The 115,343-nt window shown below is 73.4% G+C and carries 100 protein-coding genes and 1 pseudogene (2 of these 101 only partly in view); 64 read left to right on the plus strand and 37 right to left on the minus strand.

What is annotated here, in order from left to right:
* Both uvrC and ACQUFX_RS03705 read left to right on the plus strand, forming a co-directional pair.
* Positions 1-1,512 carry the 3' portion of an excinuclease ABC subunit UvrC gene (gene uvrC / locus ACQUFX_RS03700; protein ID WP_428964625.1) on the plus strand. Its footprint begins 444 nt before the window's first position, so 1,512 of the gene's 1,956 nt are visible here — the last part of the coding sequence; the start codon falls outside the window, past its left edge; the stop codon is at positions 1,510-1,512.
* A gap of 165 nt (positions 1,513-1,677) precedes the next feature.
* On the plus strand, positions 1,678-2,739 hold the full coding sequence (locus ACQUFX_RS03705) for a hypothetical protein (protein ID WP_428964626.1): 1,062 nt from the start codon (positions 1,678-1,680) through the stop codon (positions 2,737-2,739).
* A 179-nt stretch (positions 2,740-2,918) separates the two neighbouring features.
* On the opposite strand, the gene ACQUFX_RS03710 is transcribed toward ACQUFX_RS03705, so the two are convergent.
* From ACQUFX_RS03710 to ACQUFX_RS03725, 4 genes and pseudogenes are all read right to left on the minus strand, one after another.
* Entirely contained in the window at positions 2,919-3,836 is a 918-nt protein-coding gene (locus ACQUFX_RS03710; RefSeq protein WP_428964627.1) for a sulfotransferase family protein, read from the minus strand.
* Positions 3,837-3,877: 41 nt separating this feature from the next.
* Positions 3,878-5,197, minus strand: a complete 1,320-nt coding sequence (locus tag ACQUFX_RS03715; protein WP_428964628.1) for an aminotransferase class III-fold pyridoxal phosphate-dependent enzyme — start codon at positions 5,195-5,197, stop codon at positions 3,878-3,880.
* Positions 5,194-6,447, minus strand: a complete 1,254-nt coding sequence (locus ACQUFX_RS03720) for a GMC oxidoreductase (RefSeq protein WP_428966849.1) — start codon at positions 6,445-6,447, stop codon at positions 5,194-5,196. The genes ACQUFX_RS03715 and ACQUFX_RS03720 overlap by 4 nt, the downstream gene beginning before the upstream one ends.
* Before the next feature lie 195 nt (positions 6,448-6,642).
* Positions 6,643-6,990 (minus strand): annotated as a pseudogene (locus ACQUFX_RS03725) (NAD(P)-binding protein); the annotation flags it as partial.
* 230 nt (positions 6,991-7,220) lie between these two features.
* On the opposite strand from ACQUFX_RS03725, the gene ACQUFX_RS03730 reads away from it, so the two are divergent.
* On the plus strand, positions 7,221-8,414 hold the full coding sequence (locus tag ACQUFX_RS03730; RefSeq protein ID WP_428964629.1) for an MFS transporter: 1,194 nt from the start codon (positions 7,221-7,223) through the stop codon (positions 8,412-8,414).
* Between the two features lie 106 nt (positions 8,415-8,520).
* Here ACQUFX_RS03730 and recQ read toward each other — a convergent pair whose 3' ends face one another.
* Positions 8,521-10,374 carry a DNA helicase RecQ gene (gene recQ, locus ACQUFX_RS03735; RefSeq protein ID WP_428966850.1) on the minus strand — a complete coding sequence of 618 codons (1,854 nt, stop codon included), beginning with the start codon at positions 10,372-10,374 and terminating at the stop codon, positions 8,521-8,523.
* A gap of 271 nt (positions 10,375-10,645) precedes the next feature.
* Here recQ and ACQUFX_RS03740 point away from each other — a divergent pair, with 271 nt between their 5' ends.
* From ACQUFX_RS03740 to secG, 8 genes are all read left to right on the plus strand, one after another.
* Complete coding sequence (locus ACQUFX_RS03740; RefSeq protein WP_428964630.1) at positions 10,646-11,338, plus strand: NADPH-dependent F420 reductase; 693 nt, start codon at positions 10,646-10,648, stop codon at positions 11,336-11,338.
* Positions 11,339-11,554: 216 nt separating this feature from the next.
* A complete protein-coding gene (gene rapZ, locus ACQUFX_RS03745) occupies positions 11,555-12,469 on the plus strand; it encodes an RNase adapter RapZ (RefSeq protein ID WP_067366036.1) in 915 nt (304 codons plus the stop codon).
* The gene (locus tag ACQUFX_RS03750; RefSeq protein WP_428964631.1) at positions 12,466-13,464 is read left to right on the plus strand and encodes a gluconeogenesis factor YvcK family protein; all 999 of its coding nucleotides are present in this window, start codon (positions 12,466-12,468) and stop codon (positions 13,462-13,464) included. Before rapZ ends, ACQUFX_RS03750 begins: the two co-directional genes overlap by 4 nt.
* Before the next feature lie 54 nt (positions 13,465-13,518).
* Positions 13,519-14,499: a DNA-binding protein WhiA gene (gene whiA / locus ACQUFX_RS03755; RefSeq protein ID WP_067366030.1), complete on the plus strand. Its 981-nt coding sequence runs from the start codon at positions 13,519-13,521 to the stop codon at positions 14,497-14,499.
* 285 nt (positions 14,500-14,784) lie between these two features.
* Positions 14,785-15,789 carry a type I glyceraldehyde-3-phosphate dehydrogenase gene (gap, locus tag ACQUFX_RS03760; RefSeq protein ID WP_428964632.1) on the plus strand — a complete coding sequence of 335 codons (1,005 nt, stop codon included), beginning with the start codon at positions 14,785-14,787 and terminating at the stop codon, positions 15,787-15,789.
* Between the two features lie 37 nt (positions 15,790-15,826).
* On the plus strand, positions 15,827-17,026 hold the full coding sequence (locus ACQUFX_RS03765) for a phosphoglycerate kinase (protein WP_428964633.1): 1,200 nt from the start codon (positions 15,827-15,829) through the stop codon (positions 17,024-17,026).
* Positions 17,026-17,817, plus strand: coding sequence for a triose-phosphate isomerase (tpiA, locus tag ACQUFX_RS03770; protein WP_428964634.1), 792 nt, complete (start codon positions 17,026-17,028; stop codon positions 17,815-17,817). The genes ACQUFX_RS03765 and tpiA overlap by 1 nt, the downstream gene beginning before the upstream one ends.
* 95 nt (positions 17,818-17,912) lie before the next feature.
* Positions 17,913-18,167, plus strand: a complete 255-nt coding sequence (secG, locus tag ACQUFX_RS03775; protein WP_067366018.1) for a preprotein translocase subunit SecG — start codon at positions 17,913-17,915, stop codon at positions 18,165-18,167.
* Positions 18,168-18,342: 175 nt separating this feature from the next.
* On the opposite strand, the gene pgl is transcribed toward secG, so the two are convergent.
* The 6 genes from pgl to tkt all read right to left on the minus strand — a co-directional run bounded on the left by pgl (position 18,343) and on the right by tkt (position 26,778).
* On the minus strand, positions 18,343-19,092 hold the full coding sequence (gene pgl, locus ACQUFX_RS03780) for a 6-phosphogluconolactonase (RefSeq protein ID WP_428964635.1): 750 nt from the start codon (positions 19,090-19,092) through the stop codon (positions 18,343-18,345).
* Positions 19,093-19,147: 55 nt separating this feature from the next.
* A complete protein-coding gene (locus tag ACQUFX_RS03785) occupies positions 19,148-20,161 on the minus strand; it encodes a glucose-6-phosphate dehydrogenase assembly protein OpcA (protein WP_067366013.1) in 1,014 nt (337 codons plus the stop codon).
* A 31-nt stretch (positions 20,162-20,192) separates the two neighbouring features.
* Positions 20,193-21,743, minus strand: a complete 1,551-nt coding sequence (zwf, locus tag ACQUFX_RS03790) for a glucose-6-phosphate dehydrogenase (protein WP_428964636.1) — start codon at positions 21,741-21,743, stop codon at positions 20,193-20,195.
* Between the two features lie 2 nt (positions 21,744-21,745).
* Entirely contained in the window at positions 21,746-23,395 is a 1,650-nt protein-coding gene (locus ACQUFX_RS03795) for a glucose-6-phosphate isomerase (protein WP_428964637.1), read from the minus strand.
* A gap of 103 nt (positions 23,396-23,498) precedes the next feature.
* Positions 23,499-24,623, minus strand: a complete 1,125-nt coding sequence (tal, locus tag ACQUFX_RS03800; protein WP_428964638.1) for a transaldolase — start codon at positions 24,621-24,623, stop codon at positions 23,499-23,501.
* 16 nt (positions 24,624-24,639) lie between these two features.
* A complete protein-coding gene (tkt, locus tag ACQUFX_RS03805; protein ID WP_428964639.1) occupies positions 24,640-26,778 on the minus strand; it encodes a transketolase in 2,139 nt (712 codons plus the stop codon).
* Between the two features lie 259 nt (positions 26,779-27,037).
* On the opposite strand from tkt, the gene ACQUFX_RS03810 reads away from it, so the two are divergent.
* The 3 genes from ACQUFX_RS03810 (at position 27,038) to ACQUFX_RS03820 (ending at position 29,492) form a co-directional block, all read left to right on the plus strand.
* Complete coding sequence (locus tag ACQUFX_RS03810) at positions 27,038-27,994, plus strand: heme o synthase (protein WP_428964640.1); 957 nt, start codon at positions 27,038-27,040, stop codon at positions 27,992-27,994.
* Positions 27,995-28,231: 237 nt separating this feature from the next.
* Positions 28,232-28,567, plus strand: a complete 336-nt coding sequence (locus tag ACQUFX_RS03815) for a hypothetical protein (protein WP_428964641.1) — start codon at positions 28,232-28,234, stop codon at positions 28,565-28,567.
* A gap of 10 nt (positions 28,568-28,577) precedes the next feature.
* A complete protein-coding gene (locus ACQUFX_RS03820) occupies positions 28,578-29,492 on the plus strand; it encodes an ATP-grasp domain-containing protein (RefSeq protein ID WP_428964642.1) in 915 nt (304 codons plus the stop codon).
* 421 nt (positions 29,493-29,913) lie between these two features.
* On the opposite strand, the gene ACQUFX_RS03825 is transcribed toward ACQUFX_RS03820, so the two are convergent.
* Positions 29,914-30,897: a COX15/CtaA family protein gene (locus tag ACQUFX_RS03825; RefSeq protein WP_428964643.1), complete on the minus strand. Its 984-nt coding sequence runs from the start codon at positions 30,895-30,897 to the stop codon at positions 29,914-29,916.
* 98 nt (positions 30,898-30,995) lie between these two features.
* Between ACQUFX_RS03825 and ACQUFX_RS03830 the strand changes: the two genes are divergently transcribed.
* The 11 genes from ACQUFX_RS03830 (at position 30,996) to ACQUFX_RS03880 (ending at position 40,554) form a co-directional block, all read left to right on the plus strand.
* Positions 30,996-31,760, plus strand: a complete 765-nt coding sequence (locus ACQUFX_RS03830; RefSeq protein ID WP_428964644.1) for a helix-turn-helix transcriptional regulator — start codon at positions 30,996-30,998, stop codon at positions 31,758-31,760.
* Complete coding sequence (sufB, locus tag ACQUFX_RS03835; protein WP_428964645.1) at positions 31,757-33,187, plus strand: Fe-S cluster assembly protein SufB; 1,431 nt, start codon at positions 31,757-31,759, stop codon at positions 33,185-33,187. Before ACQUFX_RS03830 ends, sufB begins: the two co-directional genes overlap by 4 nt.
* A gap of 92 nt (positions 33,188-33,279) precedes the next feature.
* Complete coding sequence (gene sufD / locus ACQUFX_RS03840; RefSeq protein WP_428964646.1) at positions 33,280-34,425, plus strand: Fe-S cluster assembly protein SufD; 1,146 nt, start codon at positions 33,280-33,282, stop codon at positions 34,423-34,425.
* On the plus strand, positions 34,425-34,769 hold the full coding sequence (locus ACQUFX_RS03845; RefSeq protein ID WP_428964647.1) for a non-heme iron oxygenase ferredoxin subunit: 345 nt from the start codon (positions 34,425-34,427) through the stop codon (positions 34,767-34,769). Before sufD ends, ACQUFX_RS03845 begins: the two co-directional genes overlap by 1 nt.
* The gene (gene sufC / locus ACQUFX_RS03850; RefSeq protein WP_067365625.1) at positions 34,769-35,542 is read left to right on the plus strand and encodes a Fe-S cluster assembly ATPase SufC; all 774 of its coding nucleotides are present in this window, start codon (positions 34,769-34,771) and stop codon (positions 35,540-35,542) included. Before ACQUFX_RS03845 ends, sufC begins: the two co-directional genes overlap by 1 nt.
* Before the next feature lie 8 nt (positions 35,543-35,550).
* Positions 35,551-36,855 carry a cysteine desulfurase gene (locus ACQUFX_RS03855; RefSeq protein WP_428964648.1) on the plus strand — a complete coding sequence of 435 codons (1,305 nt, stop codon included), beginning with the start codon at positions 35,551-35,553 and terminating at the stop codon, positions 36,853-36,855.
* Positions 36,855-37,331 (plus strand): Fe-S cluster assembly sulfur transfer protein SufU, encoded by a 477-nt coding sequence (gene sufU, locus ACQUFX_RS03860; RefSeq protein WP_067365631.1) that lies wholly within the window; start codon positions 36,855-36,857, stop codon positions 37,329-37,331. Before ACQUFX_RS03855 ends, sufU begins: the two co-directional genes overlap by 1 nt.
* Positions 37,328-37,831, plus strand: a complete 504-nt coding sequence (locus tag ACQUFX_RS03865) for a metal-sulfur cluster assembly factor (RefSeq protein WP_428964649.1) — start codon at positions 37,328-37,330, stop codon at positions 37,829-37,831. The genes sufU and ACQUFX_RS03865 overlap by 4 nt, the downstream gene beginning before the upstream one ends.
* Before the next feature lie 304 nt (positions 37,832-38,135).
* The gene (locus ACQUFX_RS03870) at positions 38,136-39,011 is read left to right on the plus strand and encodes a sulfurtransferase (protein ID WP_428964650.1); all 876 of its coding nucleotides are present in this window, start codon (positions 38,136-38,138) and stop codon (positions 39,009-39,011) included.
* 185 nt (positions 39,012-39,196) lie between these two features.
* The gene (locus ACQUFX_RS03875; protein ID WP_428964651.1) at positions 39,197-39,823 is read left to right on the plus strand and encodes a LysE family transporter; all 627 of its coding nucleotides are present in this window, start codon (positions 39,197-39,199) and stop codon (positions 39,821-39,823) included.
* An 83-nt stretch (positions 39,824-39,906) separates the two neighbouring features.
* Entirely contained in the window at positions 39,907-40,554 is a 648-nt protein-coding gene (locus tag ACQUFX_RS03880; RefSeq protein WP_428964652.1) for an acVLRF1 family peptidyl-tRNA hydrolase, read from the plus strand.
* A 238-nt stretch (positions 40,555-40,792) separates the two neighbouring features.
* Here ACQUFX_RS03880 and ypfJ read toward each other — a convergent pair whose 3' ends face one another.
* Positions 40,793-41,707, minus strand: a complete 915-nt coding sequence (gene ypfJ, locus ACQUFX_RS03885) for a KPN_02809 family neutral zinc metallopeptidase (RefSeq protein WP_428964653.1) — start codon at positions 41,705-41,707, stop codon at positions 40,793-40,795.
* A 243-nt stretch (positions 41,708-41,950) separates the two neighbouring features.
* Here ypfJ and ACQUFX_RS03890 point away from each other — a divergent pair, with 243 nt between their 5' ends.
* Entirely contained in the window at positions 41,951-43,555 is a 1,605-nt protein-coding gene (locus ACQUFX_RS03890; protein ID WP_428964654.1) for an ABC-F family ATP-binding cassette domain-containing protein, read from the plus strand.
* Here the strand turns inward: ACQUFX_RS03890 and ACQUFX_RS03895 are convergent.
* On the minus strand, positions 43,470-43,901 hold the full coding sequence (locus tag ACQUFX_RS03895) for a cadmium resistance transporter (protein WP_428964655.1): 432 nt from the start codon (positions 43,899-43,901) through the stop codon (positions 43,470-43,472). The genes ACQUFX_RS03890 and ACQUFX_RS03895 overlap by 86 nt on opposite strands.
* A gap of 362 nt (positions 43,902-44,263) precedes the next feature.
* Between ACQUFX_RS03895 and ACQUFX_RS03900 the strand changes: the two genes are divergently transcribed.
* The 3 genes from ACQUFX_RS03900 (at position 44,264) to ACQUFX_RS03910 (ending at position 47,439) form a co-directional block, all read left to right on the plus strand.
* Positions 44,264-44,491 carry a helix-turn-helix domain-containing protein gene (locus tag ACQUFX_RS03900; RefSeq protein WP_007462679.1) on the plus strand — a complete coding sequence of 76 codons (228 nt, stop codon included), beginning with the start codon at positions 44,264-44,266 and terminating at the stop codon, positions 44,489-44,491.
* 43 nt (positions 44,492-44,534) lie between these two features.
* On the plus strand, positions 44,535-45,302 hold the full coding sequence (locus ACQUFX_RS03905) for an enoyl-CoA hydratase/isomerase family protein (protein ID WP_428964656.1): 768 nt from the start codon (positions 44,535-44,537) through the stop codon (positions 45,300-45,302).
* Between the two features lie 151 nt (positions 45,303-45,453).
* Positions 45,454-47,439 (plus strand): ABC transporter ATP-binding protein, encoded by a 1,986-nt coding sequence (locus ACQUFX_RS03910; RefSeq protein ID WP_428966851.1) that lies wholly within the window; start codon positions 45,454-45,456, stop codon positions 47,437-47,439.
* Here ACQUFX_RS03910 and mug read toward each other — a convergent pair.
* From mug to ACQUFX_RS03940, 6 genes are all read right to left on the minus strand, one after another.
* Positions 47,397-47,954, minus strand: a complete 558-nt coding sequence (gene mug / locus ACQUFX_RS03915; protein WP_428964657.1) for a G/U mismatch-specific DNA glycosylase — start codon at positions 47,952-47,954, stop codon at positions 47,397-47,399. The two genes, ACQUFX_RS03910 and mug, sit on opposite strands and share 43 nt — an antisense overlap.
* Positions 47,955-48,106: 152 nt before the next feature.
* The gene (locus ACQUFX_RS03920) at positions 48,107-48,868 is read right to left on the minus strand and encodes an SDR family oxidoreductase (protein WP_428964658.1); all 762 of its coding nucleotides are present in this window, start codon (positions 48,866-48,868) and stop codon (positions 48,107-48,109) included.
* Positions 48,853-49,377, minus strand: a complete 525-nt coding sequence (locus tag ACQUFX_RS03925; protein WP_428964659.1) for a hypothetical protein — start codon at positions 49,375-49,377, stop codon at positions 48,853-48,855. Before ACQUFX_RS03925 ends, ACQUFX_RS03920 begins: the two co-directional genes overlap by 16 nt.
* The gene (locus tag ACQUFX_RS03930; protein ID WP_428966852.1) at positions 49,374-50,174 is read right to left on the minus strand and encodes a DUF692 domain-containing protein; all 801 of its coding nucleotides are present in this window, start codon (positions 50,172-50,174) and stop codon (positions 49,374-49,376) included. The genes ACQUFX_RS03925 and ACQUFX_RS03930 overlap by 4 nt, the downstream gene beginning before the upstream one ends.
* A gap of 86 nt (positions 50,175-50,260) precedes the next feature.
* The gene (locus ACQUFX_RS03935; protein WP_428964660.1) at positions 50,261-51,172 is read right to left on the minus strand and encodes a TIGR04222 domain-containing membrane protein; all 912 of its coding nucleotides are present in this window, start codon (positions 51,170-51,172) and stop codon (positions 50,261-50,263) included.
* Positions 51,173-51,360: 188 nt separating this feature from the next.
* Positions 51,361-51,933: a TetR/AcrR family transcriptional regulator gene (locus ACQUFX_RS03940; RefSeq protein WP_428964661.1), complete on the minus strand. Its 573-nt coding sequence runs from the start codon at positions 51,931-51,933 to the stop codon at positions 51,361-51,363.
* A gap of 202 nt (positions 51,934-52,135) precedes the next feature.
* Between ACQUFX_RS03940 and ACQUFX_RS03945 the strand changes: the two genes are divergently transcribed.
* Both ACQUFX_RS03945 and ACQUFX_RS03950 read left to right on the plus strand, forming a co-directional pair.
* Entirely contained in the window at positions 52,136-52,780 is a 645-nt protein-coding gene (locus ACQUFX_RS03945) for an HAD family hydrolase (RefSeq protein WP_428964662.1), read from the plus strand.
* Between the two features lie 176 nt (positions 52,781-52,956).
* The gene (locus ACQUFX_RS03950) at positions 52,957-53,895 is read left to right on the plus strand and encodes a serine protein kinase RIO (protein ID WP_428964663.1); all 939 of its coding nucleotides are present in this window, start codon (positions 52,957-52,959) and stop codon (positions 53,893-53,895) included.
* A gap of 139 nt (positions 53,896-54,034) precedes the next feature.
* Here the strand turns inward: ACQUFX_RS03950 and ACQUFX_RS03955 are convergent, their stop codons facing one another.
* Positions 54,035-54,280: a DUF2630 family protein gene (locus tag ACQUFX_RS03955; RefSeq protein WP_428964664.1), complete on the minus strand. Its 246-nt coding sequence runs from the start codon at positions 54,278-54,280 to the stop codon at positions 54,035-54,037.
* Between the two features lie 799 nt (positions 54,281-55,079).
* Between ACQUFX_RS03955 and ACQUFX_RS03960 the strand changes: the two genes are divergently transcribed.
* A complete protein-coding gene (locus ACQUFX_RS03960; protein ID WP_428964665.1) occupies positions 55,080-55,499 on the plus strand; it encodes a roadblock/LC7 domain-containing protein in 420 nt (139 codons plus the stop codon).
* A gap of 77 nt (positions 55,500-55,576) precedes the next feature.
* On the opposite strand, the gene ACQUFX_RS03965 is transcribed toward ACQUFX_RS03960, so the two are convergent.
* The 4 genes from ACQUFX_RS03965 to ACQUFX_RS03980 form a co-directional block, all read right to left on the minus strand.
* Entirely contained in the window at positions 55,577-58,411 is a 2,835-nt protein-coding gene (locus ACQUFX_RS03965) for an aconitate hydratase (RefSeq protein ID WP_428964666.1), read from the minus strand.
* A 263-nt stretch (positions 58,412-58,674) separates the two neighbouring features.
* Positions 58,675-59,334 (minus strand): C39 family peptidase, encoded by a 660-nt coding sequence (locus ACQUFX_RS03970; RefSeq protein WP_428964667.1) that lies wholly within the window; start codon positions 59,332-59,334, stop codon positions 58,675-58,677.
* Positions 59,335-59,924: 590 nt separating this feature from the next.
* The gene (locus ACQUFX_RS03975) at positions 59,925-60,584 is read right to left on the minus strand and encodes a C39 family peptidase (protein ID WP_428964668.1); all 660 of its coding nucleotides are present in this window, start codon (positions 60,582-60,584) and stop codon (positions 59,925-59,927) included.
* A gap of 314 nt (positions 60,585-60,898) precedes the next feature.
* Positions 60,899-61,087: a hypothetical protein gene (locus ACQUFX_RS03980; RefSeq protein ID WP_428964669.1), complete on the minus strand. Its 189-nt coding sequence runs from the start codon at positions 61,085-61,087 to the stop codon at positions 60,899-60,901.
* Positions 61,088-61,141: 54 nt separating this feature from the next.
* Between ACQUFX_RS03980 and ACQUFX_RS03985 the strand changes: the two genes are divergently transcribed.
* The 4 genes from ACQUFX_RS03985 (at position 61,142) to pulA (ending at position 68,976) form a co-directional block, all read left to right on the plus strand.
* Positions 61,142-61,948, plus strand: coding sequence for a hypothetical protein (locus tag ACQUFX_RS03985; RefSeq protein WP_428964670.1), 807 nt, complete (start codon positions 61,142-61,144; stop codon positions 61,946-61,948).
* 47 nt (positions 61,949-61,995) lie between these two features.
* Positions 61,996-62,385, plus strand: a complete 390-nt coding sequence (locus tag ACQUFX_RS03990; RefSeq protein WP_428964671.1) for a hypothetical protein — start codon at positions 61,996-61,998, stop codon at positions 62,383-62,385.
* A 180-nt stretch (positions 62,386-62,565) separates the two neighbouring features.
* Positions 62,566-63,255, plus strand: a complete 690-nt coding sequence (locus ACQUFX_RS03995; RefSeq protein ID WP_428964672.1) for a cellulose binding domain-containing protein — start codon at positions 62,566-62,568, stop codon at positions 63,253-63,255.
* A 207-nt stretch (positions 63,256-63,462) separates the two neighbouring features.
* The gene (gene pulA, locus ACQUFX_RS04000) at positions 63,463-68,976 is read left to right on the plus strand and encodes a pullulanase-type alpha-1,6-glucosidase (protein WP_428964673.1); all 5,514 of its coding nucleotides are present in this window, start codon (positions 63,463-63,465) and stop codon (positions 68,974-68,976) included.
* 98 nt (positions 68,977-69,074) lie between these two features.
* Here pulA and ACQUFX_RS04005 read toward each other — a convergent pair whose 3' ends face one another.
* Positions 69,075-70,769 (minus strand): right-handed parallel beta-helix repeat-containing protein, encoded by a 1,695-nt coding sequence (locus tag ACQUFX_RS04005; protein WP_428964674.1) that lies wholly within the window; start codon positions 70,767-70,769, stop codon positions 69,075-69,077.
* A gap of 607 nt (positions 70,770-71,376) precedes the next feature.
* A complete protein-coding gene (locus ACQUFX_RS04010) occupies positions 71,377-72,858 on the minus strand; it encodes an aminopeptidase P family protein (RefSeq protein WP_428964675.1) in 1,482 nt (493 codons plus the stop codon).
* Between the two features lie 111 nt (positions 72,859-72,969).
* On the opposite strand from ACQUFX_RS04010, the gene asnB reads away from it, so the two are divergent.
* Positions 72,970-74,931, plus strand: coding sequence for an asparagine synthase (glutamine-hydrolyzing) (asnB, locus tag ACQUFX_RS04015; protein ID WP_067374316.1), 1,962 nt, complete (start codon positions 72,970-72,972; stop codon positions 74,929-74,931).
* Between the two features lie 93 nt (positions 74,932-75,024).
* Here asnB and ACQUFX_RS04020 read toward each other — a convergent pair whose 3' ends face one another.
* Complete coding sequence (locus tag ACQUFX_RS04020) at positions 75,025-76,170, minus strand: lytic polysaccharide monooxygenase (RefSeq protein WP_428964676.1); 1,146 nt, start codon at positions 76,168-76,170, stop codon at positions 75,025-75,027.
* Between the two features lie 371 nt (positions 76,171-76,541).
* On the opposite strand from ACQUFX_RS04020, the gene ACQUFX_RS04025 reads away from it, so the two are divergent.
* The gene (locus ACQUFX_RS04025; RefSeq protein ID WP_428966853.1) at positions 76,542-77,471 is read left to right on the plus strand and encodes a PfkB family carbohydrate kinase; all 930 of its coding nucleotides are present in this window, start codon (positions 76,542-76,544) and stop codon (positions 77,469-77,471) included.
* Between the two features lie 39 nt (positions 77,472-77,510).
* On the opposite strand, the gene ACQUFX_RS04030 is transcribed toward ACQUFX_RS04025, so the two are convergent.
* Entirely contained in the window at positions 77,511-78,341 is an 831-nt protein-coding gene (locus ACQUFX_RS04030; protein ID WP_428964677.1) for an MBL fold metallo-hydrolase, read from the minus strand.
* Complete coding sequence (locus tag ACQUFX_RS04035) at positions 78,338-78,733, minus strand: thioesterase family protein (protein ID WP_428964678.1); 396 nt, start codon at positions 78,731-78,733, stop codon at positions 78,338-78,340. Before ACQUFX_RS04035 ends, ACQUFX_RS04030 begins: the two co-directional genes overlap by 4 nt.
* 101 nt (positions 78,734-78,834) lie before the next feature.
* Between ACQUFX_RS04035 and ACQUFX_RS04040 the strand changes: the two genes are divergently transcribed.
* Positions 78,835-80,040, plus strand: coding sequence for a phosphatase PAP2 family protein (locus ACQUFX_RS04040; protein ID WP_428964679.1), 1,206 nt, complete (start codon positions 78,835-78,837; stop codon positions 80,038-80,040).
* An 81-nt stretch (positions 80,041-80,121) separates the two neighbouring features.
* Here the strand turns inward: ACQUFX_RS04040 and ACQUFX_RS04045 are convergent, their stop codons facing one another.
* The 3 genes from ACQUFX_RS04045 to ACQUFX_RS04055 are packed head-to-tail and all read right to left on the minus strand — an operon-like array spanning position 80,122 to position 82,384.
* Positions 80,122-81,612, minus strand: a complete 1,491-nt coding sequence (locus ACQUFX_RS04045; protein ID WP_428964680.1) for a PH domain-containing protein — start codon at positions 81,610-81,612, stop codon at positions 80,122-80,124.
* Positions 81,609-82,163, minus strand: a complete 555-nt coding sequence (locus ACQUFX_RS04050; RefSeq protein WP_428964681.1) for a PH domain-containing protein — start codon at positions 82,161-82,163, stop codon at positions 81,609-81,611. The genes ACQUFX_RS04045 and ACQUFX_RS04050 overlap by 4 nt, the downstream gene beginning before the upstream one ends.
* Positions 82,160-82,384: a hypothetical protein gene (locus ACQUFX_RS04055; protein ID WP_428964682.1), complete on the minus strand. Its 225-nt coding sequence runs from the start codon at positions 82,382-82,384 to the stop codon at positions 82,160-82,162. The genes ACQUFX_RS04050 and ACQUFX_RS04055 overlap by 4 nt, the downstream gene beginning before the upstream one ends.
* A 394-nt stretch (positions 82,385-82,778) precedes the next feature.
* Here ACQUFX_RS04055 and ACQUFX_RS04060 point away from each other — a divergent pair, with 394 nt between their 5' ends.
* The 7 genes from ACQUFX_RS04060 to ACQUFX_RS04090 all read left to right on the plus strand — a co-directional run bounded on the left by ACQUFX_RS04060 (position 82,779) and on the right by ACQUFX_RS04090 (position 89,457).
* Positions 82,779-83,876 carry an AAA family ATPase gene (locus ACQUFX_RS04060; protein WP_428964683.1) on the plus strand — a complete coding sequence of 366 codons (1,098 nt, stop codon included), beginning with the start codon at positions 82,779-82,781 and terminating at the stop codon, positions 83,874-83,876.
* Positions 83,861-84,871: a DUF58 domain-containing protein gene (locus tag ACQUFX_RS04065; protein ID WP_428966854.1), complete on the plus strand. Its 1,011-nt coding sequence runs from the start codon at positions 83,861-83,863 to the stop codon at positions 84,869-84,871. The genes ACQUFX_RS04060 and ACQUFX_RS04065 overlap by 16 nt, the downstream gene beginning before the upstream one ends.
* Entirely contained in the window at positions 84,868-85,818 is a 951-nt protein-coding gene (locus ACQUFX_RS04070; protein ID WP_428964684.1) for a VWA domain-containing protein, read from the plus strand. The genes ACQUFX_RS04065 and ACQUFX_RS04070 overlap by 4 nt, the downstream gene beginning before the upstream one ends.
* 153 nt (positions 85,819-85,971) lie before the next feature.
* Entirely contained in the window at positions 85,972-86,676 is a 705-nt protein-coding gene (gene fabG / locus ACQUFX_RS04075) for a 3-oxoacyl-ACP reductase FabG (protein ID WP_428964685.1), read from the plus strand.
* Between the two features lie 20 nt (positions 86,677-86,696).
* Complete coding sequence (gene fabI, locus ACQUFX_RS04080) at positions 86,697-87,467, plus strand: enoyl-ACP reductase FabI (RefSeq protein ID WP_428964686.1); 771 nt, start codon at positions 86,697-86,699, stop codon at positions 87,465-87,467.
* Between the two features lie 136 nt (positions 87,468-87,603).
* A complete protein-coding gene (locus tag ACQUFX_RS04085) occupies positions 87,604-88,632 on the plus strand; it encodes a ferrochelatase (RefSeq protein WP_428964687.1) in 1,029 nt (342 codons plus the stop codon).
* A gap of 45 nt (positions 88,633-88,677) precedes the next feature.
* The gene (locus ACQUFX_RS04090) at positions 88,678-89,457 is read left to right on the plus strand and encodes an HAD-IIA family hydrolase (RefSeq protein ID WP_428964688.1); all 780 of its coding nucleotides are present in this window, start codon (positions 88,678-88,680) and stop codon (positions 89,455-89,457) included.
* A gap of 33 nt (positions 89,458-89,490) precedes the next feature.
* On the opposite strand, the gene ACQUFX_RS04095 is transcribed toward ACQUFX_RS04090, so the two are convergent.
* The gene (locus ACQUFX_RS04095; RefSeq protein ID WP_396890654.1) at positions 89,491-90,285 is read right to left on the minus strand and encodes a hypothetical protein; all 795 of its coding nucleotides are present in this window, start codon (positions 90,283-90,285) and stop codon (positions 89,491-89,493) included.
* Positions 90,286-90,473: 188 nt separating this feature from the next.
* Here ACQUFX_RS04095 and ACQUFX_RS04100 point away from each other — a divergent pair, with 188 nt between their 5' ends.
* Positions 90,474-91,298, plus strand: coding sequence for a DUF3097 domain-containing protein (locus tag ACQUFX_RS04100; RefSeq protein WP_428964689.1), 825 nt, complete (start codon positions 90,474-90,476; stop codon positions 91,296-91,298).
* Between the two features lie 41 nt (positions 91,299-91,339).
* Here the strand turns inward: ACQUFX_RS04100 and ACQUFX_RS04105 are convergent, their stop codons facing one another.
* Positions 91,340-92,653, minus strand: a complete 1,314-nt coding sequence (locus ACQUFX_RS04105; protein ID WP_428964690.1) for a serine hydrolase domain-containing protein — start codon at positions 92,651-92,653, stop codon at positions 91,340-91,342.
* 88 nt (positions 92,654-92,741) lie between these two features.
* Here ACQUFX_RS04105 and ACQUFX_RS04110 point away from each other — a divergent pair, with 88 nt between their 5' ends.
* The 16 genes from ACQUFX_RS04110 to ACQUFX_RS04185 all read left to right on the plus strand — a co-directional run bounded on the left by ACQUFX_RS04110 (position 92,742) and on the right by ACQUFX_RS04185 (position 111,712).
* Positions 92,742-93,215, plus strand: a complete 474-nt coding sequence (locus ACQUFX_RS04110) for an NfeD family protein (RefSeq protein ID WP_067365796.1) — start codon at positions 92,742-92,744, stop codon at positions 93,213-93,215.
* Between the two features lie 133 nt (positions 93,216-93,348).
* Positions 93,349-94,458, plus strand: coding sequence for an SPFH domain-containing protein (locus tag ACQUFX_RS04115; RefSeq protein ID WP_067365791.1), 1,110 nt, complete (start codon positions 93,349-93,351; stop codon positions 94,456-94,458).
* 216 nt (positions 94,459-94,674) lie between these two features.
* Positions 94,675-95,448, plus strand: coding sequence for a hypothetical protein (locus ACQUFX_RS04120; RefSeq protein WP_428964691.1), 774 nt, complete (start codon positions 94,675-94,677; stop codon positions 95,446-95,448).
* A gap of 79 nt (positions 95,449-95,527) precedes the next feature.
* Entirely contained in the window at positions 95,528-97,723 is a 2,196-nt protein-coding gene (locus ACQUFX_RS04125) for a transglycosylase domain-containing protein (protein ID WP_428964692.1), read from the plus strand.
* Positions 97,724-97,840: 117 nt separating this feature from the next.
* A complete protein-coding gene (locus ACQUFX_RS04130) occupies positions 97,841-98,650 on the plus strand; it encodes a TrmH family RNA methyltransferase (protein WP_428964693.1) in 810 nt (269 codons plus the stop codon).
* 40 nt (positions 98,651-98,690) lie between these two features.
* Positions 98,691-100,601 carry a PucR family transcriptional regulator gene (locus ACQUFX_RS04135; protein WP_428964694.1) on the plus strand — a complete coding sequence of 637 codons (1,911 nt, stop codon included), beginning with the start codon at positions 98,691-98,693 and terminating at the stop codon, positions 100,599-100,601.
* A gap of 256 nt (positions 100,602-100,857) precedes the next feature.
* On the plus strand, positions 100,858-102,060 hold the full coding sequence (locus ACQUFX_RS04140; protein WP_428966855.1) for a dipeptidase: 1,203 nt from the start codon (positions 100,858-100,860) through the stop codon (positions 102,058-102,060).
* The gene (locus tag ACQUFX_RS04145; protein ID WP_428964695.1) at positions 102,057-103,697 is read left to right on the plus strand and encodes an ABC transporter substrate-binding protein; all 1,641 of its coding nucleotides are present in this window, start codon (positions 102,057-102,059) and stop codon (positions 103,695-103,697) included. Before ACQUFX_RS04140 ends, ACQUFX_RS04145 begins: the two co-directional genes overlap by 4 nt.
* 34 nt (positions 103,698-103,731) lie before the next feature.
* Positions 103,732-104,685, plus strand: coding sequence for an ABC transporter permease (locus tag ACQUFX_RS04150; protein WP_067365782.1), 954 nt, complete (start codon positions 103,732-103,734; stop codon positions 104,683-104,685).
* A 121-nt stretch (positions 104,686-104,806) separates the two neighbouring features.
* Complete coding sequence (locus ACQUFX_RS04155) at positions 104,807-105,694, plus strand: ABC transporter permease (RefSeq protein WP_428964696.1); 888 nt, start codon at positions 104,807-104,809, stop codon at positions 105,692-105,694.
* Positions 105,695-105,697: 3 nt separating this feature from the next.
* Positions 105,698-106,873 carry a M24 family metallopeptidase gene (locus tag ACQUFX_RS04160; RefSeq protein WP_428964697.1) on the plus strand — a complete coding sequence of 392 codons (1,176 nt, stop codon included), beginning with the start codon at positions 105,698-105,700 and terminating at the stop codon, positions 106,871-106,873.
* On the plus strand, positions 106,870-107,703 hold the full coding sequence (locus ACQUFX_RS04165) for an alpha/beta fold hydrolase (RefSeq protein ID WP_428964698.1): 834 nt from the start codon (positions 106,870-106,872) through the stop codon (positions 107,701-107,703). The genes ACQUFX_RS04160 and ACQUFX_RS04165 overlap by 4 nt, the downstream gene beginning before the upstream one ends.
* Positions 107,703-108,689 carry an ABC transporter ATP-binding protein gene (locus ACQUFX_RS04170; RefSeq protein WP_428964699.1) on the plus strand — a complete coding sequence of 329 codons (987 nt, stop codon included), beginning with the start codon at positions 107,703-107,705 and terminating at the stop codon, positions 108,687-108,689. The genes ACQUFX_RS04165 and ACQUFX_RS04170 overlap by 1 nt, the downstream gene beginning before the upstream one ends.
* Complete coding sequence (locus ACQUFX_RS04175) at positions 108,673-109,662, plus strand: ABC transporter ATP-binding protein (RefSeq protein WP_428964700.1); 990 nt, start codon at positions 108,673-108,675, stop codon at positions 109,660-109,662. Before ACQUFX_RS04170 ends, ACQUFX_RS04175 begins: the two co-directional genes overlap by 17 nt.
* 32 nt (positions 109,663-109,694) lie before the next feature.
* Positions 109,695-110,897: a dipeptidase gene (locus tag ACQUFX_RS04180; RefSeq protein WP_428964701.1), complete on the plus strand. Its 1,203-nt coding sequence runs from the start codon at positions 109,695-109,697 to the stop codon at positions 110,895-110,897.
* 86 nt (positions 110,898-110,983) lie between these two features.
* Positions 110,984-111,712: a GntR family transcriptional regulator gene (locus ACQUFX_RS04185; RefSeq protein ID WP_428964702.1), complete on the plus strand. Its 729-nt coding sequence runs from the start codon at positions 110,984-110,986 to the stop codon at positions 111,710-111,712.
* A gap of 12 nt (positions 111,713-111,724) precedes the next feature.
* Here the strand turns inward: ACQUFX_RS04185 and ACQUFX_RS04190 are convergent, their stop codons facing one another.
* A complete protein-coding gene (locus tag ACQUFX_RS04190) occupies positions 111,725-113,077 on the minus strand; it encodes a hypothetical protein (RefSeq protein WP_428964703.1) in 1,353 nt (450 codons plus the stop codon).
* A 122-nt stretch (positions 113,078-113,199) separates the two neighbouring features.
* Here ACQUFX_RS04190 and murD point away from each other — a divergent pair, with 122 nt between their 5' ends.
* Positions 113,200-114,549 (plus strand): UDP-N-acetylmuramoyl-L-alanine--D-glutamate ligase, encoded by a 1,350-nt coding sequence (gene murD / locus ACQUFX_RS04195; protein ID WP_428964704.1) that lies wholly within the window; start codon positions 113,200-113,202, stop codon positions 114,547-114,549.
* Between the two features lie 7 nt (positions 114,550-114,556).
* On the opposite strand, the gene ACQUFX_RS04200 is transcribed toward murD, so the two are convergent.
* Positions 114,557-115,343: the 3' portion of a hypothetical protein gene (locus ACQUFX_RS04200; RefSeq protein ID WP_428964705.1), read on the minus strand. It continues 248 nt past the right edge of the window; only the last 787 of its 1,035 coding nucleotides appear in the window; the start codon falls outside the window, past its right edge; it ends in the stop codon at positions 114,557-114,559.

Consider the following 115,343-nt stretch of genomic DNA (forward strand, 5'->3'; position numbering starts at 1 on the left):
CGGGTCTTCCCGGCGCGGACCTGCTCGGCCGGGGTGTTCAAGCGGGCCGGCCAGGTCGGCCGCCCCTGCCTGCTCGGGTACATCGGCAAGTGTTCGGCGCCCTGCGTGGGCAGTGTCAGCGCCGAGGAGCACCGGCGGGTCGTCGACGGGTTCTGCGACTTCATGGCCGGGCGCACCGACAGCATGGTCCGCCGGCTGGAACGGGAGATGACCGAGGCCAGCGAGGCGCTGGAGTTCGAGCGGGCGGCCCGGCTGCGCGACGACGTCGCCGCGCTGCGCCGGGCGATGGAGAAGCAGACCGTGGTGCTCGGCGACGGCACCGACGCCGACGTGGTGGCCTTCGCCGACGACCCCCTCGAAGCGGCCGTGCAGGTCTTCCACGTCCGCGACGGGCGGGTCCGGGGCCAGCGCGGCTGGGTGGTGGAGAAGACCGAGGAGCTGACCCCCGGCGACCTGGTGCACCACTTCTGCACCCAGGTCTACGGCGGCGAGCGGGGCGAGGCCGACGTCCCCCGCGAGCTGCTGGTCCCCGCCCTGCCGGCGGACGCCGACGCCCTCGCCGACTGGCTGTCGGCCCGCCGGGGCAGCCGGGTCACCCTGCGGGTGCCGCAGCGCGGCGACAAGAGGGACCTGCTGGAGACGGTGGGCCGCAACGCGAGGGACGCGCTGGCCCGGCACAAGCTGCGCCGGGCCGGCGACCTGACCACCCGCAGCCAGGCCCTCGACGAGATCGGCGAGGCGCTGGGCATGCGCACCTCCCCGCTGCGCATCGAGTGCTACGACGTCTCCCAGATCCAGGGCACCGACGTGGTGGCCAGCATGGTCGTCTTCGAGGACGGGCTGCCCCGTAAGGGCGAGTACCGCCGGTTCATCGTCCGGGGCGCCACCGACGACCTGTCGGCGATGTCCGAGGTGCTGCGCCGCCGCTTCGCCCGGTACCTGGAAACCCGCGCCGAGACCGGCGAACTGGGCGAGGAGACCGCCGCCGACCCGGACCGCCCCGGCATCGACCCGACCACCGGCCGGCCGCGCCGGTTCGCGTACCCGCCGCAGTTGGTGGTGGTCGACGGCGGCCCGCCGCAGGTCGCCGCCGCCGCCCAGGCCCTCGCCGAGCTGGGCGTCGACGACGTCGCGCTCTGCGGGCTGGCGAAGCGGCTGGAGGAGGTCTGGCTGCCCGACGACGAGTTCCCGGTCATCCTGCCCCGCACCTCGGAGGCGCTCTACCTGCTGCAACGGGTCCGCGACGAGGCGCACCGGTTCGCCATCACCTTCCACCGGCAACGCCGCTCCAAGAGGATGACCGCCTCCGCGCTGGACGAGGTGCCCGGCCTGGGCGAGGTCCGGCGCACCGCCCTGCTGCGCCACTTCGGCTCGCTCAAGCGGCTCGGCTCGGCCTCGGTGGAGCAGATCACCGAGGTTCCGGGGGTGGGACGGCGGACCGCCGAGGCGATCATCCGGGCCCTCGGCGGGCCGGAGCCGACCGACCCGGGCCAGGCCGAAAACCGTAGTTAATCCGTATTACGGTGCTTGACCCGTCGCATCGGCGAGCGCAAACTCATCGATCACCGGGCCCGGTCCACCACTGCCCCGACTCGTCCCCGGCGCCGACGAATCGCCTGCCGGCCATTCGTCGCGACCGTGCGGTCAGCGGGCGTCCCCCACGAACGGAGACACCCCGTGCCCCAGCTTCCCGTCCCCGCCTCCCCGCTCAGCCGGCGCGGCCTGCTGCGCGGTACCGCGCTGCTCGGTGCCGCCGCGTCCACCGGCGGCCTCGGTGTCCTGGCCGGCGACGCCCCCGCCCTCGCCGCCCCGGCCGGCTTCCCCACCTACCGGTACGTCCGCGACGCGTTCAACCGGCCCCTGGTCTACAACCCGACCGGCGAGACGATCTTCCCCTGTGTCCGGGGCGTGTACGACAAGATCTCCGGCGCCCGGGGCCGGTACTACCTGTACTACGCCCCGCACGAGATCTCCGGCGCCCGGGGCCGGTACTACCTGTACTACGCCCCGCACGACGCGCCGGGCGGGATCTGCCTGGCCTACGCCGACCGGATGGAGGGGCCCTACACCGAGCACCCCGGCAACCCGATCATCAGCCGGCACCTGCCCGGGGTCACGGTCAGCCACGTCTCCTCGCCGCACGTCGTGTGGAACGCCCCGACCCGGGAGTTCTTCCTCTACTTCCACGGGGAGAACACCACCACCCGGGTGGCCCGCTCCCGCGACGGGATCACCTTCACCTCGCCGACCCCGATCCTGAGCACCCGGCTGGTCCCGAACACCACCGAGACGTCGTACGCCCGGGTGTTCGAGCACGCCGTGCCGGGGCTGGGCAACCGGTACGTGATGCTCTTCATGGGCGCGCACACCGTCCGCCCCGGTACCCGGAAGATCTTCTGGGGCTGGTCGCCGAACGGCTGGGACCAGTGGCGGTTCGCCCCCCAGCCGCTGGTCTCCCCGGCCGGGGACGGGCTCACCGACATCTCCGGTCCGCACCTGCTGCGCCGCAACAACACCACCTACGTCGTGTACCACGGCAACGACGGCCGGATGCGGCTGACCGAGGTCGGCAACGCCTTCGACCGGGAGGTCCACCTCGGGGTCTTCCACACCCCGGTGGCCTCCGACAACGGCCGGACCGCCGCGCCCACCTTCGGGACCGACGGCGGCGTGTCGTACATGGTCTACGAGGCCGGCGCCCGGCTCGGCGCCCGGATCTGCGTGGCCCGCGCGGTCTGACCCGGTGGCCCGCCCCGTCGCCCCGGGGCCGGTGGGAACCCGGCCCCGGGGCGCCCGGCGGGGGCGGCAGCACCGACGGATGGGCGGCCGGGCCGCTCGGGCCGTGGGGTGGCGGCCGGGCCGGCTGGGCCCGTCGGGGCTGGCGGGCCGTCGAGTGGACGGCGTGGTCGCAGGTGGGCTCAGCTGACGTAGCCCAGCCGGCGCAGTTCCGGCCCGGCGAGCCGCTCGAAGTCGGCCACCTGTTCGGCGGTCAGGTCGGTCCGGTACCGCCCCGCGCGGCCGGTGTACAGCGGCCGGGCGACGGCCTCGGCCGCCGGGTGCCCCCACGACCGGTGCAGCAGCGAGTGCTCGAACTCGGAGTGCCGCAGCAGCGCGTCGTCCCACCGCAGGCCGAGGAACTGCATGACCTGTTCCAGGGTCTCCTTCGGGGCCGCGACGAGATCCTCGTACCGGATCTCCAGGTAGCGGCCCTGCGGCGCGACGGTGTGCGGCCGGGCGACCACCTCCAGCCAGCCGCGCGCCGCCTCCGTCGCCGAGCGGTAACCCCAGGTCGGTACCGTCTTGAGGTGGCTGGCCGCCAGGTCCCGCCCGTCGCGGACGATGTGCACGAAGTGGGCCCGGGGCCACAGCCGGGCGTAGTCGTCCACCCGCTGGATCTTGCGCTGGAGCTTGATGCCCCACCGCTGTGCGCCGACCGCCCGCCGCCGGAACTCGCCGATGTCGTCGATGAGCCGGCACCGGTCCTCGAAGGAGGACAGCTCGGTGCCCAGCGCGTCCCGCGCCGCCGTGACCAGCGTCGTGAGGTCGTCGATGCCGACGCCGAACCGTTCGCACTGCTTGACGAAGTGCGCCCCGTCGTACCAGTACGGGTCGGCGGTGTCGGTGCCCGGCCCGAGCACCCGGGGGTCCCGCCGGGTCAGCAGGTCCGCCGCCGCCAGGATGTGCTCGCCGAGGTTGGGCGGGTTGGGGAAGTCCAGCTCGGGACCGACCACCAGGTCGGGGTGGGCGTCGAGGACCACGCTGAGCAGGGTGGTCCCGGACCGGTTCTCGCCGCCCAACAGGATGGGGTCCGAGGCGAAGGGGAGTGGGGTGGGCACGGCGCTCCTTTCTCGCGGGGGGAAGGGGAGTGGTGGTGCGGTCAGTCCGGCCGGCCGAACCAGGTCCGCACCGCCTGCGGGGTCGCCGCGAAGTTCTGCCCGGCGAACTCCACCGCCGCGGCGCGCAGCCGGTCATCGGCGTGGTGGTCCCCGGCCGGGGCCGGGCCGGCGTCGGCGAGCGTGGCCCGCAGGGCGGCGTGGGCGGCGTCGGTCACGGCCCGGACATCCTCGTCGCTGGTCGCCGCCGAGGGCATGAACCGCCCGCCGTACTGCATCAGGAAACCCCGCCGCCACATCTCCTGGAAGAACCGGGTACCGAGGTCGGGGTCGGCGAAGACGACGTCGAACATGGTCGGCCAGGACCGGGCGACCGCCGGCACGCCGTGGGCGGCGAAGACCTCGTTCAGGCCCGCCATCAGCCGGGTGCCGACCGTCCGGATCCGCTCCGGCACCGTGCCGTCGGCGTAGGCGTCGAGGGTCGCCAGGGCCGCGGCGAACGGGGTCACCTCCCGCTGGTAGGTGTTGCCGAGGTAGGTCGCCTCGTCGGCCTTCATCACCTCGGCGCGGCCCAGCACGGCGGAGAGGGCGAACCCGTTGGCCAGGCCCTTGCTGACCGCGATCAGGTCGGCGTCGACACCGGCGGCGGCGTGGTAGCCGCCCGGGGCGTACCGGAATCCGGTCATCACCTCGTCGACGACGACGAGGCCACCGTGCCGGCGGGCGATCTCGGCGACCTGCCGCAGGTGCTCCCTCGGAAAGAAGTTGACCTCGGGCGTCACGATGACCGCCGCGATCCGCCCGTGCCGGGACGCCAGGTCGGCGAGCCGGTCGAGGTCGTAGCCGAAGTCGGTGGTGTCCGGGTCGCGGTCGGCCAGGGCGAGGTGCGGCCGGTACTGCAGGTGCCAGTCGTGCCAACCGTGGTACCCGCTGGTCAACACCGGGCGGGCGCCGGTGTGCACCCGGGCGAGCCGCACGGCGGCGGTGGTCGCGCAGGAGCCGGTACGGAAGAAGACGGCCCGCTGGGCGCAGGGGAAGAGGTCGACCAGCCGTTCGGCGAGTTCGACGCGGAGCAGGGACAACGGTCCGGGCAGGATCCCGCCGGTGCGGACCATGGCCCGGGTCGCGGCCTCGACGACGCCGGGATGCCCGGCACCGAGCGGGGCGGCCCCGCTGCACGAGGTCAGGTCGAGGTACCGCCGACCCTGCACGTCCCAGACGTACGCTTCGGAACCCCGGTCCAGGACGATCGGGAAACGCCGGTCGAGATCCCAGGTGTCGGAGGCGGTGACCGCCCTCGCCCGGGCGAGGGCGTCGTCGTGGGTGGTGCGCGGATGCGTCGCCTGAGCCGTACGTCCGGTCACGGGTGGGCCTCCTCGTCGGGTCGGATCGGGGGTGGCGCGTCGGTGCCGAGCTGCGCCGCGACCCGGTGGGCGATGCGCAGCGCGTTGGCCTGGATGGTGAGGGTGGGGTTGACCCCGCCGGCGAAGGGGAAGAAGCCCCCGTCCACCACGTAGACGTTCTCCGCCTCGTGCACCCGCCCGTCGCGGTCGACCACCGAACTGCGGGGGTCGTGCCCGGCGCGGCACCCGCCGTGCAGGTGGCGGCTGCCCAGGTGGTGGTTCGACGACTCGGCGTGCACCTCGCGCACCCCGGCGGCGCGCAGCAGGTCGACCGCGTGGCCGGCCAGGTGGTCGCGGCGGGACTCGTCGACCGGGTGGGTGCGGTAGTCCATGACCAGGCGCGGCACGCCGAACGCGTCGCGCCGGGTGGCGAGCCGGACCCGGTTGCGGGCCCGTGGCTGGTCGCCGGCCAGGAAGTGCAGGCGCAGCGTCAGCCGGCCGTCGCGGTAGCGGTCCCGGACCGGGTCGGCCTCGTAGAGCATGCCGCCGAGCCCGCTGGGGATCTCCGGGTCGAGGTAGTAGTCGGAGAAGGCCACGCTGGAGAACGGCCCGTTCTCGGGGCGGCCGGTGTCGGGGGCCGGCACCCGCCCCCACCGGTAGCCGCTGACCTTGAACGACAGGCCGCGTCCCACCATGTCGTGCCCGTTGCCGAGCCCGTGGGCCGCGCCGGGCCCGGTGGAGCGCAGCAGCAGGGCGGCCGACTGCACGGCGTTGGCGGCGACGACCACGGCGCGGGCCCGGGTGGTGTGGCGGGTGCGGTGACGCAGGTCGAGCCACTCCACCGAGCCGGCCACGCCGCAGCGGGCGAGGTTGATCCGCAGCGCCCGGGAGGCCAGCCGGACCGACAGGGAGCCCTCGGCGACGAGCGGGTCGAGCAGCAGGGTGGCGAGGTCCGCCCGGGCCCCGGTGGGGCAGACGTGCTCGTTGCAGGGGCCGCAGCGGTGACACCTCGGCCGACCCCGGTAGGGGACGGAGGTGATGGCGAGGGGGGTGGGGAAGGGGCGCAGCCCCCGGACGCGCCCGGCCCGTGCCAGCAGGGCGCCCGCACGGCTGTACGGGTGCGGGGGCATCGGGGCCGGCCCGGAGCCCGGGTCCAGCGGGTCGGCGTGGTCGGCCCGGGCCACCCCGACGAGGCGTTCGACCTCCTCGTAGTACGGGCGCAGGTCGTGGTACGACAGGGGCCAGCGGGGGTCCAGCGCGTCGGTACTCATATATTTTCCAGCGTCAAAGTCGACTTTGCGATATCGGAACATGATCCCGCCGAAGAGAGTCATTCCGCCGCCGAGCGCCTGCGCGGTCCAGGGGCGACCGGAATCCGCGAGCCCGCCGTCCGGGCTCGGCGTGAGCGCGGGTTGCCAGGTCTTTTCCAGGCCCCGTAACGAGTCGCCCGGAGTCACCCGGCCGCCTTCTTCGAGGATCAGGACGGAGTGGCCCTGTCGGCAGAGGAAGTGTGCCGCGATCGCACCACTGGCACCGCTTCCGATCACGCAGACGTCCACCGTTTCGTCGGTCACTGTCGCCCTCCCCCGATGTGCGCGAACGGTGCGACGGCGCGCGGGGTGACGCCCGGCGGTGCTCGCCGCCGGCCGGCGCAGCCGGCCTGTCCGGTGCTGCTCGCCGGCCGTTCTGCCTGGTGGGCCGGGTGCCGTCCGGACGGCCGGTCCGGCTGCGGATGGCGCCCCCGCGCGCCCTCGCTCGATGTCGTGTGCGTGACCCGGCGGCCCGTGGTGCGTGCCCCTCCGGTCCGGTGGCACGTGTTCCGGTGGAAAATGAAGACAGGTTTTCCGGGTGCCGGGTCGAGTGGTGTCGACTCAATCGAGGGAAGCATGGTTAACGCATTGTTTAAATAGATGAATGGCTATGTGAACTACGTCACAAAGAGGTTTGACGCAATTCCCGTCGCGAATCAGCGCGGTGGCCGACGTTGTCTGTCCGGAGCGGCCGTATTCGGTGCGGGTCGACGCGCCGCGCGATGCGTGCCAGAATGACGGGCATCGAATTCCTGGAGAACTACCGACAGATGTTCGCCCGGCCGGACATCGCCCGGCCCATCGCGGCGGCCTTCGTCGCCCGGCTGCGCGACGGCGGCACCCCGCTGGCGATGGTGCTGCTGGTGCAACACGGCACGGGCTCGTTCGCCGTGGCCGGGTCCGCCACCGGGGCCTTCGGCCTCGCCGCCGCGCTGTCCCGCCCCCTGCACGGCCGGCTGCTCGACCGGCTGGGCCAGCGGGTGCTGCTCGCCACGGCCGCCGCCAACAGCGCGGCGATGCTCGCCTTCGTGGCCGCCGTCCGCCTCGGGGCGCCGCCCCCGGTGGTGGTGGCGGTGGCCGTGCTGATCGGTCTGCTGCTGCCGGCCCAGGCGGCGGCCCTGCGGGCGCTGCTGCCCGACCTGGCCGGCGAGCGGCTCCGCCCGGCGGCCTACGCCGTGGAGGCCAACGCCCAGGAGTTGACCGCGATCTCCGGCCCCCTGATCGTCGGCGTCCTGGTGGCCCTGCTGCCACCCGGCGGCGCGTTGGCCGTCCTGGCCGTGGTCGGCTTCGCCGGCACCGTGTGGTACGTGACCGCGCCGGCCGCCCGCGCCTGGCGGGGCACCGGCTTCGTCGGCCCCCGCCGCAGCGCCCTGCGCGCCCCGGCGATGTGGACGCTGATGCTGGCCGTGGCGAGCATCAGCGTCATCCTGGGCGTGGTCCAGGTCGCCCTGCCGGCCTTCGCCGGTGACCGCGACGCCACCCACCTGGCCGGCCTGTTGCTGGCGGCGTTCGCGGTGGGCAGCCTGCTCGGCGGCAGCGCCTACGGCGCGGGGCAGTGGCGGTCGAGCGCGGTGCACCAACTGCGGGTGCTGCTGCTGGTGGTGGCCGCCGGGGTGGCGGTGCTGGCGGTGGCCGACGGCATGGCGCTCATGACCGGGCTGGCGCTCGTCGCCGGCCTCGGGATGGCGCCCGCCTTCGCCGTCACCTTCCTCGCCTGCGACGCGATCGCCACCGCCGGGCGCGCGGCCGAGTCGTTCACCTGGCTCGGTGCCGCGAACACCGCCGGCTTCGGCCTCGGCGGGACGCTGGCCGGCTTCACCATCGAGTGGGCCGGCCCCGGCGCGGCGTTCGTCGTCGCCGCGACCGTGGTGCTCACCGTGGCGGCCCTGCTCTGGGCCCGCCCGGACGCCCTGCGGGCCGGCACCTGACCCGACCGGCCGACCGCCGTCGCACCCCGGCCGGTCAGCGCCGCCCCCGGCGCGGCGCGACGCTGCGCCCTGGCCAGCCGACGCGGCGGCCCGGCCGGGCGCGCGGTCAGGCGGGGGTGTCGACGTCCGCGTCGGCCAGTACGGCGAGGATCGGCTCGCCGTACTTGGCCAGCTTGTTCTCGCCGACCCCGCTGATCCGGGACAGCTCGGCGAGCGAGGCCGGGGCGTCCGCGGCGATCTGCCGCAGGGTCGCGTCGTGGAAGATCACGTACGCCGGTACCCCCTGCTCCTTCGCGGTCGCCGCCCGCCAGGCCCGCAGCCGCTCGAACAGCGGCGCGGCCCCGGCCGGCAACTCCGCGACCACGGTGGCCGCCCCCCGGGGCTTCGCGGACCGCGCCGGCCGCTCCGGCTCCCGGCGCAGCATGACGGTACGGCGGCGGCCCAGCACCTCGGCGCTGGCGTCGGTGAGCGCCAGGGTGCCGTAGTCGCCCTCGACGGTGAGCAGCCCCTCGGCGAGCAGTTGCCGGACCACCCCGCGCCACTCGGCCTCCCGCAGGTCGGTGCCGATGCCGAAGACGGTGAGCTGGTCGTGCCGGAACTGGGAGACCTTGTCGTTCTGCTTGCCGAGCAGGATGTCGATGCAGTGCCCGGCACCGAACCGCTGGTTGCGCTCGCGGTCGAGCCGGTACACCGTGGAGAGCAGCTTCTGCGCGGGGACCGTCCCGTCCCAGGACTCCGGCGGCTCCAGGCAGGTGTCGCAGTTGCCGCAACCACCGGTCGCCGGCTCGCCGAAGTACTCCAGCAGTTGCGCCCGGCGGCAGCGGACCGTCTCGCAGAGGGCGAGCATCGCGTCGAGGTGCGCGGCCAGGTTCCGCCGGTGGGCGAGGTCGCCCTCGGAGGAGTCGATCATCTTGCGCTGCTGGACGACGTCCTGCAGGCCGTAGGCGAGCCAGGCGGTCGACGGCAGGCCGTCCCGGCCGGCCCGGCCGGTCTCCTGGTAGTAGCCCTCGACCGACTTGGGCAGGTCGAGGTGGGCGACGAAGCGGACGTCCGGCTTGTCGATGCCCATCCCGAAGGCGATCGTCGCCACCATCACCAGGCCGTCCTCGCGCAGGAAGCGCTGCTGGTTGCGCGCCCTGGTCGCCGCGTCCAGCCCCGCGTGGTACGGCAGCGCGGCGATGCCGTTGGCGACCAGGAACTCGGCGGTCTTGTCCACCGAGGCCCGGGACAGGCAGTACACGATCCCGGCGTCGCCGGGGTGCTCGTCGCGCAGCAGGCTCAGCAACTGCTTGCGCGGCTCCCGCTTCGGCACGATCCGGTACTGGATGTTGGGCCGGTCGAAGCTGGCCACGAAGTGCCGCGCCCCGGTGAGCTGGAGCCGGGTGGCGATCTCGGTGCGGGTGGCGCTGGTCGCGGTGGCGGTCAACGCGATCCGGGGCACGTCCGGCCAGCGCTCGGGCAGCATCGACAGGGTCAGGTAGTCGGGGCGGAAGTCGTGGCCCCACTGCGACACGCAGTGCGCCTCGTCGATGGCGAACAGCGCGATCCGGCCCCGGTCGAGCAGGCTCAGGGTGCCCCGGCTGGCCAGCGCCTCCGGCGCGAGGTAGAGCAGGTCGATCTCCCCGGCGACGAACTCCGCCTCGACCAGCCGGCGGGTGTCCGGGTCGAGGGTCGAGTTGAGGAACCCGGCCCGTACGCCGACCGCCCGCAGCGCGTCCACCTGGTCCTGCATGAGCGCGATCAGCGGGGAGATCACCACCGCGACGCCGTCGCGGACCAGCGCCGGGATCTGGTAGCACAGCGACTTGCCGCCCCCGGTCGGCATCAGCACCAGGGCGTCGCCGCCGGCCACCACGTGCTCGATGACCTCGGCCTGGAACCCCCGGAACGCGTCGTACCCGAACACCCGACGCAGGGTCTCCAACGCCGCCGTCGGGTCGCTCGGGCCGGGGACGCTCACGTCACGGGGAGAAACCACCCGGGGATTCTACGAGCGCCGCCCGACACCGGCCCCGCCCGCCGTCGCCGGAGCCGACACCCCCCACGGTGCCGTGCCCCCGTTCCGGGCCTGCAAGCGCCGTCTCCGCGGCGGAGCGGGGATCGACGGAGCGTTGCGCGGGAAACGACGCGATGTCGGCGTGTCGCGCCGGAACGACGCCACCGGTCACCTCGCGCCGTCGGCGGGTGGGGCGGTGGGGAATTCGACCGGGTCGGGTCGGGTTGGCAGGGGCATGACGACTGTGGGACTCATCGGCAGTGGCAACATCGGCGGCACGGTGGCACGGCTGGCGGTCGCCGCCGGTCACCAGGTGGTGCTGAGCAACTCGCGGGGGCCGGAGACCCTCCAGGACCTGGTGGCGGAGCTGGGGCCGCTGGCGGGGGCGGGCACCCCGGCCGAGGCCGCGCAGGCCGGCGACCTGGTCGTGGTCACCGTCCCGCTGCACGCCTACCGGCAGGTGCCGGTGAAGGAACTGGCCGGCACGACCGTGATCGACACGAACAACTACTACCCGGAGCGCGACGGGCGGATCGCGGAGCTGGACGACGAGTCCACGACCACCAGTGAGCTGCTCCAGGCGCACCTGCCGGAGTCCAGGGTGGTCAAGGGCTTCAACAACATCTTCTTCACGCACCTGCTCGCCCTGGCCCGGCCGGCCGGCGCGGCCGACCGTAGCGCCCTGTCGATCGCCGGCGACGACCCGGCGGCGAAGGCCGCCGTCACCGCCTTCTTCGACAGCATCGGGTACGACACCGTGGACGCCGGGCCGCTGGCGGAGGGCTGGCGGTTCCAGCGGGACACCGCCGCGTACGCGGGTCTCTACGCCGCCGACCCGGCGAACTTCTTCGAGTCCGGCCCGACCCGGGTCGACGCGGCGACGCTGCGCGCCGCCCTGGCCGCCGCCCGCCGGTACGCCGACTCCTGACGCCTCGACCGCCGGCATCCGGCCGGACGGGACGACACGACCGGGCGGCCCGCAGGAGGGTCGTCCGGTCGCGTCGTCCCGCAGGCCGTCGCGCTGCGCCGACCGGTCCGCGCCGCCCCGTGGCCGTGCACGGATCGACGTCGTCCGGCGGGTTAGAGTCGCAGTTTGTCGTCGGCGGTTCGGGCCGCGACGCGGCACCAGGGCGGGGGTAGTGGGTTGAGCGAGGCGCGGACAGCCGGCACGGGGGAGGGCACCGGGCATCCGGCCGAGGCGGACACCACGCTGGTGGTGGTGACCGGTCTCTCCGGCGGGGGCCGCAGCACCGTCGCCCGGGCCCTGGAGAACGTCGGCTTCTACGTGGTCGACAACCTGCCCCAGGCGCTGCTGCTGGACATGGCCGAGCTGGCCGTCAAGGCCGGCGGCGCGGCCCGGCGCACGGCGATGGTGCTGGACGTGCGCTCGCGTGCCTTCTCCACCGACCTGGTCGGCGCGATCCGTGAGCTGAAGGAGCGGGGTTTCTCGCCCCGGGTGGTCTTCGTCGACGCCGACGACGAGGTGCTGATCCGGCGCTTCGAGAGCGTCCGGCGCTCGCACCCGTTGCAGGGCGACGGGCGGCTCGCCGACGGGATCGCCGTCGAGCGCGGCCTGCTGGAGGAGGCCCGCGACCAGGCCGACGTGATCATCGATACCAGTCACCTCAACGTCAACCAGCTCCGGCGGCGCATCGAGGAGCTGTTCGGCGGCGAGGAGACCCGGCGGCTGCGGGTCACCGTGATCTCCTTCGGCTTCAAGTACGGCCTCCCGCCGGACGCCGACTTCGTGCTCGACGCCCGGTTCCTGCCCAACCCGTACTGGGTGCCCGAACTGCGGGAGCACACCGGTCGGGAGGAGGCGGTCAGCGCGTACGTGCTGGGCCAGGAGGGGGCGGACGCCTTCGTCTCGGCGTACGCGGACCTGGTCGGCGCCACCACCGCCGGCTTCGAGCGGGAGGGCAAGCGGTACCTGACCGTGGCGGTGGGCTGCACCGGGGGCAAACACCGCAGCGTGGCCATCGCCGAGGAACTGGCCGCCCGGCTGCGCCGCTCGGGGCTGGCCGCCAACGCCCAGCACCGGGACCTGGGGCGGGAATGACGGCGCCGCAGGGGCCGCCGGCGACCGGGCGGGGCAGCCCGGTCCGGGTCGTCGCCTTCGGTGGCGGGCACGGCCTGGCGGCGTCGCTGCGGGCCCTGCGCCGCTGCGCCCCCGACCTGCGGCTGGACATCACCGCCGTGGTCACCGTCGGCGACGACGGCGGCTCCAGTGGCCGGCTGCGCGCCGAACGCGGGGGCCTGCCCCCCGGCGACCTGCGGCAGGCCCTGGTGGCGCTGGCCGCCGACGAGCCGGCCACCCGGCGCAGCGCCGGGCTGTTCCAGCACCGTTTCCTCGGCGACTCGCGGACCGGGCTGGCCGGCCACGCGGTGGGCAACCTGGTCATCAGCGGCCTGATCGAGCTGCTCGGCGATCCGGTCGCCGCGCTGGAACACGCCGGCTCGATGCTCGGCGCGGTCGGCCGGGTGCTGCCGATGTCCTGCCAGCCGGTCGACATCGAGGCCCGGGTACGGGGCGTCGACCCGGCCCGTCCGGGCGAGGTCCGCACGGTCCGGGGCCAGCACCAGGTCGCGGTGACCACCGGCCGGGTGGAGGCGCTGCGGCTCACCCCGCAGGCCCCGGTGGCCTGCGCCGAGGCGGTGACGGCGATCGGCGCGGCGGACTGGCTGATCTTCGGGCCGGGAAGCTGGTACACCAGCGTGCTGCCGCACCTGCTGGTGCCGGGGCTGGCCGAGGCGATCGTGGCCAGCCCGGCGCGGCGGCTGGTGACGCTCAACCTGGCGGCGGAGAAGGAGACGCTGGGACTCTCCGTGGCCGACCACCTCGCCGCCCTGCGCTGGTACCTGCCGAGCCTGATGGTGGACGAGGTGCTGGCCGACGCCAAGGCGGTCGGCGATCCGGAGCCGGTCGCGCGTGCGGCAGAATCCCTGGGGGCCCGGCTGGTGCTCGCCCCGGTCGCCGTCGCCGACGGCACACCTCGCCATGATCCGGACGCCCTGGGTGCCGCCCTGGTGCCGGTCCTGGGCGCCGATCGTTAGACACGTACGTAATCACCGGCGACACGCCGGAACCGGTCCGTGAGGGGACGCACAATGGCGATGACGGCTGCGGTCAAGGACGAGCTGAGTCGGGTCGACGTGCCCAAGCCCTGCTGCCGGCGGGCGGAGATGGCCGCCCTGCTGCGGTTCGCCGGCGGGTTGCACATCGTGTCCGGCCGGGTGGTGGTCGAGGCGGAGCTGGACACCGGCGCGGTGGCCCGCCGGCTGCGGCGGGAGATCGCCGAGGTGTACGGCTACCCCAGCGAGATCCACGTGCTGGCCTCCGGAGGGCTGCGCAAGGGCAGCCACTTCATCGTCCGGGTGGTCAAGGACGGCGAGATGCTGGCCCGGCAGACCGGCCTGCTCGACGTGCGCGGCCGGCCGGTACGCGGGCTGCCGCCGCACGTGGTGGCGGCGAACGTCTGCTGCGCGGTGTCGGCGTGGCGGGGCGCGTTCATGGCGCACGGCTCGCTCACCGAGCCGGGGCGCTCCAGTGCGCTGGAGATCACCTGCCCCGGGCCGGAGTCGGCGCTGGCCCTGGTCGGCGCGGCCCGCCGGATCGGCATCACCGCCAAGAACCGGGAGGTGCGTGGGGTCGACCGGGTGGTGGTCAAGGACGGCGACGCGATCGCCGCGCTGCTCACCCGCATCGGCGCCCACTCCAGCGTGCTGGCCTGGGAGGAGCGTCGGGTCCGCCGGGAGGTCCGGGCCACCGCGAACCGGCTGGCCAACTTCGACGACGCGAACCTGCGCCGCTCGGCGCGGGCGGCGGTGGCCGCCGCCGCCCGGGTCACCCGGGCGCTGGAGATCCTCGCCGACGACGCGCCGAACCACCTCACCGACGCCGGCCGGCTGCGCCTGGAGCACCGGCAGGCCTCCCTGGAGGAGCTGGGGGCGCTGGCGAACCCGCCGTTGACCAAGGACGCGATCGCCGGGCGGATAAGGCGACTGCTCGCGCTGGCCGACAAGCGCGCCCGTGACCTGGGCATCCCCGATACCGAAGCGGCCGTCACACCGGACATGCTCGTGGTCTGATGGGACGGTGGGGGCTGGGCCGGTGCACGGGGTCGCGGCACGACGACGGGTTTGCGCCCCGGCGCAGCGCCGCGCCGCGCGCTCGGATAGGGTCGCAGCGTACGGCAAGGGGGCCGGCAACCGGCCCGTTCCGCCGTACCCACCGCCCTGGGCGGTCAGGTCTTCTCCGAGACCGCGGCGGGGCGGCCGAGATGAACCGTCAGCGGCCGGCTCCATGGTCGGCGCACATCATCCCGCCGGTCCACAACCGATGCCGGCGGAACACAACGCGAGGAGATGGGACCTGTGACCATCCGGGTTGGCATCAACGGCTTCGGCCGCATCGGCCGTAACTTCTTCCGGGCCGTGCTGGCGTCCGGCGCCGACATCGAGGTCGTCGCGGTCAACGACCTGACCGACAACGCGACGCTCGCCCACCTGCTCAAGTACGACAGCATCCTGGGCCGCCTCCCGCACGAGGTGAAGGCCACCGCCGACGAGATCACCGTGGGCGGCAAGACCATCAAGGCGTTCGCCGAGCGGGACCCCTCGAAGCTGCCGTGGGGCGAGGCCGGCGTGGACGTGGTCATCGAGTCGACCGGGTTCTTCACCGACGCCACCAAGGCCAAGGCGCACGTCGACGGCGGGGCCAAGAAGGTCATCATCTCCGCCCCGGCGAAGAACGAGGACGTCACGGTCGTCATGGGCGTCAACCACGACCAGTACGACCCGGCGAAGCACACCATCATCTCGAACGCCTCCTGCACCACCAACTGCCTGGCCCCGATGGCGAAGGTGCTGCACGACACCTTCGGCATCGAGAAGGGTCTGATGACCACGATCCACGCGTACACGCAGGACCAGAACCTGCAGGACGCGCCGCACAGCGACCTGCGCCGGGCCCGTGCCGCCGCGCTGAACATCGTGCCGACCTCGACCGGTGCGGCCAAGGCGATCGGCCTGGTCCTGCCGGAGCTGAAGGGCAAGCTCGACGGGTACGCGCTGCGGGTGCCGATCCCCACCGGCTCCGCCACCGACCTGACCGTGACGGTCGGCCGGGAGACCACGGTCGACGAGGTCAACGCCGCGCTGAAGGCCGCCGCCGAGGGCCCGCTCAAGGGCATCCTGGTCTACAACGAGGACCCGATCGTGTCGGCCGACATCGTCACCGACCCGGCGTCGTGCATCTACGACGCGCCGCTGACCAAGGTCATCGGCAACCAGGTCAAGGTCGTCGGCTGGTACGACAACGAGTGGGGCTACTCCAACCGCCTCGTCGACCTGGTCAAGCTGGTCGGTAAGTCCCTGTGAGTGGGCGCCCCGTAGTCGCGAACGGAGGGCTGGCTCGGTGAGTATTCGTACCCTCGACGACCTGCTCGCCGAGGGGGTGTCGGGTCGGCGCGTGCTGGTGCGCGCCGACCTGAACGTCCCACTCGACAAGCAGACCAACGAGATCACGGACGACGGCCGGATCCGGGCGGTGCTGCCGACGCTGAGCGCCCTCACCGAGGCCGGCGCGAAGGTCGTCGTCTTCTCCCACCTGGGTCGCCCCAAGGGCGCCCCGGACCCGCAGTACAGCCTCCGCCCGGTCGCCGGGCGGCTCGGTGAGCTGCTCGGGGTGCCGGTGTCCTTCGCGGAGGACACCGTGGGCGAGTCGGCCCGGTCCACCGTGGACGCGCTCGCCGACGGCCAGGTGGCCCTGCTGGAGAACCTGCGCTTCAACAAGGGCGAGACCAGCAAGGACGACGCCGAGCGGGGCGCGTTCGCCGACCAGCTCGCCGCCCTCGGCGAGGCGTACGTGGACGACGCGTTCGGCGCGGTGCACCGCAAACACGCCAGCGTCCACGACGTGCCGGCGCGGCTGCCGCACGTGGCCGGCCGGCTGGTCCTGCGCGAGGTCGAGGTGCTGTCCCGGCTGACCGGTGAGCCGGAGCGGCCGTACGTGGTGGTGCTCGGCGGCTCGAAGGTCTCCGACAAGCTCGCCGTGATCGAGGCGCTGCTGCCGAAGGTCGACAGGCTGCTCATCGGCGGCGGGATGTGCTTCACCTTCCTCAAGGCCCAGGGCCACGAGGTGGGCACCTCGCTGCTGGAGGAGGAGATGGTCGGGACCTGCCGCGACCTGCTCGCGCGGGCCGACGGCAAGATCCTGCTCCCGGTCGACGTGGTGGCCGCCGACGCGTTCGCCCCGGACGCCGCGCACGACACCGTGCGTGCCGACGCCATCCCGAGCAAGCGGCTCGGCCTGGACGTCGGGCCGGCGACGGTGGCCGCGTTCGCCGAGGTGATCGGCACCGCGCGGACGGTCTTCTGGAACGGCCCGATGGGCGTGTTCGAGATGCCGGCGTTCGCCGCCGGTACCCGGGGGGTGGCCGAGGCCATCACCAAGGCCGACGCGTTCACCGTGGTCGGTGGTGGCGACTCCGCCGCCGCCGTCCGGGCCCTCGGGCTGGACGAGTCGTCGTTCGGGCACATCTCCACCGGCGGGGGCGCCTCGCTGGAGTACCTGGAGGGCAAGACCCTCCCCGGCATCGCGGCGCTGGAGGACTGATGGCGGCCACCACCCGCCGGCCGTTGATGGCCGGCAACTGGAAGATGAACCTCAACCACCTGGAAGCCATCGCGCTGGTCCAGAAGCTGGCGTTCAGCCTGAACGCCGACCAGCTCACCGCCGTGGAGACGGTGGTGCTGCCGCCCTACGTCGACCTGCGCAGCGTGCAGACGCTGGTCGACGGGGACAAGCTGCTCATCGGCTACGGCGCGCAGGACCTGTCGCCGCACACGTCCGGCGCGTACACCGGGGAGATCTCCGGGGCGATGCTGGCCAAGCTGGGCTGCCAGTACGTGGTGGTCGGGCACTCCGAGCGGCGGGCGTACCACCACGAGGACGACGCGCTGGTCAACGCCAAGGTCGTCGCGGCCCTGGAGAACGGACTGACGCCGATCCTCTGCGTGGGGGAGGGGCTGGACGTCCGCGAGCAGTTGCGGCACGTGCCGCACTGCTGCGACCAGCTCGACGGCGCCCTGAAGGGGCTCACCGCCGAGCAGGTCACCAAGGTCGTCGTCGCGTACGAGCCGGTCTGGGCGATCGGCACCGGCAAGACCGCGACCCCGGAGGACGCCCAGGAGGTGTGCGGGGCGGTCCGGCTGCGGCTGGCCGAGACGTACGACCAGGGCACCGCGGACCAGGTCCGGGTCCTCTACGGCGGGTCGGTCAAGTCGTCGAACGTCGCCGCGATCATGGCCCAGCCGGACGTGGACGGGGCGCTCGTCGGTGGAGCGAGCCTGGACGCGGACGAGTTCTCCAAGATCTGTCGGTTCCCGGAGCACATCGCCCGCTGAAGGCTCGCTATCCTTGATCCCGCCCGTCCGCCGGCCGGTGCCCCCGTGCCCGATCTGTCCGGGCGAGGATCGCAACGAGAGGACTGACCCCCGCCATGCCGATCTGGTTCGCATACACGTTGATCGTGTTGCTGGTCATCACCAGTGTGCTGCTCACCATGCTGATCCTGCTGCACCGAGGTAAGGGCGGTGGGCTGTCCAGCATGTTCGGCGGTGGCGTCAGCTCCAGCCTGGCCGGTTCCTCGGTCGCGGAGAAGAACCTCGACCGTTACACCGTTCTGGTGGGCATCGTCTGGTTCGCCTGCATCGTCGGGCTGGGCCTCTGGCTCCGCCTCGCGATGAACACCTGAGCGGAGTACCTGTCCGACCGCGCGCGGTCCGTCCCCCGACGGGCCGCGCGCGGTCGCATGTCCGGGCGGACCCGTCGGGGCGGGCCGGCGACGGTGTGTTCCCGGTGGCCGGGCGTTAGGAAGGGCCCCCTGCTATACGGAATGCGTTAACAGGGGGCCCTTCCTTACCGTGGGGCTACAGTTCGGCGGCGGCTGCGCGGTCGAGCAGCCAGAGGGTACGGGCGAGGCCGCGTACCTGACCGGCCGGCAGCGGTACCGGACCGGCCCCGGACAGGGCGGCGGCGACCGCCTTGGCCTTGTCCGACCCGCCGGCCACCAGCCACACCTCCTGCGCCGTGTTGATCGTGGGCAGGGTCAGCGTGGTCCGCACCGGCGGCGGCTTCGGGCTGTCCCGGACCGCGCTGACCGACCGCTCCTCGTGCACCACCGGGTGCTCCGGGAAGACCGACGCCACGTGCCCGTCCTCCCCGACGCCGAGCATCAGCACGTCGAAGTGGGGCAGCGCGCCCCCCACGCCGGGCCCGGCCGCCGCCGCCAGCTCCGTCGCGTACCGGGCGGCGGCGGCCTCCGGGTCGTCCCCGTCCGGGCCGTCGGCGGCCGGCATCGGGTGCACCCGTGCCGGGTCCAGCGGCACCGCGTCCAGTAGCGCCGCCCGCGCCTGGGTCTCGTTGCGCTCCGGGTCGCCGGCCGGCAGGAACCGCTCGTCGCCCCACCACACGTCCACCCGGGACCAGTCGACCGCCTCCCCGGCGGGCAGCGCGGCCACCGCCCGGTACACCGCGGCGGCGATCCGCCCACCGGTCAGCACCACCGACGCCGTGCCCCGGTCGGCCTGCGCGTCGAGCAGCTTCACCACCAGTCGGGCCGCCACCGCCTGCGCCAGCACCTCGGCGTCGGCGTGGACGGCCACACTCGCGTCACTCATGTTCCGCCTTCGTCTCCGGACCGCCCTGCGGTCGTGTCGGGCCCATCGTCGCCGCTCAGTGGTCCAGCGCCGGGCCGGCGTGCGCGGTGATCCCGGCCTCGGCCCGCTGGGCGGTGGCCGGGTCCTTCCAGACGTGCACCCGCTGGCCGGGCCGCCGGTCCAGGGCCACCCCCGCCGCGGCGCCCAGCGCCTCCGCGTACACCTGGTCGGCGTCGAGCCGGCGCAGCTCCTCGGCCAGCTCGTCGCCGAGCGGCCGGCGGACCAGCGGCAGCGTCCGGTCCTCCTGCCCGGTCCGGCGGAAGGTGGCCTGGCTGTCGTCCCGGGTCAGGGTCAGCTCGTCGCCGTTGGCGCAGCGCAACTGCACCTGACGCATCCGGGGGGACTCGTCGGTCGGCTCCCACCGGGGGCTGATGCCCAGCCGGCTGCCCAGCCAGCCGCACATCAGCGCGGCGGTCGGGTCCTTGGGCGGGGCGACCACGGTCGCCTCGGTGACCCGGGCCTGGGTGGTGTCGAACGCCCCGGCGACCAGGGTGCGCCACGGGGTGATCCGGGTCCACGCCAGGTCGGTGTCGCCCGGGGCGTAGTCGCGGGCCCGCTGGCGCAGCGCCTCGATCGGGTCGGGGGACTGCGCGCAGTCGGTGATCCGCCGGTCGGCCACCACCCCGAGGAAGTCGGTGGCGATCTCCTCCGGCGGCTCGCCGTGCCACCAGGTCACCACCGGCACGTCCGGCACCAGCAGCGGCATCACCACCGACTCGGCGTGCAGGGCCAGCCGCCCGTACATCCGGGTGACCACCGCCTCGCAGGGGCCGAGCCGGCCGCCGACCACGATCTCCGCGTCCAGCCGGTCGCGGTCGCGCTCCACGTCGGAGCGGACCACCACCAGCAGCCGGCACGGGTGGGCGGCGGCGGCCACCGTGGCCGCCGCCTCCGCCTCGCGGACCCGCTTCTCGTCCACCACCACGATCAGCGTCAGCGCCATGCCGCTGGCCACGCCGCCGGCGCTGCGCCGTTCGGCGGCGAGCGCCTTGACCACCTCGTTGCCGGTGGTGTCCCACAGCCCGATCACTGGAGCCTCCCGCTTCGCTCGCTGCGCCCCATCACGCCCGCCGCCAGGCCCGGCCCTCGCGGGCCAGCATCTCGTCGGCCGCCCGGGGACCCCACTCGCCGGCCCGGTACGGCTCCGGCCGGGTGCCCTCCCAGGCCTGCACCAGCGGGTCCACCACGGCCCAGCTCTGCTCGACCTCGGCGGCGTCGGGGAAGAGGGTCCGGTCGCCGATCAGCACGTCCAGCACCAGCCGCTCGTACGCCTCGGGGCTGGACTCGGTGAACGCCTCGCCGTACTGGAAGTCCATCGCGATGTCGCGGACCTCCATCGTGGTGCCCGGCACCTTGGAGCCGAACTTGAGCACCACGCCCTCGTCCGGCTGGACCCGGATGACGAGCTGGTTGTTGCCGAGCATCTCCATGTCGGCGGGGTTGAACGGCAGGTGCGGCGCCTTCTTGAACATGATGGCGACCTCGGTCACCCGGCGCGGCAGCCGCTTGGCGGCCCGGATGTAGAACGGCACCTCCGCCCAGCGGCGGTTCTGGATGCCGAGCTTGACCGCCACGTACGTCTCGGTGGTCGAGTCCGGCGGGACGCCGTCCTCCTCCAGGTAGCCGGCGGCCCGCTGGCCGCCCACCCAGCCGGGCAGGTACTGGCCCCGGACGGTGTCGGCGGCCACGTCGGTGGGGACGGTGATGGCCCGTAGCACCTTGAGCTTCTCGGCGCGGATCTCGTCGGCGTCGAAGCTCGTCGGCTCCTCCATCGCCACCAGGGCGAGCAGTTGCAGCAGGTGGTTCTGGAGCACGTCCCGGGCGGTGCCGACCGAGTCGTAGAACCCGGCCCGGCTGCCGATCCCGACGTCCTCGGCCATGGTGATCTGCACCGAGTCCACGTAGTGGGAGTTCCACAGCGGCTCGAACAGGTTGTTGGCGAAGCGCAGGGCGAGGATGTTCTGGACCGTCTCCTTGCCCAGGTAGTGGTCGATCCGGAAGACGTCCTGCGAGGTGAAGACGTCGTCGACCAGGTCGTTGAGTTCCTTGGCCGAGGGCAGGTCGTGCCCGAACGGCTTCTCCACCACGACCCGTCGCCAGCCGCCGCACTTCTCGTTGTCGGCCATGCCGGTCCGGGCGAGCTGCTTGAGCACGACCGGGAACGCCGCCGGGGGGATGGAGAAGTAGAACGCGGCGTTGCCATGGATGCCGTGGCTGTCACGCAGGTCGTTCAGGGTCTGGGCGAGCCGGTCGAAGGCCGCGTCGTCGTCGAACGAACCGCCGACGAACTTGATGTTGCCGGCGAGCCGGGCCCACACCTCCTCCCGCCACGGGGTACGGCAGTGTTCCTTGGCCGCCTCGTGGGCCAGCGACTCGAAGTCGCCGTCGGCCCAGTCGCGCCGGGCGAAGCCCAGCACCACGAAGCCCGGGGGCAGCAGCCCCCGGTTGGCCAGGTCGTACACCGCGGGTAACAACTTCTTGCGAGCCAGGTCGCCGGTGACCCCGAAGATCACCAGAGCGCACGGCTCCGGGATCCTGGGCAGCCGCCGGTCCTGTGCGTCGCGCAGGGGGTTCACGCCGCCTCCTCGCTCCGGTCCGTCCACGTCGTCCATCGTCACGTCGTCAGCCGCCCAGCCGCATCGAGAAGCTGGGCGACGCCCACCGCCCGGTCGGTCAGGTGCAACCGCAGCACCGGGCGGCCCCGGCCGGCCAGGGCCTGCCGGTCACCGGCGGCCTGGGCCGCCTGTAGTTCTCCGAAGGAGTACGGTCGGTCGGGCACCGGCAGATCAGCGTCGATCGTGCCGGTCACCTGCAGGTAGCTGCCCACCTGCGGGCCGCCCTGGTGGTACTGCCCGGTCGAGTGCAGGTACCGGGGTCCCCACCCGAAGGTGACCGGGCGTCCGGTGGCCCCGGCCAGCCGGGCCCGCAACCGGGCCGCGTCGGCGTCGGCGTACCGGTCGAGGTACGCCAGCACCGCCAGGTAGCCGTCCGACCCGAGCCCCTCCACCAGCCAGCGCAGTGCCCCGACCAGGTCGGCCGGGGCTCCCGCCGGGGCGTACGCCTCGACCGCGCCCACGGTGAACGACGGCCGTTCGGCCGGCGGACCGCAGGCGAGGATGAGGCTGGTGTGCTCCGTGCTCGCGGCCCGGTCGGGCTCGTCGAACGGGTCGACGCCGAGCGCCACCCCGGCGAGCGCGGTGGCGTACTCCCAGGCCAGGAACTGGGCGCCGAGCGGGCCGGTGACCGCGAGGTCCGGGGCGACGCCGCCGCCCGGCACGGCACCGGCGGCGAGCGCGCCGCCGTAGCTCACGGTCAGCACGTCCGGGCCGGTCGGGCCGGGGTCGTCCGGGGCCGCCAGCACCACCGGCAGCAGACCCCGCCCGGCCTTGCCGGTCGACTCGGCGAGTAGCTGCTCGACCCAGTCGCCCAGGCCGTCGAGGCCGCTGCCGTCGGAGACCAGGACGACGGTGTCCCGACCCCCGGTGGCCGCCGCGCCGAGCGCCGCGCCCAGGGCCAGGCCGGGGTTGTCCCGGTCCCGGCCCAGCGCGTCGGCCAGCGCCTCGGCCTGGTCGAGCAGCTCGACCACCTCGGCCCCGGCCAGCGCGGCCGGCACCAGCCCGAAAGCGCTCAGCGCGGCGTACCGGCCGGCCACCCGCAGGTCGGTGGGCACGACCACCGCGCCGAGTTCGGCGGCGGTCCGCCCCAGCGGGGAGTCCGGGTCGGTGACCACGACGACGTGCCGTCCGGCCTCCTCGTCGGTCAGCCCGGCGGCCAGGAAGGCCTGCCGGTACGCCCGCAGGAGGCTGTCGGTCTCGACCGTGCCGCCGGACGTGCCGGCCGCCACGACGACGGTCCGCTCCAGCCGGTCCGCCAGCGCGGCGCGTACCTGACCGGGGTCGGTGCTGTCCAGCACGGTCAGCGGCCGGCCCAGGGTACGGGCGATCACCTCGGCGGCCAGCGTCGCGCCGCCCGTCCCGGCGAGCACCACGTGGTCCAGGTCGGCCAGTTCGGCCCGCAGCTCGGCGAGCAGGGGAAGCAGTTCCCGGCTCTGCCGGAAGGTGTCCACCCAGCCCAGCCGGCGGCGGGCCGTCGCCTGCGCGGTCGGGCCCCACAGCGTGGGGTCCCCACCGGCCAGCCGCGCCGGCACCCCGGCCGCGACCAGCGCCGCCCGGGTGCTGGCGGGGCCGGACCGGTCGACCGCGCCGGCGCCGTGCACGGCGAGCCCGGCGGCGGCCTCGACCGGCCCGGCCAGCAGCTCGCTCATCCGACCCCCGTCCGGTGCCGGCGTCCGCCACCACCGGCGGCCCGCCGGGCCGGGCCGCCGGTGGCGACCCGGCCGGCGGAGCCGGCTCGCCGGTGGCTCTCGCTCATGCGGACCGTTCGCCGCTGCCGGCGGCGGCCAGCGAGGCGCGGACGCCGTCGAGCAGTTCCTGCCAGCTCGCCTCGAACTTCTCCACGCCCTCCTGCTCCAGCGTGGCGATCACGTCGGACAGGTCGACCCCGACCGCCAGGAGCTGGTCGAAGACCTCGCGGGCGGCGGCGTACGCGCCGGTGATGGTGTCCGGCTGGGTCTCGCCGTGGTCGGCGTAGGCGTGCACCACCGACTCCGGCATGGTGTTGACCGTGCCGGGGGCGATGAGCTGCTCGACGTAGATGACGTCCCGGTAGTCCGGGTTCTTCGTCGAGGTGGACGCCCACAGCGGGCGCTGCGGGTGGGCGCCGGCGTCGGCCAGGGCCTGCCAGCGCGCGGAGGAGAAGACCTCGCCGTAGCGCTCGTAGGCGAGCTGGGCGTTGGCCACGGCGGCCTTGCCGCGCAGCGCCTTCGCCTCGGCCGAGCCGATCTTCTCCAGCCGCTTGTCGACCTCGGAGTCGACCCGGGAGACGAAGAAGGACGCCACCGAGCCGATGGTGGACAGGTCGTGGCCGTTGGCCTTCGCCTGCTCCAGGCCGGCCAGGAACGCCTCCATCACCTGCGAGTACCGGTCCAGGCCGAAGATCAGCGTGACGTTGACGCTGATCCCCTCGGCCAGGGTGGCGGTGATCGCCGGCAGCCCCGCCTCGGTCGCCGGGATCTTGATGAACAGGTTCGGCCGGTCGACCAGCCACCACAGCGCCTTGGCCTCGGCGACGGTCTTGTCGCTGTCGTGGGCCAGCCGGGGGTCCACCTCGATGGAGACCCGGCCGTCGACGCCTCCGCTGCCGTCGTACGACGGGCGCATCACGTCGCACGCCCACCGCACGTCGTACGTGGTGAGCATGCGGACCGCCTCCTCGACCTCCACCCCCCGGGTGGCGAGGTCGCGCAGTTGCCAGTCGTACTCGGCGGCGTCGCCGAGCGCCTTGGCGAAGATGGTCGGGTTGGTGGTCACCCCGGCCACGTGCTTCTCCCGGCGGAGCTGGTCCAGCCCGCCCGAGCTGAGCCGCACCCTCGAAAGATCGTCGAGCCAGACCGCCACTCCCGCGGCGGTGAGCTCACCCAGCCTGTCCGTCATGCCGCTCACGCTCCCTTCAGTTACCAGTGGTGGAACCCGTGATGTCACCCTGCCGGGTCAGGGCCGCGTGCGCGGCGGCCACGATCCGGTCGGGGGTGAACCCGAACTGCTCGAAGAGCACGGTGTACGGGGCGCTCGCGCCGTAGTGCTCCAGGCTCACCGTCTCGCCGGTGTCACCGACGATGCCCTGCCAGGACATCCCGATGCCCGCCTCGACGCTCACCCGGGCCTTTACCCCGCGCGGCAGGACCGACTCCCGGTACGCCTCGTCCTGCGCGAAGAACCACTCCTGGCAGGGCATGGAGACGACCCTGGTGGGGGTGCCGTCGGCCTCCAGCCGCTCCCGGGCGGTGAGGCAGAGCTGCACCTCGGAGCCGGTGCCGATGATGATCACCTGGGGCTTGCCGGTGGACGCCTCGGCCAGCACGTAGCCGCCCTTGGCGACGCCCTCGGCGCCGGCCAGGGTCGACCGGTCCAGGGTCGGCAGGTTCTGGCGGCTCAGCGCCAGCGCGGTCGGCCGGTCGGTGTGCTCCAGCGCCACCCGCCAGGCCCAGACGGTCTCGTTGGCGTCCGCCGGGCGGACCACGTCCAGGCCGGGGATGGCCCGCAGCGCGGTCAGGTGCTCCACCGGCTGGTGGGTGGGGCCGTCCTCGCCCAGGCCGATCGAGTCGTGCGTCCAGACGTAGGTCACCGGCAGCTTCATCAGCGCGGCCAGCCGTACCGAGGGGCGCATGTAGTCGCTGAAGACCAGGAAGGTGCCGCCGTAGGGGCGGGTGCCGCCGTGCAGGGCGATGCCGTTGAGGATCGCGCCCATGGCGTGCTCACGGATGCCGAAGTGCAGGGTGCGGCCGTACTCGTGGCCGGGGAAGTCCTTGGTGGCGTGCACCGCGGGGACGAAGGAGGGCTCGCCCTTCATCGTGGTGTTGTTGCTCTCGGCCAGGTCGGCGGAGCCGCCCCAGAGCTCCGGCAGCACCGGGGCGAGCGCCTCCAGCACCTTGCCGGAGGCGGCCCGGGTGGCGATGCCCTTGGCGTCGGCGGGGAAGGTCGGCAGCGCCTCGGTCCAGCCCTCCGGCAGGATCCGGCCGGCCAGCCGGTCGTGCAGCGCCTTGCGCTCCGGGTTGGCCTCCGCCCACGCCGCGTACGCCTGGTTCCACTCCTGCTGGGCGGCCTCGCCCCGGCCGAGCACCTGCCGGGCGTGCCCGAGGACGGCCTCGTCGACGTCGAAGGTGCGGGCCGGGTCGAAGCCGAGGATCTCCTTGGTGGCGGCCACCTCGTCGGCGCCGAGCGCCGAGCCGTGGATCTTGCCGGTGTTCTGCTTGTTGGGGGCGGGCCAGCCGATGATGGTGCGCAGCGCGATGAAGGACGGCTTGTCGGCCTGCGCCTTGGCGGCCAGCAGCGCCTCGTACAGCGCCTCGACGTTCTCGTGGTAGTCGCCCTGCTCCGGGTCCCCGGCGCGCCAGTCGACGGTCTGCACGTGCCAGCCGTACGCCTCGTACCGGGCGGCGACGTCCTCGCTCTTGGCGATCCGGGTGTCGTCCTCGATCGAGATCTCGTTGTCGTCGTAGATCAGGGTGAGGTTGCCGAGCTGCTGGTGGCCGGCGAGGGCGCTGGCCTCGTGGCTGATGCCCTCCTCGATGTCGCCGTCGGAGGCGATGCACCAGATGTGGTGGTCGAAGACCGAGGCGCCCGGCTCGGCGTCCGGGTCGAGCAGGCCGCGCTCGCGGCGGGCCGCCATCGCCATCCCGACCGCGTTGCCCAGGCCCTGGCCGAGCGGGCCGGTGGTGGTCTCCACGCCGGGGGTGTGGCCGTGCTCCGGGTGGCCCGGGGTGAGCGAGTCCCACTGCCGCAGCGACTTGAGGTCGTCCAGGCTGAGCGGGTACCCGGAGAGGAAGAGCTGGATGTAGAGGGTGAGGCTGGAGTGGCCGGCGGAGAGCACGAACCGGTCCCGGCCGGTCCAGTTCGGGTCGGTGGGGCTGTGCCGCATGACCCGGTTGAACAACAGGTACGCCGCGGGCGCCAGGCTCATCGCGGTACCGGGGTGGCCGTTGCCGGATTTCTCCACGGCGTCCATGGCCAGCACGCGGGCGGTGTCCACCGCTCGGCCGTCGAGGTCGGTCCAGTTCAGTGTCGAGTGCTCGGGACGGTTGGCAGCCACGATGTCTGTGCTCCTCGGTTGGGCGGAACCCTCGGTCATGACCCTATCGAGCGGTTCTAAACATCCGCCCAGGGATCGGGCGATGGTCTGCGGTACGGGACGGACCGGTTCCAACGTGCATCGCACACTGTGACGGCCCGCACCCTTGTCGGGTCGTTCGGGCAGCGAAAACGACGCCGCGTAGGCTGTCGTTCGGTGTGTGGCCCCGATCCGGGCCCGCCCGACCCGATCCCCTGCCGACGCCGGAAGGTGGCAATCCGTGAGCATGATCACCGAGCGCCCCGTCAGCAAACCTGCCGGGCAGCCGCCGGTGCGCACGGAGGACACGCCCACGGTCGCCCGGCGGGACGTGCGGGCGGTCGTCTCGGCGTACGTCGCGCTCACCAAGCCCCGGATCGTGGAACTGCTGCTGGTCACCACCGTGCCGGCGATGATGCTCGCGGCCGGCGGGATGCCGTCGTTGTGGCTGGTGGCGGTGGTGCTGGTCGGCGGCTCGCTCGCGGCCGGCGCGGCGAGCGTGCTCAACTGCTACATCGACCGGGACATCGACCAGTTGATGCGGCGCACCAAGCGCCGCCCGCTGCCCGCGCACACCGTGTCGCCGCGTAACGCGTTGGTCTTCGGGCTGGTGCTGGCGGTGGTGTCGGTGGCGCTGATGGCGGCGTTCACCAACCTGCTGGCCGCCGGGCTGACCCTCGCCGCGATCGTGTACTACGACGTGGTCTACACGCTCTGGCTCAAGCGGACCACCACGGCGAACACGTTCTGGGGCGGGGCGTGCGGGGCCGCGCCGGTGCTGATCGGCTGGGCGGCGGTCACCGGGTCGCTCGCCCCGGCCGCCTGGGCGCTCTTCGCGGTGGTCTTCTTCTGGCAGATGCCGCACTTCTACCCGCTGGCGATGAAGTACAAGGCGGACTACGCGCGGGCCGGCATCCCGATGCTGCCGGTGGTGGCCTCGCCGCGCCGGGTCAACGCCGAGATCGTGATCTTCGCCTGGCTGACCGTGCTCACCTCGCTGGCGGTCTGGCCGCTCGGGATGAGCCCGATCTACGGGTTGCCCACCCTGGTGGTCGGCGCGATCTTCGTGATCGAGGCGCACCGGCTCGCCGGCCGGGTGAACCGGGGCGAGGCGGTCAAGCCGATGCGGCTGTTCCACTGGTCGACCACGTACCTGACGATCGTCTTCGCCGCGGTCGCGTTGGACGCCCTGATCTGACCCGGCCGCCCGGGTGCCCCCGAGCCCGGCAGGGCGGCGGTGGGGGATATGAGGCGGATGTCGGGTGAATGTCTTTCTACGACAAATCTTGTAACATTTCCCGCCCGACTGGGAGTTTTATGACGGAAATATCCGGGCAAACCGGTCGGCTGGGAGGTCAAACCTCCGGGTAATGGGCATCACAATAAGTTCATCGTTCCCGCCCCCGTGGATGGAACTCTGCTTAGGCTTCGCGTCATGGCAGAAGGTTCCGATACAACGCTGACCGCCGAGCAGGGCACCCCGGGACAGGCCCCCACCGGCCTGGTCGCGGGCATCCGTTCGTTCGCCGGCGAGCACGGCGGCGCGAAGGCGGTCATCGAGTACGTCGGCAAGCGGGGGGCCCGCATCGTCCTGGTCGGCACCGACGGTGCCTGGGGCGACCAGTTCGCCGACGACACGGTCGTCGCGCGGCAAGCCTGCGCACAGGCCGGGGTGGACGTGGAGAACGCCTGGGAACGGGAGTTGATGGACCAGATGCGCCCGAGCAACGACCTGTGGCGGTCGATGGCCCGCCGCACGATGGCCCGGTGACCGCCGTACCGTGACCGCCCACCACCAGCCGGCCCGGGGGCGACCCCGGGTCGCTTTCGTCACCTGTGCCGCCCTGCCCGACCTCGACCAGGACGACCGGCTGGCGATCCCGCCGCTGGCCGCCCACGGGATCGACGTCACCGCCGCCGTCTGGGACGACGGCACGGTCGACTGGGCCGGGTACGACCTGGTCGTGCTCCGCTCGCCCTGGGACTACATGCCGCGCCACGCCGAGTTCGTGGCCTGGGCCGACCGGGTGCCCCGCCTGGCCAATCCGGCCGACGTGGTCCGCTGGAACACCGACAAGCGCTACCTCGCCGGGCTGTCGGACGCCGGGGTGCCCACGGTGCCGACCTCGTGGATCGCGCCGGGGGAGCAGTGGACCCCGCCCGCCGGCCACGGCGAGTACGTGGTCAAGCCGGCGGTCAGCGCCGGCAGCCGGGACACCGGCCGGTACGACCTGGCCGATCCGGACCACCGGGAGCTGGCCGGGGCGCACGTCCGCCGGCTCACCGACGCCGGCCGGCACGTCATGGTTCAGCCGTACCTGACGGCGGTGGACACCGCCGGCGAGACCGCCCTGCTCTACCTGGCCGGCCCGGACGGGCTCCGGTTCAGCCACGCCATCCGCAAGGGGCCCATCCTCACCGGCCCCGACCGGGGCGTCGAGGGGCTGTACCAGGCCGAGGACATCACCCCCCGGACGGCCACCCCGGAGCAGCTCGCGGTCGCCGGGCGGACCCTGGCGGCGGTGCCCGGTGGCACGGACCGCCTGCTCTACGCCCGGGTGGACCTCATTCCCGGCCCGGACGGGGCGCCCGTCCTGGTCGAGCTGGAGCTGACCGAGCCGTCGCTGTTCGTCGGGTACGCCGACGGCGCTCCCGAGCGGCTCGCCGAGGCGATCCGTCACCACCTGCCCGACTAGCCGGCGCGCCCGGCTGCCGGGTGGTCCGGGAGCTGCGGCCGGGCGGCCGATCCGGGTCGGTGATGTCGGTGGTGGAGCCTTTCGAGCTGCCCCGTCTGTGGGGCCGACCCGCCTGTGGGGCCGACCCGCCTGTGGGGCCGGCCCGTGTGTGGGGCCGGCCCTTCCTTCCGTGGAGGCGACCCTTCCGTGGAGGCGACCCGCTGAGTGGCGGCGCGTCTGGAGGGCCTCCGCTCCCTGATCGGGGTGGCCATCGCGTTCGGAGGACCGCCGTCGTCGGGAGACCCGGAGCGTGCCCCGTTCGTGGGGGCAGCTCGACAGGCTGTGCGAGGCCGGCTCCCGGCGTGGGCGACCTCTCGGCGCGGGCGGCCTTCAGGGGCGGGCGACCGGCGGCTGGTGGGCTGCCGGGAGACGGCCTTCTCGGCTAGGCGCTGACCGGCACCGGCGGTGCAGTCGGGGCTGCCGGCTCGACCGGCGCGGTCTGGTCGGAGGCGGGCGGCGCCGGGCGGCGCTCCCGGGTCGACCAGAGCATCCCCAGGGTGGCCAGCAGCACCAGGCAGGAGCCGACCATGTGCGCGCCGACCAGCAGCGCGGGCAGGTCGGTGAGGTACTGCACGAAGCCGATCACACCCTGGCCCAGCTCCACCGCGACGAGCACCACGGCGGCGCGGGTGGCCCGCCGCGCCCCGACGGCGCGGAACGCGAAGACCAGCGCCACCGAGAGCCCGAGCAGCAGGAACACGCCGTCGGCGTGCACCTGGGAGATGGCCTCCGGGTCCAGCCCGTTGCGGGCGGCGCCGTGGTCGCCCGCGTGCGGGCCGCTGCCGGTCACCCAGGTCCCGACGACCAGCACCGAGGCGCTGACCACGGTGGTGAGCCGGGCCAGGGTGCGCAGCGGGCCCGGCACCATCGGCACCACCGGGCCGTCCGGGTCGATGATCCGACGCCAGAGCGCGTACGCCACGGCGATCACCACCATCGAGGCGAGGAAGTGCAGCCCGACCACCCACGGGTTCAGGTCGGTCAGCACGGTGATGCCGCCGATCACCGCCTGCGCCGGGATGCCGGCCAGCACCCCGACCGCCAGCGGCAGCAGCCCCGGCCGCCGGGGCCGGTGCAGCAGCACCGCCACCACCACGGCGAGCGCGATCGCCCCGACGCCGAAGGTGAGCAGCCGGTTACCGAACTCGATCAACCCGTGGATGCCCATCTCCGGGGTGTTGACGTACGACTCGTCGGTGCACCGGGGCCAGGTGGGGCAGCCGAGGCCGGACGCGGTCAGCCGGACCAGCCCGCCGGTGGCGACGATTCCGACGTTCGCGACGATCGACGCGAGCGCGAGGCGGCGCAGCAGGGCGGCGGAGACCGGAAACCGGGCGGAGAGCGTCACGGCGTAAATCCTACGCACCGTAGTTTTGGCGACTCGGGCGGCTCCGCCGGCCCGGTGCTCCGGATCACCCGGACCCGGGTTTGCGGAGCTTCCCCGAAATACGTAACGTTGGCGTTGTGAAAAACGGGGCGGCGGCGCTCGACGGGCACCGACCGACGGCCGGGACGGCCGCCGGTGCGTCGGCGTCCCCGGCCGCCGACGTCTCCACCCGCGACCGGGTGACCCGGCTGCTGCTGGAGCGGGGCGCGACCACCGCCGCGCAGCTCGGCACCGCGCTCGGGCTCAGTCCGGCGGCGATCCGCCGGCACCTGGACGCCATGCTCGCCGACGGCGACGTCGTCGCGCGCGAGGAGGCCGTCCGGGGGCACCGACGCCGGGGCCGCCCGGCCAAGGTCTTCCTGCTGACCGATGCGGCCCGGGGGCGCTGCGGCGCCCACCACTACGACAACATGGCCACCGCCGCGCTGCGTTGGATCGCCCGCACCGGCGGTTCGGCGGCGGTGGAGGCGTTCGCCGCGGAGCAGGTCGCCGCGCTGGAGTCGCGCTGCCAGGCCGCCCTGGCCGACGCCGGGGACGACCCCCTGGCGCGGGCGGCGGCGCTCGCCGCGGCGCTGACCGCCGAGGGGTACGCCGCCAGCGCGACCGCGATCGCCACCGGCGGGCAGCTCTGCCAGCACCACTGCCCGGTGGCGCACGTGGCCGCCGAGTTCCCGCAGCTCTGTGAGGCCGAGACCGCGGTGATCTCCCGCCTGGTCGGTACGCACGTGCAGCGCCTGGCAACCATCGCGCACGGCGACGGGGTGTGCACCACGCACATTCCCACCCAGCCGGGGCGTGAGCAGTCCGAAAGAACCGTCACCACTGTGAGGACAGATAGATGACCGAGCAGATCGTCCAGCCCCTGACCCAGGAGGAGCAGCTCGCCGCCCTGGGCAACTACGAGTACGGCTGGGCCGACCCCGACGTGGCCGGGGCGGTCGCCCAGCGTGGCCTCAACGAGGCGGTGGTGCGGGACATCTCGGCCAAGAAGAGCGAGCCGGCCTGGATGCTCGACCTGCGGCTCAAGGGCCTGCGGCTGTTCGACCGCAAGCCGATGCCGGCCTGGGGCGCCGACCTCACCGGCATCGACTTCGACAACATCAAGTACTTCGTCCGGTCCACCGAGAAGCAGGCCACGAGCTGGGAGGACCTGCCGGAGGACATCAAGAACACCTACGACAGGCTGGGCATCCCGGAGGCGGAGAAGCAGCGCCTCGTCGCCGGGGTCGCGGCCCAGTACGAGTCCGAGGTGGTCTACCACAAGATCCGTGAGGACCTGGAGGAGCAGGGTGTCGTCTTCCTCGACACCGACACCGCCCTCAAGGAGCACGAGGACCTCTTCAAGGAGTACTTCGGCACGGTGATCCCGGTCGGCGACAACAAGTTCGCCGCGCTGAACACGTCCGTGTGGTCCGGTGGCTCGTTCATCTACGTGCCGAAGGGCGTGCACGTGGAGATCCCGCTGCAGGCGTACTTCCGGATCAACACCGAGAACATGGGCCAGTTCGAGCGGACGCTGATCATCGTCGACGAGGGCGCCTACGTGCACTACGTCGAGGGCTGCACCGCGCCGATCTACTCCTCCGACTCGCTGCACAGCGCGGTCGTGGAGATCATCGTCAAGAAGAACGCCCGGTGCCGGTACACGACCATCCAGAACTGGTCGAACAACGTCTACAACCTGGTCACCAAGCGCGCCGTCTGCCACGAGGGCGCGACCATGGAGTGGATCGACGGCAACATCGGCTCCAAGGTGACCATGAAGTACCCGGCGGTCTACATGACCGGCGAGCACGCCAAGGGCGAGGTGCTCTCGGTGGCGATGGCCGGCGAGGGTCAGCACCAGGACGCCGGCGCCAAGATGGTGCACGCCGCGCCGCACACCTCCTCGACGATCGTCTCCAAGTCGATCGCCCGGGGCGGCGGCCGGACCTCGTACCGGGGGCTGGTGCAGGTGCTGGAGGGCTCGCACCACAGCGCCAGCACGGTCAAGTGCGACGCGCTGCTGGTCGACACGATCTCCCGCTCGGACACCTACCCGTACGTCGACATCCGTGAGGACGACGTGTCGATGGGGCACGAGGCCACCGTCTCCAAGGTCAGCGACGACCAGCTCTTCTACCTGATGAGCCGGGGGCTGAGCGAGGACGAGGCGATGGCGATGATCGTGCGTGGTTTCATCGAGCCGATCGCCAAGGAACTCCCGATGGAGTACGCCCTGGAGCTCAACCGCCTGATCGAGCTGCAGATGGAGGGCGCGGTCGGCTGACGCCGTCCGCTCCCGCGCGGCGGGCCGGGCACGCCCCGGCCCGCCGGACCAGGCCCCAGACACCGTCGTCCCGGAAATAGACCAAGGAAGAGATGACCACTCAGGCTTCCGCGCCGCCGCCCAGCACCAAGTCGCAGGCGCTCCGCTCGTACGACGTCGCCGACTTCCCGGCCCTCACCGGCCTGGAGGAGGAGTGGCGTTTCACCCCGCTCAAGCGGCTGCGCGGGCTGACCGGCGAGGCCCAGGCCCCCACCGGCGCCGTCCGGCACGAGTACGGTGACCTGCCGGCCGGTGTCACCGTCGACCGGATCGGCGCCGACGACGCGCGGGTGGGCAGCGTGCTCACCCCGGTCGACCGGATCAGCGCCCTGGCGTACGGCGGCGCGTCGACGGCGCTGCTGCTCGCGGTGGCCCCGGAGGCCGTGGTGACCGAGCCGGTGACCCTGCGGGTGGTCGGGGACGGCGCCGAGGGCCTGGCCTTCGGGCACACCGTCGTCGAGGTGGGCCGGTTCGCCGAGGCGACCGTGGTGGTGGAGCACGTGGGTTCGGCCACCCTGGCCGACAACGTCGAGGTGACGGTGGCCGACGGGGCGAAGCTGACCCTGGTCACCGTGGCGGACTGGGCCGCCGACGCGGTCCAGGCGCAGCACCTGAAGGTGAAGCTGGGCCGGGACGCGCGGGTGACCCACGTCCAGGTCACCCTCGGCGGGGACCTGGTCCGGCAGTACACCACCGTGGAGTACACCGAGCGGGGCGGCGAGGCCGAGCTGTACGGCGTCTACTTCGCCGACTCCGGGCAGCACCTGGAGCACCGGCAGCTCGTCGACCACACCGTGCCGGACTGCCGCAGCCACGTCGGGTACCGGGGCGCCCTGCAGGGCGACGACGCGCACACCGTCTGGGTGGGTGACGTGCTGATCCGGGCCGAGGCGACCGGCACCGACACGTACGAGATCAACCGGAACCTGCTGCTCACCGACGGCGCGCGGGCGGACTCCGTACCCAATCTGGAGATCGAGACCGGCGAGATCGCCGGCGCCGGCCACGCCAGCGCGACCGGCCGCTTCGACGACGAGCAGCTCTTCTACCTGATGGCCCGGGGCATCCCGGAGGCCGAGGCCCGCCGCCTGGTGGTGCGGGGCTTCTTCGCCGAGCTGATCAACAAGATCCCGGTCGAGGAGCTGCGCGACCGGCTCGGCGACGCGATCGAGACCCGGCTCGCCAGGGCCGGTGCCTGATGATCAGGATCTGTTCGACCGAGGACGTGCCGAAGGGCACCGTGATCAGCGCGGACGTCGACGGCACCCAGGTCGCCGTCGTGCACGCCGAGGACGGCACCTTCCACGCCGTGCACGACGAGTGCTCGCACGCGGCCGTGGCGCTCTCCGAGGGTGAGGTGGAGGGCTGCACGCTGGAGTGCTGGCTGCACGGCTCCCGCTTCGACCTGCGTACCGGTGAGCCGACCGGGCTGCCCGCGACCGAACCCGTTCCCGTCTACGCCGTCGAGGTCCGCGACGGCGACATCTACATCCCGGTGGGCGACGACGGCCGCCCCCTGCCGAGCAATGGAGTGACCCGATAATGAGCACCCTGGAGATCCGCGACCTGAAGGTGTCGGTCAAGCTGCCCGAGGGTGAGCTCAAGCCGATTCTGGCCGGCGTCGACCTGACCGTGAAGTCGGGGGAGACCCACGCCATCATGGGCCCCAACGGCTCCGGCAAGTCGACGCTGGCGTACTCGATCGCCGGCCACCCCCGGTACGAGATCACCGGCGGCACGGTGACCCTCGACGGCGAGGACGTGCTGGCCATGTCCGTCGACGAGCGGGCCCGCGCCGGCCTCTTCCTCGCCATGCAGTACCCGGTCGAGGTCCCCGGCGTCTCGGTGGCGAACTTCCTGCGCACCGCGAAGACCGCCATCGACGGCGAGGCGCCGAAGCTGCGCACCTGGGGCGGTGAGCTGCGCGGGGCCATGGAGCGCCTCCAGATGGACCCGGCCTTCGCCCAGCGCAACGTCAACGAGGGCTTCTCCGGCGGCGAGAAGAAGCGGCACGAGATCGTGCAGCTGGAGCTGCTCAAGCCGAAGATGGCGATCCTCGACGAGACCGACTCGGGGCTCGACGTGGACGCGCTGCGCGTGGTCAGCGCGGGCGTCAACCGGGTCCGCGACACCGGTGACACCGGGCTGCTGCTGATCACCCACTACACCCGGATCCTGCGCTACATCAAGCCGGACCAGGTGCACGTCTTCGTCGCCGGCCGGATCGTCGAGGAGGGCGGGCCGGAGCTGGCCGACAAGCTGGAGGAAGAGGGCTACGAGCGGTACGTGGCCGGAGCCGGCTCGGCGCGGGCCTGAACACCGTCATGACGTCCATCGCGATCCCGGAGGGCATGCCGCAGTACGACGACGTGCCCCGGTTCGACGTGACGCGGGTGCGGGCCGACTTCCCGATCCTGGACCGGGAGGTCAACGGGCACCCGCTGGTCTACCTGGACAGCGCCAACACCTCGCACAAGCCCCGCCAGGTGCTCCAGGTGCTCGACGAGCACTACGCGCGGCACAACGCCAACGTGTCCCGCTCGGTGCACACCCTGGGCACCGAGGCCACCGAGGCGTACGAGGGGGCGCGGGCGAAGGTCGCCGCGTTCGTCAACGCGCCCAGCGTGGACGAGGTGGTGTTCACCAAGAACTCCACCGAGGCGATCAACATCGTGGCGTACGCGTTCTCCAACGCCTCGCTGCGCGCCGACGCCGACCCCCGGTTCCGGCTGGGGCCCGGTGACGAGATCGTCATCTCCGAGATGGAGCACCACTCGAACATCGTCCCGTGGCAGCTCCTGGCCGAGCGGACCGGCGCGACGCTGCGCTGGTTCCCGGTCACCGAGCAGGGCCGGCTGGACGAGTCGGGGCTCGACGAGCTGGTCACCGATCGGACCAAGCTGGTCTCGCTGGTGCACGTGTCGAACATCCTCGGCACGGTCAACGCCACCGCGCGGATCACGGAGCGGGTCCGCGAGGTGGGGGCGCTGCTGCTGCTGGACTGCTCGCAGTCGGTGCCGCACCTGCCGGTGGACGTGGTCGCGCTGGACGCCGACTTCGTCGCCTTCACCGGGCACAAGATGTGCGGCCCGACCGGTATCGGGGTGCTCTGGGGGCGGGGCGAGCTGCTCGCCGCGATGCCCCCGGTGCTCGGCGGCGGGTCGATGATCGAGACGGTGTCGATGGGGGGCTCCACCTTCGCCGCGCCACCGGCCCGGTTCGAGGCGGGCACCCCGCCGATCGCCGAGGCGGTGGCGCTCGGCGCGGCCGTGGACTACCTCACCGCGCTGGACATGCGGGCCGTGCAGTGGCACGAGAAGGAGATCACCACGTACGCCCTGGACGCCCTGGCGTCCGTGCCCGGCCTGCGGATCTTCGGCCCGACGGTACCGGTGGGGCGGGGCGGGACGATCTCCTTCGCCCTCGGCGACGTGCACCCGCACGACGTCGGGCAGGTGCTCGACTCGCTCGGCGTGCAGGTCCGGGTGGGCCACCACTGCGCCAAGCCGGTCTGCACCCGGTTCGGGGTGCCGGCGATGACCCGCGCGTCGTTCTACGTCTACACCACCACCGAGGAGATCGACGCCCTGGTGGGTGCCCTGGAACAGGTGCGGAAGGTGTTCGACTGATGCAGCTCGACCAGCTCTACCAGGAGATCATCCTGGACCACTACAAGCACCCGCACGGCCGGGGCCTGCGGGACGCGGCGGAGCCGGGCGACCGGGTCGCCGAGGCGCACCACGTCAACCCCACGTGCGGGGACGAGGTGACGGTCCGGGTCGCCACCGACGGTGCCGTGCTGCACGACATCTCGTACGACGGGATGGGCTGCTCGATCAGCCAGGCGTCGGCGAGCGTGCTGCACGAGCTGCTGCGCGGCCGGGGCGCGGGGGAGGCGTTCGCGGTGCACGAGGCGTTCGTCGAGTTGATGTCCGGTCGTGGTCAGGTCGAGCCGGACGAGGACGTGCTCGGTGACGGGGTGGCGTTCGCGGGTGTCGCCCGCTACCCCGCCCGGGTCAAGTGCGCGCTGCTGCCGTGGATGGCGTTCAAGGACGCGGCGGCGCGCGCGGGAGTGGGCGCGAGCCCGACGGAGGTGACGGCATGAGCAGCGAGAACACCGCGACTGCGGCGACGCCGGAGGCGGGCGAGGGCGCCGTGACGCCGCCGACCGACGGCGTGGCCACCAACGGCGTGGCGACCGACGAGTCGGCGACCACCGGACCGGCCGCCGGCGACGCGACGGCGAACGGGTCGACGGCGAACGGGTCGGCGGCGGGTGGCAAGGCCAAGATCGCCGACATCGAGGAGGCGATGCGCGACGTCGTCGACCCCGAGCTGGGCATCAACGTGGTCGACCTGGGCCTGCTGTACGGCGTGCACGTCGACGACGGCAACGTCGCCACCCTGGACATGACGCTGACCTCGGCGGCCTGCCCGCTGACCGACGTCATCGAGGACCAGGCCCGGTCGGCGCTGACCACCGGCCCCGGTGGTGGACTGGTCGACGACATCCGGATCAACTGGGTGTGGCTGCCGCCGTGGGGCCCGGACAAGATCACCGACGAGGGGCGGGACCAGCTCCGTACCCTCGGTTTCAACGTCTGATCCGGCCGCGCCGGACGACCGTCGAGCGCGTCACCCGCCCCGGGTGGCGCGCTCGACGGCGCTGTGGGCCGCCGGGGCGGTCAGGCCGCTCCGGGCGGGGCACCGGGCCGCCGTCGGGCGGCGAGGCCGTCGTCGGGCGGCGGGAAGCCGCGCTCGGGCAGCGGTGCCGTCGGCGGACCGTCGGCCGTGCTGCCGGGTGAGCCGCGCCACCTGCAGGAATACCCGGTGAAGCGGGCGACTTGACGCCGGATGTAATCCCGTCCGAAGCAGTAGGGATTTCGTGCCGACGACACCAGGAGGACCCATGGCACCCACCACGGCCCTGCCCACCCCGCTCGTCACCACCGAGTGGCTCGCCGACCACCTCGACGACCCGAAGCTGCGGATCCTCGACGCGACCGTGCACTTGGCCCCACCGGCCGAGGCGGGCGGGGCGTGGAGCGAGACAACCGGCCGGCCGGACTACCTGGCCGCCCACATCCCCGGCGCGGCGTTCGCCGACGTCATCGACGACCTCTCCGAGCCCGACGGCGGGTGGTTCACCAAGCCGTCGCCGGAGCGGTTCGCGGCGGCGGCCGGCCGGCTCGGCATCGGCCCCGACACGACGGTCGTGGTGTACGCGGTCAACGTGTTCTGGGCGACCCGGGTGTGGTGGCTGCTGCTCGCCAACGGCTTCGACAACGTGGCGGTGCTCGACGGCGGCTTCGGCAAGTGGACCGCCGAGGGGCGGCCGACCCGCTCCGGGGCGGAGAGCTACCCGCCGGCCGAGTTCGTCGGCACGCCCCGCCCGGAGCTCTTCGCCGACCTCGCCGAGGTGCGGCAGGTGGTGGAGACCGGCGGCGGCGCGTGCCTGGTCCACTCGCTGTCGCCCGAGGACTACCGGGCCACCGAGACGGTCAGCTACCCGCGCCCCGGCCGCATCCCGGGCAGCCGCAACGTCTTCGTGGCCGCCCTGCTCGACCCCACCGACGGGACGTTCCGGCCGGTACCGGAGCTGCGCGAGCTCTTCCAGGAGGTACAGGCCGAGCCGGGCCGGAAGGTGACCTACTGCGGGGGCGGGATCGCCGCCACCGGGGACGCCCTGGCCCTGCGCCTGCTGGGGGAGACCGACGTGGCGGTCTACGACGGCTCGCTGATGGAGTGGACCAGCGACCCGTCCCTGCCGCTCGAGGTGGGCTGACCAGCGGGTGACCCGCCCGACCTGCGGGGCGGGCGGAAAACGGTGGTGGCGGCGCGGGCGTACGGTCACCATGAGCGGGTGATCGAGACGTACCCCGGCCGCCGCCCTCCCGTCACCGCCGTGACCGGGAGCGCCCGGCGACAGCCGGTCCGGTCGGGTGCCGTCCCGGTCCGCCACCGACCCTCGTGACCACCGCCTTCCTGGCCGGCGTGGTCGCCGGCTACGGCGTCGCCGTGCCCGTCGGCGCGATCGCCGTGCTGGTCATGGGGCTCAGCGCCCGTACCTCGTTCCGGGTCGGTGCCGGGGCCGCGCTCGGCGTGGCCACCGCCGACGGGCTGTACGCCGCCGTGGCCGTCCTCGGCGGCGCGGCGGTGGCCGGCCTGGTCGCCCCGGTCGCCGGGCCGCTGCGGCTGGTCGCGGCGGGGGTGCTGCTCGCCCTGGCCGGGTACACCGCGTGGGGCGCGCTGCGACCCCGCCCGGCGGTGCCCGGCCCGCCCGCCCGGGACGGCCTGGGCACCCCGGGCCGGGCCTTCGCCGGGGTGCTGGCCCTGACCGTGCTCAACCCGGCCACCGTGGTCTACTTCGTGGCCCTGGTGCTCGGCCGGGGCGACGTGGTCGGCACGGACCGGCTCGCCGGGGCGCTCTTCGTGGCCGGCGTCTTCCTCGCCTCGGCGAGCTGGCAACTGCTGATCGCCGGTGGCGGCAGCCTGGTCGGCCGGGCATTGACCGGGCCCCGGGGGCGGCTGGTGACCGCCCTGGCCGCCAGCGCGATCGTCGCGGCGCTGGCCGTCGTCACCCTGCTGGGCGGCTGACCGGCGCGGGGATCCTGCCGCGACCGGCTCCGCGCCGTCGACCACCCTGCCGCCGGGTGCGCCGGGTGCCGTACCGTCGGGTCATGTCCAGCCGACCCGCTGCCGGCGGCGGCCGGTGGGTCGAGGTCGACCCGGCCCGCGTCGCCCGCTGGGTCGACGGCTTCGCCGACCGGCACGGCCCACCCACCACCACCCCCCTCGGGTACGGTCTGCTGCTCACCGCCCCGGACGGGGCCACCGCCGAGCTGCACACCCCACCCGGGGCGCGGCCCGCCCCCGACCTGACCGGATTCGTGGGTACCGCCGCCGCGCCGCGCCGGCTCGGGCTGCTACTCGCCCGCAAGGGCGCGGTCGCGGTCGGCGTGGCGGCCGGCGACGACCTGGTGGTGTCCAAGGTCGACACCCGGTACGTGCAGGGGCGCACCGCCGCCGGCGGCTGGTCGCAGCAGCGGTTCGCCCGCCGCCGGGACAACCAGGCGAAGGCCGCCCTCACCGACGCCGCCGACCTGGCCGTCCGGCTGTTGCTGCCGGCGGTGTCGACCCTGACCACACTGGTCTGCGGCGGGGACCGGCGGGCCGTCGACACCGTGCTCGCCGACCGTCGCCTCGCGCCCCTGGCCGCGCTGCGCGCCGACCGGCTGCTCGACGTGCCGGAGCCCCGGCACGCGGTCCTGGTCGCCGCGATCACCGCCGCCCGCGCCGTCCACATCCTCGTCCGCGACCCCGCGTAGAGGTGTAAGGAAGGGCCCCTTATTAACGCCTCCGGTAGAGCAGGGGGCCCTTGTTAACACTCGGCTCGACCGCTCCCTCGCGGGCTCGCCCGCCCGCCGGCCCGTCCACCGTCGCAGCCCCGCCGAACCGCTGCCCGCCGCCGTGCGTCCGGCGGCGGGTGGCGGGCGGCGGGTGGCGGGCGGTGAGAAGGGAACCCTTTTCTACCGTATGCGTTAACAAGGGGCCCTTCCTTACACCTCAGCTGGTGAAGGTGTTGCACTGCTGGGGGTCGCCGGTGTCGTAGCCCCGGGTGAACCACTCGCGGCGCTGGGCGGAGGAGCCGTGGCTGAACTCGTCCGGGTTCACCGGACGGTTGGCCCGCTCGGCGATGGCGTCGTCGCCGATCTTCTCGGCCGCGTCGATGGCCTGCCGGATGTCCTGCTCGGTGATGCTGGTGAAGATCCGTTGGCCGGTGTCGTCGGCGGTACCGGTGGCGTTCTTCGCCCAGGCGCCGGCGTAGCAGTCGGCCTGGAGTTCCAGGCGTACCGACAGGGCGTTGGCGTTGCCCGGGTCGCGTTGCTGCTGGCGGCGGACCTGTTCGTTGGTGCCGAGCAGGTTCTGGATGTGGTGGCCGTACTCGTGGGCCAGCACGTACGGCTGGGCGAACTCGCCGGCCGCGCCGAGCTGGTCGGCGAGGACCCGGTAGAAGGTCAGGTCGATGTAGACCTGGCTGTCGGCGGGGCAGTAGAACGGCCCGACGCCCGAGTCGGCCTGGCCGCAGCCGGTGCTGACCGCCTGGCTGAAGAAGACCGTCTGCGTCGGCCGGTACTGCTCGCCGAACGCCTGGGGCAGGGCGGTGCGCCAGTACGCCTGGATCGAGTTGACGTACAGGGTGTTGCGGCAGTCCAGTTGCTCCAGCGCGTCCTCGGCCGCGCACCGCTGCTCCAGCGCGGTGTTGTCGCCGCCCCCGCCCCCGTCCCCGTCGTTGAACGCGGAGTTGAGCCCGTAGCCGCCGCCGACCAGGGCGAGGACCACCGCGACGACCAGCCCGATGAGGCCGCCCCGGCCGCCGCCGATCGGGATGGGGATGCCCAGCCCACCGCCGCCGCCCCCGGACCCTCGCCGGTCGTCCACCTGACTGGTGTCGATCCGCGCGTTCTCGTTCAGCTCCATGATGACCTCGATCACCCTCTGGCCGGTTGGTGTGGTGCGGGTGCCGGACCGGGTCCGGACGTCGCAGCCGTACCCGATGATCTTGCTCGGTAATCCGGGCGGGTGGGGGACGGGCGCCCGGTACACTTGTCGGGTGCTGCTCTGCGAAGGCTGAACCGCCCCGCGCCGACGGGCCCCGCGCCCGGCGGCGTTTTCGCGTGCCCCGAGTCAGCCCTTCTGGACCCCGAGAGCGAGTTCCCCGAAATGATCACTGCCACCGGCCTGGAGCTGCGTGCCGGCGCCCGGATCCTGCTGTCCGACACCACCCTGCGGGTGCAGCCGGGTGACCGGATCGGCCTGGTCGGCCGCAACGGCGCGGGCAAGACGACCACCCTGAAGGTGCTCGCGGGGGAGGGTCAGCCCTACGCCGGGCAGCTCGACCGGCGCAGCGCCATCGGTTACCTCCCCCAGGATCCCCGCACGGGGGACCTGGAGGTCACCGGCCGGGACCGGGTCCTCTCCGCCCGGGGCCTGGACACGCTGATGGCCCAGATGACGGAGCTGGAGGCCCGGCTCGCCGACTCCCCGGAGGAGAAGCTGGTCCGCCGGTACGGCGCCCTGGAGGACCAGTTCGCCGCCCTCGGGGGGTACGCGGCCGAGGCCGAGGCGGCGCGGATCTGCGCCAACCTGGGGCTGCCCGACCGGGCCCTGGCCCAGACCATCGGTACCCTCTCGGGTGGTCAGCGCCGCCGCATCGAGCTGGCCCGGATCCTGTTCCGCGACGCGGGGGAGAACGGCGGCGGCATCCTGCTGCTCGACGAGCCGACCAACCACCTCGACGCCGACTCGATCACCTGGTTGCGGGGGTTCCTCGCCAACCACAAGGGCGGGCTGATCGTGATCTCGCACGACGGCGACCTGTTGGAGTCGGTGGTGAACAAGGTCTGGTTCCTGGACGCCACCCGCAGCGTGGTCGACGTGTACAACCTGGGCTGGAAGGCGTACCTGGAGGCGCGGGAGACCGACGAGCGCCGCCGTCGCCGGGAGCGGGCCAACGCCGAGAAGAAGGCCGGCGCGCTGATGGCCCAGGCGGACAAGATGCGGGCCAAGGCCACCAAGACCGTCGCCGCGCAGAACATGGCCCGCCGGGCCGAGAAGCTGATCTCCGGCCTGGAGGAGGTACGGGTCTCCGACAAGGTGGCCAAGGTCCGCTTCCCGACCCCGGCCCCCTGTGGCAAGACCCCGCTGACCGCCACCGCCCTGTCCAAGTCGTACGGGTCGCTGGAGATCTTCACGGACGTGAACGTTGCGGTGGACCGGGGTTCCCGGGTGGCCATCCTCGGCCTCAACGGTGCCGGCAAGACCACCCTGCTGCGGATGCTCGGCGGGCTGCTCACGCCGGACACCGGTGAGGTGCACGCCGGGCACGGCCTGCGGCTCGGCTACTACGCCCAGGAGCACGAGACGCTGGACGTGGAGCGGACCGTGCTGGAGAACATGCGCGCCGCCGCGATCGAGCAGACCGACACCGACCTGCGCAAGATCCTCGGAGCGTTCCTCTTCTCCGGCGAGGACGTGGACAAGCCGGCCGGGGTGCTCTCCGGCGGGGAGAAGACCCGGCTGGCCCTGTCGACCCTGGTCTGCTCCGGCGCGAACGTGCTGCTGCTCGACGAGCCGACCAACAACCTCGACCCGGTCAGCCGGGAGCAGGTGCTCGACGCGATCGCCCGGTACCCCGGCGCGATCGTGCTGGTCACCCACGACCCGGGGGCGGTGGCGGCGCTCAAGCCGGACCGGGCCATCCTGCTGCCCGACGGCGACGAGGACGCCTGGAGCGACGACCTGCTGGAGCTGGTCGAGCTGGCCTGACCCGCCGGGCCGTGCCGGTCGGGCGGGCCTGACCCGCCGGGCCGTGCCGGTCGGGCGGGCCTGACCCGCCGGCCGCTCCGGTGGGGCGCTCAGCGGGCCAGGTCGGCAGCAGCCCGAGCAGCCCGGTCCACGGCTCGGGCACCACCAGCAGCCCGGCCGCCACGATCACGGCGGCCAGCGTCAGGACGCCGATGCCGAGGTACTGCCCGGCCACGATCTGCCACGGGCGGGGGCGACCGGTGCTGCGGGCGGCCACGAAGAGGACGGTCAGGATCACGATGTCGTCGATGTTGGTGGCGGCGAAGAGCACGGCCGCACCCCCGGCGGTCCCCAGCAGGTCGGCCACGCCCCGCAGGGTACGGTGGCGGAGTCCGTGCGGCGGACCTGGTCCCGGTCGATCGACCAGCCCTTCCCGAGGGCGCGGTGAGGGGCCGGTGGGGGCCGGCGGCGGTCCCCGGTGACGGGCCACGGTGAGGGCCCTGGTGACGGGCCCAGGCGGGGCCAGGACGGCCCGGTCGGCCGGTCCCGGGCCACGCCCGACCCGGCTCGACCGGCGGGCGGCGGGTCGGGAGCGTCACTCTATCGGGAAGCTGACACTGCATAGCGTGTCGGTTGGCGAAGAGTTGATATCTGGCGCATGATCGTTCGAGGCGGTCTAATAGGTGGGACCGTATCCGAACCGCACAGTCTGGGACGTGAGGAATCAACATGGCAGCCACTGGCACAGCCACCAGCACTGAGAAGGGTCGCCGGATCGTCGGAGCCGAGCGTCAGACGCTCGCCAAGGACCTGGTAAAGCGGTACACCTCGGGGGAGAGCATCCGCGCGCTCGCGGCCTCGACCGGCCGTTCCTACGGCTTCATCCACCGGGTGCTCACCGAGTCCGGGGTGCAGTTGCGTCAGCGTGGCGGCGCCCGTCGTCGTAAGAAGGCGTGATCCGCCCCGATTTTTCCAGCACGGCCACCCCGCGGGTCGTCCGGTGACCCCCGGCGCCGACGGGGTACGCATCGACTGCGCCGGGCCGGTCGCGACGGTGACGTTGTGTCGGCCCGACGTGCTCAACGCGCAGACCCCGGCGATGTGGCACGCGTTGCGCGACTTCTCCCGGGACCTCCCCGGCGACGTGCGGGTCGTCGTCGTGCGCGGGGAGGGCCGGGCCTTCTCCGCCGGGCTGGACCTCGCGGTCGCCGGTGCCACCGGGCCGGGGTCCTTCGCCGAGTTGGCCACCCTGTCCGAGGCGGCGTGCGCCGACCGGATCGCCGAGTTCCAGGACGCCTTCACCTGGCTGCACCGGCCGGACGTCATCTCGGTGGCCGCCGTGCAGGGGCACGCCATCGGCGCGGGCTTCCAACTCGCCCTCGCCTGTGACCTGCGCATCCTGGCCGACGACGCCCGGCTCTCCATGGCCGAGGTGACCCTCGGTCTGGTCCCGGACCTCGCCGGCACGAAACGGCTGGTGGAGCTGGTCGGCTACGCGCGCGCGCTGGAGCTCTGCGTCACCGGGCGGCGGATGGACGCCGTCGAGGCGGACCGGATCGGCCTCGCCACGCTGGTCGTGCCCCGGGCCGAGCTGGACGACGCGGTCCGGGACCTCACCGCCGGCCTGCTGGCCCACCCCCGGGACGCGGTGGTGGAGATCAAGGCCCTGCTGGCCGGCGCCGCCGGCCGGTCGCCGGCCGAGCAGCTCCGCGCCGAGCGCCAGGCGCAGACCCGCCGCCTGCGCGACCTCGCCGGCCTCGGCGAGTAGCCGGCCCCGCCCCACCCGGGTAGCCTGCCCCGGCGGGGGCGCCGTGTAAGGACCGTTCGGGAACAGCCGGGTTACCACCGAGGTTGTCGTACTCGTCGGGAGAATTGACCCTGGCGGTCCCGACGATCCGGAGGTGACAGTGTCCAACCCGATGTCCGGCGGTGGCATGGCCGGGTGGAGCATGCTCCGGTCGATGCGCAACCAGGACGAGGTCTCCGCCCACCGGCTCACCCGTGGCACCAGCCGCCGGATCGTGGCGTTCGCCGGGCCGTACCGCGGCGACATCGTGGTCTTCCTGGTCACCGTCGTGCTGGCCGCGATCATCGGCGTCGCCACGCCGGTGCTGGCCGGTGACGTGATCAACGCGATCAACCGGGGTGGCCCCGACGCGGGCGCGCTGGTCGTCCGGCTCGCCCTGTTCATCGCCGGCCTGGCCGTGCTCGACGCGCTGCTCTCCCTGGCCCAGCGGTGGTACTCGGCCCGCATCGGCGAGGGGATCATCCTCGACCTGCGGACCCGGGTCTACGACCACGTGCAGCGGATGCCGTTGCAGTTCTTCAACCGGACCCAGACCGGGGCGCTGGTGAGCCGGCTCAACACCGACGTGATGGGCGCCCAGCGGGCGTTCACCTCCACCCTGTCCGGGGTGGTCAGCAACGTCATCCAACTGGTGCTCACCGCCGCGGTGATGTTCACCCTCTCCTGGCAGATCACCGCGCTCTCGCTGGTGCTGCTGCCGATCTTCATCATCCCCGCGCGGCGGGTCGGCAAGCGGCTGGCCGAGATCACCCGGGAGTCGTACAACCTCGACGCGCGGATGAACGCGACGATGACCGAGCGGTTCGGCGTGGCCGGGGCGCTGCTGGTCAAGCTCTTCGGCTCGCCCGAGGAGGAGGCCCGCCGCTTCGCCGGGCGGGCCGAGCGGGTCCGCGACATCGGCATCCAGTCCGCCATGTACTCCCGGACGTTCTTCGTGGCGATGCTGCTGGTCGCGTCGCTGGCCCAGGCGCTCACCTACGGTCTCGGCGGCTGGCTGGCGGTCACCGGCAGCGTCAGCGCCGGCACGGTGGTGACCCTGGCGCTGCTGCTCACCCGCCTGTACGGTCCGCTGACCGCGCTCTCCAACGTCCGGGTGGACGTGATGAGCGCCCTGGTCTCCTTCGACCGGGTCTTCGAGGTGCTCGACCTGCGCCCCGGGATCGAGGAGAAGCCCGACGCGGTGCCGGTGCCCCGGGGTGACGGCCGGGTCGAGTTCCGCGACGTGCGGTTCCGCTACCCGAGCGCCGCCGAGGTGTCGCTCGCCTCGCTGGAGGAGGTCGCCGCGCTGGACCGGACGGTCAACGAGCCGGTGCTGCGGGGCGTCTCGTTCGCCGTCGAGCCGGGCCAGATGGTGGCCCTGGTCGGGCCCTCCGGCGCCGGCAAGTCGACCCTGTCGATGCTGGTCTCCCGGATCTACGACGTCACCGACGGGCAGGTGCTGGTCGGCGGCGTGGACGTGCGCGACGCCACCCTGTCCTCGCTGCGCGCCGAGATCGGGGTGGTCACCCAGGACTCCCACCTGTTCCACGAGACGATCGCGGCGAACCTGCGCTACGCCAAGCCGGACGCCACCGACGACGAGCTCTGGGCGGCGCTGGCCGGCGCGCAGGTCGCCGACCTGGTCCGGGCGCTGCCCGACGGGCTGGAGACCACCGTCGGGGAGCGCGGGTACCGCTTCTCCGGCGGGGAGAAGCAGCGCATCGCGATCGCCCGGCTGCTGCTCAAGGCCCCGTCGATCGTGATCCTCGACGAGGCCACCGCACACCTGGACTCGGAGAGCGAGGCGGCGGTGCAGCGGGCGCTGTCGGTGGCGCTGACCGGGCGGACCGCGCTGGTGATCGCGCACCGGCTCTCCACCGTGCGCGACGCCGACCAGATCCTCGTCCTCGACGGCGGTCGGATCGTCGAGCGGGGCCGGCACGACGAACTGGTCGCGGTCGGTGGGCTCTACGCCGAGCTGTACCGCACCCAGTTCGCGGTCGCCGACTCGCCCAGCCCGTACGCGGACGCCACCGGCCCGGAGCCGGTGATCACCACCGTCGGGCCGATGGGCGGCTACGTCGCCGAGGAGGCGCTGCCCCCGTCCGCCGCGAACTGACCGGTCGCCACCCGCAGCCGGGCGAACTCGGCGGCCAGGTCGGCGAGCTGGAAGTGCGCGTTCAGGCCGCTGGGGTTGGGCAGCACCCAGAGCCGGGCGTCGCCCAGCGGCTCCGGCTGCGGCCCGAACCGGGCCTTCGGCCGGGCGAACCCGGTCCGGTACGCGGTCACCCCCAGCACGGCCACCCACCGGGGCCGGTACCGCCGCACCGTGTCGGTGAGGATCCGGACCCCGGTGACCAGCTCCTCGGGGGCCAGCTCGTCGGCGCGGGCGGTGGCCCGCGCGGCCATGTTCGTGATGCCCAGCCCGTACCGGGGCAGGTCGTCCTGCCGGCTCGGGTGCACCTGTTCCGGGGTGAAGCCGCCCCGGTGCAGGGCCGGCCAGAAGCGGTTGCCGGGCCGGGCGAAGTGCCAGCCGGTGGCCGCCGACCAGAGGCCGGGGTTGATCCCGACGAAGAGCACGGCCAGGTCCGGGGCGAGCACGTCCGGGATGGTCCGGTCGACCGCCTCCGCCAACTCCTCCCGGGTCGGCCGGCGCGCCGTGGGTCCGTGCGGCGGGCGCGGGAGGCCCGTCGCCGGCTCGTGCGGCGGGCCCGGCCGGCGCGCCGTCGGTGGCCCGGCGGACCGGCCGGCGGCGGTGTCGGGACGGCCCCTCGGGGCCGGCGGGGTCACAGCCCGCGCAGCGCGCCACCGTCGACCGGCAGGGTGACCCCGGTCAGGTAGCTCGCGGCGGGGGAGAGGACGAAGGCGGCGACCCGGCCGAACTCGGCGGGCTCGCCGATGCGGCGCAGCGGGACGAGCGCCTCGGCCTCGGCGCGGGCCGCCGCCGGGTCGCTGTCGGCGGCCAGCAGGTCCTGGTACCGGTCGGTGAGGATGCGCCCCGGCAGCAGCCCGACCACCCGGACGCCCCGGGGACCGTACGTGTCGGCCAGGTCCTTGGCCACCCCGGCCAGGCCGGGGCGCAGCCCGTTGGAGATGCCCAGCCCGGTGATCGGCTCCCGGACCGAGGAGGAGAGCACCAACCCGATCGCCCCGCCGCCGGTCAGCGCGGCGGCGACGGTACGGGCGGTGCGGACGGTACCGAGGAAGACCGTCTCGAAGGACCGCCGCCACTGCTCGTCGGTGACCTCGGCGGCGACGCCCGGCGGCGGTCCACCGACCGACACCAGTGCCCCGTCGAGCCGCCCGAAGTGGGCGCCGGCCGCCGCGATGAGCCGTTCGGGGGTCTCCGGGTGGGACAGGTCGGCGGCCACCCCCACCGCCCGCTGCGGGCCGCCGAGGCGGGCCACGGCGGCCGACACCGCCGCCGGGTCACGGGCCGAGACGACCACCCGGGCGCCGTCGGCGACCAGGCACTCGGCCGTGGCGAAGCCGAGCCCCCGGGAGGCGCCGGTCAGCACGTACACCCGGTCGGTCAGTCCGAGATCCATACCCGGGATCCTGCCGTACCCGGCGTCGGGCGGGCACGCCGAGGGGCGGGGTCCACGGCCGGGCGGGGGGCCGGGCGGAGCAGGCGTACCCGGCCGGCGAGCTGGCCGGCGACGGCGCCGCCGGCCCGGCCCAGCGCGGGGGCGCGGCGGCGGCGCGGGGGGTTGCGCCCGTCGTAGCGGGTGGTCGCCTCCCGGGTGGCCAGTTCGTCCGCGCCGAGCGCCGGCAGCTCACCCCGGTCGTGCAGGTGCCGGGCCAGGTCCCAGCCGTCGCGCAGGGAGCCGTTGGTGGGCCGGTCGGCCGCCCAGCCGGCGAAGACGCCCGGCCAGGACGGGCCGAGGGCCGCGGCGAGCAGCGGCCAGTGCCGGGCCACGTCGCCGGCCCGCTTGCGCAGCAGCGCGGTACGGGCGGCGGCGAGCGGGCCGGGCGCGAAGCCCGGCGGTGGCGGGGCGCCGGCGACCAGCGCGGCCACCAGGGCTGCCTGCCGCGCGGCGAGGTCCCCGGTCGTCACGTGACCACCGGGTGGCCGGCCACGGCGGCCAGCGCGTCCAGCTCGGCGCGCAGGTCGGCGGCGGGCGGGTAGTGCCCGTCCCGTTCGAGCAGCAGCGCCGGGGGCGACCGCCGGGCGCACAGCTCACCGACCAGGTCCAGCACCTCCGCCGGCAGCGGATCGGTGTGCGTGTCGTGGTAGAAACCGCCCGCCTCGGCGCCCCCCGCGACGTGCGCGTACGCGATCCGGTCCAGGGGCAGCCGGTCCAGCAGCGCGACCGGGTCGGTGCCCCGGTTGCGGGCGTTGGCGTAGACGTTGGCGACGTCGAGCAGGAGCCACGCCCCGGTCCGGTCGAGGATCTCGGTGAGGAACGCGGCCTCGTCGAGGTCGTCGTCCGGCCAGTCGAAGAGGGCGGCGATCGGTTCCAGCGCGATCGGCACCGGCAGCTCCGCCTGGGCCCGGCGGACGTTGGCCACGGTCGCCGCCACCGCCTCCCGGCTGCGGGGCAGCGGCAGCAGGTGCCCCGCCTCCAGCCCGCCGGCGCGGACGAAGGCGATGTGCTCGCTCACCAGCGGCGCACCGGTCAGCTCCGCGACCCGGGCCAGGTGCGTCACCCGGTCCGGGTCGACCGGCTCGGCCCCGCCGAGGGAGAGCCGCACCCCGTGCGGTACGACCGTGACGCCCCGGGCGCGCAGCTCGTCGAGACCGCCGGGCAGCGGCCCGGCCGAGGGCACCGACTCCGCGATCACCTCGACGAAGCGCAGTCCGGGCAGGTCGGCGACGAAGCCGGCGATCTCCGGCCGCCAGCCGATGCCCACCCCGCTCGGCCCGGTCCCCGTGCCGTCGGCCCCGGTGCCGTCGGGGTGCCGGGTCGAATGCGGGGTCGGGGTCGGGTCCGGACCGGTCACCCGCCGCACCCTCCGCCGCAGCCGCCACCACCCCCGCCGCAGCCGCCTCCGCCGTCTCCACCGCTGCCGCCACCGTCCCCGCCGCCGGTGGCCCCGCCGCCGGTGCTGCCGGCCGCCGACTGCCGCTGGATCTCGGCCTGCTCGGCGAAGGCCGGGTCGAACGCCCACAGCGACGCGGTGCCGAAGAGGGCCACGCCCATCGCGGCCCCCGCCGCCCCGTAGGTGGCGTAGGCCGGCGCGGCCGTCGGGGTGAGGTGCGCGTGCTGCCGGCGTTGCGCGCGCAGGGCGGCCCGCGCCGCCTGGGTCTGCCGAGGGGCCAGGAAGAACACGACGGCCAGTACCGCGGTGAGGATCAGGCTGGCGATGAGGAAGCCCACCGGCCGGTCGTTGGTGAGCCCGGCGACGACCCGGATCCAGCCCAGCGCCTCCAGCCCGAACAGCACGATCCCGCCGGTGCGCAGTCGTTGCCGCTGCGCGGGGGTCAGCAGCAGGCCCCGCTGCCGCAGGGTGTCCCGCAGCGTCGTCAGGGCCGCGCCGACCTCGGCGTCGAGGTGCAGCTCGCGGGCGGTGCGCCGACGGTACGCGGCCCGGTGGACCGCCACGTCCAACGGGGTGCCCCCCGCCGGCAGGCTGCCGCTGGCGGCCAGCCGGCGGTCCGGGCTGACGCCGACGATGCCACTGGCCCGCAGTCCGCTGAGCGCCGCCCAGAGGGCCCGCTGGGCGCCGCCGGCGAGGTAGGCGACCTGCTGGGCGTCGAGATGGTCGGGGCGACCGGTCGGGCCGGCGAGGATCCGGGCCCGGTCCACCGCCGCCCCGACGGCGACCACGGCGACGGCGGTGAGGTAGATCCCGAGGAAGACCGGACCGGAGATGCCCCAGGTGTCACCGGATGCGGCGATGACGATCATGCTCGGCTCCTGGTTGTCGCGCGAGAAGGGTGGACCTCATTGTGGGGGTAGCCGTGCCAGGACCGGTGCACCGGTGACCGCCCGGTCGGTTTCCGGGCGTCGGCGCGTCCGGGCCGCCGAACCGGCCCCCGGGCGGTGGAGCTGACCGTCCGTCGGTCCCCGGCCGTCCGCTCCGGACCCGGCGACGGTCAGGGGCGGCGGACCGCCTCCTCGACCAGGTCGAGCACCCGACCCAGGTCGCCGGCGGGGCGGCCCATCGCCAGGTGCAGCACCAGCCCGTCGTAGGCCAGCTCCAGGAACTGGGCCAGGACGTCGATCGGGACGTCCTCGCGCAGCACCCCGGCCTCCCGCTGTCGGGCCAGCCGGTCCCGGGTGGCCTCGGCGATCGCCGCCGACCGCTCGGCCCACCGGCGGGCGAAGGCGGGGTCGGTGCGCAGCCGGCGCGACACCTCCAACTGGCTGCCCAGCCAGCCGGTGGTGTCCGGGGAGACCGCGCGGGCCAGCAGGTCCCGCATCACCTGGACCAGACCGTTGCGGGCCACGGTCTCGACCATGGCGACGGCGTCGTCCTCGGCGACGGCCAGGAAGAGCGAGTCCTTGTCCCGGAAGTGGTGGAAGATCGCGCCCCGGGACAGGCCGGTCGCCTCCTCCAGCCGCCGTACGGTGGCCCCCTCGTAGCCGTGGCGGGCGAAACAGGCCCGCGCGGCGGCCAGGATCTCCTGTCGCCGGGCGTCGAGCTGGTCCTGACTTACTCTGGGCACGGGTCGATCGTGTCAGGTGCGGTAGGCCCGTGCAAACCGTACGTACGGCTTGGGGATGCCGCCGTCCCCGGGAGGCCGCCCCCGCGTGATCCGCCGTCCGGCGGCGCGGTTCCGGCCCGGTGTGCACGCGGTGGCGTCGGAAGGCCACGGTGGGCCACCCGGCCCTGTCGGCGGCGCCCGGTCGTCCCGTACCCTTCGGCGGGTGCCGTTGCTCCTGCTTGATCTGGAGAACACCCTGATCGACCGGTCCGGGGCGTTCCGTACCTGGGGGGCGCGTTTCCTGGCCGGTGTCGGTGCTCCGCCCGCCGATCTCGACTGGCTGCTGTCCATCGACGCCGACGGCCTGACCGACCGGTGGGACCTGGCGGACGCCATCCGGGGCCGGTACGGACTGCTCGTGCCCTCGATCGACCTGGTCGACGAACTCCACGAGGGGGTGCTGGCCCACACCCGACTCGATCCGCTGGTCGCCTGCGCGCTGCGGATCGCCGACGACGCCGGCTGGGTGCCGGTGGTGGTCAGCAACGGCGCGGTACGGCACCAGGAGGAGCTGATCCGGCGCACCGGGGTGGACCGGTACGTGGCCGACTGGGTGATCTCCGAGGAGGCCGGGGTGAGCAAGCCCAACCCGCGCATCTTCGCCCTCGCCGCCCAGCGGGTCCGGATGCCGTTGCGCCGGGCCTGGGTGGTCGGCGACAGCCCGGAGGCCGACATCGGGGGCGCGGCTGCGGTCGGTCTGCCCAGCGTCTGGCTGCACCGGGGCCGCCGGTGGCCGGATCCCCGGTTCGCCCCCACGCACGCCGTCGAGAGTCTGATCGCCGCGATCGCCCTGGTGCTCGCCGGCTGACCCGGCCCGGCCGGAATTCGGTTGACCGCCCGCCCGGCGGTCACCAGGATGGTCGGCGCACGTACGGCATGTGCCCGGGTGACGCCCGGTCGAGTGGTGAGGAGGTCGGTCATGGCCGTCTTCGCAGGGTTTGCCCGCCCGACCCCACCAGCCTCGATCAAGGGATCACCAACGACGTGCGTGAAGACCACGACCTTCCGGCGCCTGCGCGCCGTACCCGCGGCAAGCGCCGCTTCGACGACGACGAACCGTACCTGCTGAAGCGGGGCCGGCCCGCCGAGCCGGCCCCGGCCGAGCCCGACGACGAGCCGGACCCGGCGACCGGGGACCGCTGGTCCTCCTGGGACGCGGCCGTGCACGGCCCCGAGCCGTACCCGGACTGGCTGGTCACCGAGCTGGCCGCCCGGGACAGCGAACTGGGCGTGCTCAAGACCGGCAAGGAAGCCGACGTGCACCTGGTCCGTCGGGCGGTACCGGAGACCGACCGGTCCTGCCTGCTGGCGGTGAAGCGGTACCGGGACGCCACCCACCGGCTCTTCCACCGCGACGCCGGCTACCTGGAGGGCCGCCGGGTCCGCCGGTCCCGGGAGAACCGGGCGATGGCCGGCCGGACCGCCTTCGGCCGGCAGATGATCGCCGGGCAGTGGGCCGCCGCCGAGTTCGCCGTCCTCGCCCGGCTCTGGGAGCTGGGCGAGGCCACCGGCGCGATCCGGGTCCCGTACCCGGTCCAGTTGCTCGGCACCGAGCTGATGCTGGAGTTCCTCGGTGACACCGCCTCCGGGCGGGCCGCTCCCCGGCTGGCCCAGCTCCGGCCCGGGTCGGCGCAGCTCGGCGACCTCTGGACGCAGTTGGTGGACGCCCTGGTGCTGCTCGCCCGGGCCGGGTACGCGCACGGCGACCTGTCCCCGTACAACCTTTTGGTGCACGACGGCCGGCTGGTCCTGATCGACCTGCCGCAGGTGGTCGACCTGGTGGCGAACCCGCAGGGGCCGGAGTTCCTGGCCCGGGACGTCCGGGTGGTCGCCACCTGGTTCGCCGCGCGGGGCCTCACCGGCGCCGTCACTGACCCGGCGGCGCTCACCGGGACCCTGCTGCGCGAGGCGGGCCTGCGCTGAGCGCGGGCGGCCCGGACGGCTGGTGTGCCGTCCGGGCCGCCCGCACGTGCGTGGGTGCCCACTGCCCGAGTGCCCGGCTGCCCGAGTGCCCGGGGCGGGTCGACGCGCCCGCTCGCCCCCGGCGGACCGCCGGGTCGCGCTACTGGAGGTACCGTTCGACCTCCGAGGTGGGGCGGACCCCCTGGGCCTCCGGGTCGCCGTGGGTCTGCCGGGCGGCCCGCCGCCGACGGAGCAGGTCCCAGCACTGGTCCAGCGACTCCTCCAACTCCCGCAGCCGGTCCCGGTCGTCCTCGGTGCCCGACTCGTGGACCTGTGCCGCCGACCGGAGCCGGTGCTCCTCGTCGACCAGGTCCGAGATCCGCTTCAAGATGTCCCTGTCGTCCATGCCTGTGAGCCTGGCACAGCCCGGCGGCACGCGCGGCCGGTCGTCGATCCTGCGCGCCGGCCGGCCCGCCGGGGTGCGTCGCCCCTGTGCCCGCACACCGTGCCCACCCGCCGCCGGGCCCACCCGCACCGCCGGGTCCGGCCGCCCGGTTCTCGGCTGTGGACGGTGCCGTCGCCGGGCCGGTCGGGCGAGGGTACCGGGTATCTCACACCGCCGGGTGGCCGCCCGGCCTTCAGCCGTGAGGCGAAGGGTGAGATGCTCACCAGCCGTATGGTGAAAATTCTGCCCGTCCGGCCGTTGCGGGCCGACCCGCGCCGGTGTCGACCTCAGGTGTACGGGTGGCCCGCGCCGGTCGGTGCCGGTGCGGGCGTCCGCCGACGGGTGGTCGGCGGTGGTCCGCCGGCCGCCGCCTGCTGCCCGCCGGCCGCTGGCCGCCGCCTGCTGCCCGCCGGCCGCTGGCCGCCGCCTGCTGTCCGGTGGGCGGTGGCCCGTCCGGTGGTCCGGCCGGGCCCGACCGGGGCGGGACGGCCGGTGGCCGGTGCGCCCCGCCGGTCGGGTGGGTGGCCGACGGAGAACGCGGGCCGTCCGGTCGGCTGCGGAGGGGCGGCTCCGACCGGAGCGTCGACGACAGTCCATAATGGATGATCAGGTGCGGCGCCGGGCGGCGCCGGTCGCACCCGGCTCCGTGGCCGCCGCCGGGCCGTACCGGCCGGGCCGCCGCCGGGCCCACGGGTCGGGTACGACGGAGAGTCCGACACGAGCGAACGGCGACACCAGCCGGGGAAGAGGACGACGAGTGGTGCAGCAGACGACTCCGAGCGCAGACCTGACGTGGTTGCTGGACGACCTGGTCGGCCGGGTGCAGCAGGCCGAGCACGCGGTCGCGCTCTCTGCGGACGGCCTGCTGATGGCGTCCTCGCGGGGCCTGGGCCGGGACGACGGGGAGCACCTCGCGGCGATGGCGGCCGGCATCCAGAGCCTCGCGCGGGGAGCCGGCAAGCGGTTCGGCGGCGGCCGGGTGCAGCAGACGATCATCGAGATGCAGTCGTCGTTCCTGTTCGTCACGGCCGCCGGGCGCAACGCCTGTCTCGCCGTCCTCGCCGACGAGGAGGCCGACGTCGGCCTCATCGCCTACGAGATGGCGATGCTGGTCGCCCGGGTCGGCAAGTTCGTCAACTCCCCGTCCCGGCTGCCCGACCTGCCGCACGAACAGCGCTAGCCCGGCCGCACACCGGCCCGGCCGCAACGACGCGGGGCCCCTGCCGTCCACCGGCAGGGGCCCCGCGTCGTGTGCCGTCAGCTCGCGATCATGCGGCGCAGGACGTACTGCAGGATGCCGCCGTGGCGGTAGTAGTCCGCCTCACCCGGGGTGTCGATCCGGACCACCGCGTCGAACTCGACGCCGGTGTCGGTGGTGACCTTCACGGTGCGCGGGGTGCGCCCCTCGTTCAGCTCGGTCACCCCGGCGATGCTGAACGTCTCGGTGCCGGTCAGGCCCAGCGACTCGGCGGTCTCGCCGGCCGGGAACTGCAGCGGCAGGACGCCCATGCCGATCAGGTTCGACCGGTGGATCCGCTCGTACGACTCGGCGACGACCGCCTTCACGCCGAGCAGCATGGTGCCCTTGGCCGCCCAGTCCCGCGACGAACCGGAGCCGTACTCCTTACCGGCCAGCACGACCAGCGGGATGCCCGCCTCCTGGTACGCCGTCGAGGCGTCGTAGATCGAGGTCTGCTCGCCGGTCAGGTGGTTGACCGTGAAGCCGCCCTCCACGCCGGGGACGAGCTGGTTGCGCAGCCGGATGTTGGCGAAGGTGCCCCGGATCATCACCTCGTGGTTGCCCCGGCGGGAGCCGTACGAGTTGAACTCGTGGCGCGGCACCCCGTGCTCGGCGAGGTACGTCCCGGCGGGGGAGTCGGCCTTGATCGCGCCGGCCGGCGAGATGTGGTCGGTGGTCACCGAGTCGCCCAGCTTGGCCAGCACCCTGGCGCCACTGATGTCGGAAACTGGCGCCGGCTGGCGCCCCATGCCCTCGAAGTACGGGGGCTTGCGCACGTACGTCGACTCGCCGTCCCAGGCGAAGGTGTCGCCGGTCGGGGTGGGCAGCGACTGCCAGCGCTCGTCACCGGCGAAGACGTCGGCGTACGCGGCGCTGAAGCCGGTGGCGCCGATCGCCGAGGCGATGACGTCCTGGATCTCGGCGTTGGCCGGCCAGATGTCGCGCAGGAAGACCGGGTTGCCCTCGCTGTCCTCGCCGAGCGGCTCGTTGGCCAGGTCGATGTCCATCGTGCCGGCGAGGGCGTACGCCACCACCAGCGGCGGGGACGCCAGGTAGTTCATCTTGACGTCCGGGTTGATCCGGCCCTCGAAGTTCCGGTTGCCGGAGAGCACCGAGACGACGGCGAGGTCGTTCTCGTTGACCGCGGCGGAGACCTCCTCCGGCAGCGGGCCGGAGTTGCCGATGCAGGTGGTGCAGCCGTACCCGACCAGGTTGAAGCCGAGCTTCTCCAGGTAGGGGGTCAGGCCGGAGCGGTCGTAGTAGTCCATGACGACCTTGGAACCCGGGGCCAGGGTGGTCTTCACCCACGGCTTGCGGGCCAGGCCCTTGTCCACCGCGTTGCGGGCCAGCAGCGCGGCACCGATCATCACCTGCGGGTTCGAGGTGTTGGTGCAGGAGGTGATCGCGGCGATGACCACCGCGCCGTGGTCCAGCTCGTACTCGACGCCGTCGGCGCCGGTGACCCGGATCGGGTCGCTGGCCCGGCCGCCGGAGCCGACGGCGGCGGTGGCCAGGTCACGCGGGGCGTCGGCCGGGTCGTTGACGTCGTTGGCGGGGGAGTCGCTGGCCGGGAAGGACTCGGCGCTGGCCTCGTCGGCCGGGCCGACGGCGCCGGAGGGCAGCTCGCCCCCGGTCTCGTCGACGGTCACGTAGTCGGTCAGCGCCGAGCGGAACAGCGTCTTGGCGCTGCCCAGCGGCACCCGGTCCTGCGGGCGCTTCGGGCCGGCCAGGGACGGCTCGATGGTGCCCAGGTCCAGCTCCAGGCGCTCGGAGTACTCCGGCTCGTGGGCCGGGTCCCCATCGGCTGAGTGCCAGAGACCTTGTGCCTTGGCGTACGCCTCGACCAGCGCGACCTGCTGCGGGCCGCGGCCGGTCAGCTCCAGGTAGCGGACGGTCTCGGCGTCGATCGGGAAGATGGCGACGGTGGAGCCGTACTCCGGCGACATGTTGCCGATGGTGGCCCGGTTGGCCAGCGGCACGGCACTCACGCCGGGGCCGTAGAACTCGACGAACTTGCCGACCACCCCGTGCTTGCGCAGCATCTCGGTGATGGTGAGGACCAGGTCGGTGGCGGTGGTGCCGGCCGGCATCTCGCCGGAGAGCTTGAAGCCGACCACGCGCGGGATCAGCATGCTGACCGGCTGGCCGAGCATCGCGGCCTCGGCCTCGATGCCGCCGACGCCCCAGCCCAGCACGCCCAGACCGTTGACCATCGTGGTGTGCGAGTCGGTGCCGACGACGGTGTCCGGGTACGCCTGGCCGCCCCGCTCCATGATCGTGCGGGCCAGGTACTCGATGTTGACCTGGTGCACGATGCCGGTGCCCGGCGGGACCACCTTGAACTCGTTGAACGCGGTCTGGCCCCAGCGCAGGAACTGGTAGCGCTCCTTGTTGCGCTCGTACTCCAGCTCGACGTTGCGCTCGAAGGCGTCCTCGCGGCCGAACAGGTCGGCGATGACCGAGTGGTCGATGACCAGCTCGGCCGGGGCGAGCGGGTTGACCTTGGTGGCGTCGCCGCCGAGGTCGCGGACCGCCTCGCGCATGGTGGCCAGGTCGACCACGCAGGGCACGCCGGTGAAGTCCTGCATCAGCACCCGCGCCGGGGTGAACTGGATCTCCACGCTCGGGTCGGCGGTCGGGTCCCAGCCGCCGAGCTGCCGGATGTGGTCGGCGGTGATGTTCGCGCCGTCCTCGGTCCGCAGCAGGTTCTCCAGCAGGATCTTCAAGCTGTACGGCAGCCGGTCGTGACCGGCCACCTTGTCGATCTTGAAAATCTCGTAGCTCGCGTCTCCGACGCGTAGCTGGGTCTTCGCACCGAAGGTGTCGAGGCTCGCCACGTCGTACTCCTTCACACCAGCGACCGTGAGTAGTCCTGAGCAGTCTGTCGCACCGGTCGGGGCGCCGCCGAGGTTAGGCGACACTTACCGCCACTTCGCGCTTCTCAACAAAACCGTACGTCCGTCTTGCTATTGGCGCAACCTCGCGTCACTCTCCGGGACGACGACCGGTCCCATGATCCACCACCTGGCACCCGGTCGCCGCTCGGCGGTGGCCGGCGCGGACGACGAAGGGCCGACCCCGGGTGGGGTCGGCCCTTCGTCTGTGTGCCGGTGGCTCAGTGGATGTAACCGCGGGTGGCGATCCAGTCGGCCAGGTCCTCGACGTCCATCTTGTAGCTGGCCTGGTTCGGGTCGGCGGAGTCGGCGATGGTCACGGTGCGGCCCTCGTCGGTGTAGCCGACCACGCTGATGTAGTGGCCGCCCTCGAAGGAGTGGGTGGTGCCGTCGGTGTCGGTGGCGGTGCCGGCGATGTTGGCGACCACGGCCCGGCCGTCGTCGACGGTGCGCACGATGTCGGCGCGCAGCCGGTCGGTCTGCTTGTCGTCAGCCTTGCTGCTGCTGATCTCGACGCTGCGGTAGATGTCCTTGCCGGTGTGCTTGTTCATCACCGGGGTGATGTCGTTGACCGAGTCGGTGCCGGCCTCGGTGGTACGCATCTCCTTGGCCATGGCGTGCACGTCGATGTTCTTGCCCTGCACGCTCAGGGCGTTGCGGGCCGCGGCGGGGCCGCAGTAGTAGAAGTTGGGCTGCGCCTCGTAGCGGACGTTCAGCTCGCGCTCGCCGCCGGGCTTGCGCTCGGTCTGCACCGCGGCGGTGGTCCGGCCGAGGGCGTCGGGGGCGGCGTGGGCGGCGGTCACGGGGCCGGCGATGGCGCCGCCGGTGAAGGCGAGGCCAGCGGCGGTCAGGGCGGCCTTGCGAAGCAGAGTGGTACGCATGATGAGTGCCTCTCTGTCGGGGGTGCGGCACCGTACGCGGGGGAGCGACGGGTGCCGCGAGGGGGAAGGAAGTGAGCGGGACATCCGGCGGCTCGGCCTGCTCGGGCGTCCGGTAGATGTAACGACCCGGGGGCCGGCCACATTCCGGCCGACGTCATCCGGGATCCGGGGCGCGGCCCACTGCCCACGCCGGGGGAGGCGGGGGAGGCGGGGGCGGGCGGGGGAGCGCCCGGGGTATGCCATGTACAACGCCCCCACCCCCGCGACGATTCCGCCGCCCGGGTGACCCCCGCCACCGGGCGGGGTGGCGAACCGGACACCGGGGAGTCGGGAGACATCCCCGCCGGAAGGGGCCTCGCCGGGACGCGGGCTCCCGACTGCCGGCCCCGGTCCGCCGGTCTGTCACGGAGGGGGCGACCAGGTCACCCGGCGCACCGGTGTCCGCCCGGCGGGGGCGTCCGCGCGAACCGGGGTGTCCTGCCCGGCAGGGGCCGGTGTCCGCCCGGCTGCGGGGTGTGGGCGGGCCTGCGCCGGATACGCCGAACGGGCCGGCCCGCACAGGGGCCGGCCCGTTCGTGGTGCGGGTCGGGTCAGTGGGCGTAGCCACGGCTGGCGATCCACTGGGCCAGCTCGTTGACGTCCATCTTGTAGGAGGCCTGGTTCGGGTCGGCCGAGTCGGCGATGGTCACGGTGCGGCCCTCGTCGGTGTAGCCGACCACGCTGATGTAGTGGCCGCCCTCGAAGGAGTGGGTGGTGCCGTCGGTGTCGGTGGCGGTGCCGGCGATGTTGGCGACCACGGCCCGGCCGTCGTCGACGGTGCGCACGATGTCGGCCCGCAGGGTGTCGACGCGTGTGGTGTCCGCCTTGCCCGACGGGATCACCGTGCTGCGGTACGCGTCCCGACCGGTCTCCTTGTTCAGGACCGGCGTGATGTCGTTGATGGAGTCGGTGCCGTTCTCGGTGGTGCCCATCTCCTTGGCCATGGCGTGCACGTCGATGTTCTTGCCCTGCACGCTCAGGGCGTTGCGGGCCGCGGCGGGGCCGCAGTAGTAGAAGTTGGGCTGCGCCTCGTAGCGGACGTTCAGCTCGCGCTCGCCGCCGGGCTTGCGCTCGGTCTGCACCGCGGCGGTGGTCCGGCCGAGGGCGTCGGGGGCGGCGTGGGCGGCGGTCACGGGGCCGGCGATGGCGCCGCCGGTGAAGGCGAGGCCAGCGGCGGTCAGGGCGGCCTTGCGAAGCAGAGTGGTACGCATGATGAGTGCCTCTCTGTCGGGGGTACGGCACGCCCACGGGGGAGCGGCGCGCCGCGAGGGGGAAGTCAGGAGGGCGTCCGGCGGCTCGGCCTGCTCGGGCGTCCGGGAGATGTAACGACCCCCGCCCCGCCACGATTCCGCCGCCGGGGTGGCCCCGGCCACGGGACATATCACCGCATAACGGACGCGGGGGCCCGCAGGGCGGTGGTCCGGGGCGGTGCCGCGTCGTCTGTGCGCTGCGGGCCCCGGTGCCGGTGGGCCGCCCGCGCGGGCGGGACAGGCCGCTGTGCGCCGGGTGGGCTACCGGTGTCGGGTCAGGAGGAGGCGGCGTCGCCGGGGGAGGAGGTGGCCTCCTCGTAACGGTCCCGCAGCCGCGCCCGGATCTCCTCCGGGGTGTACGCCCGGCGGCGCCGTTCGGCCCGCGCGATGACGACGCCGGTCGCGGCGACCCCCGCGAGACCGGCCAGCCCGAGCACCTTCCACCACTGCACCCGTTGCCGCATCGGCCTAGGGTAGACCCCCATGGGCGACCGAACCACCAGGGGAGCGCGGGCGGCATGAGCATCAGCCTGGACGAGGCCGTGGAGCTGACGCGTACCGGTGACGTGTGGGTGTTCCGGGGGCGCAGCGTGCCGGACCGCGCGATCCAGTTCACCACGAACAGCCCGGTGAACCACGTCGGGATGGCCGTGGTGCTCGACGACATGCCTCCGCTGATGTGGCACGCCGAGCTGGGCCGGTCGCTGCGGGACATGTGGACCGGCACCCACCATCGCGGGGTGCAGTTGCACGACCTGCGGGACGCGGTCTGCGTCTGGGCCAACCGGTACGGCCAGCGGGCCTGGCTGCGGCAGCTCGAACCGTCGGCCGACGCGGAGATGGAACGGGCGGTGCTGCGCACCATCGCCCGGCTGGACGGTACCCCCTTCCCGTCCACCGCCCAGCTCGCCTGGCGCTGGCTGCGGGGCCGCACGCCCGCCGTCCGGCTGCCCGACGGGGTGCCGGGGTCGTTGCCCCAGCGGTTGACGAGCCGGTTGCCGCAGCGGTGGCGGCGTGGCGCGGGGCGCGGCGTCCCGGTGGCGGGTGACCTGCCGGGCGGCCCGGCCACGGACGACCTCCCCGGCGGCCCGGTCGGGGCCGGGCGGGCGGAGGTGGCCGGCGGGACGCCGGTGCGGGACGCGGCGCTGGAGACGGCGTACTGCGCCGAGGTGGTCGCGGTGACGTACGAGGCGATGGGACTGCTGCCGGCCGGTCGCCGTCCGAACTGGTACGACCCGGGCCGGTTCTGGAGCGGCGACGACCTCGGCCTGGCCGCCGGCGCGCAGCTCGGCGCGGAGATCGAGGTCCGTATCCCGCCCCGCTGAGTCGCCGGGCGGGTTTGCCGGGGCGGTCGGGCGGCAATTGCAGTCCCGTGACTGCCTCGACCGATCTCGAGACCCTGGCCGACTTCTTCAACCGGTACGGCGTCGCCCTGACCACCGGCGACATCGCCGCCGTCGCCGGCTGCTACGCACTGCCGGGGCTGGTGGTCGCGGACACCTACAGCTTCACCTTCACCAGCCCGGCCGCGGTGGCGCTCTCGTTCATCGGCGCCGCCCCGGACTACCAGGAGCGGGCGCTGATCGCGGCGAACGCTCTCATCAGCGAGGTCCAGCCGGTCTCCGCCCTGCTGACCATGGTGGCCGTGGAGTGGGAGTTCCTGGACGGCGCGGGGCGTCGGGTGCCGGGTGAGCGGTATCGTTACCTGCTGCGCGGCACCGACGAGGGCCCGGTGATCTGCACCGTGGTCCGGACCGGCTGACCGGGCTCCATACTGGATCGGCGAGCGTTCGGCGGCCTTCCCGGCGCTGTCGGGGAAGTTCCGTGATCACCCCGGTACTTTCCGACATTGCCCACGATCGCTACGCTCTCCGGACGGGACCGACCGGGGAGGGTTATGTCCGGCACGCGTCGCGCGCAGCATTCGGTCCGTGCCAGTGCTGTGGCGTCCTCGCCCTGGATCGTGGTGTCGGTCGGCGTGATCGTGATGGTCGTGCTGATGGTGGTGGCGTTCTGTTCGAGTCAGGGGCAGGGGCTCACCGGCGACGTCCACTTCGGGTCGACGGGGGCGGGCGTCTCGCTGCCGGCGCTGCCGCCGGCCGAGGACGAGCCCCCCGCGCCGACGCCCGAGGTGGCGGTGCGGACGCCGGCGCCGCCCGCCGTGCCGGGCCTGTCGCCACGCTCCACCGACCTGCCCCGGACGCCGGAGGGCTCCGGGTCGCCCGAGCCCACCGAGCCGACGCCGGCCCGGTCGTCGCGGCCGTCCCGCCCGGCCCAGGCGTCCGGGCAGCCCAGCCCGGACGCGCCCCGCTCGGCGGTGACCGGCCGGTACGGGGTCGTCGGCAACTACGGTGACGCCTTCATCGGGGAGCTGCGGCTGACCAACACCGGGTCGGGGTCCGAGTCGTGGCAGGTGCGGCTGGTGTATCCGCAGGGGCGGCTGGTGACCGCCTGGGTGGAGAGCGCCGAGCAGGGTCGGGGCTCCATGTCCGACGGTGTCTTCAGCTACGTCGGTGGCGTCGACCTGCCGCCCGGTGGCTCGGCGGTGCTGCGGTTCCACCTCGAACGGACGGGCTCCAGCACCCGTCCGGTGCGCTGCACCGTCAACGGCTCGCCCTGCTCCGGCGGCTGATCCCCGCCCGCCGGCAGGCCCGCTCACCCGGCGGATCCCGCGCTCGCCGACCGCTCCGGACGATCCGGTCGTCGGTCCGCGCCGCCCCCTCTCCGCGCTGTCTTGCGCAAGATGATGACCTTGTTGCGGCTCTGTTTGCAAGGTATTGCAGAATGTTTCGGCAAGAGCTAGCGTGCGGGCCAGTCAGCGACCAGAGGAAGGCCGTCGATGAAACCCCCGCCGCTGTCGCGCAGAGCGCTGCTCGCCTTGGTCTCCACCCTCACCCTCGCCCTCGTCGGCACCCCGGTCGTCGTCCACCAGCTCGGCGCCGAGCCGACCGGGCGGTCGGCCACGGTGGAGCCCGGCACCGACCCCCTCGCCGCCGCCGGGGCGCGCCAGTGGCGCACCGAGCCGTCGGCGGTGGACCTGCTCGCCGCCGGTGCCCCGGCGGGGAAGGCCGAACAGTTCTACTTCCTGCTGCCGGACCGGTTCGCCAACGGCGACCGGCGCAACGACGCCGGCGGCCTCACCGGCGACCGGCTGCGCACCGGCCTCGACCCCACCGACAAGGGCTTCTACCAGGGCGGGGACCTCAAGGGGGTGCTCGACAACCTCGACTACATCGAGGGGATGGGCACCACCGCGATCTGGCTCGCCCCGGTGTTCAAGAACCGCCCCGTGCAGGGCAGCGGGGACGACGTCTCGGCCGGCTACCACGGCTACTGGATCACCGACTTCACCCAGGTCGACCCGCACTTCGGCAGCAACGAGGACCTGAAGAAGCTGGTCAAGGCCGCGCACCGGCGCGGGATCAAGGTCTACCTCGACGTCATCGTCAACCACACCGCCGACGTCATCTCCTACACCGAGGACCGGTACTCCTACGTCGACAAGAAGACCGCGCCGTACACCGACGCGCAGGGCCGGGCCTTCGAGGACCGCCACTACGCCGACGGTACCCGGGACTTCCCGGCGGTGAACCGGGACTCCTTCCCGTACACCCCGACCTTCGCCACCCCCGCCGACGCGAAGGTCAAGGTCCCGGCGTGGCTCAACGACCCGACGATGTACCACAACCGGGGCGACTCCACCTTCGTCGGCGAGAACAGCGAGTACGGCGACTTCTTCGGCCTGGACGACCTGTGGACCGAGCGTCCCGAGGTGGTACGCGGGCTGACGAAGATCTACGCCGACTGGGTCGCCGAGACCGGGGTGGACGGCTTCCGGCTGGACACCGTCAAGCACGTCAACCTCGACTTCTGGCCGCAGTTCAGCCAGGGCGTCGAGCGCGCCGCCGAGCGGGCCGGCAAGCCCGACTTCTTCATGTTCGGTGAGGTCTACAGCGCCGACCCCGAGGTCACCTCGACGTACGTGCGGCAGGGCGGACTGCCGGCCACCCTGGACTTCGCCTTCCAGGAGGCGGCCCGGGGCTTCACCGCCGGCCCCGGCTCCGCGAAGGCCCTCGCCGACGTGTACGCCCGCGACGACCTGTACGCCGCCCGGGACACCGACGCCCGACGGCTGACCACCTTCCTCGGCAACCACGACATGGGGCGGATCGGCTCGTTCATCGCCTCCGGCGGCACCGACCCGGCCAGCCACCTGCGCCGCGACCAGCTCGCCCACCAGCTCATGTTCCTCACCCGGGGGCAGCCGGTGGTCTACTCCGGTGACGAACAGGGCTTCACCGGCCCCGGCGGGGACAAGGACTCCCGGCAGACCATGTTCGCCTCGACGGTGCCCGACTACCTCGACGACGACCTGCTCGGCACCGACCGCACCCACGCCGACGACCAGTTCGACCGGCGGCACCCGCTCTACCGCACCATCGCCGACCTGGGCCGGCTCCGCGCGGCGCACCCGGCGCTGCGCGACGGCGTCCAGGTCACCCGGTACGCGGCCGACGGCCCCGGCGTCTTCGCCTTCTCCCGCTTCGACCCGCGCACCCGCACCGAGTACCTCGTCGCGGCGAACAACGCCGACACCCCGCAGACTGTCACCGTGGACACCTGGTCGCCCGGTGCCCGGTTCACCGGCATCTACGGCGGGGGCAGCGCGCCCGTCGCCGGGCCGGACGGCCGGCTCACCGTCACCGTCCCGCCGCTGTCGGCGGTGGTGCACCGGGCCGGCACGCCGGTCGCCCTGCCCGCCGGCACGCCCCGGCTGACCCTCACCGCCCCGCAGGCCGGTGCCCCGGTCGCCACCCGGGCCGCCGTCACCGCCGAGGTGGCCGGCGACCCGCTGGCCACCGTCACCGTGGCCGCCCGGGTCGACGGCGGTCGGTGGACCCTGCTCGGCACCGCCCACCGCGCGCCGTACACCGTGCACCACGACCTGACCGGCCTGCCGGGCGGCACCCGGATCGAGTACAAGGCGGTGGTCCGCGACGGCCGGGGCCGCACCGCCACCGCCCGGACCAGCGCCACCGTCGGCACCCCCGACACCAGCGCGTCCCGGGACTGGGCGGTGGTGCACTACCAGCGCCCCGACGGCCGGTACGACGACTGGAACCTGTACGCCTGGGGCGACATCGACCCGGGGTACGTCACCGAGTGGCCGAAGGGGCAGCCGTTCGCCGGCACCGACTCGTACGGCCGGTTCGCCTGGGTGAAGCTCAAGCCGGGCGCGCGGTCGGTCGGGTTCCTGGTGGTCGACGCCGACGGGAACAAGGACGTCGACGCCGACCGCACCATCGACGTGACCAGCACCGGCGAGGTCTGGATCAGACAGGGCGACCCGACGGTGCACCCGAGCCGGGAGGCGGCCACCGGTGAACCGGACCCACCGGTCGACGAGTCGACGGCGGTGATCCACCACCGTCGGGCGGACGGCAACTACGACGGCTGGGGGCTGCACGTCTGGGACGGCGCGGCCGAGCCGACGGACTGGGCGAAGCCGCTGCCGCCGGCCGAGGTGGACTCCTTCGGCGCGGTGTACCGGGTGCCGCTGGCCGACGGGGCGACCGGGCTGTCGTACATCATTCATCGCGGGGACGAGAAGGACCTCCCCACCGACCAGCGGCTCGACTTCGCCGAGGCGGGCCGGGAGGTGTGGCTGCTCGCCGCCACCCCGGGCCGGGTGCTGCCGTCCACCGCGAGCGGGCCCGGCCGGGACCTCGACATCACCCGGCAGCGGGCGCACTGGATCGACCGGTCCACCCTGGCCTGGTCGGTGCCGGCCACCGACGGGCGGACGTACGCCCTGGTCAGCGCCGCGGACGGCGGGGTGAGCGTGGTCGACGGGGAGCTGTCCGGCCGGTACACCTCGCTGCCGCTGACCGCGCAGCGCAACGGGCTCACCGAGGCCCAGCGCGCGGCCTTCCCGCACCTGTGGGCGCACCGGACGTTCACCCTCGACCGGGGTGACCTGGCGAAGGTCCCGGCGGCGCTGCGCGGGCAGCTCCTGGTCACCGAACGCGACCACACCGGGCGGCTGCTCGGCGCGACCGGGGTGCAGATCCCCGGCGTGCTGGACGACGTCTACCGGGCGGCGACCACCGCCGAGCTGGGGCCGACCTTCGCCGGGGGACGCCCGAGCCTGGCCGTCTGGGCGCCCACCGCGCAGACGGTGGCGCTCCAGCTCTTCGACACCCCGACCGGCCAGCCCCGCACGGTGGCGATGCGCCGCGACGACCGCACCGGCGTCTGGTCGGTGCGCGGGGAGCGGAACTGGACCGGCCGGTACTACCGGTACCAGGTGCGGGCCTGGCAGCCGGCGACGCAGCGGCTGGCCACGGTCGCGGTGACCGACCCGTACTCGGTGGCCCTGGCGCCGGACTCCACGCACAGCCAGCTCGTCGACCTGGCCGACCCGGCGCTGGCCCCGGCGGGCTGGGCCGGGCTGCGCAAGCCGGCGGCGGTTCCGTCGGCGAAGGTGCAGATCAGCGAGTTGTCGGTGCGGGACTTCTCGGTCGCCGACGACAGCGTCCCGGCGGACCGGCGGGGCACCTACCTCGCCTTCACCGACCCGGCCAGCACCGGGATGAGACACCTGCGTGGCCTCGGTGACGCCGGGGTCACCCACCTGCACCTGCTGCCCACGTTCGACTTCGCCACCATCCCGGAACGCCGGGCCGACCAGCGCCGGCCCGACTGCGACCTGGCGGCCCTGCCGCCGGACTCGCCGCGGCAGCAGGAGTGCGTCGCGGCGGTCGCCGACACCGACGGCTACAACTGGGGGTACGACCCGCTGCACTACACCGTGCCGGAGGGCGGGTACGCGGTCGACCCGGCCGGGGCGGCGCGCACCACGGAGTTCCGCCGGATGGTCGCCGGGGTCAACGGCGCCGGCCTGCGGGTGGTGCTGGACGTGGTCTACAACCACACCTCCGCCGCCGGGGCGGACCCTAAGTCGGTGCTCGACCAGATCGTGCCCGGCTACTACCACCGGCTGCTCGACGACGGCACGGTGGCCAACTCCACCTGCTGCGCGAACACCGCCCCGGAGCACGCCATGATGGGCAAGCTGGTGGTCGACTCGATGGTCACCTGGGCGAGGCACTACAAGGTGGACGGGTTCCGGTTCGACCTGATGGGCCACCACCCGAAGGCGAACATCCTGGCCGTGCGGGCCGCGCTGGACAAGCTGACCCTGGCCCGCGACGGCGTGGACGGCCGCAGCATCCTGCTCTACGGCGAGGGCTGGAACTTCGGCGAGGTGGCCGACGACGCCCGGTTCGTCCAGGCCACCCAGGCCAACCTGGCCGGCACCGGGATCGGCACCTTCAACGACCGGCTCCGCGACGCGGTCCGGGGCGGCGGCCCGTTCGACCCGAACCCCCGGCAGCAGGGCTTCGCCTCCGGCCTGTTCACCGACCCGAACGGCGACCCGGTCAACGGCACCGAGGCGCAGCAGCGGGCCCGGCTGCTGCACGCCCACGACCAGATCAAGGTCGGGCTGACCGGCAACCTGCGCGGCTACCGGTTCACCGACTCGGCCGGCCGGTCGGTCACCGGCGGCCAGGTCGACTACAACGGCGCGCCGGCCGGGTACACCGCCGCGCCGGGGGAGGCGGTCACCTACGTCGACGCGCACGACAACGAGATCCTGTACGACGCGCTGGCGTACAAGCTGCCGCAGGACACCCCGGCGGCCGACCGGGCGCGGATGCAGGTGCTGGCGCTGGGCACGGTGGTGATGGGGCAGGGCGCCGGGTTCGTCACCACCGGCACCGAGCTGCTGCGGTCGAAGTCGCTGGACCGCAACTCGTACAACTCGGGGGACTGGTTCAACCAGATCCGCTGGGACTGCCGGCAGGGCAACGGGTTCGGTGTCGGCCTGCCCCCGGCGGCGGACAACCGGGACAAGTGGCCGTACGCGCAGCCGCTGCTGGCCGACCCGGCGTTGGTGCCGGACTGCGCGGCGGTCGAGCTGACCCGGGCCCGGTACGCCGAGCTGTTGCGGATCCGCCGTTCGTCGCCGGTGTTCGGGTTGAGCACCGCCGCCCAGGTGCAGCAGCGGGTGGTCTTCCCGCTCTCCGGTCCGCAGGAGACGCCGGGCGTGCTGACCATGACGGTGGACGGCCGGGGGCTGGACCGCCAGTGGCGGTCGGTGACCGTGGTCTTCAACGCCACCCCGCAGGCGGCGACGCAGCGGGTGACCGGGCTGCGCGGGGCGGACGTGTCGCTGCACCCGGTGCTGCGGGAGTCGGCGGACCCGGTGCTGCGGACCGCGTCGTTCGACCGGGGCACGGGCACGTTCACCGTGCCGGCGCGCAGCGTGGCGGTCTTCGTCCAGCGCTGACGTACCCGTGGACCGGCCCCCTTCCGCGCGGAGCGGAAGGGGGCCGGCCCTGGTTGGTGCGTCGTGCCGCCGGTGTTCGGCCGCACGTCACCCCTGCGTCAGCCGAAGCAGCGCGGGATGGTGGTGAAGCTGCCCTTGCAGTTGGTCGGACGGTTGCCGGTGACCGCCGACTTCTCGTCCAGGAACACGCCGGAGTTGTTGGTGAAGATGCCCCCCGGCGGGAACGTGGCGAAGTTGAAGGCCACCGTCGACGTGGTCAGGGTGACCTGACCGTCCCAGTTGAAGATGCCGCCGCCGAACGAGAACGGCCCGATGGCCCGGTTGCCCAGCACCTCGGTCTCGCGCAGCGTGGTGACGCTGTGCGAGTTGAAGATGCCGCCGCCGAAGAAGCCGGCCGTGTTCTCCTTGATGACGCTCTTCTCGATGGTGGCCGCGCTGCCGAAGGTGATGGCGAGGCCGCCGCCGACGCCCGCGGTGCTGTTCTGTGCCACGGTGGTGTGGCGCAGGTTGAGCTGGGCGTCCGCGGTGGCGATGCCGCCGCCGGCGACCACCGCGGTGTTCGAGACGATGTGCGAGTTGTAGACGTTGGTGTTGCCGCCGACGTCCAGCAGGCCACCGCCGAAGCCGAGGGTCTCGTTGTCGACGATGTCGGTCCTGTCGACGATGACGGTCCCGGCGTCGATGTCCCGCGTGAAGATCCGCGGAGCGCCGTTGGCGATTCCCGCGCCGCCGATGATGGTGGTGTTGTCCTTGATCTTCGACTCGTTCACCTTGAGCAGGCCGGCGTTGAAGATGCCACCGCCGAAGAAGAACGCCGTGTTGTGGGCGATCTCGCTCTTGCGTACCTGCGTGGTGCCGTAGTTCGCCAGGCCGCCGCCGTTGCCGCCGGCCTGGTTGTGGACGATCTTCGTGTCCACCAGGTCGGCGCTGCCGCCCGGCTGCACCAGGATGCCGGCCCCGTCGAACCACCCGGGGTACTCCACCAGCGGCGCGGCCAGCCCCGGCTTGGGAGTGACCTTCGGTGCCGCCTTCAGCGCCGCCTTGCCCTCGGTGGCGAGCGCCTTGTCGAGCTGCTTGCCGGCCTTGACCGCCTCGGTGACCTCGGTCGAGGTCGAGTACGCCGACCAGACCGCCTGCGGCGTCGGGCCGTTCCAGTAGGGCAGCGTCTGGCCGCCCTTGACGGTGACGCCCTTGACGGTCAGGTGTCCGCCGGGGCCGACGTTGAGGATGCGGAAGTAGTCGGCGGTGGCGTCCCGGACGATCGTGGTGTGCTCGCCCGTGAGGGTCACCCGGTTGGTGATCACCGGGAGGCCGTTGCCGTGGTCGCTGCGGGTGAGGGTGTAGGTGCAGTTCTTCGCCAGGTGCAGCTCGGTGTCGCCACCGTGGTTGTCGTTGGCGAAGATGATCGCCTGGATCAGCCTGTCCGTGTTGCAGGGCACCTCCTTCCCCCGCTTCTCGTCCCGGCGGTCCTCGTTCTCCCGGCGGTCCTCGTTCTCCCGGTTGTTCTGGGTGGATCCCTTGCCGTTGTCCTTGCGGTTGTCCTGGTCGGATCGGTTGTCCTGGTCGGACCGGTTGTCCTCGCGGCCCTGGTCGCCGCCGCTGACGATCTGTTGGGCGACGGCCAGCTTGAGGTCGTTCACCCCGACCGCCACGGCGGTGCCGGCGACGCCCACGGCGGCGAGGCTCACCATCCCGGTCAATCCGGCCACGCCGCCCACCCACCAGAGCCGACGGCGGCGAGTGGCCGCCGCGGCCCGGTCTGCGGTTGCGTTCTTCTCTAGGTAGTTGGACATCGGAGCTCTCTGCCCTCTCCTCGTACCAGACAGGGTCACCACACCTCAGGCGGGGCGTCCCCTGCTACAAATCGGTTGTAGCTGCCGAAACCTAAGCTATGAGAACTTTCCTCGCCTTGTAGCCAAACCCGAAATATCTCTGCGTTAGGTCGCTGACGGGGTGAATCGGCTCGTACCTCGTCGAGAGGGCGCGAACGGGGCTGGGGCCACCATTCGCCGCAGCGGTCCGGGAGGACGACAGAAGCGCGCGCCCCTTCGTCGCCGGCCCGGCGACGAAGGGGCGCTCTCTATGTGGATCAGCCGCTCACCGGTCGGGCGGAGCAGCGCGGGACGGTGGTGCGGGCGGCCGGGCGCCGCCGGCCGACGACACCAGGATAAGGGAATGATTCTCGCAACCCGGCTGGAAAGCGAGAAAAGCCCCCAATCCTGTGCGGAAGGGGGCGGACGGGGCTGCCCGGCGTGCACCGGTCGAAGGGGTCGGGTGGCCCCAGACGGCAACCGGCCCCGCAGCCGGTGCCATGCCGACGAAAACGTCGCGGACACCGGCTGCGGGGCCGGGCGCTGCCCTCCCGGGTGGCGGGCCTGCTGGCCCGCACTCGGGAACGGCTCAGCCGGGCAGGCGGGGGCCGGCCTCGCGCTGGGCGGCCAGCCAGGTCTCCACCTCGTCGGCCCGGCGCGGCAACCCGGCCGACAGGTTGACCGCGCCGGCCGACGTGACCAGCACGTCGTCCTCGATCCGGACGCCGACGCCGCGCAACTCCTCGGGCACCAGGTCGTCCTCCGGCTGGAAGTACAGCCCCGGCTCGACGGTGAGCACGTACCCCTCGCCGAGGGTGCCGTCCCGGTACGTCTCCTTGCGGGCGTTGGCGCAGTCGTGCACGTCCAGGCCGAGCATGTGGCCGAAGCCGTGCAGCGTCCACCGCCGGTAGACACCGGACTTCTCGTCCATCGCCTCGTCCACGCTGACCGGCAGCAGACCCAGGTCGGCCAGCCCCTCGGCGAGCACCCGCATGCAGGTCAGGTGCACGTCCTTGAACTTGACCCCGGGCTTGATGAACTCGATGCCGGCCTGCTGGGAGGCGTACACGACGTCGTAGACCTGGCGCTGCAACGGGGTGAACCGGCCGTCGACCGGCAGCACCCGGGTGACGTCGGCGGTGTAGAGGTTGCGCCCCTCCACCCCCATGTCCATCAGCAGCAGCTCACCCGGACGGGTGACGCCGTGGTTGTGCACCCAGTGCAGGATCGTGGCGTGCTCGCCCGCCCCGACGATCGAGCCGTACCCGACGTCGTTGCCGTCGTGCCGGGCGCGCAGCGCGAACACCCCCTCCAGCAGCCGCTCGGAGACCCCCCGGTCGGCCGGCAGCACCCGGGCCACGTCCTCGAAGCCCCGGACCGTGGCGTCGATCGCCTCCTGGAGCTGGGCGATCTCCCACTCGTCCTTGACCAGCTTCGTCTCCGAGAGGGCGATGGCCAGCTCCCGGTCGCGGGCCGGCTGACCCTGCTCCCGGGGACCGTCGTAGCCGCGCACGGCGGCGTCCACCCGGGGGTCGAAGCCCCGCAGCACCCGGGTCCGCGCCGGGGCGAGGTCGGCCAGCGCCGCGTCCAGCTCGCTGAGGTCGGCGGTCGGCAGGCCAAGCTCGGTGGACTTCTCGGTCAGGGTGTGCCGGCGGCCCACCCACAGCTCGCCGTGGCGGCTGCGGAAGAACTCGTCGGTCTGCCGCGACGAGCGGGGGCGCATGTACAGGGTGGCGTCGTGCCCCGACCCGTTCGGCCGCAGCACCAGCACGCTGTCCGGGTCGTGGTCACCGGTCAGGTACACGAAGTCGCTGCCCGGCCGGAACGGGTAGTCGGTGTCGTTGGCGCGTACCTTCTCGCGGCCGGTCGGGATCACCAGGGTCTCGCCGGGGAAGGCCGCGGAGAGCGCGGCCCGGCGCTTGGCGTGGTTGGGCACCTCCGGTCGGGGACCGACCGGGAGGCTGCTGTCCCGCCACCCCTGCCGCATGAACGACAGGAACGCCTCCGGGAAGTCCGGGTCGTGCGACTCGGTGCCGTCGGCCGGCTTGCCGTCGGCCCGCTGCTCGGTCATGGTCCGCTCCTTCCGTCGCCTCGCTGGTGCAGACGGTACCCGTGGAACCGGCCGGAGGAGAGCCTGCGGTGCCCGCGACGACCGTCGCGGGCGCGTGAAAAGATGACGACCATGTGCGGACTCCTGGCCTTCTTCAGCGCGAACGGCAACGCCGCCGCCCACCGTGACCACATCGCGGGGGCGTTGGAATGCCTGCACCACCGCGGACCGGACGAGACAGGGGTCGAGGTGGTCGGCGACGCCACCGGTCACTACGCCGACGGGGTCTTCGCACACAAGCGGCTGGCCATCATCGACGTCGCCTCCAGCCACGAGCCGCTGCCGTACGCGGGGGGCCGCTACCTGCTCACCTTCAACGGTGAGATCTACAACTACATCGAGCTGCGCGAGGAGCTGATCCGGCACTACGGCGCCCAGTTCGCCACCGCCGGGGACGGCGAGGTGATCGTCGCCGGCTACCACTACTGGGGCGAGCAGGTGCTCACCCGGCTGCGCGGCATGTTCGCCTTCGTCATCTGGGACCGGCAGGAGCGCCGGGCCTTCGGCGCCCGGGACTACTTCGGCATCAAGCCGCTGCACTACCTGGAGACCGCCGACGGGCTCTACCTCGCCTCGGAGAAGAAGGCGCTGCTGCCCTTCGCCCAGTCCGCGTACGCCGGGGACGCCGGGATCAACGCCGCCAACCTGAGCCACTACCTGACCCTGCAGTACGTCCCGGAGCCGGGCACCCTGCACCAGGGGATCAACCGGATCGGGTCGGGGGAGTACCTGACCTGGAGCCCGAACGGCCGGCTCGACGTGCGCCGCTGGTACCGGCCGGTGTTCCGGCCCGCCCCGGTCTCCGACGAGCAGCGGCTGTACCACCAGATCCGGGAGACGCTGCGGGAGAGCGTCCGGATGCACATGCGCTCCGACGTGCCGGTCGGCTCGTTCCTCTCCAGCGGCATCGACTCGACCGCCGTGGTGGCCCTGGCCCGGGAGTTCAACCCGAACATCCTCACCTTCACCGTCGGGTACGACGTGCCCGGGTACTCCGAGATCGACGTCGCCCAGGAGTCGGCCCGGCACCTGGACGTCACCACCATCCCGACCAAGATCGGGCCGCAGGACATGATCGAGGCGCTGCCGAAGATCGTCTGGCACCTGGACGACCCGGTGGCCGACCCCGCCCTGGTGCCGCTCTACTTCGTCGCCAAGAAGGCCGCCGAGCACGTCACCGTGGTCCTCTCCGGTGAGGGCGCGGACGAGTTCTTCGGCGGGTACACCATCTACCGGGAGCCGCTCTCGCTCAGCGGCGTGAACGGCCTGCCGGGCGGGGTGCAGAAGGGCCTGCGGGCGGTCTCCCGGGCCATCCCGCAGGGCGTCAAGGGCAAGAGCTTCCTGGAGCGCGGCACCACGCCGATCGAGGAGCGCTACTACGGCAACGCCCGGATGTTCACCGAGGAGGAGAAGCAGCACCTGCTGCGCCGCTACGACCCCTCGGTGCGCTACACCGACGTCACCGCCCCCATCTACGCCGAGTGCACCGAGCTCGACGACGTCACCAAGATGCAGTACGTCGACCTCTACACCTGGCTGCGCGGGGACATCCTGGTCAAGGCCGACCGGATCTCCATGGCGCACTCGCTGGAGGTCCGGGTGCCGTTCCTGGACAAGGAGGTGTTCGACGTGGCGGCCACCATCCCGGTGGAGCTGAAGCTGCCGCCGCGCTCGGAGGCCACCAAGTACGCCATGCGCCAGGCGTTGCAGGGTGTCGTGCCGCCGGCCATCGTCAACCGCAAGAAGCTCGGCTTCCCGACCCCGACCCGGGTCTGGCTGCGCGGCGAGATGTACGAGTGGGCCCGCTGGGTGCTGTCCAACTCCGGCGCCGGTGACCTGATCGACCTGTCGTACGCGATGCGGCTGCTGGAGGAGCACAAGCGGGAGGAGGCCGACCACTCCCGCAAGGTGTGGACCGTGCTGATCTTCTGCATCTGGCACGCGATCTTCGTCGCGAAGACCCTCGACCCGGGTATCCAGCGCAACCAGTCCGCCCTGCTCACCAAGCCGGTGGTCGGCTCGATGGTGCGCTGACACCCGGACCCACGGCACGCGGAGGGGCCGCTCCGGAATCGGAGCGGCCCCCTGTGCGCGGTGCTGCTGCGCGGGTGCTGCGGTGCGGTCAGGTCACCGGCCGGTGCAGGTGACCGTGGGCAGTCCGCCCTGTCCGGTGTTGCCGGCCACGAACCCGAAGGTGGTCTTGCCCTCCGGAGCGAGCGCGCCGTTGTACGCCGCGTTCGTCACGGTCACGTTCCCACCGGAGATGGTCGACGTGCCGTTCCAGAGACTGTGGATCGTCTGCCCCTGGGGCAGGGCCCAGGTCGCCGTCCAGCCCGACCAGGTGGACGACGTGTGGTTCATGATCTCCACCTCGCCCTGGAAACCACCGTTCCAGGTGCCGGTGATCTTGTAGACCGCCATGCAGTCACCGCTGTGCCCCGGCGGGGTCGTCGGCGGCGTGGTCGGCGGGGTGGTCGGCGGGGTCGTCGGGGGAGTGGTGGGCGGGGTGGTCGGCGGCGTGGTGGGCGGGGTCGTCGGCGGGGTGGTGGGCGGGTTGCCGCCCGAGCCGATGCCGGTGACCTCACCGTTGCCGCCGTCGAAGGTCACGTCGGAGCAGCCGAAGAAGTTCTCCTGGCTGTCCGAGCGGACCCAGCGGGAGTAGATGATGTGCCGGCCGCTCTTGCCGCTCGGCAGGTTCCCGCTGAAGTAGTAGTGACCGTCGTTGGTGCCGACCGCGCCGCGCTGCGGCGGGTTGGTCACCTGGAGGAAGGGCTGCTCCTCCAGGTCGCTCCAGGCCAGCGGCCGGTTCGGGCTCCAACTGTCCTTGGTCACGTAGAAGTAGAAGGTGCCCGGGTGGTGCGCCCAGTTGGAGTACTTGAACTCCATCCGCGCCCCGGCGGTCAGGTGGGTCAGCGGCCAGTCGGTGCGGGCCGCGTCGTACCCGGCGAAGCCCGTGTTGCCGCCGCTGCACAGCTTCCCGTCCGGGATGAACCCGACGGTGCGGCCCCCGGCGTCCGAGCGCAGCACGCTGAACCAGTTGTACAGGGAGTTGGCGCCGCTGGTGGCCACGGCGGAGGAACAGGCGGGGTTGTTCGGCTTGATCTCACCGGTCGGGCTGAGGCCGTCCCGCCAGCACAGGTAGGTGCGGCTGCCCGGGGTCATGGCGGCGCCGTGGGCGGCGGCCGGGGACTGGTTGATCACCACGGTCAGGGCGCCGACGGCTAGGGTCGCGGCCGCGGTGAGCAACGCGGCCGTACGGGAACGACGGGTCACAGGGGTTCTCCTGACTCGCGGGACGGCCGTTGCCGACCGGTCCCGCTGCGACGAGCGGTAGTGACGATCGCGTGACGCGCCGCGGCCCCAGGGGCCGGACGAGCGCGTGTCGCGTGCGGTCCGTCTCGGACCGCTGCCCTCGCGTGTATGGCTCGAACCCGCTGCCGGCGGTGCGGTAGCCCTCCACACCGTCCGACCACCGCCATCTCATCACGTCGAACACTCCATTCGCAATAGTTCAGTGTCGATGCTCCGGATGACGGGTACCCCCGACGGGCGGCGCGGGATCGGTGGATCGGGTGCACCACCAGCGGCCCCGGTACGGTGATCCCGGGGCGGACGCGCGGCACGACGACGGCGAGGGGAACGGGATGGGACACGCGGTGGTGCTCGGCGAGGCGCTGGTCGACCTGCTCGACGCCGAGTACGACGGTCAGCCCGTCTACCTGCCGGCGATCGGCGGCGGACCGCTCAACGTGGCCGTCGGGGTGGCCCGCCTCGGCGGTCGGGTGCAGTTCGTCGGCTCCCTCGGCGACGACGCGCTGGCCGAGCGGATCCGCGCCTTCCTCACCGGCGCCGGTGTCGGCCTGACCGGAGCGGTGACCGTGGCCGCGCCGACCGCGCTGGCCATGGTCACCTTCGCCGGTCCCGAACCGGACTTCCGCTTCTACGGCGACCCCCCGTCGTACGCCCTGCTCGGCGCCGACGACCTGGACCCGGACCTGGTGGCCGGCGCGGACGTGCTCTACGCCGGCTCCATCGTGCTGCTGTACCCGGCCGCCCTCGCCGGCCTCCGGCGGGCCTGGGGACTCGCCACCGGCCTGCGGGTCTTCGACCCGAACGTCCGCCCCAGCCTCTTCGACGGCCCGGAGGCCCTGCCCCGGCTGCGCGAGGTGGTGGCCGAGTTCGCCGCCGGCGCGCACCTGGTCAAGCTGAGCGCCGCCGACGCCGACCTGCTCTACCCCGGCGAGCCGGCCGAGGGCGTGGCGGCGTACCTGCGGGAACTGGGCGCGGGCGCGGTGGTGGTCACCCTCGGCGCGGCCGGCGCGCTGGTCGCCGCCGGCCCGGACCTGGTCCGGGTGCCCGCGCCGACGGTCGACGCGGTGGACGCCACCGGGGCGGGCGACTCGGTGATGGCGGCACTCGTCGCCGACCTGCTCGCCGAGGGCGCGCCGGCGGAGCCGGCCGGCTGGGCCGACCGGGTGGCGTTCGCGTTGCGGGTCGCCGCCGTGGTCTGCGAGTCCCCGGGCGGGGCCACCGCCATGCCCACCCGCGCCGAGGTCGCCGCCCGCTTCGCCTGAGGTGTAATGAAGGGCAGCGCGGCGGGTAGCGGCGGAGCGTCAGTCGAGGCCGTCCAGGTGCCCGAAGGCGCGGCGGGCGGCGGTCAGGCCCGGCCGGGCGCCGAACGGGGCCTCGGCGGCGACCCGCTCCGGCGGGGCCCCGGCGGTGTGCGCGGCCCGGATCAGCCAGGCCAACTCCGCCAACTGGGCGTGCTGGGCCCGGACGAAGTCGACGTCGACCAGGTCGCCGTGCCCGGGGATCACCACCGTCGTGGGCGTGGTCAGCCGGAGCAGGTCGGCCACCGCGTCCGGCCACTGCAACGGGTACGACTCGGCGAAGTCCGGCGGGGCGCCGGACTCGACCAGGTCCCCGGCGACCAGGACGTCGGCGTCCGGCACGTGCACCACCAGGTCCCCGGCGGTGTGCCCGCGACCCGGGTGGCGCAGCAGCACCCGCCGGCCGCCCACGTCGAGGACCGTCTCGACGTGCACCGTCTCCGTCGGCGCGAGCAGCACCGTGGCGGCCAGTTCGGCGGCGAGCGCCGGCTGCCCGGCGCGCATCTCCTCGGCGGCCGCCCGGCGGACCTGGTCCGGCCGCTCGCGCAGCTCCTCGGCGGCCCGGACGTGCGCGTACACCGGTCGGGGCGGGTCGGTGGCCAGGGTGGCGTTGCCGAAGCAGTGGTCGAAGTGGTGGTGGGTGTTGACCACCGACCACGGCGCGTCGGTGACCGCGCGGGCGGCGGCGGCCAGCGCGGCGGCCTGCCCGGCGGTGGAGAGCGTGTCGACCAGCAGCGCCGCCCCGTCGCCGACGACCAGCGTGACGTTGACGTCGAGCAGCGGCTCGCGCAGCACGTGCACCCGGTCGGCGACCTCGACGAAGTGGAGTGTCATGACGTCCGCGCCGCCCGGTCCACGAAGCGCTGCCGGTCGACCAGCAGCCGCTCCACCCGCCCCTGCGCGACCGTCGCGCCGTCCTCGGTGACGCTCACCTCGAACAGCAGCCGCCGCCCGTCGACCGTCGTCAGGCGGGCCTGCGCGACCACCGTCCGGCCGACCACGGTCGCCGCCCGGTGGTCCAGCTCGACGCGGACCCCGACGGTGGTCGCCCCGGGCGGCAGCCCGGTCGCGGTCGCCGCCACGGTGGCCGCCTCCGCGAGGGCGAGGACCCGGGGGGTACCCAGCACCGGCACGTCCCCCGAGCCGACCGCCTGGGCGGTGTCGGCGTCGGTGACGGTCAGCTCGACCCGGGCGTCGAGACCGGCGGTGAGGGAGTGCTCCTGCATGCCCTCCAGCCTAGGCCGGCACGGGCGGGGCGGGTACCGGACGGCACCGCAACGGTGGTCGGCGTCCATCGATGCGCCGCGCGCCGTTAACCTTGACCGCGATGGCCGTCGTGACTGACCCCCAGCCCCCCGCCCCGACCGAGCAGCCCACGCCGGCTGACGGTGGCCGCCGCCGCGTGATCGCCATGTCGATCTGGGGCGTCGCCTTCGTCGCCGGCTGGCTGACAATCGGCCTGCCCACCGACCCGGTGTACGCCTTCGTCTGGATCTGGGCGGGGACGATCGCCTGGCACTCGGCCCGGCCGTGGCGCAGCCACCTGCGTTTCGGCCGTGACTGGGCGCCGGTGGTGATCCTGCTCGTCATCTACAACCTCTCCCGGGGCTTCGCCGACAACGGCGCGATCCCGCACGCCTACGAGCTGATCGTCGCCGACCGGGTGATGTTCGGCTGGCTCACCGGCGGCGACGTGCCCACGGTCTGGCTCCAGCAGCACCTCTACAAGCCGGACGTGCAGTGGTACGACGTGCTGGTCAGTTGGGTGTACTTCTCGCACTTCGTGGTGGCGTTCGCCGCCGCGGCGGTGCTCTGGATGCGCAACCGGGCCCGCTGGATCGCCTTCATCAGCCGCTTCGGCTTCCTCTGCGCCTCCGGCCTGGCCACCTACTTCCTCTACCCGGCCGCCCCGCCGTGGTGGGCGGCCCAGTACGGCATGCTGGAGGAGGTCGCCCGGATCTCCACCCGGGGCTGGCGGGCGTTCGGCATGGGCGGCGCGGGCAACCTGCTCAACGCCGGTCAGATCGCCTCGAACCCGGTGGCGGCGATGCCGTCGCTGCACACCGCCTGGGCCCTGTTCGTGGTGCTGTTCTTCTTCCGCTCGGTGCGGCGGCGCTGGTGGCTGCTGCTGCTGATGTACCCGCTGGCGATGACCTTCACCCTGGTCTACTCCGGCGAGCACTACATCATCGACGTGCTGGTCGGCTGGCTGTACGTCGGGATGACCTTCCTGGTCGTCGGCCTGGCCGAGCGCTGGTGGGCCCGGTGGCGGGGCCGCAGGCCGGTGACGCAGGTCGCCGGCCCGGACTACGACCCCGACGCCGTCGGGACGGCCTCCCTGCCGGCGGCCGGGTCGGCGCAGGACGGCGAGGCGTCGCCCGCGCCGGCCGCCGAACCGGACTCCACGCCGGCCGCCCGACCCGCGCCCGCGCCGGCCGGGCCACGGGCGGCGCAGGACGACGCCGGGGAGACCCGGTCCGGGCCGGCGGGCAGCGCGTCCGCCGGCACCCCGGGGGTACCGGTCAGCGGGTGACCCGCCGCTCGCCCCCCCGGCTGACCAGTTCCGTGGCTGACCAGGGCGCCCCGGGGTCGATCCGACCCCGGGGCACCCTGGTCAGGTGCCGAGGCGGGCGGTGTGGGCGCGGGCGGTGAGTTCGGCGGCCAGCGTCCGGGCCTCGGCGAGGTCCCGGTCCTGGGCCGCCGCGCCCGCGCCACCGGCGGTGTCCGCGTGCACGGTGGCCAGGCCGAGCCGGCGCTGCACCGGCCCCTGCACCAGCCGGACGCTCTGGATCCGGGCGTACGGCACCAGGGTCACCTGACGGGTCAGCAGGCCCGAGCGGACGGCGAAGACCTCGTCGGTGAGGACCGCGCCCAGCCGTGCCCGGCTCAGCGGGTTCAACCAGCGGGCCCGGGGCGGCGGCGGGGTCAGCGGCAGCGCCGCCAGCCGGACCCCGGGCAGCACCTCGGTCACGATCAGCTCTCCGGTCGGCAGGTCACCGACGGGCAGCAGCCGGTCCGGCCGGTTGCGGTCGTCCGACTCGCCCGCCGAGTAGCCGGCCACCTCCAGCCGCAGCCGCAGCCAGCCCTTGACCCGCCACAGCAACGGCCAGGTGACGCCGACCGTCTGCACCCGGTTGAGCGGTACGGTCTGCGCCCGGGTCTCCAGCAGCCCGTTGCGGATGCGCAGCACCTCGTCGTCGCGGGCGATGCGGAACGCCCAGTCGTCCAGCACCCGGCGGATCGGTTGCAGCAGCACCCCGGCCATCGCGGTGAGGGTGCTCGCCACCGCGATGAACGACGTCGACCCCTCGGAGAAGAACTGGGCCAGCACGAACGCCACCCCGAACGGCAGCAGGAACGCCTGGGGGGTGAGCAGTTGGCTGACCAGCAGGTCCTTGTTGCGGACGGCGTGCAGCGGCCGGCCGGTCACCGCCGGGGCGGGCGCGGCCCCGGGCACCTCCTCCGGCTCGGGGATGGCCGGCGCCGCGCCCGCCCCGGCGGCCAGGGCGAGCAGCCGGGCCCGCAGCGCGGCGGCGTCGGCCACGGTCAGGTACGCCAGCGGGGCCTCGGTCTTGCCGCCACCCACCACCTCCAGCCGCAGCTCGGCGAGCCCGGTGAGCTGGGCGAGCAGCGGGCGGACCACCTCCACGGCCTGGAGCCGTTCCAGCGGGATCGCCCGGGTCCGGCGCCAGAGCAGCCCCTCGTGCACGCGCAGTTCCCGGCCGACCACGTGGTAACCGGTGTTGTACCAGCTCACCAGCGAGAGCACGGTGGCGCCCAGCGCCAGGACGGCGACCATCGCCGCGAACCAGCCGAAGCCCACCCGGGACAGGGTCGACCAGGAGAGCCCGGCGATCACCACGACCAGCGACTTGGCCCCGTGCAACGCCGGGCTGAGCGGGTGCAGCCGTTGGCGCGGCTCGCCCCCCTCGGGTACGCCCGCCGGCCAGGCCACGGGCCCGACCGCGCCGGCCAGCCCAACCTGCTCCCCGGGTGCGGGCGGCTCTGCCGGTGCGCCCCGGTCCGCCCACGCGGGCTGGTCCGCGCCGAGGTCCGCCGGGTGGGGGCCGGTCGGCTCCTGGGCCGGCCCGGGGCCGGCCGTCACAGGCCCTCCGCGCGGTCTTCGCCGAGGGCGGTGAGCCGGTCACGCAGCCGGGACGCCTCCGCCGGCCGCAGGCCGGGCACCCGCGCGTCGGTGGCCGCCGCGGCGGTGTGCAGTTGCACGGTGGCCAGGTCGAAGGCCCGCTCCAGGGGGCCGGCGCTGACGTCGACGAACTGCATCCGGGAGTACGGGACGATGGAGAGCCGCCGGACCAGCAGACCGTGCCGGACCAGCAGGTCGTTGTCGCGTTCGGCGTAGCCCCAGACGCGGACGGCGCGCACGATCGCCACCACCCGCCAGGCGGCCAGCACCGCGACGGCTCCGAGGGCGGCGCCGAAGAACCAGTGCCCGGCGAGCGCCCAGCCGACGGCGAGCCCGATCACGAGCACGGCCAGGGTCAGCGCCAGCCGGATCAGCTCCACCCAGATCAGGTCGTGGGAGATCGACTGCCATCGTACGGTGGCGGGCCAGGGGTCCAGCGGGCTGACCGGGGCAGCCGCCGCCCCGGCCGGGTCGTCCCCGTCGACGGCCGGTGATCTGTCGGGTGCGCTCACGTGTCGAGCGTAGGCGATCCGGGGGCCGCAGCGACCTCCCGGAGAAAGCCCCGGGCATCGAGAAAGTCACCGAGGGTGGCCCGGTGCTCCGGACAGGCCAGCCAGGTCTTGCGTCGGGCGGCGTCGTGCAGCCGGGGATTGTTCCAGAGTAGAGCCCAGGCGGCGGGCTCCCGGCAGCCACGGGCCGAGCAGACGGGGCTCTCGTCGGTGGGGCTGGTCATCGGGGCCAGTCTAGCGACGGGGCCGGCCGGCTGGCCGCTCCGCCGTCGGCGGCCCCGTCGACCGGGATGCGGTGGGGCGGCGGCCGGAGGGTGTCGGACCGGCGATCGGGGGCCCAGCGACCGAGGGGTGCGGGCCGGCGCTCGGGGGCCCAGCGATCGGGAGGTGCGGGCCGGTGACCGGGGAAGATGAGCGCCGGGCGGCCACGGGGGGAGCCGCCCGGCGACGGGATGAATCGTACACACGCCGGGGCCCCTCGTGTCCACCCGTGTCGGCGTTTCGGGCATGGCGGGACGGCGTGGCGAAAAACGCCTTCTCCCCGTCTCGGCTCTCAGCCGGGCATGCGAGTCTTGTACGGCACGACGTCGTGACAACCGAGCACGCTGTGGAGGACCGGTGGCCCAGCCGACCACACCCGACGCCCCGCCGACCGGCGCCGGCTCCCCGGGGACCCCCGCCCCGGTGACCACCCCCGCGGAGGACGCCACCCTGCTGGAGCGGGCGCTGTTCGAGATCAAGCGGGTGATCGTCGGGCAGGACCGGATGGTCGAGCGGATGTTCGTCGCGCTGCTCGCCCGGGGTCACTGCCTGCTGGAGGGGGTGCCCGGGGTGGCGAAGACCCTCGCCGTGGAGACCCTCGCCACGGTGGTCGGCGGCTCCTTCGCCCGGGTGCAGTTCACCCCGGACCTGGTCCCGGCCGACATCATGGGTACCCGGATCTACCGGCAGTCCAGCGAGAAGTTCGACGTGGAGCTGGGCCCGGTGTTCGTCAACTTCCTGCTGGCCGACGAGATCAACCGGGCGCCGGCCAAGGTGCAGTCGGCGCTGCTGGAGGTGATGAGCGAGCGGCAGGTCTCCATCGGCGGCGAGACCCACCGGGTGCCGGAGCCGTTCCTGGTGATGGCCACCCAGAACCCGATCGAGCAGGAGGGCGTCTACCCGTTGCCGGAGGCGCAGCGGGACCGCTTCCTCATGAAGATCGTGGTCGGGTACCCGACCGACGCCGAGGAGCGGGAGATCGTCTACCGGATGGGGGTGGCCCCGCCGGTGCCGGTGCCGGTCTTCACCACCAGCGACCTGCTCGCCCTGCAACGCAAGGCGGACCAGGTCTTCGTGCACAACGCGCTGATCGACTACGCGGTCCGGCTGGTGCTGGCCACCCGGTCGCCGAACGAGCACGGGATGCCCGACGTGGCGCAACTGATCCAGTACGGGGCCAGCCCGCGCGCCTCGCTCGGCCTGGTCCGGGCCACCCGGGCGCTGGCGCTGCTGCGCGGGCGCGACTACGCCCTGCCGCAGGACGTGCAGGACGTCGCCCCGGACATCCTGCGGCACCGGCTGGTGCTCAGCTACGACGCGCTCGCCGACGACGTCCCGGCCGACCACGTCGTGCACCGGGTGATGTCGACCATCCCGCTGCCGTCGGTGGCCCCCCGGCAGCAGGCCACCCCACCTGCGCCCGGCGGGCCGGGCAGCGGCTGGCCCGGTCAGTAGCCGTGCCGGTGCCCACCCCCACCCCGGCCCCCGGCGCCGGGGCGGTGCCGCCCCGTACCGAGGCCGTGCTGTCCCGGCTCCAGCTCATGGTCACCCGCAAGCTCGACGGCCTGCTCCAGGGCGACTACGCGGGCCTGCTCCCCGGCCCCGGCAGCGAGGCGGGGGAGTCGCGGGAGTACCGCCCCGGCGACGACGTGCGCCGGATGGACTGGCCGGTCACCGCGCGGACCACCACCGCGCACGTGCGGCGGACGGTGGCCGACCGGGAGCTGGAGACCTGGCTGGCGGTGGACCTCTCGGCGAGCCTGGACTTCGGCACCGGCCGCTGGCTCAAGCGGGACCTGGTGGTCGCCGCCGCGGCGGCGATGACCCACCTGACCGTGCGGGGCGGCAACCGCATCGGCGCGGTGATCGGCACCGGCGCGGAGCCCGTGCCGACCCGTCGGTGGCGGGCCACGCCCGCGCCGACCGGCCCCGGGGTGACCGTGCGGGTGCCGGCGCGCGCCGGCCGAAAGGAGGCCCAGGGGCTGCTGCGGGCCATCGCCCGTACCCCGGTGCGACCGGGCCGCAGCGACCTGGGTGCGCTGGTCGACATGCTGAACCGGCCGCCGCGCCGCCGGGGGGTGGCGGTGGTGGTCTCCGACTTCCTGGCCCCGCCGCAGCAGTGGGGGCGGCCGATCCGCAAGCTGCGGGTCCGGCACGACGTGCTGGCCATCGAGGTGGTCGACCCGCGTGAGCTGGAGCTGCCCGACGTCGGGGTGCTGCCGGTGGTCGACCCGGAGACCGGGGAGCTGCACGAGGTGCAGACCGCCGATCCGGGGCTGCGCCGCCGGTACGCCGAGGCGGCCGGCGCCCAGCGGGCGGCGATCGCCCGGGAGCTGCGCGGCGCCGGCGCCGCCCACCTGCGACTGCGTACCGACACCGACTGGCTGCTCGACATGGTGCGCTTCGTGGCCGCGCAGCGGCACGCCCGCACCCGGGGGACGACACGATGATCCGTTTTCTGCAACCGTGGTGGCTGCTGGCCCTGCTGCCGGTGCTCGCCCTCGCCGCCTTCTACGTCTGGCGGCAACTGCACCGCAAGACGTACGCGGTCCGGTTCACCAACGTGGACCTGCTGCGCACGGTCGCGCCGAAGGGGCTGGGCTGGCGTCGGCACGTCCCGGCGACCGCGTTCCTGCTCTGCCTGCTGGTGCTGGGCACCGCGCTGGCCCGGCCGGCGCTGGACACCCGGGAGCCGTTGGAGCGGGCGACCATCATGCTCGCCATCGACGTGTCGCTGTCGATGCAGGCCGACGACGTGTCGCCGAACCGGCTGGAGGCCGCCCAGGAGGCGGCCAAGCAGTTCGTCGGCGAGCTGCCCGAGACGTACAACCTCGGTCTGGTCTCGTTCGCCCAGTCGGCGAACGTGCTGGTCCCGCCGGGCAAGGACCGGGGCGCGGTGACCAGCGCGATCGACGGGCTGGTGCTGGCCGAGGCGACCGCGACCGGGGAGGCGGTCTTCACCTCCCTGGAGGCGATCCGGTCGGTCCCCGCCGACGGGGCGGCCGGCATCCCCCCGGCCCGGATCGTGCTGCTCTCCGACGGTTTCCGGACCTCCGGCCGGTCGGTGGAGGAGGCCGCCGCCGCCGCGCAGGCGGCCAACGTGCCGGTCTCCACCATCGCCTTCGGCACCGACTCCGGCCAGGTGGACATCGGCGGGCAGCTCCAGCGGGTACCGGTGGACCGGATGGCCCTGGCCGAGCTGGCCGAGACCACCGAGGGCTACTTCTACGAGGCCGCCTCGGTGACCGAGCTGAAGCAGGTGTACCAGGACATGGGCAGCTCCATCGGGTTCCGGACCGAGGCCCGGGAGATCACCCAGTGGTACGCCGGGCTGGCGCTGCTGTTGGCGCTCTGCGCCGGGGCGACCAGCCTGCTCTGGACCTCCCGGATCGTCTGAGCCTCGCCGCCCCGGCCCGGCCGCTCCGGGCCGCGCCGGGGCGGCGTACCGCGTGGTGGGCGTGCTGGTTAGCGATTACCTGCCGGTAACGCCTAGGCTCCCTCCGACGTGATCAGCGTCAGACGTGATCAGCGAGAGACCAGAGGGGGAGCCGTGGCCCGTACCGTGCTGGTGACCGGCGGCAACCGGGGGATCGGCCTGGCCGTGGCGCAGGCCTTCGCCAAGCAGGGCGACCGGGTGGCGGTGACCCACCGCTCCGGGGACGCGCCGGAGGGGCTGTTCGGGGTCAAGTGCGACGTCACCGACTCCGCCTCCGTCGACGCGGCCTTCAGCGCCGTCGAGGCCGAGCTGGGCCCGGTCGAGGTACTGGTCGCCAACGCCGGCATCACCGACGACACGCTGCTGCTGCGGATGTCCGAGGAGCAGTTCACCCGGGTACTGGACACCAACCTCACCGGCGCGTTCCGCTGTGCCAAGCGGGCCACCGGCAAGATGCTCCGCGCGAAGTGGGGCCGGATGATCTTCGTCTCCTCGGTGATCGGCCTGTACGGCGGCCCCGGCCAGGTCAACTACGCGGCGAGCAAGGCCGGCCTGGTCGGCGTGGCCCGCTCGATCACCCGGGAGCTGGGCAGCCGCAACATCACCGCGAACGTGGTCGCCCCGGGCTTCATCGACACCGACATGACCGCCGCGCTGCCCGAGGAGCGCCGGGCCGAGTACGTCAAGGCGATCCCGGCCGGTCGGCTGGCCAGCGCCGAGGAGGTCGCCGGGGTGATCACCTGGCTGGCCGGGGACGCGGCGGGTTACATCACCGGCGCTGTGATCCCGGTCGACGGCGGCCTGGGTATGGGGCACTGACAACACGGAGGAACCACGACATGTCCGGACTGCTCGCCGGTAAGCGACTGCTGGTCACCGGCGTCATCACCGACTCCTCGATCGCCTTCTCGGTGGCGAAGCTCGCCCAGGAGAACGGCGCGCAGGTCGTCCTCACCGGCTACGGCCGGCTCTCCCTGGTCCAGCGGATCGCCAAGCGGCTGCCCGAGCCGGCCCCGGTGATCGAACTCGACGTCACCAACCCCGAGCAGCTCGCCGGCCTGGCCGACAAGGTCCGCGAACACGTCGACGGCCTCGACGGGGTGGTCCACTCGATCGGCTTCGCCCCGCAGAGCTGCCTCGGCGGGGGCTTCCTCGACGCCCCCTGGGAGGACGTGGCGACCGCGCTGCACGTCTCGACGTACTCGTACAAGTCCCTGGCCGTGGCGGCGCTGCCGCTGATGCAGCCGGGTGGCGCGGTGGTCGGGCTCACCTTCGACGCGACCAAGGCGTGGCCGGTCTACGACTGGATGGGGGTGGCCAAGGCCGGGCTGGAGTCCGCCTCCCGCTACCTCGCCATGCACCTGGGCCCCAAGGGCATCCGCAGCAACCTGGTCGCCGCCGGTCCGCTGCGGACCATGGCCGCGAAGTCGATCCCCGGCTTCGAGAAGTTCGAGGAGAGCTGGGCCGAGCGGGCCCCGCTGCCCTGGAGCCTCACCGACCAGGAGCCGGCCGCCCGCGCCTGCCTCGCCCTGCTCTCGGACTGGTTCCCCGCCACCACCGGCGAGATCGTGCACGTCGACGGCGGCTACCACGCCCTCGGCGCCGCCTGAGGTGTAAGGAAGGGCCCCTTGTTAACGCCTACGGTAGAGAGGGGCACCCCTCTCACCGCCGGGTGTTAAGAGGGGGCCCTTCCTTCTGGCAGGGGGTGTCGGTCAGGCGGCGGGGCGGGCGGGGAAGAATGGCCCCATGGCGTACGACGCGGTGGTGCTGCTCTCCTTCGGTGGCCCGGAGCGGCCCGAGGACGTGGTGCCGTTCCTGCAGAACGTGACCCGGGGTCGCGGGGTGCCCCCGGAGCGGCTCGCCGAGGTGGCCGAGCACTACCAGCACTTCGGCGGGGTGTCCCCGATCAACCAGCAGTGCCGGGACCTGCTCGCCGCGATCCGGGCCGACTTCGCCGCGCACGGCCTCGACCTGCCGGTGTACTGGGGCAACCGGAACTGGACCCCGATGCTCGCCGACACCGTCGCGCAGATGCGCGACGACGGGGTCCGCCGCGCGCTGGCCTTTGTCACCAGCGCCTACGGCGGGTACTCGTCCTGCCGGCAGTACCAGGAGGACATCGTGGCGGCGCGGGCGGCGGTCGGGCCGGACGCCCCGGTGATCGACAAGCTCCGCCAGTTCTGGGACCACCCGGGTTTCGTCGAGCCGCACGCCGACGCGGTCCGGGCGGCGCTGGCCCAGCTCGACCCGGCCCGCCGGGGCAGCACCCGGCTGGTCTTCACCGCCCACTCCGTGCCCACCTCGATGGCGGCCAGCGCCGGCCCGCACGGCGGCCGGTACGAGGCGCAACTGCACGAGACGGCCCGGCTGGTGGCCGCCGCAGCGGCCCCCGACCTGCCGTACGACCTGGTGTGGCAGAGCCGCTCCGGCCCGCCGCACGTGCCGTGGCTGGAACCGGACGTCAACGACCACCTCGCCACGCTGGCCGGGGCGGGCACCACCGCCGTGGTGGTCAGTCCGATCGGGTTCGTCTCCGACCACCTGGAGGTGGTGTGGGACCTCGACACCGAGGCGCTGGAGACGGCCAGGCAGCTCGGGCTGGACTTCGTCCGGGCCGGTACCCCGGGCACCGACCCCCGGTTCGTGGCGATGGTCCGCGAGCTGGTCCGGGAGCGGACCGACCCGGACGGCGCCACGCTGCGGCGACGCCTCGGAGAGCTGCCGATGTGGGACACCTGCCCGACGGTGTGCTGCGTGCCGGCCCGCCGCCCCTGACCCGCCCGCACCGGGCCACCGCACACCACACCCCTGGGACGACAGATGACAGAACGCAAGCCGGTGGAGAGCTGGCTGACCGACATGGACGGCGTGCTGGTGCACGAGGGACAGCCGGTGCCGGGGGCGCCGGAGTTCGTCAACCGGCTGCGCGCCTCGGGCAAGCCGTTCCTGGTGCTCACCAACAACTCCATCTACACCCCCCGGGACCTGCGGGCCCGGCTCACCCGGATGGGCTTCGAGGTGCCGGAGCAGGCAATCTGGTCGTCGGCGCTGGCCACCGCCCAGTTCCTCGCCGACCAGCGGCCGGGTGGCACGGCGTACGTGATCGGGGAGGCCGGGCTGACCACCGCCCTGCACGCCGTCGGGTACGTGCTGACCGACTTCGCGCCGGACTACGTGGTGCTGGGAGAGACCCGTACCTACAGCTTCGAGGCGATCACCAAGGCGATCCGGCTGATCAACGACGGGGCCCGGTTCATCTGCACCAACCCGGACGCGACCGGCCCGTCGGTGGAGGGGGCGCTGCCGGCCGCCGGGTCGGTGGCCGCGATGATCTCCAAGGCCACCGGGGTCGAGCCGTACTTCGTCGGCAAGCCGAACCCGATGATGATGCGGTCGGCGCTGAACACGATCGACGCGCACTCCGAGACGACCGCGATGATCGGTGACCGGATGGACACCGACGTCCTGTGTGGACTGGAGGCGGGGCTGGAGACGATCCTGGTGCTGACCGGGATCAGCACCCGCACGGAGGCGGAACGGTACCCGTACCGTCCCTCCCGGATCGTCAACTCGGTGGCCGACCTGATCGACGAGATCTGACCCGCGCCCGGCCGACGGCGACCGGGGTGGCCGCTACGGGCGCAGCGGGGCGTTGCAGGCGGCGACCAGGGCCTGCCGGCAGGCGACGGTCAACGGCCGCAGGGCGGCGTCGCGCTGCTGCGCCTCGTAGTTGTTGACCGCCCCGCCGGGCGCGGCGTGCCCGGCCAGGGCCAGCACCCGGTCGAGCACGGCGGCGCGGGCGAACAGCCGGCGGGCCCGGGGGTCGAACCCCGGGGGCAGGTCGGTGGTGCCGTCGGGGCGGCGCAGCGCGGCCAGCGCCCCGGCCAGCTCGGGCCGCCACTGGGCGACGTCGAGCCGGGTCAGCGCGGCGGTCGTCTCGGCCAGCGCGGCGGCCAACTCCGCCTCGGCCTCGGCCGCGCAGGGCGCGCCGAGCGACGCGGCGGGCGCGGTCGGCGGCAGCGGCCACACCCGCCACAGCACCGTCTCGAAGGTCATCCCCGACCCGGAGGTGTGCGTGCGCACCTGCGGGATCAGCCCCAGGCTCCCGGCGACGACGGCCTCGCCGGCGAGCAGCGCGGCGCCGGTGAAGTCACCCGGGCCGGGCAGCCCGCGCGGGTCGCCGGGGGCCGGCAGCACCAGCCGGATCTCGTCCGGGGAGAGTTTCGCCAGGGTGGGCAGCGCGGTGGAGAGCGGGACGTCGGTCCATGTGCCGGGGGCGTCCGCGACCAGGTGCTCCTCGTCGCCGGCGATCTCCTCGGCGACGTCGTCGAAGGGCACCAGACCGGCCCGCCACGCGCGGACCCAGGCCACGAACCGGCTGGACCGGCGCGGAGCAAGGGTGTCTGCGCCCGTTGCTGGGGAGGACATGCAGAGAAGAGTACGTGGTGAGCGGCGCCTCTGTCTCGACTGCCGGGGCACCCGTCCGGTGGCCCCGGCCCGCCTCGCCGACCATGCGTGGAATGCCCTGTGCCGCACCGTTTTCGTCCCGATCATGGGCCTGGCCGGGCGGCGCGCCGGGGGTGGGCCGGGGCCGCTCGCGGGTTACCGTGCTCGGCATGGCAGGGCGATACGGCGAGGACGTACTGGCCGGGGACTGGCGGCGGCGCCGGACCATTCCCGAGGTGGACGCCGAGGTCGACCTCGTGGTCGAGGACGCCGACTCCGGGTTCTGCGGCGCGGTGGTCGGGTTCGACTCCGGCGCGGTGGTGCTGGAGGACCGGCACGGCCGGCGGCGCAACTTTCCGCTGCTGCCGGCGGCGTTCCTGCTCGACGGGTCGCCGGTGACCCTGCGCCGGCCGGCGCGCACGCCGGTGCCCGCCGCGCGGCGGCGGACCGCCTCCGGGTCGGTCGCGGTCGACGGGGTACGGGCGCGGGTGGCGCGGGCCAGCCGGATCTGGGTGGAGGGTGTCCACGACGCCGCGCTGGTCGAGCGGATCTGGGGCGACGACCTGCGGATCGAGGGGGTCGTGGTGGAGCCGCTGGACGGCATCGACGCGCTGGAGGCCGAGGTGCGTGACTTCGCCCCGGGTCCGACCCGGCGCCTCGGTGTGCTCGTCGACCACCTGGTGCCGGGCAGCAAGGAGAGCCGGCTGGTGGCCCGGGTCGACTCCCCGTACGTGCTGGTGACCGGGCATCCGTACGTCGACGTGTGGCAGGCGGTGAGGCCGGCGGCGTTGGGCATCGCGGCGTGGCCCGTGGTGCCGCCGGGGCGGCCGTGGAAGGAGGGGGTCTGCGCGGCACTGGGCGTCGCCGACCCCGCCGACATGTGGCGGCACATCCTGTCCCGGGTGGACAGTTTCGCCGACGTGGAGACCCCGCTGATCACCGCGATGGAGCGCCTGATCGACTTCGTCACCGAGCCCGCCGACGCCCCGGCCTGACCCGGGGCGGGCGCGCCGGGTCAGGCCGGTGGCCGGCTGGGTCAGGGTTCCTGGTCGGGGGAGCGGGTGAAGACGAAGGTGGCGATGTCCAGGGCCACCGGGTGGCCGGCCCCGTCGCGCAGCACCGACAGGATCTCCCCGTGCTGCGCGCCGGAGCGGCCCCGCCACCGGTCCGGCCCCTCCGGGGTGAACCGCAGGGTCGGGCTGCCCACCGGGCCGGCGACCAGCGTGCCGTCGGCCTCGGCGCGCAGTTCGTACTCGTACCCCATCCACCACCAGCGGCCGGTGAGGTCGGCCAGGGCGGCCGGGGGCGGGGTGGCGGCCGGGCGCCACGGGGCCACCGGGGTCGGCTCGGCGTCCAGCACCAGGGTCAGCACCTGCCGGGCGAGCGCGCCGATGTGCCCGCCGCGCAGGCCGTACGAGTTGGCGAAACCGATCACGCCGGTACGGGTGGGCCGGTGCACCGCCAGGGCGGCCACGTAGCCGGGCATCGACCCGCCGTGCCCGACGTACACCCGGTCGCCGTCGCGGTACAGCTCCAGACCGAGCCCGTGGCCGCCGGTCCACGAGTCGAGGTCGTTGATCGCCACCGGGGCGCACATCTCGGTGACCGTCTCCGGCGCGAGCACCGCCGGATCGGGGTCGGCCAGGAAGGCCGCCCAGCGGGCCAGGTCGGTGGCGGTGGACCAGAGCTGCCCGGCGGGGGCCATCGCCCCGGTGTCGGTACGCGGCTCCTCGCGCAGAGTGTCGTGCCAGGGGTGCACCACGTACCCCCGGGCGTACGGCTCGCTGGCCTGGTACGTGGTGCGGGTCAGGCCGAGCGGGTCGAGGACGTGCCGGGTCAGCAGCGTCCACCAGGGCGTGCCGGTGACCCGTTCGAGCACCCCGCCGAGCAGCCCGTACGCCAGGTTCGAGTAGTGGTACGCGGCGTGCGGGGCCAGGGCGACCTTCTCCGGGGTGAGCCCGGCGAGCAGGGTGGCCAGGTCGCCACCGGCGGAGCGTTCCCACCAGGGGCCGTCGGGCTCCCGTTGCAGGCCGCTGGCGTGGCCGAGGAGCTGGCGCAGGGTGCGCGGGGCGAGCGGGGTGCCCGGCAGGTACCGGTCCAGCGGGTCGTCGAGGGCCAGCCGGCCGGCGTCGCGGTGGGCCAGCACCAGGACGGCGGTCATGGTCTTGGTGATCGAGCCGAGCCGGTACTGCCGGTCGGCGTCCGGTCGGGGGTGCTCACCGGCGCCCGCGAGGTGGGTGAGGGCGCCGTCCCGGACGACGCCGACCAGCAGCGAGGGGGCCCGGCCGATGGCCTGGGCCCCGGTGACGAGCGCGTCCACCCGGCGGGCGGTGTCGGGCGCCAGCGACACGGCGGTCCTCCTCGACTCGCGGTTCGGAGATTGAGCCTACTGATCATGGCATTCGGCGGGACGTGCGTGGACGTGTCACGATCGAAGGGTGGACGCCGTGCTGTGGATCGTGCTGGGAGTGGTGCTGGCGGTCGCCGAGATCTTCACGGCGACGCTGTTTCTGATCATGTTCGCGGTCGGCGCGTTCGCGGCGGCGGGCGCGGCGGCGCTGGGTGCGCCGGTGGCGGTGCAGGCGGTCGTCTTCGCGGTGGTCTCCGCGCTGACCACCCTCGCGGCCCGGCCGACCATCCGCCGGCACCGGCGGACCGCCCTGGAGAGCGGCGAGCAGCCCTTCGGCGTCGAGGCGATCGAGGGCTCGACCGCGCTGGTCCTGGAGCAGGTCGACGTCGACCATGGCATGATCAAGATTGACGGCGAGTTGTGGAGCGCCCGGTCGTACGACGCCACCCAGGTCTTCGCGCCCGGCGAACGGGTCCAGGTGATCAAGGTCCAGGGCGCCACCGCCCTGGTCTGGCGGGACGAGATCACGCCTTCCGGCGAGCTGCCCGGGGTGGAGAGGTGAGCCGATGGAGCCCTCCGCGTCGAGGTCCGGAGCACCGCGCCGCCCCCCGAATGTGAGGGACCGGGGTACCGCCCGGTCCGGCGGGACCGAAACCCCCGCTGTCATGAGCCGCCCCGAGCGGAAAGGTGAGTGAATGGAGTTCATAATCCCGGTCATGCTGATCGCCGTCGCGCTGATCGGCGTGATCACGCTGGCCAAGTCCATCCGGATCGTGCCGCAGCAGCGGCAGGACGTGGTGGAGCGGCTGGGGCGGTACAAGCGGACCCTGAACCCGGGGCTCAACGTGCTGGTCCCGTTCATCGACGCGGTCCGGACCAAGGTCGACATGCGCGAGCAGGTGGTCAGCTTCCCGCCGCAGCCGGTGATCACCTCCGACAACCTGGTCGTGTCGATCGACACGGTGCTCTACTTCAAGGTCGTCGACTCGGTCCGGGCCACCTACGAGATCTCGAACTTCCTCCAGGCGATCGAGCAGCTGACCGTGACCACGCTGCGGAACGTGATCGGCTCGCTGGACCTGGAGCGGGCGCTGACCAGCCGGGAGGAGATCAACCGGCACCTGTCCGGCGTGCTCGACGAGACCACCGGACGCTGGGGCATCAAGGTGACCCGGGTCGAGATCAAGGCGATCGAGCCGCCGCCGAGCATCCGTGACTCGATGGAGAAGCAGATGCGCGCCGAGCGGGACCGCCGGGCGGCGATCCTCAACGCCGAGGGGCACAAGCAGTCGCAGATCCTCTCCGCCGAGGGTGAGAAGCAGGCCGCGGTGCTGCGCGCCGACGGTGACCGGCAGGCCCGGATCCTGCAGGCCGAGGGTCAGGCCAAGGCGATCCGGACCGTCTTCGACGCCATCCACCAGGCCAACCCGAGCCAGAAGGTGCTGGCCTACCAGTACCTCCAGGCGCTCCCGCAGATCGCCAACGGCACCGCCAACAAGGTCTGGATCGTGCCGACCGAGCTGACCCGGGCCCTGGAGGGCATGGGTGGCGCGCTCGGCGGGCTGAGCCAGATGGTCGGCGACGTCCCCTCGAAGGAGGCCTCCGACGGGGCCAGCGAGGTGGAGCGGGAGGCCGCCGAGGCCGCCCAGGCCGCCGCCGCGGCGGCCCAGGAGATCCACGACGAGGTACGGGTCGCCGAGGCGCAGGCGGCCGGGAGCAAGCCGGCGCCGGGGCTGCCGGCACCGGAGCCGGTCTCGCCGGCCAGCCTGGTGGCCGACCCCGCCGAGCAGCGGGAACGCGGCTGACCGGGCCGGGGGACGGGTTGCGGCCCGTCCCCCGGCACCCCTGACCAGCGCGGCCGACCGGGTCGCCCGGCGGGTCACCGGCGGCCCGGTCGACACATGTGAATAATCCTCATGCGGCGCCCCGGCGCCTGCCACGATCGGTCCCAGGACGGGTTGGTGAGCGGGCGCCGGGGCGCCGGTGCGTCGGCGTACCGCCCGCAGTGAGCGAGGTGACGCATGAAGGATCCGGTGAACAGGGTGTGGTCCTCGGCCCCGGTACCCGGCGCGCACGACCCCGCCGGTCCGCTGGGCACCCGGCGTACCGGGGGCGGGTTCGGGGTGCTGCCGTTCGTCGCCGACCCGACCCCCGCCGGCCCGGCGACCAACGCCACCTGGGCCTGGTCGGTCCGCCGGCTGGCCCGCGCGGCGGTCTGGCTGCTGCCGGCGTACGCGATCCTCTACGGCATCGTCGCCATGGCCAGCGACGGCGGGGTGGGCAACGACCCGTACCCCGCCGACGGTCGCCCGGTGTACCTGGTCGGCTGGGTCGCCGCGGTCTGGCTCGGACTGCTCGCCCTGCTGGCGCTGACCGGGCTGCTGGCGGCCACCCGCAGCCGCCGGACGGCCACCGCCGGGCTGCTGGTCAGCATCGCCGGCACGGTGCTGATGCTCCCGTTCGCCGGCTTCGCCGAGCAGACCCCGGTCTTCGGCACCACGGCCCGCTCCCTGGTCCTGGTCGGCGCCTGTTGCTACAGCGTGGGCTGGTTCCTCACCGGCTGGGCGGTGGCCCGCTCGGGGACGTTCAGCATCGGCGACGGCACCCTGCTGATGGTCGCCGCCCCGCTGCTCGGTCTCGGCGGGGCCCTGATCGGCTCGTTGCAGACCTTCGGCGCGATCGCCGTGCTGATCGCCGGAATCGGCATCGGCTACCGCTCCGGCCGGCTCGTCCCGGCCGCCATCGTCCGCGACGCCGCCAGCGCCAGCCTCTCCACCACACCACCCGCACCGTGACCGTTTTCGCAGGTGAGATGGACGACACGGAGAGGCCGACGGTGGTCGGACACGGAGGAACGTGGCAATGCTGGGAACCATGCCGTCATCCCGGACCCCGCTGTCGAGGCTGTTCACCGTGCTGCTCGCCGGCGTGCTCGTCGGTCTGGCCGTCGCGGTCGCCGCGCTGCCGGGCAACCTCCTGCTCGGTCTCACCGCGCGCTCGGCGCTACAGGCCTACGCGGACCTGCCCGCCGCGCTGCGCACCCCGGCCACCCCGCAGCGGTCCTACCTCTACGCCAACGACGGCACCACGCTGATCACCACGTTCTACGACGTCAACCGCACCGACGTGCCGCTGACGGAGATCGCGCCGGTGATGCGGCAGGCGATCGTGGCCGCCGAGGACCGCCGCTTCTACGAGCACGGCGGCGTGGACCTGCGCGGCATGCTGCGGGCCCTGGTCGCCACCGCCGACGGCAGCACCCAGGGCGGCTCCACGCTGACCATGCAGTACGTCCGCAACGTGCTGAAGAACGACCCGAGCCGCAGCGCCGAGGAGCGGGCCGCGGCCACCGAGCAGACGGTCGGGCGCAAGCTCCAGGAGATCCGGTACGCCGCCGCGCTGGAGGACCGGCTCAGCAAGGACGAGATCCTCAACGGATACCTGAACATCGCCTACTTCGGCTCCGGCGCGTACGGGGTCGCCGCCGCCAGCCAGCGCTACTTCGCCAAGCCCCCGGCGGAGCTGACGCTGGCCGAGGCGGCCCTGCTGGCCGGGCTGGTGCAGTCGCCGGACCAGTACAGCCCGATCGACGGTGACGCCGACGCGGCCCTGAACCGGCGGGCGTACGTGCTCGACTCGATGGTCACCACCGGGGCGATCACCGTCGAGCAGGCCGACCGGGCCAAGGCCGAGGAGCTGACCCTGGACCCGACCGGGCAGCCCAACGGCTGCACCGCCGCCCCGGACGGCGACGACACCGGCTGGGGCTTCTTCTGCGACTACCTGCGCCGCTGGTGGCTGGAGCAGCCGGCCTTCGGCGCCACCGCCGAGGAGCGCGAGCAGGCGCTGCGCCGGGGCGGGTACACCGTCGTCACCACCCTCGACCCGGACGTGCAGGCCACCGCCCAGCGCCAGGCCACCGCCGTCTACGACTACGACAACCAGCGGGCGCTGCCGATCGCGGCGGTCGAGCCGGGCACCGGCAAGGTGCTCGCCCTGGCCGTGAACCGGCACTACAGCCTGGCCGCCAACCCGGACGGGCAGGACAACCACCCCAACACGGTCAACCAGTTGGTCGCCGGCGGCGGCAGCGTCGAGGGGTACCAGGCCGGGTCGACCTTCAAGCTCTTCACCATGCTCGCCGCGCTGGAGAACGGGCGTACCCTCGCCACCGGCTTCGACGCGCCCAGCCGGCTGCCCACCCGCTACCCGGCCGACCCCGGCGACGCGACCTGCGACGGCCGCTGGTGCCCGGCCAACGCCAACCCGGCGTGGATGGACGGGTACCGGATGATGTGGGACGGTTTCGGCCGGTCGGTGAACACGTACTTCGTCTGGCTCGCCGAACAGGTCGGCCAGGACAAGGTGGTGGAGATGGCCCAGCGCCTCGGCATCACCTTCCGCGCCCAGGCCGACGCCACCTTCGCCGAGAACAACGCCGCGGACTGGGGCTCGTTCACCCTCGGCGTGGCCGCCACCACCCCGCTGGACCTGGCCAACGCGTACGCCACCGTGGCCGCCGAGGGCCTGTACTGCGCCCCGACCCCGGTGCTGTCGGTGACCGCCCGGAACGGCGACCGGGTGCCGGTCGGCGACCCGTCCTGCCGGCGGGTGCTCGACGCCGACGTGGCCCGCGCCGCCACCGACGCGGCCCGCTGCCCGGTCGGCCAGCAGTCCTCGTCCGGGCAGTGCAACGGCGGTACGGCCACCGCCGTGAACCGGATCCTCGACGGCCGGCCGGTCGCCGGCAAGACCGGCAGCTCCGAGCGGGCCGCCACGGAGAGCTTCGTCGGCTTCACCCCGCAGGCCGCGGTGGCCGGTATCGCCGCCAACCCGGACGACCCGAGCGACTCCGTCGGCGCCGCCGTGCAGGCCCGGGTGATCACCGGGGTCGCCGAGGTCATCTCGACCGCCGTCGAGGGCCAGGAGGTCCGTCGGTTCACCCCGCCCAGCCGGGAACTGGCCGGCGAACCCCGCCGCCCGACCCCCCGCCCCACCCCGACGACCGAGGACCCGCAGCGCGCCCTGCCCGCCGACATCATGCGCTGGCTCCAGGGCCGCCGGGGCTAGCGGTAAGGAAGGGCCCCCTGTTAACGCCTCCGGTAGAGGAGGGGCCCCTTGTTAACACCGCACACCCCGCGGATCCTCGGCCGGGGGCCCGACCGGGCGTCGGGCACAATCGTCGCCGTGCCCGTCCACGAGATCACCGACCCGGACGACGACCGGATCGCCGACTACCGCGCCCTCACCGACGTCGAGTTGCGGACCCGGTGGGAGCCCCCGCACGGGCTGTTCATCGCCGAGGGGGAGTTGGTGCTGCGGCGGGCGCTGCGCGCCGGTTACCCGCCCCGGTCGTTCCTGGTCGATGCCAAGCGGGTGGACCAGCTCGCCGACCTCGACACCGGTGACGCGCCGGTGTACGCGGCCACCCCGGACGTGCTGGAGAAGGCGACCGGCTTCCACGTGCACCGGGGGGTGCTGGCCTCGTTCCACCGCCGGCCGCTGCCCGAGGTGGCGCGGGTGCTCGCCGACGCCCGCCGGGTGGTGATCCTCGAGGACGTGAACAACCACACCAACCTGGGCGCGATCTTCCGGGCGGTGGCGGCGCTCGGGGTGGACGCGGTGCTGCTCTCCCCGTCCTGCGCCGACCCGCTGTACCGGCGCAGTGTCCGGGTCAGCATGGGTGAGGTCTTCGCCGTGCCGTACGCCCGGTTGGCGCCCTGGCCGGACGCGCTGGCCGAGGTCCGGGCGGCGGGCTTCACGGTGCTGGCGATGACCCCCGCGCCGGACGCGGTACCCGTCCAGCGGCTGACCGCCGGGCAGCGGGCCCGGTCGGCGTTGCTGCTCGGGGCGGAGGGGCCCGGGTTGAGCCGGGCGGCGATGACGGCCAGTGACGTGCGGGTGGTGATCCCGATGCGGCGGGGTGTCGACTCGCTCAACGTGGCGGCCGCGACCGCCGTGGCCTGCTGGGAGCTGGGCCGCGACGACCCGCTGTAGCCCGGCGGCCGGCTGTCCGGCGCAGGTCACGGCCGGTAGCGTGGCGGCCGTGTTCCCTACCGTGTACGAGGTGCTGGTCCTCGACCCGGTCCGGCACGGCGCACCCCGGCTGGTGGCCGGTGAGGCCGGCCTGGACCGGCCGGTCCGGTGGGTGCACGTGACCGAGGTGCCCGACATCGCCCCGGAGCTGGGCGGCGGTGAGCTGGTGTTGACCACCGGCATCGGGCTGCCCGCCGACGACGCGGGGCTGCGCGCGTTCGTCGCCGCGCTGGCCGAGGTGGGGGTCTCCGGGCTGGTGGTCGAGTTGGGCCGGCGGTACCTCGGTGGGGTGCCGCGCGCGATGGTGGCGGCGGCCGAACGACGTGGGCTGCCCCTGGTCGAGCTGCGGCGGCCCACCCCGTTCGTCCGGATCACCGAGGCGGTGCACGCGCTGATCGTGAACGCGCAGCTCACCGAGTTGCGGTCCACCGAGGAGATCCACCAGCGGTTCACCGACCTCTCCGTCGAGGGGGCCGGGCCGGGGGAGGTGCTGCGGCAGGCGGCCGAGTTGTCCGGCTGCCCGGTGGTGCTGGAGAACCTGTCCCGGCAGGTGCTCGGCTACGACGCGGCGGGGGAGGACGCGCAACTGCTGCTCGACGGCTGGGAACGGCACTCCCGCCGGATCCGGCCGGCCGGGCGGACCGCGTACGACCCGGACAGCGGGTGGCTGGTGACCACGGTGGGGGCGCGGGGGCAGGACTGGGGGCGGCTGCTGCTGCGCTGGCCCGGCGGGGGTGGCGCCGACCTGCCGGTGGTCGCCGGCCCGGCGGGTCGTTCGGTGCCCGGGGGGCCGCCGACCCGGTTGACGATCCTGGTCGAGCGGGCCGCCTCGACGCTGGCGTTGGGCCGGCTGATCCAGCGCGACGCCGAGGGTCTGGAGCGGCAGATCCACCGCACCCTGCTGACCGCGTTGCTGGACCACTCCCGGCCGGTGGACGAGGTGGCGCTGCGGGCGCGGGCGCTCGGCGTGGTGGTGGAGCGGCGGCACCTGGTGGGGGTGGTGGTCCGGCAGCGCGGTGACGACCCGGTGGGGGAGTACGGGCAGCCCGACGCCGGCCCGGACGCGGCGCCGGCCCGGCTGCGGGACCTCGCCGAGGCGGTGGGGCAGGCGCTGCGGGAGGCCCGGTTGACCGGGCTGTCCAGCGCGATCGACGACACCGCCGTGGGGGTGTTGCTCGCGCTGCCGGATCCGGCGGCCGAGGGGCGGTCGCTCACCGCGTTCGCCGCCGCGTTGCGCCGGCTCCGGGCGAACCCCGGCACCCGCCCGGTGGTCGCCGTCGGCGCGGCGGTGCCGCGTACCCCGGTCGGCGACCCGGACCCGCTGCGGGCGGCGGCTGCGGTGGGCCGTTCGGCCGGCCCGGCCGGCGGCGAGGCCGACGGGGCGGCGGGTGCGCCCGGCGCGGACTCGGCCGGGTCGGCCGGCGGGGTAAGTGTGCCCGACGCCGGGCCGGTCGAGGGGGCGGCGGGCCTGATCGTGGCCGCCGGGTCCGGGGTGGGGAGCCTGCGGGAGGCCCGGCGGTCGTTGCTGGAGGCCCGGCAGATCGCCGACGCGGCCCGGCGGGACCGGCGGGACCTGCCGGTCTTCCGGTTGCCGCACATCGGGCTCGCCGGGCTGCTGCACCTGCTGCGCGACGAGCCCCGGGTGCAGACGTTCGTGGAGCGGGAACTCGGGGCGCTGCTGGCCCACGACGCCCGGCATCCGCGCGAGCAGTTGGTCGGCACCCTGCGGGCGTACCTCGACCAGGGGCGGAACAAGTCGGCGGCGGCGGCCGTGGCGCACCTGTCCCGGCCGGCCTTCTACGAGCGGCTGGCCCGTATCGGGCGGATCCTCGACGTCGACCTCGACTCGGTCGAGGCGTGCCTGTCCCTGCACGTGGCCCTGCTCGCGCTCGACGCGGTGCGTCACCCCTGATTCCTTCGGTGGCGGGGCCCGGCCGGACGCACGGGGTGGGCTGACCGTTCCGCTGATCCGGTGCTCAGCCTCCTGAGCAGGGTGTTTGTTGCTGGCGGGTTAATTTCGCCCGGCTGGATAACGGTCAGGTCACGGAATCTTCCCAACCCGTTTACCCGTCACATAGCGTGCTCGAAGGCAGGAGGTCAGACCTCCATCCTCATGCCTCGCCGGTGTGTCGCGGCGGGGCCCGAGTGGACCCGAGGTGAGCTGGTTGGTGCAGGACGTAGCCCCCCGATACGACGGATACCGGTCGTTCGACTACCTGGAGCCCCGGGTCGACTACAAGGTCTTCGAGCTCGCCCCGCAGCTCGGCCGGGTGCCCGAGCACGACCTCGGCCTCAGCGACACGCAGCGGCAGCGGGTGAGCCGGCTGCTGACCGAGCAGATGGCGATCTCCCTGCACGAGCACCCGAAGATCCTGCCGGCCGACGTCAGCCAGCTGCGGGACTACAACCGCACCGGGCGCAACTCGTTCGGCTTCGAGGGCCTGGCCCGCTCCGGCATGACCGCCGTCTTCGACAACTTCATGAACGGCACCGGCTGCGTCACCAGCGAGCACGCCTGGAAGTGGGACGACGTCATCTACGACATCGGCCTGCGCTTCGCCGACGTGGCCAAGCAGGACTACGTGGTGGTGGCCACCACCCTGGAGGAGATCCTCACCGCCAAGCGCAACGGCCAGCTCGCCCTGGTGGCCGGGCTGGAGGCGGCCACGATGATCGAGAACGAGCTGGACCGGATCGACATCCTGTACGGCTTCGGCGTCCGGCAGATGGGCATTGCCTACAGCCAGGCCAACATGCTCGGCTCCGGCCTCTCCGAGGTCACCGACGGCGGGCTGACCCACTTCGGGCGGCGGGCCGTGACCCGGATGAACAAGCTCGGCATCGCCATCGACGTGTCGCACTCCGGCGACCGGACCTCGCTGGAGGTCATCGAGGCGAGCCGGGTGCCGGTCTTCATCACCCACGCCGGGGCCCGCAGCGTCTGGAACACGCCCCGGATGAAGTCGGACGACGTGATCCGGGCCTGCGCCGAGCGGGGCGGGGTGATCGGGATCGAGGCGGCCCCGCACACCACCCTCTCCGCCGAGCACCCGCACCACTCGATCGAGTCGGTGATGGACCACTTCACCTACTGCGTCGACCTGGTCGGCATCGACCACGTGGCGTTCGGCCCGGACACCAACTTCGGTGACCACGTCGGCCTGCACGACAGCTTCACCCAGCACCTGGCGATCAGCAACGCGCACGGCGCGGTGGAGCACCCCCGGGTGCCGTACGTCTCCGGCATGGAGAACCCGGCCGAGTGCTTCAGCAACATCGTCGGCTGGCTGGTCAAGCACGACTACTCCGATGACGAGATCGCCAAGGTCATCGGGGGCAACATCATTCGCGTTCTTCGGGAGGTCTGGTGAGCACGTCCAACATCCGCCGGCTCGGCCGGTGGCGGGTCGCCGTCGCGGTCGGCGCCGTCGCCGCGCTGGCCCTGTCCGGCTGCGGACTCAACGAGGGCAACGACTCCGGTGAGAGCACCTCCGGTGACGCCAGCACCGTGCTGCGCATCGGTACCACCACCGACGTCTCCAACTTCAACCCGCTGCAGTCGCTGTCCAAGACCGACTCCTGGATCCTCAACGCGATGTACCCGCACCTGCTGCGGATCGACGAGAACGCGAAGAAGGCCCCGGAGCTGGCCAAGGACTACGGGTACGAGGACGACGGCAAGACCGCCGTGTTCAACCTGCGCGACGACTTCAAGTGGACCGACGGCCAGCCGGTGACGGCCGAGGACGTCAAGTTCAGCGCCGAGAAGATCATGGAGTACAAGCTCGGCAACGTCGCGGCCAAGCTGACCTGGGTCGAGTCGATCGAGGCCACCGACGCCACCACGGTCAAGTTCAAGCTGTCCCAGCCGTACGCGCCGTTCGCCGAGGGCGTCGGCTTCTGGATGTCGATCGTCCCGAAGCACGTCTTCGAGAAGGCCGGCGACCTGTCGAAGTTCGCCAACGACTCGGACTGGGTCGGCGCCGGGCCGTTCGTCCTGGACAGCGCCACCAAGGGCCAGCGCTACGTGATGAAGCGCAACGAGAACTACCCGCTGGCCCCCGAGGGCAAGCCGGCCCTCACCCAGGTCGAGTACCGGGTCTACCCGGACGTCAACACGATGATGCTGGCCCTGCGCAACGGTGACATCGACCTGATGGGCAACCCGGTGCCGGCGTCGGCCGCGAAGTCGTTCGACAACGACGACAAGATCGAGCTGACCAAGGTCGGGGCGCTGGGCTTCGCCCACCTGACCTACAACATGAACAACAAGGAGCTGGCCAAGCAGGAGGTCCGGCAGGCGCTGTCCATGTCCGTGGACACCAAGGCCATCATCGCCTCCGTGCTGCAGGGCGACGCCCAGCAGATGGCCGGCCCGATCTCGCCGATCTTCTCCGAGTACGACAACACCGAGATCCAGCCGTACCCGTTCGACCCGGAGGGCGCGAAGGCCAAGCTGAGCGCGGCCGGCTACACCGACGGCAACAACGACGGGTTCTTCGACGGGCTCAGCTTCGGCGTCGCCTGCGACCAGTCCAACGCCAACATCACCCGGGTGGTGCAGCTGTTCCGGGAGAGCGCCGCCAAGGCCGGCATCAAGCTGGAGAACGAGTGCGTGGAGCGGAACACCTTCCTGGCCCGCACCAAGAGCGGTGAGTACGACATCGACGCCTCGCAGTGGGGTGTCTTCGACAACCCGATGGACCAGCTCCGCAGCACCTACCTGTCGAGCAACCCGGGTGGCATCAACTACAACCTGCTCAAGTCCGACGAGATGGACCGGCTGATCAACGACGCCGCCGGTACCACCGACCAGGCCGCCTTCGTCGAGAAGATCAAGAACATCGACAAGGTCGTGCACGAGCAGGCGTACCTGACCCCGCTGTACGTGGAGAACTTCCAGTTCGCCCACAACGCCAGCAAGTTCAACGGCTTCGTCGCGTCGCCGTCGGACCTGCTCGGCATGGTCACCGCGTACTCGCTGGCCCAGGTCAAGCCGGTCGGCTGAGCCGGCACCACCTGAGAAGGGAAAGGGGGTCCCCGTGGCACGGTTCGTGCTCAGCCGGGCGGTCAAGGCCGTCCTGACCGTGTGGATCGCGATCACCGCGACGTTCTTCCTGCTCCGGCTGCTGCCCGGGGACCCCACGACCCTGATGGTCGAGGGGGACATGACCCCGGAGATGCAGGCGGCGCTGCTCAAGACGTACGGCCTGGACCGGCCGCTCTGGGAGCAGTACGTGTCGTACCTGCGGGAGCTGACCCAGGGCAACTTCGGCATCTCGTTCCGGCAGATCCAGCCGGTCACCGACATCCTGGTCGACCGGTTGCCGTGGACACTGCTGCTGGCCGGTACGGCGTTCCTGGTGACCATCGCCATCGGCATCCCGATCGGGGTGTACGCGGCGGTGCACCGGGGCCGCTGGCCGGACAAGATCCTCCAGGCCGCCGGCATCGGCGGGCACGCCCTGTTCGTGCCGAGCGTGGCGATGCTGCTGCTGGTGTACCTGGGGGCCCGGCTGGGCTGGTTCCCCATCGGCGGGGCGATCGACCCGGACACCCGGGGGCTGGCCGCGTACGCGAGCCTGGCCCACCACCTGGTGCTGCCGGTGGCGTCCCTGGTGCTGGTGCAGCTCGGCCCGTACGCGCTGACCCTGCGCACCAACATGATCGAGGTGCTCGGCGAGGACTACATCCGGGCCGCCCGGGCCCGGGGCCTGTCCACCCGGCGGCGGGTCTGGAAGCACGGCCTGCGCAACGCGATCCTGCCGGCGCTGACCCTGATGGGTCTGCAACTGGGCACCCTGGTCGGCGGGGCGGTGCTCACCGAGACCGTCTTCGCCTACCCCGGCGTCGGCCGGTTGATCTTCGAGGCGGTCGGGCAGCGGGACTACCCGGTGCTCCAGGGCGCCTTCATCATGCTCGCCGTCACGGTGGTGGTCGCCAACACGCTGACGGACCTGCTCTACGCCGTCCTCAACCCACGGATCCGACTGTGATCCCCCGATACCCGGCCGGGGCCCGCCGGCCGATCCCGGCCCGGCACCGGCCGGGCGGCACTCCGGGCCCCGGCCGTCCGGCCCCGACGGGGGCGGCCGTCATCGACGAGAGGAGAGTCCGGTGAGCGCTCCGGTGCTGACCGAGCAGACGGTGCCGCCCACCGAGCCCCAGGTGGGGGCCACCCGGGCGGCCTGGCGGGACTGGCTGCGCCAGCCGTCGGCGCTGCTGTCGGTGGCGGTCCTGGTGGTGATGGTGCTGCTGGCGCTCTTCGCGCCGCTGATCGCCGACGAGCCCGGCGGTACCAGCGCCGACGTGCTGCAACCCCCGTCCGGGGCGCACTGGTTCGGCACCGACGACCTGGGGCAGGACATCTTCGCCCAGGTGGTCTGGGGGACCCGGACCAGCCTGGTGATCGGGGTGGCCGCCTCGCTGATCGCCCTGGTCCTCGGCACCGCGATCGGGTTGGTCTCGGCGTACGTGCGCGGGGTGGACGCGGTCGGCACGGTGATCACCGACGTGATGCTGGCGCTGCCCACCCTGCCCCTGATGATCATGCTGGCGGCGGTGGTGAGCCCCAGCGTGGTGACCCTCACCGTGATCATCGGCGTCTTCGCCTGGCCCGAGGTGGCCCGGTTGATCCGCTCCCAGGGCCTGGTGGTGACCGCCATGCCGTACATCGACGGGGCCCGGGTGCTCGGGGCCAGCGGCTGGCGGATCGTCAGCCGGGAGATCCTGCCGGCGGTGATCCCGCTGATGGTGGTCAGCGTGCTGCTGACCGCGTCCCGGGCGGTCATCTCCGAGGCCGGGCTGAGCTTCCTCGGCCTCGGCGACCCCGACTCCTGGTCGTGGGGGCGGATCCTGCTCAACGCCCAGCGCAGCGGCGTGGTCGCGATCGCCTGGTGGCAGACGCTCTTCCCGTCCCTGGCGATCCTCGTCCTGGTGCTCTCCGCGACCGTCGCCGGGATGCGCTTCAACGACTCCCGTGACCCCCGACGCAACGGAGGCTGACCCGTGCGGCTGCCCGACAGTTTCTACTCGACCGTCCGTGCCCGGCTGACCGAGGCGCTGCACGAGCGCGACCTGGACGGCTTCCTGGCCAGCTCCCCGGCCGACGTCGCCTTCCTCAGCGGGTTCTTCTACATCGCCACAGAGCGGCCGGTCTACCTGTGGATGCCCCGGGAGGGGGACCCGCTGCTGGTCATCCCGCGCCTGGACGAGGAGTACGCGGCCCAGCAGGGGGTCACCCTGGAGACGGTCAGCTACGCCGAGTTCCCCGGGGTGGTCACCCCCGAGCAGACCCTCGCCGCCGCGCTGGGCGGCCGGCGCAGCCGGCGGATCGGGTACGGCGGCGGGCTCACCGTCGGGGCGCTGGGCAAGCTCACCGCCGCCCTGCCCGCCGCCGAGCTGGTGGTCACCGACGCGGTGGCGACGCTGCGGCTGCGCAAGTTCCCCGAGGAGATCCCGCTGCACGAGGCGGCGGCCCGGATCTGCGACGACATGCTCGCCGCCGGCCGGGAGCTGATCACCGAGGCGCTGCGCGCCGGCCGGGAGCTGCCCCGCGAGGACGAGATCGCCCGGCACGTCATCGGGTACGGCACCGACCGGATGTACGCCGACTACGACCTGGTCGTCTACACCACCAAGCTGGCCGGGGGCCTGGTCTACGCCGGTCCCAACTCGGCGCTGCCGCACGGCCTGCCGACCCGGCGCCGGATCCAGCCCGGGGACACCCTGATCCTCTCCCTCGGCGCGGCGGTGGCCAGCCGGTTCGTGGAGAGCGAGCGGACCTTCGTGGTCGGTGAGCCCACCGCCGAGCAGCGCCGCTACTACGAGGCCGACCGGGAGGCCCAACAGGTCGGCACCGAGGCGATGCGGGTCGGCCGGACCTGCGCCGAGGTGAACCGGACCTGCCTGGACGTGCTGCGCGGGCACGGGCTGGGCGACTACATCCGGCACCGGCAGGGCCACGGCATCGGGTTGCAGAACCACGAGCCGCCCTGGGTGGAGGACGGTGACGACACCGTGCTGGCCGACGGGATGCTGCTCTCCAGCGAGCCCGGCGTCTACGTCCCCGGGCACGCCGGTTACCGGATCTCCGACACCGTCCTGGTCACCGACGCCGGCCCGCGCCGGCTGACCAGCTACCCCCGCGACCTGGAATCGAACATCATCGAGGGAGTCCGATGAAGATCAACGGTGCCGAGCTGGTGGTCGAGGCGTTCGGCCCCGAGGACGCTCCGGCCATGATCGTCCACCACGGGGCCCCCGGCCTCGGGTCCCGGTCCGAGCCGACGCGGTCCTTCGGGCCGTTCGCCGACCGGATGCGGGTCATCGTCTTCGACGCCCGGGGTTCCGGGGAGTCCAGCGACGACGAGCCGTTCACCCACGAGCAGTGGGTCGCCGACGTCGACGCGATCCGGGAGCACTTCGGGTACGAGAAGATCGTCATGGCCGGCGGCTCGTACGGCGGGTTCATCGCCATGGAGTACGCCGTCGCCCACCCGGACCGGGTCTCCGCGCTGATCCTGCGGGACACCGCCGCCGACACCGCGCACGACCACCTCGCCGTGGAGCGGGCCCGCAGCACCGACCGGACGGTGATCCCGCAGTGGGCGATCGACCGGATCGGCACCGGCCGGTTCGCCAGCAACGACGAGCTGCGCGACTACTGGCGGGCCATCCTGCCCCTCTACGACCACCAGCACGACCCGGCCAAGGACGCCGCCCGGCTGGCCGCCACCCGGTTCCACTACCGCACCCACAACGCGGCATTCGGGCAGAACATGCCGGCCTACGACCTGAAGCCGAAGCTGCCCGGGATCACCTGCCCGACCCTGGTCACCGTCGGCCGGCACGACTGGCGTACCCCGGTGGAGGCCAGCCAGGTCATCGCCGACCTGGTCCCGGACGCCCGGCTGGTGGTCTTCGAGCACTCCGGGCACTCCCCGCAGTTGGAGGAGCCGGAGAAGTTCCAGCGGGTGGTCCGGGAGTTCCTCGCCGAAGCCGGGATCCTCTGATGGAACCCCTGCTGAAGGTCACCGACCTGCGGGTGTCCTTCCCCGGGCCGAGCGGGCCGGTGCACGCCGTCAACGGGGTCGGCCTGGAGCTGGCCGCCGGCCGGACCCTCGCCCTGCTGGGGGAGTCCGGCTCCGGCAAGAGCGTCACCGCCCAGGCGGTGATGGGCATCCTCGACGTCCCGCCGGCCCGGGTCGCCGGCTCGGTCACCCTGCGCGGGCGGGAGCTGCTGACCCTGTCCCCGCGGGACCGGGACCGGGTCAGCGGCGAGGAGATCGGGATGGTCTTCCAGGACGCGATGGCCGCCCTGAACCCGGTCTTCTCCGTCGGGGACCAGATCACCGAGCTGCTGCGGGTACGCCGGGGGATGTCCCGCGCCGACGCCCGCCGTCGCGCCGTGGAACTGCTCGACCGGGTCCGCATCCCGGCCCCCGCCAACCGGGTGAAGGACTACCCGCACCAGTTCTCCGGGGGCATGCGGCAGCGGGTGATGATCGCCCTGGCCATCGCCCTGGAACCGGCGGTGCTGATCGCCGACGAGCCCACCACCGCCCTGGACGTCACGGTGCAGGCGCAGGTGATGGAGCTGATCGCGGAGATCCAGCGGGACAGCGGCATGGGGCTGCTGCTGATCACCCACGACCTGGGGGTGGTCGCCGAGGTCGCCGACGACGTCGCGGTCATGTACGCCGGCCGGATCGTCGAACGGGGCACCGTCGAGCAGATCTTCGACGGCCCGGCCCACCCGTACACCGAGGGGCTGCTCGCCTCGATGCCCCGGGTGGACCGCACCGACGAGGAGCTGTACGCCATCCCGGGCGCCCCGCCCAACCCGGCCCGGCTGCCCACCGGCTGCCCGTTCCACCTGCGCTGCCACCGGGTCACCCCGGAGTGCCGCAGCGACCTGCCCGCCCTGGAGCCGCTGCCGGCCAACCGGGCCAGCGCCTGTCACCACCGCACGGAGGTGCTGCATGCCACCCAGCGATGACGTCGTGCTCCGGGTCGAGAACCTGGTCAAGCACTTCCCCCTCAAGCGCAGCGGGTCGCTGCGCGCGGGCGGGGTGGTCAAGGCCGTCGACGGGGTCAGCTTCGAGCTGCGTCGGGGGGAGACCCTCGGCGTGGTCGGGGAGTCCGGCTGCGGCAAGAGCACCCTGGCCCGGACCCTGGTCGGGCTGGAGAAGCCGACCGGGGGCAGCGTCCGGTTCGGTGACGCGGTGGTGCACACCGCCCGGGGCCGGGAACTGCGGGCACTGCGCCGGCGGATCCAGATCGTGCTCCAGGACCCGTACACCTCGCTGAACCCGCGCCGGACGATCCGCGAGATCCTCACCCAGCCGTTCGAGATCCACCCCGACGTGCTGCCGAAGGCCCGGCGGACCGAGCGGATCTCCGAGCTGCTCGACCTGGTCGGCCTCGACCCGAGCCTGCACCTGGACCGGTACCCGCACCAGTTCTCCGGCGGGCAGCGGCAGCGCATCGGCATCGCCCGCGCGTTGGCCCTGCAACCCGACGTGGTGGTCTGCGACGAGCCGGTCTCCGCGCTGGACGTCTCCGTCCAGGCCCAGGTGGTCAACCTGCTGGAGCGGTTGCAGAAGGAACTGGGCGTGGCGTACGTCTTCATCGCCCACGACCTGTCCGTGGTCCGGCACATCTCCGACCGGGTCGCCGTGATGTACCTCGGCAAGCTGGTCGAGAGCGGCCCGGGGGCCCCGCTGTACGACGCGCCCCGGCACCCGTACACCAAGGCGCTGCTGTCGGCGGTGCCGGTGCCGGAGCCGGCCCGCCGGAGCAACCGGCAGCGGATCCTGCTGGCCGGGGACCCGCCCAGCCCGGTCGACCCGCCGTCGGGCTGCCGGTTCCGGACCCGTTGCTGGCAGGCCACCGACACCTGCGCCACCCAGGAGCCACCGCTGGCCGGCCCGGAGCACCCGGTCGCCTGCCACTATCCGCTGGCCGCCTGACGCGCCGGCTTCGTCCACGAAGGAGAGATACTGTGCTGCAAGAACCCGCGCCGCGGTACCAGGGCCACAAGTCCTACGAGTACCTGGAGCCGCACTCGGACTACCGGGTGTTCGAGCTGGCGCCGGAGCTCGGTCGGGTGCCCGGACACGACCTCGGCCTGACCGACGCGCAACAGCAGCGGGTCACCCGGCTGCTGACCGAGCACATCGCGATCTCGCTGCACGAGCACCCGGTGATCCTCCCCTCCGACGTGCGGGAGCTGCGCGCGTACAACCGGACCGCCCGGCAGCGCACCGGCTACGAGGGGCTGTCCCGGTCCGGGCTGACCGCCGTCTTCGACAACTTCATGGCCGGGGCGTCCTGCGTCACCAGCGAGAACGGCTGGAAGTGGAACGACCTGGTCTACGCGGTCGGGATGCGGCTGTCCGACGTCTACAAGCAGGACTACGTCACCCTGGCGACCTCGCTGGCCGACATCCACGCCGCCAAGCGGGACGGCCGGCTCGCCCTGGTCGCCGGCCTCGAGTGCAGCAGCCCGATCGAGAACGAGCTGGACCGCATCGACATCCTGTACGGCTTCGGCATCCGGCAGCTCGGCATCGCGTACAGCCAGGCGAACATGCTCGGCGGCGGGCTGTCCGAGAAGTCCGACGGCGGGCTGACCCACTTCGGGCGGCGGGCCGTGACCCGGATGAACAAGCTCGGCATCGCCATCGACGTGTCGCACTCCGGGGACCGGACCTCGCTGGACGTCATCGAGGCGTCCCGGGTGCCGGTCTTCATCACCCACGCCGGTGCCCGGTCGGTCTGGGACACGCCCCGGATGAAGCCGGACGAGGTGATCCGGGCCTGCGCCGAGCGCGGCGGCGTGATCGGCATCGAGGCGGCCCCGCACACCACCCTGTCGGAGAAGCACCCGCACCACTCGATCGAGTCGGTGATGGACCACTTCACCTACTGCGTCGACCTGGTCGGCATCGACCACGTGACGTTCGGCCCGGACACCATGTTCGGCGACCATGTCGGCGTGCACAACACCTACGCCGCCAACTACGCCCACGACGCCGGCAACCGCCCGGAACACCCCCGGGTCGAGTACGTGTCCGGGGTGGAGAACCCGGCCGAGGCGTTCACCAGCATCGTCGGGTGGCTGGTCAAGCACGACTACTCCGACGACGAGATCGCCAAGGCCATCGGCGGCAACACCCTGCGGGTCCTGGAGCAGGTGTGGTGACCACCCGAACGACCGTGCCGGGCGTACACCGCTAACTACTACACTCCGTCTGCCGGTGGGCGGCGGTGAGCGAGAGGTGAGGGTGGATGGCTCGGCGCGAGACCGCGCTCCAGGCGGCACAGGGACGGCTGTTGGACCTGATCGGCAGCGAGTTCCACCCCGGGGACAAGCTGCCCAACGAGCGTGAGCTGGCCGACCTGCTGGAGGTCAGCCGGGCCACCGTCCGCGAGGTCCTCGGCCAGCTCGCCGCCGAGGGCGTGGTCCGCCGCACCTGGGGGATCGGCACCTTCGTGCACGAGCCGGCGGGCCGGGTGCCGGTGGCGATCGGGGACGTCACCGCGCTGCGCGACCGGATCACCGCCTCCGGGCATCGCCCCGCCCTGCGCGACGCCACGGTGAGCCGGGTGGCCTGCCCCGGGGACTGCGCCGACGTCCTCGGGCTGGCCCCCGGCGACCCGTGCTGGCGGGTGGACCGCCTCTTCGCCGTCGACGAGGTCCCGGCCGTGTTCATCCGCGACCACCTGCCGTTGCGGGTGGCCGACCGGGACCTCGACCCGTCCGGCCTGCTCAGCATCGACCTGGACATGTTCGAGTTCCTGGCCGATGCGACCGGGATGCCGGTCCGGCGGGCCGAGATCGAGTTCGCCGCCGTCCTCGCCGACGAGGAGCTGACCGCCCGGCTGGAGGTCCCCGCCGGGCACCCCCTGATCAACGGCACCCAGATCGGGTACGGCAGCGGTGACGTGGCCCTCTTCCACGGTCACCTCACCGTCCGCACCGACATCCTCACCCTGAAGATCAGCCGGGTCGGCTGACCGGGCGGGCGCTCAGGGGGCCAGGTCGTCGAGGGCCTTCGCGTAGGCGGCCGGGACGAAGGTCGGGCCGCCCGGGGTGAACACGTCGGAGCGGGCCGCCGTCGCCCAGGCCGGCTCCGGGACCGCGTCGACCAGGGCGCGGACCACCGGCGCGTCGCGCCACTGGTCCTGCTCGGCGAGGAGGCCGAGGGCGACCACCGACTCCTCCACCTCGCCGACGCACTCGAACGGCTTGTGGCCGTCCACGCCGAGCAGTTCCCGGTACCCGGGGAGTTGGCGCTCGTCGGCCAGCAGGTCCCCGCCGAAGATGCCGACCACCCGCTCGCGCGGCATGAACGGTGCCATGGCGAGGAAGACGAACCGGCACTTCGGGCAGTCCCGGCACCACCGCTCGCTCGCGTCGCGCAGCTTGAACGCCGCGTTGCAACTGGTCACCACCGCTTCGTACCGGTCGATGGCGGCGAAGAGCCGGGCGATGTGCAGCTCCGACAGCGACCGCAGCAGCGAGAAGTACGGCTCGGTCAGCCCGGCGTGTTCGGCCAGCGCCGCCCGCAGCAGCCCCTCCGCCTCGACCCCCTTGGACCACTGGTGGTTGATCTCGTGACCGTCCCAGACCAGGTTCGGGTCGGAGGCGGACCGCTCGTTGGACATCACCACCGGGCCGAGCCCGTGCAGCACGGCGGTGGCGACCGCGATCAGCGAGTTGATCGCGGTGACCGGGATGTGGCCGTTGCGCGCGCCGGCCGCGTTCAGGTCGAACAGCACCGGGTCGATCCGCCGCCGGGCGGCCAGCGGGGTGAGCCCGGACGCCTCGTTCACCGCGACGATCACGTGGTTCGGGTTGACCGAGAAGGGCACCGGGTCGAACCCGCCCCGGCGCAGCGCCTCCAGGCTGACGATCGAGTCCTTCCCGCCGCCCACCGCCGAGAGCGGGCGCAGCTCCGAGGTGTCGTACCCCCGGGCGGGCGGGACCTCGCCGGCGGGCACCTCGGGCGTCAGCTCCAGCACGTGCGGCAGCCGGTTGCGGTAGGCGTACTCGGCGAGGCCCTTGGTGTAGACGGCGGTGACCAGCGCGACGGCGTCGGCGCCCAGCGGCGCCGGCAGCACCAGCCGGGGCGGGGCGGCGGTCTTGTAGTAGCTCACCCCGGCCACCAGGTGCAACAGGGCGAGGACCCGGTCGAGGGTGGCCACCGTGGCGTCCGACGGCGGGGCGTCCGGCAGCGGGAACGTGATCACCTCGGTGAACCGCTGCTCCCCGTCCGGGCCGGTCAGCGCGTAGTCGAACAACGCCTCGCCGGTGGCGAGATCGATCGAGTAGGACGGGAAGGTGAAGGCGTCCATCCGCCGGAGCTGCTCGTTGGGCACACGCCATACTAGGCCCTGGTTCGTCCGGCCGTGCCCGGTGCGCCGGACCCGGCCCGCCGGCCGGCGCTCCCGGTGCGCACGCCCGGCACCCGGACCGCCCGCCACGGAGGAGGAGATCACCTGTGCGCCTGTCTGACCTGCGCGGACGTACCGTCGCCGTCTGGGGTGCCGGCCGGGAGGGCCGGGCCGCGGTGACCGCGATCGCCGCGCACGCCCCGGCCGACCTGGTCGCCGTCGACGACAGCGCCAACTTCCTCTCCCTGCCCTGGGAGGGCCCGCTGGCCGCCGCCGCGCCGCTGGTCACCGGGGCCGAGGGCTTCGACCGGCTGGCCGCCGCCGACGTGGTGGTCCGCTCGCCGGGGGTGCCGCAGACCCACCCGTGGCTGGTCGAGCTGCGCGCCCGGGGGGTCACCGTCACCCAGGGCACCGCGCTCTGGATGGCCGACCACGCCGACCGGACCATCGGGGTGACCGGCAGCAAGGGCAAGAGCACCACGGCCAGCCTGATCAGCCACCTGCTCACCGCCACCGGCCGGCCGAACGTCTTCGGCGGCAACATCGGGGTGCCCCTGCTCGACCTGCCCGAGGCCGACCGGTACGTGCTGGAGCTGTCCAGCTACCAGTGCAGCGACCTGACCGACTCGCCCCGGGTCGCGGTGGTCACCTCGCTCTTCCCCGAGCATCTCGACGCGCACGGTGGGGAGCGGGAGTACTACCGGGACAAGCTGAACCTGATCGCGCACGGCCCCCGGACGGTCGTGGTCAACGGGGCCGACCCACGCCTCGCCGTCGAACTGGGCGACCGGGCGGCGATCCGGGCCGGCCTGCCCGGCTCGGCCACCGTGGCGACCGGCGCCGACGGTACGCCCTGGTTCCACCTCGGCGACCGGCCGCTCTTCCCCCGGGCGGTGCTGCCGCTGGTCGGCCGGCACAACGAGGGCAACCTCTGCGTCGCCCTGGCGGTGCTCGACGCGCTCGGCGTCGACGTGGTCGCCGAGCGGGACACCCTGGCCGTGGCGGTCGCCGGGTTCCAGGGGCTGGCCCACCGGCTCACCGAGATCGTCGACCCGGCCGGCCTCACCTTCGTCGACGACACCCTCGCCACCAGCCCGTACGCGGCCATGCACGCGATCGACGCGTACGAGGGGCGACCGTTGACGGTGATCGTCGGAGGGACCGACCGGGGGTTGGACTACACCCCGCTGCGCGAGCACCTGGCCGAACGGGAGCTCACCGTGATCGGCGTGCCGGACAGCGGCCGGCGGATCGTCGAGGCGCTCGCCGGGCTGCCGAAGGTGCGGACCGAGGTGGTGGACGACCTGGTGGACGCGGTCCGGCTGGCCCGGCGGGTGACCCCGGCCGACGGGGTGGTGCTGTTGTCGCCGGCCGCCCCGAGCTACGGCCGGTTCCGCAACTTCGAGCACCGCTCCGAGGTCTTCGCCCAGGCCGTCGCCGACACCCGGGAGGGGTAGGGGCGGTTCAGCCCAGCGCGGCGTGCAGGGCGCGCATCGCGCGGATCGCCGAGCGGATCTCCTGGAGGTAGCGGCCGGGGGTCAGGGTCGGCTCCGGCAGGCCGGCGACCTCGGCCGCGGCCGGGTCCACGCCGACCGTGTCGATGCCGCAGCCGTACGGCACGGCGAGGGTGCGCAGCGCGTCGCAGTGCTGGAACGGCACGTAGATCGGCGCGGTGACCAGCAGCACCGGGTCGCCCGTGGTGAGCCGGACGTGCTCGGCCCAGAACCGTTGGGTGTCGGCGGTGTGCGCCCGCCGCCGGTCCGGCTCGCTGGACGGCGCGGCGAGCACCCGGACCGGTGGCCCGTCGACCGGCTGGTACGTCCGGGCCGACCAGGCGCGGTGCGGGTGGTCGGCGTCATGACCCTCGGCGCGGACCGGCCGGGTCACCCCGAAGCTGCGCCGTACCCCGGCGTCGAGCGCGTCCACCTCGGTCGCGCAGCCGTGGATGCCGACGCCGGCCAGGGCCCGTACCTCGGCCGGGGCGAGCGGACGGAAGCTGCCCAGCACCGCCACCTCGCCGCCGACCGTCGGCCCGGTGCGCAGCAGCCGCGCGGCGTACGCCACCCGGCGCACACAGGCGTGCGCCAGCCCGCCGAGGACCAGCAGATGGGCGTACCCGGGCAGACGTGGGGCGGCGGGACGGACCAGCCCGAGGGCGGTGGCGGCGGCCAGGACCTGCGCGGCGGTCGCCGGGTCGAGGACGGGCTCCCGGGCCTCCGGCCGTTCCCGCCCGCCCCGGAAGTCCCAGTGC

Source organism: Micromonospora fluostatini (assembly GCF_050410825.1).
Classification (GTDB): domain Bacteria; phylum Actinomycetota; class Actinomycetes; order Mycobacteriales; family Micromonosporaceae; genus Micromonospora; species Micromonospora rosaria.

Bases quoted from the DNA above. Each gene is read 5' to 3' on its own strand.
- ACQUFX_RS03720 (WP_428966849.1), bottom strand. From the start codon at position 6,447: ATGAGTACCGACGCGCTGGACCCCCGCTGGCCCCTGTCGTACCACGAC.
- ACQUFX_RS03730 (WP_428964629.1), top strand. From the start codon at position 7,221: ATGACGGGCATCGAATTCCTGGAGAACTACCGACAGATGTTCGCCCGG.
- ACQUFX_RS03740 (WP_428964630.1), top strand. From the start codon at position 10,646: ATGACGACTGTGGGACTCATCGGCAGTGGCAACATCGGCGGCACGGTG.
- ACQUFX_RS03750 (WP_428964631.1), top strand. From the start codon at position 12,466: ATGACGGCGCCGCAGGGGCCGCCGGCGACCGGGCGGGGCAGCCCGGTC.
- whiA (WP_067366030.1), top strand. From the start codon at position 13,519: ATGGCGATGACGGCTGCGGTCAAGGACGAGCTGAGTCGGGTCGACGTG.
- tpiA (WP_428964634.1), top strand. From the start codon at position 17,026: ATGGCGGCCACCACCCGCCGGCCGTTGATGGCCGGCAACTGGAAGATG.
- secG (WP_067366018.1), top strand. From the start codon at position 17,913: ATGCCGATCTGGTTCGCATACACGTTGATCGTGTTGCTGGTCATCACC.
- pgl (WP_428964635.1), bottom strand. From the start codon at position 19,092: ATGAGTGACGCGAGTGTGGCCGTCCACGCCGACGCCGAGGTGCTGGCG.
- zwf (WP_428964636.1), bottom strand. From the start codon at position 21,743: ATGGACGACGTGGACGGACCGGAGCGAGGAGGCGGCGTGAACCCCCTG.
- ACQUFX_RS03795 (WP_428964637.1), bottom strand. From the start codon at position 23,395: ATGAGCGAGCTGCTGGCCGGGCCGGTCGAGGCCGCCGCCGGGCTCGCC.
- tal (WP_428964638.1), bottom strand. From the start codon at position 24,623: ATGACGGACAGGCTGGGTGAGCTCACCGCCGCGGGAGTGGCGGTCTGG.
- ACQUFX_RS03815 (WP_428964641.1), top strand. From the start codon at position 28,232: ATGGCAGAAGGTTCCGATACAACGCTGACCGCCGAGCAGGGCACCCCG.
- sufB (WP_428964645.1), top strand. From the start codon at position 31,757: ATGACCGAGCAGATCGTCCAGCCCCTGACCCAGGAGGAGCAGCTCGCC.
- sufD (WP_428964646.1), top strand. From the start codon at position 33,280: ATGACCACTCAGGCTTCCGCGCCGCCGCCCAGCACCAAGTCGCAGGCG.
- ACQUFX_RS03845 (WP_428964647.1), top strand. From the start codon at position 34,425: ATGATCAGGATCTGTTCGACCGAGGACGTGCCGAAGGGCACCGTGATC.
- sufC (WP_067365625.1), top strand. From the start codon at position 34,769: ATGAGCACCCTGGAGATCCGCGACCTGAAGGTGTCGGTCAAGCTGCCC.
- ACQUFX_RS03855 (WP_428964648.1), top strand. From the start codon at position 35,551: ATGACGTCCATCGCGATCCCGGAGGGCATGCCGCAGTACGACGACGTG.
- sufU (WP_067365631.1), top strand. From the start codon at position 36,855: ATGCAGCTCGACCAGCTCTACCAGGAGATCATCCTGGACCACTACAAG.
- ACQUFX_RS03865 (WP_428964649.1), top strand. From the start codon at position 37,328: ATGAGCAGCGAGAACACCGCGACTGCGGCGACGCCGGAGGCGGGCGAG.
- ACQUFX_RS03870 (WP_428964650.1), top strand. From the start codon at position 38,136: ATGGCACCCACCACGGCCCTGCCCACCCCGCTCGTCACCACCGAGTGG.
- ACQUFX_RS03880 (WP_428964652.1), top strand. From the start codon at position 39,907: ATGTCCAGCCGACCCGCTGCCGGCGGCGGCCGGTGGGTCGAGGTCGAC.
- ypfJ (WP_428964653.1), bottom strand. From the start codon at position 41,707: ATGGAGCTGAACGAGAACGCGCGGATCGACACCAGTCAGGTGGACGAC.
- ACQUFX_RS03890 (WP_428964654.1), top strand. From the start codon at position 41,951: ATGATCACTGCCACCGGCCTGGAGCTGCGTGCCGGCGCCCGGATCCTG.
- ACQUFX_RS03900 (WP_007462679.1), top strand. From the start codon at position 44,264: ATGGCAGCCACTGGCACAGCCACCAGCACTGAGAAGGGTCGCCGGATC.
- ACQUFX_RS03910 (WP_428966851.1), top strand. From the start codon at position 45,454: ATGTCCGGCGGTGGCATGGCCGGGTGGAGCATGCTCCGGTCGATGCGC.
- ACQUFX_RS03920 (WP_428964658.1), bottom strand. From the start codon at position 48,868: ATGGATCTCGGACTGACCGACCGGGTGTACGTGCTGACCGGCGCCTCC.
- ACQUFX_RS03935 (WP_428964660.1), bottom strand. From the start codon at position 51,172: ATGATCGTCATCGCCGCATCCGGTGACACCTGGGGCATCTCCGGTCCG.
- ACQUFX_RS03955 (WP_428964664.1), bottom strand. From the start codon at position 54,280: ATGGACGACAGGGACATCTTGAAGCGGATCTCGGACCTGGTCGACGAG.
- ACQUFX_RS03970 (WP_428964667.1), bottom strand. From the start codon at position 59,334: ATGCGTACCACTCTGCTTCGCAAGGCCGCCCTGACCGCCGCTGGCCTC.
- ACQUFX_RS03975 (WP_428964668.1), bottom strand. From the start codon at position 60,584: ATGCGTACCACTCTGCTTCGCAAGGCCGCCCTGACCGCCGCTGGCCTC.
- ACQUFX_RS03980 (WP_428964669.1), bottom strand. From the start codon at position 61,087: ATGCGGCAACGGGTGCAGTGGTGGAAGGTGCTCGGGCTGGCCGGTCTC.
- ACQUFX_RS03985 (WP_428964670.1), top strand. From the start codon at position 61,142: ATGAGCATCAGCCTGGACGAGGCCGTGGAGCTGACGCGTACCGGTGAC.
- pulA (WP_428964673.1), top strand. From the start codon at position 63,463: ATGAAACCCCCGCCGCTGTCGCGCAGAGCGCTGCTCGCCTTGGTCTCC.
- ACQUFX_RS04005 (WP_428964674.1), bottom strand. From the start codon at position 70,769: ATGTCCAACTACCTAGAGAAGAACGCAACCGCAGACCGGGCCGCGGCG.
- ACQUFX_RS04010 (WP_428964675.1), bottom strand. From the start codon at position 72,858: ATGACCGAGCAGCGGGCCGACGGCAAGCCGGCCGACGGCACCGAGTCG.
- asnB (WP_067374316.1), top strand. From the start codon at position 72,970: ATGTGCGGACTCCTGGCCTTCTTCAGCGCGAACGGCAACGCCGCCGCC.
- ACQUFX_RS04025 (WP_428966853.1), top strand. From the start codon at position 76,542: ATGGGACACGCGGTGGTGCTCGGCGAGGCGCTGGTCGACCTGCTCGAC.
- ACQUFX_RS04030 (WP_428964677.1), bottom strand. From the start codon at position 78,341: ATGACACTCCACTTCGTCGAGGTCGCCGACCGGGTGCACGTGCTGCGC.
- ACQUFX_RS04035 (WP_428964678.1), bottom strand. From the start codon at position 78,733: ATGCAGGAGCACTCCCTCACCGCCGGTCTCGACGCCCGGGTCGAGCTG.
- ACQUFX_RS04040 (WP_428964679.1), top strand. From the start codon at position 78,835: ATGGCCGTCGTGACTGACCCCCAGCCCCCCGCCCCGACCGAGCAGCCC.
- ACQUFX_RS04055 (WP_428964682.1), bottom strand. From the start codon at position 82,384: ATGACCAGCCCCACCGACGAGAGCCCCGTCTGCTCGGCCCGTGGCTGC.
- ACQUFX_RS04070 (WP_428964684.1), top strand. From the start codon at position 84,868: ATGATCCGTTTTCTGCAACCGTGGTGGCTGCTGGCCCTGCTGCCGGTG.
- fabI (WP_428964686.1), top strand. From the start codon at position 86,697: ATGTCCGGACTGCTCGCCGGTAAGCGACTGCTGGTCACCGGCGTCATC.
- ACQUFX_RS04085 (WP_428964687.1), top strand. From the start codon at position 87,604: ATGGCGTACGACGCGGTGGTGCTGCTCTCCTTCGGTGGCCCGGAGCGG.
- ACQUFX_RS04090 (WP_428964688.1), top strand. From the start codon at position 88,678: ATGACAGAACGCAAGCCGGTGGAGAGCTGGCTGACCGACATGGACGGC.
- ACQUFX_RS04095 (WP_396890654.1), bottom strand. From the start codon at position 90,285: ATGTCCTCCCCAGCAACGGGCGCAGACACCCTTGCTCCGCGCCGGTCC.
- ACQUFX_RS04100 (WP_428964689.1), top strand. From the start codon at position 90,474: ATGGCAGGGCGATACGGCGAGGACGTACTGGCCGGGGACTGGCGGCGG.
- ACQUFX_RS04115 (WP_067365791.1), top strand. From the start codon at position 93,349: ATGGAGTTCATAATCCCGGTCATGCTGATCGCCGTCGCGCTGATCGGC.
- ACQUFX_RS04120 (WP_428964691.1), top strand. From the start codon at position 94,675: ATGAAGGATCCGGTGAACAGGGTGTGGTCCTCGGCCCCGGTACCCGGC.
- ACQUFX_RS04125 (WP_428964692.1), top strand. From the start codon at position 95,528: ATGCCGTCATCCCGGACCCCGCTGTCGAGGCTGTTCACCGTGCTGCTC.
- ACQUFX_RS04165 (WP_428964698.1), top strand. From the start codon at position 106,870: ATGAAGATCAACGGTGCCGAGCTGGTGGTCGAGGCGTTCGGCCCCGAG.
- ACQUFX_RS04170 (WP_428964699.1), top strand. From the start codon at position 107,703: ATGGAACCCCTGCTGAAGGTCACCGACCTGCGGGTGTCCTTCCCCGGG.
- ACQUFX_RS04175 (WP_428964700.1), top strand. From the start codon at position 108,673: ATGCCACCCAGCGATGACGTCGTGCTCCGGGTCGAGAACCTGGTCAAG.
- ACQUFX_RS04185 (WP_428964702.1), top strand. From the start codon at position 110,984: ATGGCTCGGCGCGAGACCGCGCTCCAGGCGGCACAGGGACGGCTGTTG.